Source organism: Pedobacter sp. MR2016-24 (genome assembly GCF_026239655.1).
Classification (GTDB): domain Bacteria; phylum Bacteroidota; class Bacteroidia; order Sphingobacteriales; family Sphingobacteriaceae; genus Pedobacter.
This window is the reverse complement of sequence record NZ_JAPIVO010000003.1, coordinates 634,385-749,727: the sequence shown is the minus strand read 5'-3', so window position 1 is coordinate 749,727 and position 115,343 is coordinate 634,385. Positions and strand designations below refer to the sequence as shown.

The 115,343-nt window shown below is 40.9% G+C and carries 102 protein-coding genes, 1 tRNA gene and 1 pseudogene (2 of these 104 running past the window's edge); 48 read left to right on the top strand and 56 right to left on the bottom strand.

Annotated features, from left to right (window positions below; all coding sequences use genetic code 11):
- From OQX62_RS11030 to OQX62_RS11005, 6 genes are all read right to left on the bottom strand, one after another.
- On the bottom strand, window positions 1-1,065 hold the 5' portion of the coding sequence (locus tag OQX62_RS11030; protein WP_265831584.1) for an alpha-L-fucosidase. Its footprint begins 339 nt before the window's first position; only the first 1,065 of its 1,404 coding nucleotides appear in the window; it begins with the start codon at window positions 1,063-1,065; its stop codon lies beyond the left edge, outside the window.
- 85 nt (window positions 1,066-1,150) lie between these two features.
- Complete coding sequence (locus tag OQX62_RS11025) at window positions 1,151-2,095, bottom strand: hypothetical protein (RefSeq protein ID WP_265831583.1); 945 nt, start codon at window positions 2,093-2,095, stop codon at window positions 1,151-1,153.
- 31 nt (window positions 2,096-2,126) lie between these two features.
- On the bottom strand, window positions 2,127-3,917 hold the full coding sequence (locus OQX62_RS11020; RefSeq protein WP_265831582.1) for a RagB/SusD family nutrient uptake outer membrane protein: 1,791 nt from the start codon (window positions 3,915-3,917) through the stop codon (window positions 2,127-2,129).
- A gap of 22 nt (window positions 3,918-3,939) precedes the next feature.
- Window positions 3,940-7,347 carry a SusC/RagA family TonB-linked outer membrane protein gene (locus OQX62_RS11015; protein ID WP_265831581.1) on the bottom strand — a complete coding sequence of 1,136 codons (3,408 nt, stop codon included), beginning with the start codon at window positions 7,345-7,347 and terminating at the stop codon, window positions 3,940-3,942.
- 155 nt (window positions 7,348-7,502) lie between these two features.
- The gene (locus OQX62_RS11010; protein ID WP_265831580.1) at window positions 7,503-8,486 is read right to left on the bottom strand and encodes a FecR family protein; all 984 of its coding nucleotides are present in this window, start codon (window positions 8,484-8,486) and stop codon (window positions 7,503-7,505) included.
- A gap of 132 nt (window positions 8,487-8,618) precedes the next feature.
- A complete protein-coding gene (locus tag OQX62_RS11005; protein ID WP_265831579.1) occupies window positions 8,619-9,200 on the bottom strand; it encodes an RNA polymerase sigma-70 factor in 582 nt (193 codons plus the stop codon).
- A 252-nt stretch (window positions 9,201-9,452) separates the two neighbouring features.
- On the opposite strand from OQX62_RS11005, the gene OQX62_RS11000 reads away from it, so the two are divergent.
- Together OQX62_RS11000 and OQX62_RS10995 are read left to right on the top strand one after the other, a co-directional pair.
- The gene (locus OQX62_RS11000) at window positions 9,453-10,196 is read left to right on the top strand and encodes a PIG-L deacetylase family protein (protein ID WP_265831578.1); all 744 of its coding nucleotides are present in this window, start codon (window positions 9,453-9,455) and stop codon (window positions 10,194-10,196) included.
- Window positions 10,193-10,813, top strand: coding sequence for a class I SAM-dependent DNA methyltransferase (locus OQX62_RS10995; protein ID WP_265831577.1), 621 nt, complete (start codon window positions 10,193-10,195; stop codon window positions 10,811-10,813). The genes OQX62_RS11000 and OQX62_RS10995 overlap by 4 nt, the downstream gene beginning before the upstream one ends.
- Here the strand turns inward: OQX62_RS10995 and OQX62_RS10990 are convergent.
- The 3 genes from OQX62_RS10990 to OQX62_RS10980 are packed head-to-tail and all read right to left on the bottom strand — an operon-like array spanning window position 10,764 to window position 14,145.
- Window positions 10,764-11,834 carry a glycosyltransferase family 4 protein gene (locus OQX62_RS10990; protein WP_265831576.1) on the bottom strand — a complete coding sequence of 357 codons (1,071 nt, stop codon included), beginning with the start codon at window positions 11,832-11,834 and terminating at the stop codon, window positions 10,764-10,766. The genes OQX62_RS10995 and OQX62_RS10990 overlap by 50 nt on opposite strands.
- 11 nt (window positions 11,835-11,845) lie before the next feature.
- Window positions 11,846-13,003: an acyl-CoA dehydrogenase family protein gene (locus OQX62_RS10985; protein WP_265831575.1), complete on the bottom strand. Its 1,158-nt coding sequence runs from the start codon at window positions 13,001-13,003 to the stop codon at window positions 11,846-11,848.
- 11 nt (window positions 13,004-13,014) lie between these two features.
- Window positions 13,015-14,145 carry a glycosyltransferase gene (locus OQX62_RS10980; protein WP_265831574.1) on the bottom strand — a complete coding sequence of 377 codons (1,131 nt, stop codon included), beginning with the start codon at window positions 14,143-14,145 and terminating at the stop codon, window positions 13,015-13,017.
- A 104-nt stretch (window positions 14,146-14,249) separates the two neighbouring features.
- On the opposite strand from OQX62_RS10980, the gene OQX62_RS10975 reads away from it, so the two are divergent.
- Complete coding sequence (locus OQX62_RS10975; protein ID WP_265831573.1) at window positions 14,250-15,338, top strand: glycosyltransferase; 1,089 nt, start codon at window positions 14,250-14,252, stop codon at window positions 15,336-15,338.
- A 15-nt stretch (window positions 15,339-15,353) separates the two neighbouring features.
- On the opposite strand, the gene OQX62_RS10970 is transcribed toward OQX62_RS10975, so the two are convergent.
- On the bottom strand, window positions 15,354-16,172 hold the full coding sequence (locus OQX62_RS10970; RefSeq protein WP_265831572.1) for a glycosyltransferase family 2 protein: 819 nt from the start codon (window positions 16,170-16,172) through the stop codon (window positions 15,354-15,356).
- A gap of 124 nt (window positions 16,173-16,296) precedes the next feature.
- Here OQX62_RS10970 and OQX62_RS10965 point away from each other — a divergent pair, with 124 nt between their 5' ends.
- Window positions 16,297-16,683 (top strand): hypothetical protein, encoded by a 387-nt coding sequence (locus tag OQX62_RS10965; protein ID WP_265831571.1) that lies wholly within the window; start codon window positions 16,297-16,299, stop codon window positions 16,681-16,683.
- Between the two features lie 5 nt (window positions 16,684-16,688).
- On the opposite strand, the gene OQX62_RS10960 is transcribed toward OQX62_RS10965, so the two are convergent.
- Window positions 16,689-16,859, bottom strand: coding sequence for a hypothetical protein (locus OQX62_RS10960; RefSeq protein ID WP_265831570.1), 171 nt, complete (start codon window positions 16,857-16,859; stop codon window positions 16,689-16,691).
- Window positions 16,860-16,868: 9 nt separating this feature from the next.
- Window positions 16,869-18,041 (bottom strand): fatty acid desaturase family protein, encoded by a 1,173-nt coding sequence (locus OQX62_RS10955; protein WP_265831569.1) that lies wholly within the window; start codon window positions 18,039-18,041, stop codon window positions 16,869-16,871.
- Window positions 18,042-18,368: 327 nt separating this feature from the next.
- Here OQX62_RS10955 and OQX62_RS10950 point away from each other — a divergent pair, with 327 nt between their 5' ends.
- Window positions 18,369-18,497, top strand: coding sequence for a hypothetical protein (locus tag OQX62_RS10950; RefSeq protein WP_265831568.1), 129 nt, complete (start codon window positions 18,369-18,371; stop codon window positions 18,495-18,497).
- On the opposite strand, the gene OQX62_RS10945 is transcribed toward OQX62_RS10950, so the two are convergent.
- Complete coding sequence (locus tag OQX62_RS10945; protein ID WP_265831567.1) at window positions 18,470-19,165, bottom strand: DUF2490 domain-containing protein; 696 nt, start codon at window positions 19,163-19,165, stop codon at window positions 18,470-18,472. The genes OQX62_RS10950 and OQX62_RS10945 overlap by 28 nt on opposite strands.
- A gap of 179 nt (window positions 19,166-19,344) precedes the next feature.
- Here OQX62_RS10945 and katG point away from each other — a divergent pair, with 179 nt between their 5' ends.
- The 7 genes from katG (at window position 19,345) to OQX62_RS10910 (ending at window position 28,237) form a co-directional block, all read left to right on the top strand.
- Entirely contained in the window at window positions 19,345-21,618 is a 2,274-nt protein-coding gene (katG, locus tag OQX62_RS10940) for a catalase/peroxidase HPI (RefSeq protein ID WP_265831566.1), read from the top strand.
- Window positions 21,619-21,865: 247 nt separating this feature from the next.
- Window positions 21,866-24,352, top strand: coding sequence for a glycosyl hydrolase family 95 catalytic domain-containing protein (locus OQX62_RS10935; RefSeq protein ID WP_265831565.1), 2,487 nt, complete (start codon window positions 21,866-21,868; stop codon window positions 24,350-24,352).
- Window positions 24,353-24,522: 170 nt separating this feature from the next.
- Window positions 24,523-24,693, top strand: a complete 171-nt coding sequence (locus tag OQX62_RS10930; protein WP_265831564.1) for a hypothetical protein — start codon at window positions 24,523-24,525, stop codon at window positions 24,691-24,693.
- Between the two features lie 18 nt (window positions 24,694-24,711).
- Window positions 24,712-24,906: a hypothetical protein gene (locus OQX62_RS10925; protein WP_265831563.1), complete on the top strand. Its 195-nt coding sequence runs from the start codon at window positions 24,712-24,714 to the stop codon at window positions 24,904-24,906.
- Between the two features lie 172 nt (window positions 24,907-25,078).
- Window positions 25,079-25,795, top strand: a complete 717-nt coding sequence (locus tag OQX62_RS10920; protein WP_265831562.1) for a LytR/AlgR family response regulator transcription factor — start codon at window positions 25,079-25,081, stop codon at window positions 25,793-25,795.
- A gap of 41 nt (window positions 25,796-25,836) precedes the next feature.
- Complete coding sequence (locus tag OQX62_RS10915) at window positions 25,837-28,035, top strand: response regulator (protein WP_265831561.1); 2,199 nt, start codon at window positions 25,837-25,839, stop codon at window positions 28,033-28,035.
- A gap of 46 nt (window positions 28,036-28,081) precedes the next feature.
- On the top strand, window positions 28,082-28,237 hold the full coding sequence (locus tag OQX62_RS10910; RefSeq protein WP_265831560.1) for a hypothetical protein: 156 nt from the start codon (window positions 28,082-28,084) through the stop codon (window positions 28,235-28,237).
- Window positions 28,238-28,639: 402 nt separating this feature from the next.
- On the opposite strand, the gene OQX62_RS10905 is transcribed toward OQX62_RS10910, so the two are convergent.
- Window positions 28,640-29,251, bottom strand: coding sequence for a hypothetical protein (locus OQX62_RS10905; protein ID WP_265831559.1), 612 nt, complete (start codon window positions 29,249-29,251; stop codon window positions 28,640-28,642).
- Between the two features lie 355 nt (window positions 29,252-29,606).
- On the opposite strand from OQX62_RS10905, the gene OQX62_RS10900 reads away from it, so the two are divergent.
- Window positions 29,607-30,155 (top strand): peroxiredoxin family protein, encoded by a 549-nt coding sequence (locus OQX62_RS10900; protein ID WP_265831558.1) that lies wholly within the window; start codon window positions 29,607-29,609, stop codon window positions 30,153-30,155.
- 344 nt (window positions 30,156-30,499) lie between these two features.
- Window positions 30,500-31,054: a cysteine hydrolase family protein gene (locus OQX62_RS10895; protein WP_265831557.1), complete on the top strand. Its 555-nt coding sequence runs from the start codon at window positions 30,500-30,502 to the stop codon at window positions 31,052-31,054.
- Window positions 31,055-31,096: 42 nt separating this feature from the next.
- Here the strand turns inward: OQX62_RS10895 and OQX62_RS10890 are convergent, their stop codons facing one another.
- Window positions 31,097-32,059 (bottom strand): aldo/keto reductase, encoded by a 963-nt coding sequence (locus OQX62_RS10890; RefSeq protein WP_265831556.1) that lies wholly within the window; start codon window positions 32,057-32,059, stop codon window positions 31,097-31,099.
- A 119-nt stretch (window positions 32,060-32,178) separates the two neighbouring features.
- Here OQX62_RS10890 and OQX62_RS10885 point away from each other — a divergent pair, with 119 nt between their 5' ends.
- Window positions 32,179-32,523 carry a winged helix-turn-helix transcriptional regulator gene (locus OQX62_RS10885; RefSeq protein WP_265831555.1) on the top strand — a complete coding sequence of 115 codons (345 nt, stop codon included), beginning with the start codon at window positions 32,179-32,181 and terminating at the stop codon, window positions 32,521-32,523.
- 7 nt (window positions 32,524-32,530) lie between these two features.
- Here the strand turns inward: OQX62_RS10885 and OQX62_RS10880 are convergent, their stop codons facing one another.
- Both OQX62_RS10880 and OQX62_RS10875 read right to left on the bottom strand, forming a co-directional pair.
- Window positions 32,531-33,811 (bottom strand): MFS transporter, encoded by a 1,281-nt coding sequence (locus tag OQX62_RS10880; protein ID WP_265831554.1) that lies wholly within the window; start codon window positions 33,809-33,811, stop codon window positions 32,531-32,533.
- A 57-nt stretch (window positions 33,812-33,868) separates the two neighbouring features.
- Window positions 33,869-34,459, bottom strand: coding sequence for a TetR/AcrR family transcriptional regulator (locus tag OQX62_RS10875; protein WP_265831553.1), 591 nt, complete (start codon window positions 34,457-34,459; stop codon window positions 33,869-33,871).
- Between the two features lie 381 nt (window positions 34,460-34,840).
- Here OQX62_RS10875 and OQX62_RS10870 point away from each other — a divergent pair, with 381 nt between their 5' ends.
- Window positions 34,841-36,502 carry a hypothetical protein gene (locus tag OQX62_RS10870; protein WP_265831552.1) on the top strand — a complete coding sequence of 554 codons (1,662 nt, stop codon included), beginning with the start codon at window positions 34,841-34,843 and terminating at the stop codon, window positions 36,500-36,502.
- 2 nt (window positions 36,503-36,504) lie between these two features.
- On the opposite strand, the gene OQX62_RS10865 is transcribed toward OQX62_RS10870, so the two are convergent.
- Both OQX62_RS10865 and OQX62_RS10860 read right to left on the bottom strand, forming a co-directional pair.
- Entirely contained in the window at window positions 36,505-37,317 is an 813-nt protein-coding gene (locus OQX62_RS10865; RefSeq protein WP_265831551.1) for a helix-turn-helix domain-containing protein, read from the bottom strand.
- 47 nt (window positions 37,318-37,364) lie between these two features.
- Complete coding sequence (locus tag OQX62_RS10860; RefSeq protein WP_265831550.1) at window positions 37,365-38,336, bottom strand: aldo/keto reductase; 972 nt, start codon at window positions 38,334-38,336, stop codon at window positions 37,365-37,367.
- Between the two features lie 189 nt (window positions 38,337-38,525).
- Between OQX62_RS10860 and OQX62_RS10855 the strand changes: the two genes are divergently transcribed.
- The 4 genes and pseudogenes from OQX62_RS10855 (at window position 38,526) to mobA (ending at window position 41,135) form a co-directional block, all read left to right on the top strand.
- Complete coding sequence (locus OQX62_RS10855; protein WP_265831549.1) at window positions 38,526-39,023, top strand: MarR family winged helix-turn-helix transcriptional regulator; 498 nt, start codon at window positions 38,526-38,528, stop codon at window positions 39,021-39,023.
- A 5-nt stretch (window positions 39,024-39,028) separates the two neighbouring features.
- Window positions 39,029-39,523 (top strand): annotated as a pseudogene (locus OQX62_RS10850) (3-methyl-2-oxobutanoate hydroxymethyltransferase); the annotation flags it as partial.
- Between the two features lie 330 nt (window positions 39,524-39,853).
- Window positions 39,854-40,537 carry a Crp/Fnr family transcriptional regulator gene (locus OQX62_RS10845; protein ID WP_265831548.1) on the top strand — a complete coding sequence of 228 codons (684 nt, stop codon included), beginning with the start codon at window positions 39,854-39,856 and terminating at the stop codon, window positions 40,535-40,537.
- 10 nt (window positions 40,538-40,547) lie between these two features.
- Entirely contained in the window at window positions 40,548-41,135 is a 588-nt protein-coding gene (gene mobA, locus OQX62_RS10840; protein WP_265831547.1) for a molybdenum cofactor guanylyltransferase, read from the top strand.
- Here mobA and OQX62_RS10835 read toward each other — a convergent pair.
- The 7 genes from OQX62_RS10835 to nirB are packed head-to-tail and all read right to left on the bottom strand — an operon-like array spanning window position 41,127 to window position 51,425.
- Complete coding sequence (locus OQX62_RS10835) at window positions 41,127-42,608, bottom strand: rubredoxin (RefSeq protein ID WP_265831546.1); 1,482 nt, start codon at window positions 42,606-42,608, stop codon at window positions 41,127-41,129. The genes mobA and OQX62_RS10835 overlap by 9 nt on opposite strands.
- A 1-nt stretch (window position 42,609) precedes the next feature.
- Complete coding sequence (locus OQX62_RS10830; protein WP_265831545.1) at window positions 42,610-43,116, bottom strand: nitrate reductase associated protein; 507 nt, start codon at window positions 43,114-43,116, stop codon at window positions 42,610-42,612.
- Window positions 43,117-43,126: 10 nt separating this feature from the next.
- A complete protein-coding gene (locus OQX62_RS10825; protein WP_265831544.1) occupies window positions 43,127-46,681 on the bottom strand; it encodes a nitrate reductase in 3,555 nt (1,184 codons plus the stop codon).
- Window positions 46,682-46,688: 7 nt separating this feature from the next.
- Window positions 46,689-48,056, bottom strand: coding sequence for an MFS transporter (locus OQX62_RS10820; RefSeq protein WP_265831543.1), 1,368 nt, complete (start codon window positions 48,054-48,056; stop codon window positions 46,689-46,691).
- Between the two features lie 35 nt (window positions 48,057-48,091).
- Window positions 48,092-48,487: a hypothetical protein gene (locus OQX62_RS10815; protein WP_265831542.1), complete on the bottom strand. Its 396-nt coding sequence runs from the start codon at window positions 48,485-48,487 to the stop codon at window positions 48,092-48,094.
- Window positions 48,488-48,513: 26 nt separating this feature from the next.
- Window positions 48,514-48,867, bottom strand: a complete 354-nt coding sequence (gene nirD, locus OQX62_RS10810) for a nitrite reductase small subunit NirD (protein WP_265831541.1) — start codon at window positions 48,865-48,867, stop codon at window positions 48,514-48,516.
- A gap of 50 nt (window positions 48,868-48,917) precedes the next feature.
- Window positions 48,918-51,425: a nitrite reductase large subunit NirB gene (nirB, locus tag OQX62_RS10805; protein ID WP_265831540.1), complete on the bottom strand. Its 2,508-nt coding sequence runs from the start codon at window positions 51,423-51,425 to the stop codon at window positions 48,918-48,920.
- Between the two features lie 242 nt (window positions 51,426-51,667).
- Between nirB and cobA the strand changes: the two genes are divergently transcribed.
- On the top strand, window positions 51,668-52,432 hold the full coding sequence (cobA, locus tag OQX62_RS10800; RefSeq protein ID WP_265831539.1) for a uroporphyrinogen-III C-methyltransferase: 765 nt from the start codon (window positions 51,668-51,670) through the stop codon (window positions 52,430-52,432).
- Window positions 52,433-52,538: 106 nt separating this feature from the next.
- Here cobA and OQX62_RS10795 read toward each other — a convergent pair whose 3' ends face one another.
- The 7 genes from OQX62_RS10795 to OQX62_RS10765 all read right to left on the bottom strand — a co-directional run bounded on the left by OQX62_RS10795 (window position 52,539) and on the right by OQX62_RS10765 (window position 58,894).
- A complete protein-coding gene (locus OQX62_RS10795; RefSeq protein ID WP_265831538.1) occupies window positions 52,539-53,084 on the bottom strand; it encodes a DinB family protein in 546 nt (181 codons plus the stop codon).
- Between the two features lie 92 nt (window positions 53,085-53,176).
- Window positions 53,177-54,040: a helix-turn-helix transcriptional regulator gene (locus tag OQX62_RS10790; protein ID WP_265831537.1), complete on the bottom strand. Its 864-nt coding sequence runs from the start codon at window positions 54,038-54,040 to the stop codon at window positions 53,177-53,179.
- Between the two features lie 112 nt (window positions 54,041-54,152).
- Window positions 54,153-54,809 (bottom strand): DUF6624 domain-containing protein, encoded by a 657-nt coding sequence (locus OQX62_RS10785; RefSeq protein WP_265831536.1) that lies wholly within the window; start codon window positions 54,807-54,809, stop codon window positions 54,153-54,155.
- A 266-nt stretch (window positions 54,810-55,075) separates the two neighbouring features.
- On the bottom strand, window positions 55,076-56,527 hold the full coding sequence (locus OQX62_RS10780) for a WG repeat-containing protein (RefSeq protein WP_265831535.1): 1,452 nt from the start codon (window positions 56,525-56,527) through the stop codon (window positions 55,076-55,078).
- A gap of 142 nt (window positions 56,528-56,669) precedes the next feature.
- Entirely contained in the window at window positions 56,670-57,329 is a 660-nt protein-coding gene (locus OQX62_RS10775; protein WP_265831534.1) for a DUF6266 family protein, read from the bottom strand.
- Between the two features lie 2 nt (window positions 57,330-57,331).
- Entirely contained in the window at window positions 57,332-57,976 is a 645-nt protein-coding gene (locus OQX62_RS10770; RefSeq protein ID WP_265831533.1) for a DUF6266 family protein, read from the bottom strand.
- Window positions 57,977-58,591: 615 nt separating this feature from the next.
- Window positions 58,592-58,894, bottom strand: coding sequence for a hypothetical protein (locus OQX62_RS10765; protein ID WP_265831532.1), 303 nt, complete (start codon window positions 58,892-58,894; stop codon window positions 58,592-58,594).
- A gap of 252 nt (window positions 58,895-59,146) precedes the next feature.
- Between OQX62_RS10765 and OQX62_RS10760 the strand changes: the two genes are divergently transcribed.
- The 7 genes from OQX62_RS10760 to OQX62_RS10730 all read left to right on the top strand — a co-directional run bounded on the left by OQX62_RS10760 (window position 59,147) and on the right by OQX62_RS10730 (window position 70,637).
- Window positions 59,147-59,728, top strand: coding sequence for an RNA polymerase sigma factor (locus OQX62_RS10760; protein WP_265831531.1), 582 nt, complete (start codon window positions 59,147-59,149; stop codon window positions 59,726-59,728).
- 92 nt (window positions 59,729-59,820) lie between these two features.
- Complete coding sequence (locus OQX62_RS10755; protein WP_265831530.1) at window positions 59,821-60,753, top strand: ABC transporter ATP-binding protein; 933 nt, start codon at window positions 59,821-59,823, stop codon at window positions 60,751-60,753.
- A gap of 1 nt (window position 60,754) precedes the next feature.
- Window positions 60,755-63,007 carry a Gldg family protein gene (locus OQX62_RS10750; RefSeq protein WP_265831529.1) on the top strand — a complete coding sequence of 751 codons (2,253 nt, stop codon included), beginning with the start codon at window positions 60,755-60,757 and terminating at the stop codon, window positions 63,005-63,007.
- A gap of 79 nt (window positions 63,008-63,086) precedes the next feature.
- Complete coding sequence (locus tag OQX62_RS10745; RefSeq protein WP_265831528.1) at window positions 63,087-64,187, top strand: FecR family protein; 1,101 nt, start codon at window positions 63,087-63,089, stop codon at window positions 64,185-64,187.
- A gap of 122 nt (window positions 64,188-64,309) precedes the next feature.
- Window positions 64,310-67,993 carry a SusC/RagA family TonB-linked outer membrane protein gene (locus tag OQX62_RS10740; protein ID WP_265831527.1) on the top strand — a complete coding sequence of 1,228 codons (3,684 nt, stop codon included), beginning with the start codon at window positions 64,310-64,312 and terminating at the stop codon, window positions 67,991-67,993.
- Window positions 67,994-68,004: 11 nt separating this feature from the next.
- A complete protein-coding gene (locus tag OQX62_RS10735; RefSeq protein ID WP_265831526.1) occupies window positions 68,005-69,387 on the top strand; it encodes a RagB/SusD family nutrient uptake outer membrane protein in 1,383 nt (460 codons plus the stop codon).
- A 188-nt stretch (window positions 69,388-69,575) separates the two neighbouring features.
- Complete coding sequence (locus OQX62_RS10730) at window positions 69,576-70,637, top strand: endonuclease/exonuclease/phosphatase family protein (RefSeq protein WP_265831525.1); 1,062 nt, start codon at window positions 69,576-69,578, stop codon at window positions 70,635-70,637.
- 52 nt (window positions 70,638-70,689) lie between these two features.
- Here OQX62_RS10730 and OQX62_RS10725 read toward each other — a convergent pair whose 3' ends face one another.
- Window positions 70,690-72,876, bottom strand: coding sequence for an ATP-binding protein (locus OQX62_RS10725; RefSeq protein ID WP_265831524.1), 2,187 nt, complete (start codon window positions 72,874-72,876; stop codon window positions 70,690-70,692).
- Between the two features lie 260 nt (window positions 72,877-73,136).
- Between OQX62_RS10725 and OQX62_RS10720 the strand changes: the two genes are divergently transcribed.
- Together OQX62_RS10720 and OQX62_RS10715 are read left to right on the top strand one after the other, a co-directional pair.
- Complete coding sequence (locus OQX62_RS10720; RefSeq protein ID WP_265831523.1) at window positions 73,137-74,879, top strand: FAD/NAD(P)-binding protein; 1,743 nt, start codon at window positions 73,137-73,139, stop codon at window positions 74,877-74,879.
- On the top strand, window positions 74,845-75,483 hold the full coding sequence (locus OQX62_RS10715; RefSeq protein ID WP_265831522.1) for a DUF1543 domain-containing protein: 639 nt from the start codon (window positions 74,845-74,847) through the stop codon (window positions 75,481-75,483). The genes OQX62_RS10720 and OQX62_RS10715 overlap by 35 nt, the downstream gene beginning before the upstream one ends.
- Before the next feature lie 38 nt (window positions 75,484-75,521).
- On the opposite strand, the gene OQX62_RS10710 is transcribed toward OQX62_RS10715, so the two are convergent.
- Window positions 75,522-76,346, bottom strand: coding sequence for an ion transporter (locus tag OQX62_RS10710; RefSeq protein WP_265831521.1), 825 nt, complete (start codon window positions 76,344-76,346; stop codon window positions 75,522-75,524).
- A gap of 160 nt (window positions 76,347-76,506) precedes the next feature.
- Between OQX62_RS10710 and OQX62_RS10705 the strand changes: the two genes are divergently transcribed.
- Window positions 76,507-77,106 carry an FMN-dependent NADH-azoreductase gene (locus tag OQX62_RS10705; protein WP_265831519.1) on the top strand — a complete coding sequence of 200 codons (600 nt, stop codon included), beginning with the start codon at window positions 76,507-76,509 and terminating at the stop codon, window positions 77,104-77,106.
- A 76-nt stretch (window positions 77,107-77,182) separates the two neighbouring features.
- Here the strand turns inward: OQX62_RS10705 and OQX62_RS10700 are convergent, their stop codons facing one another.
- From OQX62_RS10700 to OQX62_RS10690, 3 genes are all read right to left on the bottom strand, one after another.
- Window positions 77,183-78,454, bottom strand: a complete 1,272-nt coding sequence (locus OQX62_RS10700) for an Hsp70 family protein (RefSeq protein ID WP_265831517.1) — start codon at window positions 78,452-78,454, stop codon at window positions 77,183-77,185.
- Window positions 78,455-78,593: 139 nt separating this feature from the next.
- Window positions 78,594-78,986, bottom strand: a complete 393-nt coding sequence (locus OQX62_RS10695; protein WP_265831515.1) for a VOC family protein — start codon at window positions 78,984-78,986, stop codon at window positions 78,594-78,596.
- Between the two features lie 99 nt (window positions 78,987-79,085).
- A complete protein-coding gene (locus tag OQX62_RS10690; RefSeq protein ID WP_265831513.1) occupies window positions 79,086-79,820 on the bottom strand; it encodes a helix-turn-helix transcriptional regulator in 735 nt (244 codons plus the stop codon).
- Window positions 79,821-79,939: 119 nt separating this feature from the next.
- Between OQX62_RS10690 and OQX62_RS10685 the strand changes: the two genes are divergently transcribed.
- Window positions 79,940-80,254 carry a pyrimidine/purine nucleoside phosphorylase gene (locus tag OQX62_RS10685; protein WP_265831511.1) on the top strand — a complete coding sequence of 105 codons (315 nt, stop codon included), beginning with the start codon at window positions 79,940-79,942 and terminating at the stop codon, window positions 80,252-80,254.
- Window positions 80,255-80,270: 16 nt separating this feature from the next.
- On the top strand, window positions 80,271-80,966 hold the full coding sequence (locus OQX62_RS10680) for a DUF2461 domain-containing protein (protein WP_265831509.1): 696 nt from the start codon (window positions 80,271-80,273) through the stop codon (window positions 80,964-80,966).
- A gap of 49 nt (window positions 80,967-81,015) precedes the next feature.
- Here the strand turns inward: OQX62_RS10680 and OQX62_RS10675 are convergent.
- Window positions 81,016-81,089, bottom strand: a tRNA-Arg gene (locus tag OQX62_RS10675).
- A 76-nt stretch (window positions 81,090-81,165) separates the two neighbouring features.
- The gene (locus OQX62_RS10670; RefSeq protein WP_265831508.1) at window positions 81,166-82,548 is read right to left on the bottom strand and encodes an exonuclease domain-containing protein; all 1,383 of its coding nucleotides are present in this window, start codon (window positions 82,546-82,548) and stop codon (window positions 81,166-81,168) included.
- A gap of 117 nt (window positions 82,549-82,665) precedes the next feature.
- Between OQX62_RS10670 and OQX62_RS10665 the strand changes: the two genes are divergently transcribed.
- A complete protein-coding gene (locus OQX62_RS10665) occupies window positions 82,666-83,031 on the top strand; it encodes a response regulator transcription factor (protein WP_265831506.1) in 366 nt (121 codons plus the stop codon).
- Between the two features lie 45 nt (window positions 83,032-83,076).
- On the opposite strand, the gene OQX62_RS10660 is transcribed toward OQX62_RS10665, so the two are convergent.
- Entirely contained in the window at window positions 83,077-83,487 is a 411-nt protein-coding gene (locus OQX62_RS10660; protein WP_265831504.1) for an OsmC family protein, read from the bottom strand.
- Window positions 83,488-83,531: 44 nt separating this feature from the next.
- Between OQX62_RS10660 and OQX62_RS10655 the strand changes: the two genes are divergently transcribed.
- A complete protein-coding gene (locus OQX62_RS10655) occupies window positions 83,532-83,972 on the top strand; it encodes a PaaI family thioesterase (RefSeq protein ID WP_265831502.1) in 441 nt (146 codons plus the stop codon).
- A 101-nt stretch (window positions 83,973-84,073) separates the two neighbouring features.
- A complete protein-coding gene (locus OQX62_RS10650) occupies window positions 84,074-84,325 on the top strand; it encodes a hypothetical protein (protein WP_265831500.1) in 252 nt (83 codons plus the stop codon).
- A gap of 89 nt (window positions 84,326-84,414) precedes the next feature.
- On the opposite strand, the gene OQX62_RS10645 is transcribed toward OQX62_RS10650, so the two are convergent.
- The 8 genes from OQX62_RS10645 to trpS form a co-directional block, all read right to left on the bottom strand.
- Entirely contained in the window at window positions 84,415-85,653 is a 1,239-nt protein-coding gene (locus OQX62_RS10645) for a nucleoside recognition domain-containing protein (protein ID WP_265831499.1), read from the bottom strand.
- Between the two features lie 96 nt (window positions 85,654-85,749).
- Complete coding sequence (locus OQX62_RS10640) at window positions 85,750-88,590, bottom strand: S9 family peptidase (RefSeq protein ID WP_265831496.1); 2,841 nt, start codon at window positions 88,588-88,590, stop codon at window positions 85,750-85,752.
- Window positions 88,591-88,764: 174 nt separating this feature from the next.
- Window positions 88,765-90,576: a membrane protein insertase YidC gene (gene yidC / locus OQX62_RS10635; RefSeq protein ID WP_265831494.1), complete on the bottom strand. Its 1,812-nt coding sequence runs from the start codon at window positions 90,574-90,576 to the stop codon at window positions 88,765-88,767.
- A 20-nt stretch (window positions 90,577-90,596) separates the two neighbouring features.
- Window positions 90,597-92,213, bottom strand: coding sequence for a CTP synthase (locus OQX62_RS10630; protein ID WP_265831493.1), 1,617 nt, complete (start codon window positions 92,211-92,213; stop codon window positions 90,597-90,599).
- A 503-nt stretch (window positions 92,214-92,716) separates the two neighbouring features.
- Window positions 92,717-93,253 carry a hypothetical protein gene (locus OQX62_RS10625; RefSeq protein ID WP_265831492.1) on the bottom strand — a complete coding sequence of 179 codons (537 nt, stop codon included), beginning with the start codon at window positions 93,251-93,253 and terminating at the stop codon, window positions 92,717-92,719.
- Between the two features lie 31 nt (window positions 93,254-93,284).
- Entirely contained in the window at window positions 93,285-94,025 is a 741-nt protein-coding gene (gene kdsB / locus OQX62_RS10620) for a 3-deoxy-manno-octulosonate cytidylyltransferase (RefSeq protein WP_265831491.1), read from the bottom strand.
- A gap of 1 nt (window position 94,026) precedes the next feature.
- Entirely contained in the window at window positions 94,027-94,641 is a 615-nt protein-coding gene (locus OQX62_RS10615; RefSeq protein ID WP_265831490.1) for a deoxynucleoside kinase, read from the bottom strand.
- A gap of 57 nt (window positions 94,642-94,698) precedes the next feature.
- The gene (gene trpS, locus OQX62_RS10610; protein ID WP_265831489.1) at window positions 94,699-95,697 is read right to left on the bottom strand and encodes a tryptophan--tRNA ligase; all 999 of its coding nucleotides are present in this window, start codon (window positions 95,695-95,697) and stop codon (window positions 94,699-94,701) included.
- Window positions 95,698-95,919: 222 nt separating this feature from the next.
- Here trpS and OQX62_RS10605 point away from each other — a divergent pair, with 222 nt between their 5' ends.
- The 6 genes from OQX62_RS10605 to OQX62_RS10580 all read left to right on the top strand — a co-directional run bounded on the left by OQX62_RS10605 (window position 95,920) and on the right by OQX62_RS10580 (window position 98,893).
- A complete protein-coding gene (locus tag OQX62_RS10605) occupies window positions 95,920-96,651 on the top strand; it encodes a lysophospholipid acyltransferase family protein (RefSeq protein ID WP_265831487.1) in 732 nt (243 codons plus the stop codon).
- Complete coding sequence (gene gatC / locus OQX62_RS10600; protein ID WP_265831486.1) at window positions 96,648-96,938, top strand: Asp-tRNA(Asn)/Glu-tRNA(Gln) amidotransferase subunit GatC; 291 nt, start codon at window positions 96,648-96,650, stop codon at window positions 96,936-96,938. Before OQX62_RS10605 ends, gatC begins: the two co-directional genes overlap by 4 nt.
- A gap of 48 nt (window positions 96,939-96,986) precedes the next feature.
- Window positions 96,987-97,751 (top strand): ABC transporter ATP-binding protein, encoded by a 765-nt coding sequence (locus OQX62_RS10595; protein WP_265831484.1) that lies wholly within the window; start codon window positions 96,987-96,989, stop codon window positions 97,749-97,751.
- Window positions 97,752-98,300, top strand: a complete 549-nt coding sequence (locus tag OQX62_RS10590) for a cob(I)yrinic acid a,c-diamide adenosyltransferase (RefSeq protein WP_265831483.1) — start codon at window positions 97,752-97,754, stop codon at window positions 98,298-98,300.
- Window positions 98,301-98,383: 83 nt separating this feature from the next.
- Complete coding sequence (locus OQX62_RS10585; protein WP_008240955.1) at window positions 98,384-98,605, top strand: DUF2795 domain-containing protein; 222 nt, start codon at window positions 98,384-98,386, stop codon at window positions 98,603-98,605.
- 126 nt (window positions 98,606-98,731) lie between these two features.
- Window positions 98,732-98,893, top strand: coding sequence for a lmo0937 family membrane protein (locus OQX62_RS10580; protein WP_265831482.1), 162 nt, complete (start codon window positions 98,732-98,734; stop codon window positions 98,891-98,893).
- Window positions 98,894-98,936: 43 nt separating this feature from the next.
- Here the strand turns inward: OQX62_RS10580 and OQX62_RS10575 are convergent, their stop codons facing one another.
- A complete protein-coding gene (locus OQX62_RS10575) occupies window positions 98,937-99,614 on the bottom strand; it encodes a 2-C-methyl-D-erythritol 4-phosphate cytidylyltransferase (protein ID WP_265831480.1) in 678 nt (225 codons plus the stop codon).
- Window positions 99,615-99,688: 74 nt separating this feature from the next.
- On the bottom strand, window positions 99,689-100,738 hold the full coding sequence (gene queA, locus OQX62_RS10570; protein WP_265831479.1) for a tRNA preQ1(34) S-adenosylmethionine ribosyltransferase-isomerase QueA: 1,050 nt from the start codon (window positions 100,736-100,738) through the stop codon (window positions 99,689-99,691).
- A 143-nt stretch (window positions 100,739-100,881) separates the two neighbouring features.
- On the opposite strand from queA, the gene OQX62_RS10565 reads away from it, so the two are divergent.
- On the top strand, window positions 100,882-102,126 hold the full coding sequence (locus OQX62_RS10565; protein ID WP_265831477.1) for an ABC transporter permease: 1,245 nt from the start codon (window positions 100,882-100,884) through the stop codon (window positions 102,124-102,126).
- Between the two features lie 399 nt (window positions 102,127-102,525).
- Here OQX62_RS10565 and OQX62_RS10560 read toward each other — a convergent pair whose 3' ends face one another.
- Window positions 102,526-103,722, bottom strand: coding sequence for a pyridoxal phosphate-dependent aminotransferase (locus OQX62_RS10560; RefSeq protein ID WP_265831476.1), 1,197 nt, complete (start codon window positions 103,720-103,722; stop codon window positions 102,526-102,528).
- Window positions 103,723-103,889: 167 nt separating this feature from the next.
- Here OQX62_RS10560 and OQX62_RS10555 point away from each other — a divergent pair, with 167 nt between their 5' ends.
- Entirely contained in the window at window positions 103,890-104,810 is a 921-nt protein-coding gene (locus tag OQX62_RS10555; RefSeq protein WP_416276560.1) for a cation diffusion facilitator family transporter, read from the top strand.
- Window positions 104,807-105,253, top strand: a complete 447-nt coding sequence (locus tag OQX62_RS10550) for an NUDIX domain-containing protein (protein ID WP_265831474.1) — start codon at window positions 104,807-104,809, stop codon at window positions 105,251-105,253. The genes OQX62_RS10555 and OQX62_RS10550 overlap by 4 nt, the downstream gene beginning before the upstream one ends.
- On the opposite strand, the gene pdeM is transcribed toward OQX62_RS10550, so the two are convergent.
- The 4 genes from pdeM to OQX62_RS10530 are packed head-to-tail and all read right to left on the bottom strand — an operon-like array spanning window position 105,250 to window position 111,055.
- Window positions 105,250-105,915 (bottom strand): ligase-associated DNA damage response endonuclease PdeM, encoded by a 666-nt coding sequence (gene pdeM / locus OQX62_RS10545; protein WP_265831473.1) that lies wholly within the window; start codon window positions 105,913-105,915, stop codon window positions 105,250-105,252. The two genes, OQX62_RS10550 and pdeM, sit on opposite strands and share 4 nt — an antisense overlap.
- A complete protein-coding gene (locus tag OQX62_RS10540) occupies window positions 105,869-108,433 on the bottom strand; it encodes a ligase-associated DNA damage response DEXH box helicase (protein ID WP_265831471.1) in 2,565 nt (854 codons plus the stop codon). Before OQX62_RS10540 ends, pdeM begins: the two co-directional genes overlap by 47 nt.
- A gap of 11 nt (window positions 108,434-108,444) precedes the next feature.
- A complete protein-coding gene (locus tag OQX62_RS10535) occupies window positions 108,445-110,037 on the bottom strand; it encodes an ATP-dependent DNA ligase (protein ID WP_265831469.1) in 1,593 nt (530 codons plus the stop codon).
- A 1-nt stretch (window position 110,038) separates the two neighbouring features.
- Window positions 110,039-111,055 carry a ligase-associated DNA damage response exonuclease gene (locus OQX62_RS10530; RefSeq protein ID WP_265831468.1) on the bottom strand — a complete coding sequence of 339 codons (1,017 nt, stop codon included), beginning with the start codon at window positions 111,053-111,055 and terminating at the stop codon, window positions 110,039-110,041.
- 117 nt (window positions 111,056-111,172) lie between these two features.
- On the opposite strand from OQX62_RS10530, the gene OQX62_RS10525 reads away from it, so the two are divergent.
- The 3 genes from OQX62_RS10525 to OQX62_RS10515 all read left to right on the top strand — a co-directional run.
- Window positions 111,173-112,984, top strand: coding sequence for a glycoside hydrolase family 15 protein (locus tag OQX62_RS10525; RefSeq protein ID WP_265831467.1), 1,812 nt, complete (start codon window positions 111,173-111,175; stop codon window positions 112,982-112,984).
- 11 nt (window positions 112,985-112,995) lie between these two features.
- Window positions 112,996-113,772, top strand: coding sequence for an SDR family NAD(P)-dependent oxidoreductase (locus tag OQX62_RS10520; protein ID WP_265831466.1), 777 nt, complete (start codon window positions 112,996-112,998; stop codon window positions 113,770-113,772).
- A 342-nt stretch (window positions 113,773-114,114) separates the two neighbouring features.
- Window positions 114,115-115,343: the 5' portion of a tetratricopeptide repeat-containing sensor histidine kinase gene (locus OQX62_RS10515; protein ID WP_265831464.1), read on the top strand. 622 nt of this gene lie beyond the right edge of the window; the window shows 1,229 of its 1,851 coding nt (coding positions 1-1,229); it begins with the start codon at window positions 114,115-114,117; its stop codon lies off the right edge, out of view.

Sequence of the window (115,343 nt, the reverse complement as noted above, 5' to 3'; positions counted from 1 at the left end):
ACTCCAGCTGGAATTTGATATTTGTTTTTTTGCCAGGTTATGCGAAATGATGGGTGCTTCCAATGGAGGAAGTTTAGCCAATGGGCCTTCATTTTTCCAGATTTTACCGATCTGTTTTAATGCCGCTAAAGCATTGTCGTCAAACCGTCCCTCACGGTTAGGAGCTACGTTTAAAATGAAATTACAGTTTACATTATTAAAAGGGATAATGTCTTCTCTAACCAGTTTTTCCGGACTTTTAACAGCAACATCGGGATGTTTTAGTTTCCAGAACCAGTTTGCCTGCAATGGCAGACAGGATAATGCCGGCATAAAGTTGTTTTCTTTAGAAATATGCTGACCAGCTCCCTGCTCGTAGGTTTTAATATCTGTATAGTACAATCCTTCTGCGGGATATTTCGCACCATTCAGATCCATTACCAGGCAGTTTGGCTGTATAGATTTTACGAGTTTGTAAATCTCTTCAAACGGGACATCATCATAAGAAATTCTTGACCAGGGTGCATCCCAGCCGTCAATGATCAACGCGCCTATTTCACCATAGTTGGTCATCAGTTCTTTAATCTGCGCCTTCACCATGTCTATATGTTTGGGGGTAATACTGTTTGGTCTCAACTGGTGATGGGTATCGAGGATAGAATAGTAGAGGAATACTTTCAATCCATTTGCTCTGAAAGCATCTGCGTATTCTTTAACCACATCTTTTTTATACGGACTGCTCATCACACTGTAATCAGTAGTTTTAGTATCCCAGATACAGAAACCGCTGTGGTGTTTTGTCGTGATGCATCCGTAAGTCATATTTGCAGATTTAGCCGCCTTTGCCCATTGGTCGCAATCAAGCCTGGTGGGGTTGAAAATAGCAGGAGAGGCCATCGGATCTGCCCAGTCCTGATCCATATAAGTAGGGATATTGAAATGGATAAACATTCCGAAACGGAGGTCTACAAATTCCTGCTGAAGCTGATTCAGGCTTTTCGGTGCCTGGCTACTCTTTAGTTGTGCATTTAATATACCGGGCATCATTAATAATAGCGCAGTAATAAGGTAAAGTGTTTTTCTCATTGTTTTTTTATTTAACCTTTTTAAAAGACCCTGTGTATAGTAAATACGCACAGGGTCTTCCTTCATTTGTGTGTTTAGCTCTTTTTTACTTGTAAGTCACTTTCGGGAAATCCGATTGTGCCTGATTAAATTCTGCTTCTATGGTAGGTGTCCAGTATGCTCCGAAAGCGAATTTGGCCTGCTCTTTTTGATTCTCACCAGTAGCACCGCTCCAGAAATGTACAAATTCGCCCAGGTTCATATCTTTATTGCGGGTATACACATTTCCTACTTTAGGATAGTTGTTGGCAAGAACCGCAAAATATCTGTTCAGTACTTCACCTTTTCCATATTTGGTATAGATAGGATAGAACCAGTTGATAAACCAGCGAACGCCGGGATATCTTCTTCCCGGGTATTCTTCATAGGGATCTTTGTCTACCATTTGCTGATATACTTTCTGGGCTTCATCTTCGCGGCCAATATTCATCAGTACATCGTAATTGAATATCTCCATGAATTTGCTGTCTCCCCAGATCACGTCAGATGGCGCACCTTGTGAATTGTGACTGGCACCGCAGATAATATGACCGATTTCATGTATTGGGAGTCCGATTTGCTCACCTGTAGGCGTGGTCCAGTTGCCTAAACCGCAATCTAAAGTGTTCCTGTAATCATGAGAGGCATCAAAATAGGAAGCAGGGTGACCGCCTCCGTAAATGCCCTGGTGAAAAATTACGTACAGCCTGGTAGAATCTCCAAAGGAACCATAAGTTTTTTTACAGTAAGACCATACATCTGACATCGCTTTGAAAGGCCAAGTAACGGATTTATCTACGTTTGTATCATAGTAGAAGGCAACATTGTCGTCGTAATACACGCGGTCCACCACACGGTCATGTTCAAACCAGTGTTCTTTCCACGTTTTTGGCGGGGCACCAGCTTTTTCAACATTAGTTTTAAAAGGTGGAGCTACGCGCTGCTTGCTGCATGAAATGGTTAAGGCCATCACAAAAAATGCAGCCAGTAATATATATCTGTTCAGGTTCATTTTTTTATCTGTTTTTCTTATCAATTATTTATTACCAGCCCGTGTTCTGTACCATTTGTTTATCACTGTTTACATCATTTTGAGGGATAGGGAACAGGTAATGTCTTTTCTGGAATACACGTGTTTCTACACGGACGATATTGAAAAACGCAGGTGGATCTGCCGTTACATTTAAACCGTAGATCGGACCATTGTCTGTCTGCTCTGCAATTTTCCAGCGGCGTACATCAAAGAACCGCACGTTTTCAAAGGCAAGCTCTACTCTGCGCTCTTTGCGGATCGCCAGGCGCATTGCTGCCTGATCTGCTGGTGCAGCGAGTTGTGCCGAACCGTATTGCGGTATGCCAGCCCTTTCACGGATCATATTCAGGTAAGTCAACACATTTGCATTTCCTGGCTCTGCTTCATTTAATGCTTCTGCATAATCCAGGAATATTTGCGCTAAACGCAACATCACCAATGACCTGCCGCCATTATACCAGGTACCTGTAGTTACATTTTTACGTACCATATAGCCAGTAGTAGAGTAATCGTTACCGCCGGTTTCTTTACCGGAATTACCGTGATTGAAAGTGTAGGTAATGACATCACCCGAATTGGTATTCAGCCACCTGCTGCCATTGTAAGTAATACCAACATAAAACCTTGGTTCCCTGTTAGCCCATGAGTTCCAGATACCACGAACGGTATTGTCACCGGGCGCCTGGTAGCCGGTATAGTTTGTTGCTACATAACCTGAAGCCGGATCATCAATAGAACGACCATTTGCTGTAAAATAAGCATCTACCATATTTTGTGTAGCACCTAATCCACCACTGGCCGAAACTTCACTGCTGTAACCCTGGTGATAAGGTACACGCTCATACTGCAGACCCGGGATATTGTTATTATTACGCGAAAGAATAACTTCGTTATTCCAGTCATCCAGCATTACGTCCCGGCAGGACAGATAAGCACTGTAGTTGCCGTTTTCATCGTTTTTGCGGTATAAAGAAAAGGTTCCCGGAACAAACTGATCTATAAATGATTTGGCAGCATCGGCTGCTTTTTTCCATTTTGTCACATCTACAGTCTGATTCATCAATTGTTTACCATCGGGGTTTTTCATTGCTGCATAATCCGTATTTCCATTAAATAAAGGACTTGCAGCGTACAATAACAGCTCGGTTTTATAAGCAAGGATAATTGGTTTGGTAATGCGACCCTTATTGTCATTATTTGTCGTTACAGGTAAAGCACCTGCTGCGGCATCCATTTCTGCACTCACATAGTCTACACACTCATCAAATGAATTCCGCGGTAGTTGTATATCTTCATAACCAGCATCTGCGGGAATTGCCGCATCACCGGTAATTACTACAGGACCATATAAACGCATCATCAGGAAATAATACATTGCACGTAATGCTCTGGCTTCTGCTTTATACTGGGCTTTTAAATTAGCTGGCAGATCCGGCACTTTATCTATATTATAGATAAATATTCCAGCCGAGCGGATAGCTTTATAGTATTTTTGCCAATAGGTACCGGTTACACCGCTGGTGGCATCGTATGAACCGGTATTGATCGTATTACTTGGCGCAAAACCCCAGACAAAGTCTGCTTCGTCACTGCCAGCAGTCCATGGCACGGCAAAGCGCTGTTCGCCTTCGTCAGGGATATCACTATAAATGTTTGCTAAGAACTTTTCAGCGCCACTGCGACTGCCGAAGGTTTCATCAAGGGTTAGCCTGTCGTCAGGTACCTGATCCAGATAACCTTTCTTGCAGGAAAAGTTTAAACTCGTCAGGAGAACCATTACCAGTATAGCTATTTTTTTCATCGTTGTCTAATTTGATTGATCTTTAAAATTGTGCTGTCATTCCTACAGATATTGTTCTTACATTGGGATAGGTTGTACCGTTACCGGTATTGATTTCTGCATCCCAGAGTTTAAATTTGCTGAGGGTAAACAGGTTATTTCCCATCATATAAATGCGTGCATTCCTCATACCTAATTTCTGGAAGGTAGATTTGGGCAGCGTATAACCCAGATCAGCAGTTTTTAGCCTGAGGAAACTCACATCTTTTATCCACCATGAACTGGTTTGGGTATTGTTCGAGTTTGCAGCATCACCGTAGGCAAGGCGTGGATAGAAAGCATCCTGATCCGGACTATCTGCTGTCCATCTGTCTGTTGCGATGGCAAAGGCATTACTGATACCGCCGTTAGTAGAAAATGGCTGAATGGCATTGCCCGAAATATAACGTTGTGCCTTGGCCGTACCCTGCATGAAAACACCCAGGTTAAAGTTTTTATAAGCAATATTAAATCCGAAACCATAAACGATAGCCGGAACATCGCCACGACCAATACGGGTAACGTCATACGCATTGATCTGTCCGTCACCGTTTAAATCGCGGTATTTAATATCTCCAGGCCTAACATTTTCTCTCACTCCCGGAACAGCACTGCTGGCAATTTCCTGATCGCTGGTAAACAAACCGTCAGCAATATATCCGTATTGTGCCAGTACGTTTGAACCTCTTCTGTCCATCCATGGGTAGGTTGATGGCGACTGATCATTTTCTATCACATTATCTTTGTTGTAAGTGAATGTTCCCCTGATGGATAAAGCAACGCGGCCAATGTTCATGTTGTTTTCCAGTGTTCCCTCAATACCCTTATTGTCTACAATACCAAGATTTCCAAAAGGAGCATTCACCAAACCTACGAAAGCAGGAATAGCACCCCTGCGCAGGAATATCCCTGTACGGTGTTCTTTAAAAAGGTCTACCGTAAGTGATAATTTGTCTTTTAAGGTTTTGATCTCAAAGCCCAGGTCTTGTTTATGTGATTTAGCCCAGGTAACGTTAACCGCATAATCACTAATGTTAATACCAGAGATTCCGGTTTGTTGGGTAGTACCATAGTTATAACCTGCAGCACCTTCGCTCAATACGTCGATATAGGCAAATCTTCTGCCGTCTAATACATCATCACCGGCATAGCCGTTGGTATAGCGGACTTTAAAGAAAGTAATTGCGTTTTTAAGTGGTTCAAAGAATTTCTCTCCCGAAAGCAGCCAGCCTATACCAAATGCAGGGAAGAATCCGTATCTCTTTTTAGGTGCAAAGTTTTCCGAACCGTTATAACCTACGTTAACCTCTGCAAAGTAGCGGTCGTTGTAGGAGTAGGTAGCTCTACCTGCAACACCTCTCAAACGGTAGGGGATGGAGGAAGTGAAATCACTAGCTGCTGCATTGGTACGGTCTTCCTGATTGTATAAGATTAATCCGCCTATTCTGTGTTTATTAAAGCTGCGGTCGTAATTTAAAGAGGTTTCAGTATAGTATTTTCTACCCTGAAAACTGCTGCCTTCAAATTTCAGGTAATTGCCATCGCCGGCAAAGGTTTGCACCAGGTTCAGGGTACCATCGGCATTATAGGGTTGCTCAGCACTAGGGAAGAAAGTAGGTTCCCTTTTCTTTCTGGTAATATTACGACTGCTCGTTACATCGACAGAGAACATGGTGGTCAGGCTCAATCCGTTTACCAGACTTCCCAGATCCTGTGTAAGCCTGATATTAGAAAAAATCTGGTTGTCAAACTCATTTCTGTATCCTCTGCGGGTCAGGTCTGCATAAGGGTTACGCTGATCGCCATTGGAACTGCGGCCAGGAATAAAATTGCCCGGATAGCTAACCGGAAATTCTACAGGCGGAACGGTCATGGCTTGCTGAAATATATCACCACTGGTGGTGGCCGGATAATTTCCATTAGAAATAAAGCCCTGGATACCTAAATCAAGTTTGGTACTTTTGGTGATGTCCAGGTTCAGGTTACTGGTAAAGTTATAACGTGAATATTTTATGGCCGAATTGTATTTCGCCAGATCATCTGTTTTCAATAAACCGCTTTCTTCCTGGTAGCCCGCAGAAACATAGTATTTGGCTAATTGTGCACCACCGTTAATGTTCACATTGGCATGTCGTATAGATCCGTATTTATTGAAAACTTCATCAAACCAGTCTACATTAGGGTAGAGCAGGGGATCAACATGATTAGCTGTTTTATTGATATAATCCTGAGCATATTTTGCAGGCATATCTCTTGTAGTTGTTGCTTCATTGACCAGGTTCATATAAGTGACTCCATCAGCCATCTCTGGAATTTTGGTAAACGAACCAGCACCTTCATAGTAGTTCACAGTAATAGAAGGTTTTTGTACTTTTCCTTTTTTGGTCTGGATCAGGATGACTCCGTTTGCTCCTCTAACACCGTATACTGCCGTGGCGGAAGCATCTTTTAGTACCGTAAAAGACTCAATGTCTTCCGGATCGATATTGTTGATCAGCGATGCACCACTTACACCGTCACCTCTGGTTACCCCATCAACCAAGATGAGCGGTCCCCTTGGTGAAAATGAAGCCATACCCCGGATCCAGATGTCGGCCTGTGTATTTCCGGGTTCACCGGATCTCTGTACGGCTACAACACCGGCAAGGCGACCAGCAAGCGAATTGGTTATGTTGCTTACGGGCTGTTTTAATTCGGACACACTAACTGTAGAGAGTGCACCAACTACACTTACTTTTCGCTGGGTACCAAAAGCAACTACCGCAACTTCTTTCAGTTCGTTTTCAGGATTAGGTTCCAGTTGTACGGTAATATTGTTTTGATCGCCCACAGTAAGTTTTTTAGTCTTATAACCTATATAAGTATACACCAATACATCGGCAGCATCGTTGATCTGGATTTCGTATTTACCATTCGCATCGGTAATTGCACCCCGGTTTGTGCCTTCAACTTTAACAGATACGCCCGGAATTCCCAAACCCTTTTCGTCAATTACTTTTCCGGTGAGGATACGTTGTACTGCTTTATTCAGCTGTTTCTTCTCTCCGTCATAACTGATCAGAATTTCATCGTCGATTGCACTATATTTAAAGGGAGTTGATTTTAGTACATCATCCAGGACCGTACCCAGTGCTGTGAGGTTTGCGCTGGCATTTACTTTGGTGCGACTTTTAATCACGGAGCCGTTATAAGTGAATTTTACCCCGGAAACTTTAGCAATTTCTTCCAGTGCATCACTAATAAAGATTCTTTTGATGTTTATGGTAATACGTTTTTTTAATATCTCCTGGCCATCTGCAGAACCTGCAACTACTGTTGCTGCAGTACTACAAAGTATGGCCAATATGTAGGTACTCAATCTCATAAAAAGCACTAGTTTGCCTCCCTTTTTAAGGGATACATTAATTTTCATATCTTTATTGGATTAAATGTTTAGGATTGCTTTTGCGACATCGGTACCACCCTCAATTCGCATCGGCGCTATTTTTTTATGCATTTGACAGACCTTCAATCTTTTCTGTTCAAGCAGTTGAGTTGAAGGTTTTTTTATAGAAAGTAGTCCTTATATCATCTACAGCCTCCTCCCTTAATTAAGTAGCTTTCGCCATGTTTAGTAACTGAGGCATTAACTACTATACCCATTTTTTTCAGGAACTTTTCGACGCTTTCATCTTTTTTTATCCTTCCGTAAAACAGACATTTATTTACTCCACCTTTGATATTGATTTTTATATTGAAATTCCTCCTGAGGTCTTCAGCAATCTCCGCCACATTTACATTAAAGTACTGGTATTCCCCATCTCTGCGTGCGAGAATAACTTCGGCATTATCAAACTGTACTTTACTGATCGCGGCCGCATCTCTGTTATAGATCGCCTTTTGGTTGGGTTCAAGTAAAACTGTGGATTGACCGGCACTGAATGTAACCTTTCCGCTGAGTAAGGCTACTTCTATATTTTTTTGCTCCTTATAGGCCTTGATGCTGAAGGATGTTCCCAGAACACGGGTGTTTGTTTTACTTGTATGTACAATAAAGGGATGCCTGGCATCTTTTGCAATATCAAAAAAGGCTTCTCCTTCAAAAGTGATTTCCCTAGTCTGTTCCTCAAACCTGTCCGGATAAGACATGCTGCTGCCGGGGCCCAGCCAAACGTTGGATCCGTCGGCCAGCCTGATGGATTTGTGTACACCATAAGCCGTGCTTACGGTCAGCTGTTTTGCCGGATTGAAAATCCTGCGGATAATGTTCGATTGACTAAAGAGGAAGATACCGGCAATCAGTACCGCAGCCGCTGCTATGTTAAGGTAGCTGAAATATCCCGGGGCTGAAGCAGCTTTTATTGAACCAGATTGTTCTTCATGGATTTGTTGCTTCAATTTACCAAACAGTTGTCGCTTGGCCGCATATTCTTCTTCAAGACTGCTAAAAGGCCAGTCGACCGGCATTTTACTGGTATTCCTATACCATTGATTTAACTGCTCTATTTCTTCAGCGGTAGCAAGACCGTCTACATATTTTTGAATTAAAGCTTCTATTTGATGTCTCTCCATTATTAATCTATGACTCGATTTATAATGAAGTAAGATAACTCAGCTAAAACCCTTGCTTGATTTAATAAAAATTGTAAATATTTTTTATTTCAGCGGAATAGGATCGGAAATCGTTCAAAAAATAAGCTGGAATTACTTTGGTAGTAATTTTATCAGCACGATGAAGAGTAACCCTTGTTCTTTTACACTTAAGCGAAGCGTTTTTAGTGCTTTAGTGAGGTGACCTTCGACTGTTTTTTCGGTAATCCGCATTTCCCTGGCGATTTCAGCATTGCTTAATCCTTTTTTACGACTGTAATTATATACAAGTCTTGATTTTTCGGGCAATTGTTCAACAATGCCATCAATATAGTCCTGTAAAAATTTAGCATTAATTTTATCTTCCAGTAAATCATTGCCCGAAACCACATAGTTGAGGTCCATAATTTCGGAATGACGCTTTTCCAGTTTGATCTGGTTGAAAATAGTAAACTTTACTGCCGTTGCCAGATAGGCATTTAAGGAATTAATATTGAGCTGATTTTTCCTTTTCCACAGACTGAAGAAAACTTCCTGTACAATGTCTTCAGCTGCGCATCTGTCCTTAGTATGGTTAAGTGCCATCCCCATTAAAATTTTCCAATATCGCTCATAAATCATGGAAAAAGCATTTTCATCTCCTTCAATAAGCAGATTCAGGAGCTCAATATCACTATATGTGGTGTATAAGGTCAAATTGGTTCAGGATTTCGTCACAAGTTAATCATAATTAGCAATTTCAGTCTAAACTTCTTGCTAAAAGGTATTAACAATTACTATTTCTATTTTTAAAATGATGGTTTGACTGGCCGGGCAGGATGATACGTGGGAATGGATATTATTTTTTGCTGATCAGCTCCGGCTGTTGGATCAGGTTTCAAATAGAATTTCATTATCCGAACATTTGACCCTTTTCTCTGTTCATGTATTTATTGCAATCAAATTCCTATGAACAATCAACTCCAGCACCTTTTAGAAAGCGCAACAACTATTAATACCGGCATTCTCCTGCAGATAGAAAACTGTCTGGTAATAGCGCCACACCCGGATGATGAGTCCTTAGGTTGTGGAGGATTGATTTCAAGCCTCAGGCAATCCGGAATAACTGTGGATGTGGTATTTACTACAGACGGTACGATGTCGCATCCCAATTCTCAGCATACAGATACATCCGGACGTTGTGCTCTGCGCGAAAAAGAAGCCACCAATGCACTCGAAGTTTTGGGTGTAGCAGATCAAAATGTTACTTTTTTAAGAGGAAAGGATAGTGCGCTGCCCGCTGAAGGTGAAGAAGGTTTTCCTGGTTTTGTAAATCAACTTGCGACTTTAATAGCGCGTATCAGGCCGGGGCTGGTTTTGGTTCCTTATGAATTTGACCCGCACAGAGACCACCGTGCCAGCTGGCAGATTACCATGAAAGCCCTGGCAGCCTATCCGGAGGTGGAGGTCTGGCAGTATTTAATCTGGTTATATACACTTGGTAAAGATCAGGATGTAGCTCCCCTGACCAATATTCCGGGTGGGATCCAGTACTTACCTGTTAATCAACACAGGGAGCTGAAGAAAAAAGCGATTGCACAACATCAATCCCAGTTAGATCTGCAGGTATTCGGTGATCCTGATGGATTTATTTTAAAAGATGAAGTGCTGCAAAACTTTTACGGAGAAAAGGAATTTTATATCAAACAATGAACAAGCAGATGAAAAACGATACCATAGATAAAAAGTACTTTGATGATATGTATTCCGTATCAAATGATCCCTGGAATTTTACCGGCAGTCCTTACGAACAGGAAAAGTATAACCATACCATCAGCGCGCTGAATGGGAAACAATTCAACAATGGGCTGGAGATTGGCTGCTCTATCGGCGTATTGACGAATTTACTCGCTGCACATTGTAGCGCAGTATTGGGAGTGGACATCAGTGAAAAACCAATTGCTGTAGCGAGAGAACGTATGATTGACCGTCAAGGTGTGCAGTTTGAAGTGCTGGATATTCCAAGGCAATACCCGGATGGAAAATTCGACCTGATTGTTGTAAGTGAAGTAGCTTATTACCTCAGTAGGGAAGATCTGGTTTTAACGAAAGAACTGATCCTGGATTCATTAACAGCAGGGGGGACGCTGTGCCTGGTGCACTGGCGTCCGCAGATTGAGGGTTGTGTATTTAACGGGGATGAGGTGAATGAATACTTTCTGGAAGATCCGGCGCTTGTTCAAACTTACCAGCATATTAATGAGGAATACAGAATTGACGTTATTGAAAAACAGGGAGCATTGCCGCAAACTGATCTTCATAGGCGATAAGCATTTTTTCTATCCCAAAGGACTGCTCAGCATGTGCTCTGCAGTCCGAACGGTTTTTAGCCATTGCCTGCTGAATCGCTGCAGCTAAAGCGGGAACATCACCCGGTGTGGCCAGTGATCCCGCCAGGTCGGTTACCAATTGCGGCAAAGCGCCTGTAGCAAAACCTGCAACGGGCGTCCCGCATGCCAGCGACTCTGCTACAACTAAACCAAAAGGTTCTTCCCAGACAGGCGTGATCAGGCTGACCAGGGCATTCCCTATCAGGCTATTCAAATCAGCATGGTTTTTATGTCCCACATAGGTTGCTGCACTATCCAGAAGAGGTTCAACCTGGGTTTTGAAATATTTTTCATCTGCTATCGTTCCGGCAATTTTAAGCGGTACACCTGCCAGTTTCGCTGCCTGGATAGCTAAATGTGTACCTTTATCCGGATGGATCCTTCCAAACCAGATTGCATAGTCACCTTCGGATGCAGGATTGTAGGTCCATTCTTCCATATCAATCCCATTTTCAATCACAATACAATTATTAGTAAACGAACTCCAGTTTTCTGCATTCCTGGCAGAAACAGTTGTGTAACTGATATTGCCCTGTTTCGCTTCCAGTTTCACCGCATTTTTTAACTCAAAAAATGGCGGCGTATGTAAAACCGTAAGCATAGGCGTCTTTAATAATCCTGCCATGGTGATTGGTACATAGTGGAGACTGTTATTAAAAATAATATCCAGTTCCATCGTATCAATGTGCTGCATCAGTTCCATGTAAGCGTGATGTTCTGCCATATATTCTGAGGAAAGGTTCGGACTTTTCTCCCGGTAACCTGTCGCGTCATTGTAATGGTCATCATTCAGGATCGGATGTACATTTAATGCTATATCTGATTTTGATGATGCAAAGAGTATAACTTCATGTCCCCTTTTTTGCAAACGCTTACAAATATCGAAAGTAAAAGCCTCCAGACCGCCATAGAATGGCGCCCGGATAGGATGTTTTAAATGTGCAATGATGCCTATTTTCATGAGGTGGTAGTTTATAATGATGCAGCCATCATTGAGGGTTCATCTATAGCGGGCTTTAAGCCCAGACAGGATTCAATAGGCTGATCGGTATGGATCAGGTAATTTGCTGCATTCTGTAAAGTAGCATCAGGGGCAGGCTGTCTCAGGTAGAAGGTAAGATCGCGGTGCCAGCGTTCTAAATCTCCCGGCGCCATTAAACCTTTGGCACCGACACATAGGGTAGATAGCTGGAGGACTTCGATACAAATGCCTTCAACGGTTAACCTGGTCATGTTTGCATAGGCGACCAGGCGTTCATTCAGGTCTGCCGTATATTTCCAGTCGTCAAAATTCTGACCAGCATTTTTGATCCATAGCTGACCTGAATGCAGGGCCATAGCCATTTTTCCAATTCTCATTTTTTGGAATGGATCTTCGAGACGGTTAAGGCTGCGGAGGAAATCAAGTGTTTTATTGTAAACGGATTCTGCCATGCCGAGTTGTACAGCTGCGAACCTGATTGCGCCGCCGAGGAAGTAAGGTGACTTCAGATAGTCTCCCGGCTGACCAAGCAAAGTGCTGTGGCCGACTTCAATTCCGGAGAAATCAATAGTATAACTGACAGAAGCCTTCATGCCCAGCGGTTCCCATGATTTGCGGTCTATCCTGAATTCTTCCACCTGTTGCATCGGTACAATCACCATCTGCCAGTCGGACGTACCCGAAAACTGATCAGTCTTTCCCCCGATTAATGCGAAGTCTACCAGGTCTGCACCTGAACAAAAGCCTTTTGCACCATTGATGATTACCTGTTCGGGCTTAACTTTAAAGGTGATCCCAACAGTACTATCTGTATTCCAGACACCAAAGAACTTTCTCTCCCTTCTTACCTGATCGTACCAGTATTCTTTTTGTGCTGCAGTGCCGTATAGGTGAATCAGGAACAGGGTGTTAATATGGCCCTCGTATATCCTTCCGATGGCGCCGTTACTTCTGCCAACATCTTTTAAGTGAGCCAGTAAGGCTGCAGTGTTGTCCTGCTCAAAATCAAGTGCTTCACCGGGTAAAACGATATCCAGCAGGCTGCTGTTTTTAATCAGGCGTATTTCTTCAGCTGGCATCCCGCCAGTTTGCTCCGTAAGTATGGCCAACTGGCTGAGCTGTTGGTAAATTGTTGAATAATCTGTCATTAAATAAATAATTATGCAGGTTGTTTAGCGTATAATAAATTTCTCAAATGGCCAATTGCCGCGTCAATATGTACTCCGGGATGCCGCTCTTCCCATTTCTGAGCTTTAAGGGCATGTTCTGTTTCTTCCCATAAAGCGCCAAAATAAGTTGCTGTGGTTATTTTGAGCTGCAGCCATTCTTCCTCCAGGAAAAGGTTGCCGGCGAGCTGGCGAAGCTGAAGGAGGTTGAGCTGCCGGTGCTGTATATAATTGGTAAAGATCTCTCTTAATTCTTTTTTCGCATTAAACTTAATAATGAGGGATCCTGCAGATTCTACAAAAATCTTTTTCCCTTCTTTATTCATCTTTGTCCATTCGTTCAGTTGTATAGAAAAACCGAAGTCCACTTTTCCGGTTTCGCGACTGGATGTGTACACCTTTACCCATGGCGAGCGCCTGATGCGTGCATCAATTCTGATCAGCGCCTTGCGGAAATTCTCATCCTCCAGAAATGGGAGTACAGGTAATCTGCCCGCTTTTTCATAGATACTGCATTTTACGGCGGTACTTGGACCAAAACACTGGAAATGTCTTGGCCAGGGGTCAAAAGGAGAGGGGTCTATTGAAGATTCCAGGTGGCTGACGAGGTAACGGTAGCCAATATCTTGTAAATGGTATTTGCGTGAAGGACTTTTGCTGTATTCGGAAATAATCCTGCCGCCTACTACATCACATCCCTGGTCAAATTCTGCAAAGATATAATGCAGCCAGCAGGCGTCCACTCTGGAATCTCCATCGGTAGAGATAATGATTCCATCAGGATTTTCCAGCAGCTGAAATCTTTGATAAGCTTCATCCATTAATAGCCTTCTTACCGTACCAATATGCGCTTCTTTCTTCTCCAGCTCAATCTCCGCAAGATGCAGGTTGAAGTCCGGATGTTCCAGCTGATATTTTCGGGCAAGCGCAAAAGAACGGTCCCTGCAGTTATTTGCCAGTAATAATACTTCATAAACATTATTGGCCATGGGCTGGCCAAAGGGATCTGTCTGCAGTCTTAATGCATCAAGCAGGTCATAAATATTAGCTTCCTCGTCCTTAACAGGTACTATAATGATAGCCCTAAGCGCTGGTACTGGAATACTGGTAAAGAGTGTCTGCATCTTGCTGTTTTTTATTGTAAACATGGTCAGCACTAAAATGTTTTTTGTATTAATTGAAGACGGCTGAACCAAAACAATAGGCGCTGCTATCAGTTATGATAATAATGGATAAACATACCCTCAGCACTCCACCCTATTTAGGATTCTATATACATCACCATGGTTCCGGCCATGTGATGAGGGCGATTACTATTGCCAGTTCCCTCACAGCTGATCACATCTGCTTTATAGGGAGTAATCTTCGGCCTTATCTGGATCAGATACCTGAACATATAGTGTGTATACACCTTCCTTTAGATCTTCCGGATGAGAATGACCATCAACCGAGAGCACATGCATTAAGTTTCCTGCACTACGCACCGCTTGGCATTGCAGGAATCAGGGAGCGTACAGCAGTTTTAACAGCAACCTTCAGAGAGTATTACCCTATGCTGCTGGTGGTAGATGTTTCAGTTGAGGTGACACTGCTGGCCCGTTTAAGCGGAATTCCTACGGTGGTGGTCAGGCAACATGGAATGAGAACCGATATACCTCATTTGGATGCTTATGAGAGTGCAGAATTGCTGATCGCACCTTATGCTGAAACATTTGCGCTAACAGATGAGGAAGAATGGATTAAGGAAAAAACAGTTTATGCAGGAGGCTTTTCCAAGTATAGCGACAATAAGACCGTAAGCAATGAACAGGAGCAGCCCGGGCATATTGCCATTTTAGTAGGTCAGGGCGGTACATCTCTTGATACTGAATTTATTCATCATCTTGCCACTGCCTGTGAGAATTATATTTTCCATATCATGGGAAGCAGTGCAAACCATTCAATGCTGTTGAAACATAATTTGACAGTACATGGTCAGCTGAAGGATCCGAAAGCAGTGCTGGATCAATGCCAGGTAGTGATTGGTAATGCAGGTCACAATACTGTGATGGAAATGGCCGACTTAAATAAGCGATTTATCTGTATCCCGGAAGACAGGCCTTTTGATGAGCAATTGCAAAAGGCAGATTTGCTGGCGGTAAAAGGATGTGCAAGAGTGATCTATCCGGGCGACCTATTTGCTGTGAACTGGCCTGATGAACTGGAAAATGCATGTTCAAGATTACCCAACTGGGATGGGATGATTAATCCTGATGCGCTGCAGCACATTGCCCATGCGATCAAAAACACGATGAACCAGGTATTTATCACTAATTAATCCTCAGGAATAGTATTATTTGAGGTATTGCCCGATAACCGATTTTTCTGGATACGCTAAAATGTTTATTTCATCATTGCTCCGGGAGATATAACCCAGCTGTACAAATTTGTTCAGCCAGCCTTCCATGGGCCATAGCTTCCATTTTTTATAAAATGTCTGTGCATTATTGACGATGTCTTCCAGGTGATTTAGTGGCGGATCATAACTGGCATGTGGCTGATGATAAGCCATGGCGTTTACCAGTCCAAGTGGTATTCCCTGAGCTCTGGCCGTGAATGCAAAGTCCGTGTCTTCCGCGCCGTATCCCTTGTAGCTTTCGTCAAAACCGCCGATTTTCCTGAACACGGTTTTGGTGCAGGCGAAGTTGAGCGACCAGAACAATTCATAAGGCAGCGCGTCTAATTTCCCTCTTATAGGATCGCACATACTTTTAACTTCCAGATCGGCGACATTCAGTGCGGCTGAAAAGTCCGGTGTCAGGTAACGCACCTGTCCGGACCATAACTGGTCTGTGCGACTAAATGCCTCAGCATATACATTGATAAGATTGGGCGCCGGGATACAGTCTACGTCCAGGAAAATGCAATGTTCCACACGGCTCTCTGCCAAAGCGAGATTGCGTGCGCTGGCCAGCGGCAATTTTGCAGGATCATAATGACTGATAGTGCGGATTGGGAAAGGAGATGGGGGCAGGGCATAGGTGTCCTCATTCATGTGCACTATAATTAACTCTGCGGGAAGGGGTTCATTTAAAGCCAGCCCCTTAATCAGGTTCATCAACGCTGTTTTGCGGCCGCTGACAACAGTAAGGACAGCTATTTTTATATTCATATCTGATTAAACGCTGAGCAACTGAAATAGTTTAAGCTATGCATGTGAATAAAAATTAACTTTGAAATTCAATCTTCATTTAATGACAGCAGTTAGAATTTTATGCATCGGGATAGCTTTTTTAATGTCAGCTTGTGCAACCAAGGAAGCGAAACGCGATCAGATCAAAACGCTGTATCATTCCGTAAATAAAAGTGATACTGCACAGCTGAACATTGTACTGAATGATAAGGAGTTTTATGGTCAGTATGAAATTAACTATGGCGGACTTTACAAAGATTCCGGGGATGTGAACGGAGTGCTTAAAGGAGATACCTTAAAGGGTACCTATCGTTATCAGCATTATGGCACTGAAGCGTGGCATAGAATTCCAATCGCTCTGCTCAAAAAAGACGACAAATTAATTATGGGGATTGGCGTGATGGAAATTTATATGAATATGACCTTTTTTAAGAAAACAGTTCCGATAGATTATCAAAATGCGAAGTTTGTATTTGAACAGACGCATTAATGCCTTCACTGAGCTGTGGTCAATTCCAGCTCATCTAATGTACCTTTGGTCTTTTTGAGTTCCATAATTTGCTTTTTGAGCTGTTCAAATGCCTGCTGATCTTTATCCTTCCATTCAGATTTAGCCGAATCGTAGCGGATATCATCAACAGTAAGCTGATCGGCATAAACCTCCACTTTGCAATTTTATCTGCGCAGAGCGGTTAAGGCATGGGGACCGGGTGCCGGCAGGACAGTCACAGGACTTACAGCAGGGCGGGACAATTTTTCCTGTTTATTTTCTGCATATTTTCCAAACCTTTTCAGCATGGTCAGGTGCGAACGCAATGCAGCGGTAAAGGTTTTACTTTCGATATAAGGAAGATTGTGTGCTAAGGCTGTAGCTTTCACAATTTTGGAAATTGCTCCATAGTGAATGTGGCAGACCTTCGGGAAGAGGTGATGCTCAATTTGACGGTTAAGTCCCCCTAAAAAGAATGCTGCTATTCTATTATTTGTGGCAAAGTTGGCCGTGGTATGCATCTGATGTTCTGCCCACACTTCTTCTATGGTACCCTGCTCATTTGGTTTTGGGAATTTAGTGCCTTCCACGACATGGGCAAGTTGAAAAACAAGTCCCATGGTTAATCCCTGGGCAAAATGCAGCACCAGAAATCCGGCTATGAACTGTATCCATGAAATGTCAAGTAATACCAGCGGCAGTACAATAAACAGCACATAGTATATCAGTTTATAAAAGAACAGGTTGAAATACTCTATTCCAGGATGTTTTACTGTATGTTCTCCGATTTTAGACTGAAAGAATTTCTTGAAATCTTTTCTGAATACCCATGAAAGTGAGGCCAGGCTGTACAACGGAAGCGCATACCAGTGCTGATATCTTTGAATGGCATTGACTTCCTCTTCATCGGTTATGCGGATGAGTCCTGGCGCCACTTCTATATCTTCATCATGGTCGGGGATGTTAGTATAGGTATGGTGTACTATATTATGCGTAATATTCCATACATATGGATTTGCACCGACCAGGTTGAAGGTAAAACTGAATAACTTATTGATCTTTTTATTACCGGAAAGGGATCCGTGAATGGCATCATGACAAATGTTGAAACCTACAAATGCACAAAACATACCCAGCAGCGCAGTAAGTAGTAACATGACAAGGGGGCTGACTGTTCCTGAGATGATCAGCAGGTATAAACCGGCAAAACCAACCAGGAAAAATATAGTTTTTATCCACATCTGGCCATTTGCATGGCGGCTGAGCTTGTTGAGCCGGAAATACTCATCTACTCTGCTTCTCAGGGTTGCGTAAAAAAAAGACTGGGTGGGATTTGCAAATTTGATTTTTTTGGACATAGAATGTTATTGACCCTGGCAGCGGCGGGAATAATTATTGGAATTAAATTATAAGGAGTCTTGTTTTCGCTCTTCAACCTGGTTTTTGGATAACAGGTTTCTCATTAAAAGGACAATCACAAAAACAGCTAAAAAGACAATCATCATTTCGGACAGGCCGAATTTGAATCCAAACATAACAAAGGCAAAGTTCATAGTTGCTGGGGAATAAATGAGGTGAAATATTTTACAGCGATCTTGTTTTGCTGTTGTTGGTAGGTTGGGTTAAATACTATTCTTTCTATAACCAATAATGGTGCCCCGAATTAGTGGTTCAGGAATTAATATGTGAAGGACAAAAATTCCCGGTCCTATTTTCACACCCGGGCCGGGAAATTGCTGGCAGGACAGAACTTTCTGGAGCTGACGGAAAAGGCGGTAAATGGAAGTCAGAAACTGGTGGTGATCATGAATTGAAAAATATTAGTATTCACATCACCATCCTCTTCTCTCTGCAGCCATCGCATATATCCCGTTTCCATATCTATATGTTTATTGTATCTGTAGCCGAAGGCTGCATAAGGCCTGTTTTGATCCAGTAAGCTGCTGTTGACTCTTTCCTTATGCTGAACGTTAAGAAAAATCTCATCCTGAATTTTAGCATATAGCCCTTTAGAGAAATCAGCATTGGCTAACAGGGGAATCTGGACACTGATAAATGCACGTAAGCGTTGCGAAAACTCAGATTTTTCTTCCTTCACAAAACGTTGCTCTAAGCGGCCCCGTAAATTGAACTCCATTCTTTCTGTTTCAAAATTGTAGGTGTATTGTTCATACACACGGTGTTCTAAAGTATGTAACTTTTCGTTTTCTTCTTTTTCCCAGTCATTTTTATTGGCATAACCCAGTGCTATTGCCTGTTTTTTATTGAAATTATAATTAACCGCAGTTCTCCATAAGCGCGTGTTTAAAGCCGTGAACTGGTCGCCCGTTCTCCACTGTACATCGGCCAGTACATCGAATTTGCTGCTTACTTTTTGGGTATGTGATAAAAACAGCCAGCCGCTATGCTGCGTTTGCTGTGCCATCACAGGTGTGATAAAAACGAGGGAAATAAACAGGAGGTACAGGTTTAATTTTTGCATATGTTGTTACCTTAACCCCTTTAGCGTGTATTATGTTTAATTTATTGTTCGGTCTTCATTATAGATGCTAACTATTTAACATAGATATAATTGATTGTGATTAGTGAATTCAATACCATAAATTTATATTGATTTACAATCACCAGGCACGTCGTTAATCAATATATAAACATATAAAAATGGAAAAAGAATCAAATGACATCAGTAAATGCCCATTTCATAATGGCAGCATGAAACATAATGTTGGCGGTGGCGGTACCCGTAATAATGACTGGTGGCCAAACCAGTTAAAGTTGAATATCCTGCGTCAGCATTCCTCTTTATCAAATCCAATGGGCGAAGACTTTAATTATGCTGGTGCCTTTAACAGCCTGGATCTGGAAGCGGTAAAAAGAGATCTTCATGCACTGATGACTGACTCGCAGGAGTGGTGGCCGGCCGATTTTGGTCACTATGGTGGTTTATTCATCCGGATGGCATGGCATAGTGCAGGAACCTACCGCGTAGGGGATGGACGTGGTGGTGCTGGTGCCGGACTGCAGCGTTTTGCTCCGCTTAACAGCTGGCCTGACAATGTGAGCCTCGATAAAGCGCGTCGTTTGCTCTGGCCGATTAAACAAAAATATGGCAATAATATTTCATGGGCCGATCTGATGATCCTTACCGGTAATATCGCATTGGAGTCAATGGGTTTCAAAACTTTTGGTTTTGCCGGCGGGCGTGAAGATGTATGGGAAGCAGATGAATCTGTTTACTGGGGTGCTGAAACTACCTGGCTGGGTGGCGATTTGCGTTATGCACATGGTTCACCTGGTGTAAATGGAGGAGGCGTACTGGTGTCTGATGATGACGCTGATGGTGATATTCACTCCCGCAACCTCGAAAAACCACTCGCAGCCGTGCAAATGGGATTGATCTACGTGAATCCTGAAGGTCCTGATGGGAATCCGGATCCTTTGCTGGCAGCGAAAGATATCCGTGATACTTTCGGAAGGATGGCTATGAACGATGAAGAAACCGTTGCTTTAATAGCCGGAGGACACAGTTTTGGAAAGACCCATGGTGCTGCTTCTTCAGATCACGTAGGCAAGGAGCCGGAAGCAGTAGATGTAGAAATGCAGGGCTTAGGCTGGAACAACAGTTATGGTTCTGGTAAAGGTCCGGATACCATTACCAGCGGACTGGAAGTAACCTGGACTAAAACGCCGACGCAGTGGAGCAATAATTTCTTTGAAAACCTGTTCGGCTTTGAATGGGAACTCAGTAAAAGTCCGGCAGGAGCGCAACAGTGGGTGGCAAAAGATGCTGAAGCTATTATTCCTGATGCCTATGACAGTGCAAAAAAACATTTGCCTACTATGTTGACTACCGACCTTGCTTTGAGGTTTGATCCTGCATATGAAAAAGTATCAAGACGCTTTTTTGAAAATCCGGATGAGTTTGCCGATGCTTTTGCGCGTGCCTGGTTTAAACTAACGCATCGCGATATGGGACCTCTTGCACGTTATCTTGGTCCGGATATCCCACAGGAAGAACTGATCTGGCAGGATCCTATTCCTGCAGTTGATCATGTACTGATTAATGAAAATGATATTGCTTTACTGAAAGCTAAAGTATTGGAATCAGGACTGAGCATTGCTGAACTTGTTGCTACCGGCTGGGCTTCCGCTTCTACTTTCCGTGGTTCGGACAAACGTGGTGGTGCCAATGGTGCGCGAATTCGCCTTGCGCCGCAGAAACATTGGGAGGTGAATAACCCGATACAGTTGCAAAAAGTATTGAACACACTGGAAAAAATTCAGCAAGAATTTAATAATGCAGAAGAAACTGGTAAAAAGGTTTCGCTTGCAGATTTAATTGTGCTGGCTGGTAATGCGGCAGTAGAACAAGCTGCATCAGCTGCGGGACAGGTGATCACAGTGCCTTTTACACCCGGCCGTATGGATGCAGCACAGGAGCAGACGGATGAGGAATCATTCAGCTACCTGGAGCCTGCTGCAGATGGTTTCCGAAACTACCGCAAATCAAAAATCCCGGTGTCTACAGAAGAGTTGCTGATAGACAAGGCCAATTTGCTTACCCTCACTGCGCCTGAACTGACTGTGTTATTAGGCGGATTGCGTGTGTTGAATACCAATTTTGATGAGTCTAAACATGGCCTTTTCACCACAAGACCGGGGGTACTCAGTAATGATTTCTTTGTGAACCTTCTGGATATGAATATTGCCTGGAAAGCAGTATCTGAAGATAAAGAAGTTTATCTGGGCAGTGACCGCGCTACTGGTGAAATAAAATGGACTGGTACCCGTGCAGATCTGGTTTTCGGATCAAACTCGGAGTTAAGAGCTGTTGCCGAAATTTATGCAAGCGCAGGATCTCAGGACAAATTCACTAAAGACTTTGTGGCTGCCTGGAGTAAGGTAATGAACCTGGACAGGTTTGATTTAAAGTAATTTCAATGCACCTATCGGGTGCTGATTCTTATACAATTAAAAAGGCTTCTGAATTTCTCAGAAGCCTTTTGCATTTATAATGATTTTGTCAGTCATCTGAACCTAATGTGTCGTCTTAGTAGGCGTCTATCAAAGGAGAATTGATAAAAAAGGAATAGTTCATTGAATTCATACAATCGTCCATTGCCAGAACGGGCAATTTCAGTGTACTTAGCTCTTATACCAAATAAAAACGATACCAATCAATATGCTTCGAATTTTAATCTCCTTAATGCTGCTTTTCCAGAGTATTCTACTAAGAGCGCAGGAAGTTTTGCCTTTAAATGCTGTTAAATTAGCAAAAAAACATAGTATCAAATATCCTAAACCCGCTACTGATTTTTTTGAAGGTGCATTATTAGGTAACGGTGCGATGGGAGCAGTGGTTACGACAAGACCTGATGCAATAGTGATCAGGTTTGGGCATAACAATGTCTGGGATATCAGGATAGCGGAAAAAAACCGTGAAGCATTAGGTACTTTTAAATCAGTATTTGATAAGGTAGATCAGATTCCAGCTGAGCTGGCCAATTTAACGGATGACGAATGGTATAACAAATACAATAGGATGTCGGCAGAAAATTATGCTAAGCCTTATCCACGACCTTTTCCCTGCGGATCGGTACTGTTGGGATTTGATCGCCGGAAAATGCAGTTAATTGGTCATGAACTTGACATCTCTAATGGGCTTTGCAGGGTTGAACTATTAACCGCTGATAAAAAACGCCTGTTCCTGTCCATTTTCACAGCTATGTCAGACGACAGGCTATGGATGGAGCTGTTGGATGAGAAAGGTAGCCCCCACGCCAACCTCTTTAACCGGATTAAAATTATTCCGGATCCCTCAACGCCACAGGAATTTCCTGCTTATCAATCTGTAGAAAACCTGCGCGGGGGTTCAATGGAGTTCCGGCAGGTGTTACCTCAACAGGAATCCGGGCAGGTGACAAAAGATCGAAGCCATTCAAAAGATAAAGCATTCAGCTTAAGTGTATCTACAAATCAGGTGTTATCCAAAAAAAAGCGAATGAGCTGGAACGGGAACCCTGAAAATATGAGCCTGCTGGAAGCGGCACTGGATGAAAGCCATCCTTTTTTAGCTTGTGTTTCCCTGAAAGAGGGGGGCGACGTTAAGCTTGATGCAGCAACTGCGGTAAGTCAGGCAATCTCACACGCACAACTCAAGGCTGCATTTGACAGGAATGTTCTTTCATGGAATGCCTATTGGAATAGGTCGGCCGTCCAATTGGGGGACAAATTCCTTGAAAAGATATGGTATACAAATCTTTATTTTTTCAACTGTGCCACCAGACCGGAGGCTACCTGTCCCGGCCTGTTTGCGAACTGGAGTTATAATCAAATCGGTACCGCCTGGCATGGCGATTACCATATGAATTACAATACTCAGCAGCCTTTCTGGCTTTGTTTTTCCAGTAACCATCTGGAAAAGAATTTAGCTTATGTGAATCTGGTTGAATCCCTTATGCCTGTCAGCCGTAAATGGGCTAAAGAATATTATGAACTGCCTGGTGCTTATTTTCCGCATTCTGCTTATCCGGTGGAGATGAGTATGAATCCCTATCCTATACCTGACTGGGGCTGGGAGGTAAGTGAAACACCCTGGGCGGTGCAGGGATTATGGTGGCAGTATTTGTATTCCGGTGATCAGGACTTCCTTAGGAAAAGAGCTTATGAACCCATTAAAGCAGCAGTTGAATTTCTGGTGGCCTATATGCAGCGCCCCGAAAGTCATAGTGATAAACGATGGAAAGATGATAAATACCATATTTTTCCCAGTGTACCGCCAGAACTTTACGGACTCAGACCGGGCTTTAAATATAACTATGACGGTGCTGTGGATCTGAGCTTAACTAAATTTATTTTCAAAGCATTTAAACAGGCTGTTAAAGTATTGGGGAGCGCTGCTGCGGATAAAAAACTGGTAGATGCTATTGATGAAATCTTTTCTGCCTATCCGGCATATCCAACTGCAAATAGTGAAAAATATGGTACCGTGCTGGTTTCCGTGCCAGAAGAGCATGACCAGGTTGTTTACAATGTACCCGGTGCATTGTTTACGGTGTTCCCCGGAGAAGATTTTGGTCTGCATAGTGATAAAAAAACAATAGAAATGCTAACCGGCACCTACCAGAATCAGCAAAATGAAGGCGGTAATGATCTGGTCTTTATGAACCTGCAGGCAGCAAGAATAGGTCAGCTTGACCTTGAACAGTTTAAAAGGCAGATCAATTATTGTTTGTTGCCTAACGGAACCGCCACAGATATGGTGATGCAGACAGGAGGTCGTTATGGAGACCAGACCGACTTTGCCTATATGTCTAAAATGGGTATCTGGTTTGAGAATTTCGCCCTGCCGGCGGTCATCAATGAATGTCTGTTGCAAGGTTATAATGGCACTTTAAGCGTATTTCCCAACTGGCCGAAAGACAAAGATGCTGCTTTTAATAATCTTCGCTGCGCAGGAGCATTTTTGGTTAGTGCTGCACAACAGAAAGGAGAGGTGATGGAAATTAAAGTGCTCAGTGAAAAAGGTCAGGATCTGCACATCATCTTACCATGGGACCATAGTTATGTAATCACTGGCAAAGGAAAGAAGGAACTCAACGGGAGGGATTTCCGTATCAAAACCAAGCCGGGAGAAATACTGCGTTTTATTTCATCTGCTGTTCGGTAATATGGTTTCACTAAGTCGTCATGAATTTACGCTATATCGTTATCGTATTTTTTGATAATTCGTACAACTACCTGATTTTTAATTGGTTATTATTTGGACGGTTTTTTGGATATACTGCTATAAAGGCGATAAACCCAGCCTCAATTGCTTCACCTTAAACTCTTTGTGGAATGACAAATCATAACCTGAATGAAAATCTGAAAATGCTGCCTCAGGCAAGACATGTATTCAGAGCGGACGAAATTAGCAAAATAAGGTTCCTGGTGAGCCAGATCGCGAAGGACATAAAATTCCTCAATACAGAGCTGATCAGGCTCTCTGAAAAGTTAAAAAGAAACTAGAATAATAAATTATAATATATGAGAAATCCAGAAGACAACCAGGAAGTAGATGATGCACAAAATGCAGAGGCTGAAGATCAGCAAAGCCAGAAAGATATTCATTCCAATGGATATGATATTACACCAGAAATTCTTGAAAACAGGCAGGAAGATATAGATATGCTCAATCAGGCATATGAAGCTTCAGGATCTTCTTATACACTTGGGGAATAGGGTGGTATTTAGCCGAAGCTAACGGATAATTCATTCGTAAATTAACGAAATAAAGTAATTTTTGAAGGTGTTTTTGTCTGTTAATTTGTTGTTTTATAGGTGATTATGTAAAGGTATTATTGTTGCGTAAAAGTTGTCAATAGTGTAATTAGTCATACTTACCTGCGACTCAATGATATCGAACGGACAAAAAATAAGCTGCATCATTGTTGATGATAATCCAATAGCACGGGAGAGCATGGTGATGCTTGCCAGCCAGATTGATGATCTTGATGTGGTAAAGGTATGTGAAAATGCATTTCTCGCTTATAACTATTTGCAGCACAACGATGTTGATCTGATCTTGCTGGATATTGAGATGCCGGAAATGACTGGTATTGAACTGACTAAAAACCTCAGCGGGAAAAAAAATCTCATTATATATACCACTTCAAACAAGGATTATGCTATTGAAGCTTTTGATCTTAATGTATCGGATTACCTTGTTAAACCATTTTCTTCACAACGTTTTTTGAAAGCTATTGATAAGGCCAGAGAGACCTTATCCGGTAAAGCCGAAGAAAGAGAAATAACTAATGATGAATTTATCTTTGTAAGAGATAGCAGTATAGTACGCCGTCTCCGTATCAACGATATTCTGTTTGCGGAGGCTATGGGTGATTTCGTAAAATTCCACACCGGTGATAAACTTTTTGTTATTCATACCAGGTTAAAATCTGTTGAAGAGCGGCTTCCGAAAAGCAAATTTATCCGCATCCATCGCTCTTACATTGTTTCCCTGCAGCATATTGATACACTACAGGAAGGCGGGATGGTAATTCAGGGTAATTTTCTGCCAATTGCAGACAGCTACAGAAAAAATCTACATCGGGTAATCAACGTTATTTAAAATAAAATCTAATCAGCACCACTCTCCGCTCATAAAAATATATGGAAAAAAATAAATCCTTTATGCCTGACAGCAAATTCAACTACCTGATATTCTCTGCATTTGTGGTTGGAATGGCTTTGCTCATTATGATTCAGTACAGTTCATCCGGAAATATGGAAACCCTTATTGAGGGTAATAAGGAATTACTGGAAGAATTACGGACAAGTAATCATTTGCGTGAAATCGACCGGGATATCCTTGGTATAGAAAGCAGGATTCGTGGCGCTATTGCAACGGATGATACTTCCCATCTGGAAGGTGTGGAAGCCAAGATACAAGCGGTAAGGATGTATCTTGATTCCATTGATGATGGGAGTGAGGATCCTTATGTTAAAAAATACCTGGACAGGCTTAATTTTCTGGCTCAGGAAAAAGTAAATACTAAAAATCACCTGATTGATCTTTTTAACCGTACCGGTAAAATGGATGATACCACTTCAATTGGTAACCCTCAGGCCAGAATTACCTCTGATGAGATTACCAGCACCACCCGCAAAATCTATAACAGCAGACAAATGCGGATGCAGAAACTGATCAAACAGATCAATGATAGCGGATTGAAGGCAAAAGCCTATGGGAATATCCTGATCGCCTTATTGTTTTTAAGTGGTGGTGCATTGTGCTGGTTTATCTCACGTCAGTTCAGAAACAGGACTTTGCTGATTGATCAGCTGGATAATTCTGAGCGTAAATCCAGAGAGTCGCTTGGAATTAAAGAAAACTTCCTGGCCAATATGAGCCATGAAATCCGGACCCCACTTAATTCTATCCTCGGTTTTACTACCTTGTTACAGAGACAGGATGTCGACCGTCAGTCGCAGCACTACATAAACTCTATACAGCAGGCCGGGGAAAATCTCCTTTCGATCATTAACGATATTTTAGATATTTCCAAGATTGAAGCGGGTATGATGCGGATTGTAAATAAACCTTTCAGCATCCGTGGATTGCTGCATTCTGTTGAAGTCCTTTTTTCTGAAAGGGTGCGTGCTAAAGGTCTGGGTTATATTACTGAAATTGAAGATGACGTACCAGAAACGTTGATTGGTGATGCCACCCGTTTAACTCAGATCATGGTTAATCTGCTGGGGAATGCACTAAAATTCAGCGAGAAGGGATCATTAAAAATTACTGTTTCAATTGGTAAAGTGGATGGAAATATGATTACCCTGAAATTCAGGGTGGCCGATCAGGGTATTGGTATAAAAGATGAAAAACTGGAACGTATCTTCGAAAGATTTAATCAGGCTGATGATTCCATTACCCGTAATTACGGCGGCACAGGTCTCGGTTTATCTATCGTTAAAGATTTACTGGAAATTCAAAAAGGCACAATAGATGTTAGCAGCAAAGCCGGAGTGGGTACAGAATTTATATTCGAAATTCCTTACCTCACTTCTGACGAGGAGCAAACAGAAGAGAACGTTCACCATCAGGTGATGGAACCCAATACGATCAGTCGTTCCGCACATATCCTTATTGTAGATGATAATATGATGAACCAGGATCTGATGGCCAATATACTGGCTTACTGGGGATTCTCTTTCGCTATAGCCTCTAATGGAAAAGAAGCTATAGAAAAAGTGAAAATCGGTTATTTTGATTTGGTACTGATGGATATTCAAATGCCGGAAATGGATGGATATTCTGCTACAATTGAAATCAGGTCGAAGCTTAAATCTGATATTCCTATTATTGCTATGACCGCACATGCGATGTCTGGCGAGCGCGAGAAATGTATTAGCATAGGTATGAACGACTATATCTCAAAACCGGTAAACGAGCAGGAATTGCTGGGGCTGATAGAAAAATTGACTGTTCCCAACCTGATTGTTGAAGATGTTATTCAGCCTTTTATTTATCTGGATCTGGATTACCTTAAAGATATGGGCAAGGGAAACGTGGATTACGAGCGGAAGATTACCAATCATTTTATCCATAGAATACCTGAAGATATGCAGACACTCCGGACGGCGTTAAAAGCAGGGAATTATGAGCAGATTAAAAAAACAGCACACAGTTTGAGAACAACGCTGGCGATCATGGGCGTGTTGCAAAAAACAGTTCATATGCTGGATGACCTTGAATTCTCAGGTGATCAAAGAAATTTCGGACAGTTGATCTGCGGTTTGGAAGTCATCTGTAATGAGGCCATCAAGGAGGCACAGGTTTATCTCAAAAGCCTGCAAAACAAATAATGATATCATCGAATAAGCTTGGGTAACCTCTAATCGAAAACACAATATGAATAAACTTAAACTTTATGGTAAACCAGATTCTCCGGAGGTATTGCCAATCAAAGATTTTTTAGAACGCAGCCAGATGAGTTACGAATGGATAGATATCAGCAATGATAATCTGGGCAGATATTTAGTCACTTATAGCTGCTTTTATTTGTAAATAATTAAGATAATTTGACTGGCTATACTGTAAATCCTGAAGAGGATATATTGCACGGGAGCATGCTGGAAAAAAATAACTGGTTTCTCCAGGATTCTGAAAATATGCTTTGTAACACCTGCGATTGTGATTTCTTTAAATGCTTCCATCCTGATTTTTTTAAGGTTTTATACTGTTTGTTGATCAAAAGTATAGCGGGGGACAAGGAAAACCTTCTCTGTATCGTTGAACTCAGGATATTGATCGTTGAAAAGCTTAAATCAGCCTGCTATCCATTTAATACAGTACAATGACTGTGACTTACGGACCAGGAAATCAGCGCATCAACGTTTTTAAGACGAAGATAAAGATCGCATATATCAGCCTGACTATTTTGGAATATGGCTGTAGGAGATGAAGGCCTTAGTTTGTTTTTAATTTCGGATTATCAATCATTTCAATAGTATTGATGCTCGCTACAGGCACTATTTTAATATTTGAACTTCCTTTTGTGACATAAAAATAAAAGGAACTATTGGAGTCGAATACATAAATGTCTTCAGATTTACCGGAGTTGAAATTGAGTTTATAATTATAGGTGTAGTCACTGTTGATGATCTTTTTTGATAACATCTTACCACCCGCTAATCCATATCCAACAAATAGTGACAATAGTTCAATTGCAATAAGGAGGACGAAGACCGGGAAAAGAACTTTTTGCATTTCCTTTTTGCTGGTTTCTGGTGCCAATTCAAATCTATGCAGTATTTTTTGACTCCATCTGCTGTTTCTGTAGCTGATCAGCAAAGTTTGTATGCCATATAAAATTAAACAGATTATAATCAAAGCAATAATCAACTCAACCTTTGAAATAAGGTCTGCTATCGGGCTGATCAGGATATCCGTAATTGAGGAGTAATTCAATATATTTATTCCTAAAGGATAATAGAGCAGAGATTCTTTCAAGAGGCCTAAAACAATAAGATATAAATAACCTAATGGCAGCAGGGTTTGAATTTTCTCCAGATATTTCATTCAGGTAATATTGTTTTCGTCTGATTGGTATTTTTAATTCCTTTATTATAAGGTGTATGGCTATCAAATATACTCAAATAGGTGTAATTCTAAAATGAGAGTAGAACATTGTTTCATTTACGCGATAAAAATCTGCAGATCATACATACTTGCCTTTGTATTGGGAAAATAAGCTTGTCTGCAGTCAAAACTCACTATAAGTACTTCGCACATAGCCATTGATCAGGAATTGAAAATAAATTGTTAAATCAATTTTAAATCTACTAAATTAGTATATGTTTATGTCAGCAGAATAAATCCTGCACGAACTAATCCGAATGATTGAGCGAATACACGCTACTTGTTTTGACAACTGATGAGAAAGAAACTATTATTGATAACAATGTTACTGTACCTGGGAATTGCAGCTCAAGCACAGGAAAATAAAGAAATTCGTACCCAAAAAGATGGCAGAGGATATCTGGTGAAGATTGGGGATCAGGCACCTGATAACTTTGAACTGGTTTTACAAAACGGGACTAAAACGGATCTAAAAGCACTTAGGGGAAAGATTGTTGTTCTTCAATTTACTGCATCCTGGTGTAGTGTATGCAGAGAGGAGATGCCTTATCTTGAGAAAGATCTTTGGCAAGCCTATAAAGATAAGAATGTTGTTCTTATAGGAGTAGACAGGGATGAGCCAATAGAGGTTGTAAAAAAGTTTCATCAGGATATGAGAATCACCTATCCGCTCGCATTAGATCCCGGAGCGGAAATTTTTAGCCGGTTTGCAGAACGTAAAGCCGGGGTTACGCGCAACGTAATTATAGATGAAACAGGTAAGATCCAGTACCTAACCCGGCTATATAATAAAAAAGAATTCATGGAGATGATCCGTAAAATAGATCAGCTTGCCAGAAAATAACTGGCTCCAGTCAACCGCCTTGTGTCAGCGGTTCAAGACATTGTTTATTCCTTTCCATTCAATTTTAATAGTCAGTCTAACACAATCTCCATCTATCACACAAATTTAGGGTACTGCAGCAGACGGAAAGCCTTGTACTTACGGCCATTTTACGCTTGAACTTCCATTCATTGGCACCCCTGTCACCTTCTGTAAGTCACCTAAAGATGCTATCTTTCATCACCCAAAGTATAATATTCCATAAATGTTATCGATTTAGCGGCAGCAAAATTTAAATACAAGACGCACAGCAGGATAGTATTATTCAATAAAGATGTTAGCTATCAAATTATTAAACTTGTAAAATGGAACAAAACACGGCGCTTTTAATAATGGATATGCAGGTGGCAGTACTTGCCGGATTAAAAGATACCAAATCAATATTGAACAATGTAGCGGCAGCTATACGCAGTGCGCGCGAGAAAAAGATTCCCGTTATTTATGCAGTTGTCGGCTTCAGGCCAGGTGCACCTGAAGTTAGTTTACATAACAAGATATTTGGCGGAAGTAAACACCGTTATTCCGCTCCTAATATGGACGAACTGATGAAAGTCCATCCAGATATAGCGCCCTTGTCTCATGATATCATCGTGAATAAACGGAGGGTTAGTGCGTTTACTGGTAGCGATCTGGAAATTGTTTTGAGGGCACAGGGGATTCAACATATCGTATTGGCTGGCGTTTCTACCAGCGGAGTAGTACTGTCAACATTAAGAGAGGCGGCCGACAAAGATTACGTGATTTCTGTATTAGCAGATTGCTGTGAAGATGCGGATGAAGAAGTACATCAGGTGCTGATGAACAAAGTTTTCATTCGCCAGGCAGAAGTAATTACATTAAAAGATTGGGTGCAAAAATAAATAGGTTCAATTCGGGCTGTATCATTTACAACCCGAACTGAACTAGGCTTGCACGGTGGCCAGCAAATCATAGGGATAGCCTAAAGAAACTACTGTCAGTTCATTGAGCTGGTGAATGTGGTCAGCAGTTAACTGAACAGATGCGGCTTGCAAACCATCATCAAGATGATGAATTGTACGTGCGCCAACTATAGGGAAAGCACCCTTTGATAAAACCCATGCAAAAGCTACCTGACCTGGTGTGACATTTAATTCTGCTGCGATTGTAAAAAGCTGATCAATAACCTTTCCTGTATGCTCATTTTCGTTATAATCAGCTGTTGAACCCATGTTTAGTCTGCCGCGCTCCCCTTTACGGTATTTTCCTGTCAGCAAGCCGCCCGCTAACGGTGAATACATCATGGTCGCTAAACCAAATTGTGCAGCCATGGGGATAAATTCACGATCCGCAGTGCGCTGTAATAAGTTGTATTCGATCTGAATTGCTGTTAAATGCGTTGAACTTGCAATAGCGGAGGCCTTCCATGCAGGGAAGTTTGCCAGACCTGTATACAATACTTTTCCGGCACTAACTAAATCTTCCAGACCACGAATAATTTCATCAAGAGGAGTTATCCCATCATCATAATGAGGCATATAAATGTCGATATAATCTGTTTTTAGTCGCTTTAAACTGGCTTCTACTGCTTGTTTCATTGCCTTACGGTGATTTCCGGAATTACTTATGGCAGGATTAGCTTCGCTGCTTTGCGTATACTTGGAGCAAATGATAAAGTTACTTCGCTGATGTTCAATGAATTTCCCCACCAGTTCTTCTGATTCACCCAGCTGATAGCGATCAGAAGTATCTATGAAGTTTCCTCCTGCATCTGCATAAGCAGCTAAGATCAGTCTCGAATCTTCCGCATTTGCTCCATATCCTTTTCTTGTTCCCAGCATAGCGGCACCTAAGATGATTTCGCTGCCATATAAACCCGTTTTAGTTCCAATTAACTTATACTTCATGATCTTAATTTTATTGTACAAAATTGTGTAAACAGATCATCAGGTACAAGTATGGCTAAATTTATCTATACCAGATATTATATTGGTATGACTTATATTTGGCGACTAATTAACTGCTGATGTACAAAAAAAAGATACCAGTTTCCTTAGATTGCGGACTACATCTGTTTCTGGAAGTAATCAATGGAAAATGGAAGATCAGTCTGATCTGGTGTATTTACTCGGGAATAAAACGTCCGGGTGAATTGCAGCGGAAATTGCCCAAAGCATCCAGAAGGGTTCTCGATACGCAGCTTAAACAGCTTACAGATCATGGTATCCTGTCCAAAATCATTTACGATGAACTTCCTTTAAAAGTAGAATACGAATTAACCTCTCTGGGAAAAACCCTGATACCCGTAATTAGTTCTACTGCCCAATGGGGAGAAGATCATCGCAATGAATTAGAGGAACTGATCCGCTGATAGCTGTTTAAAAACCTTCGCTCAATACAACATCCCCTTCAGGAATTACTGCATTCTGATCTGCAGTTTTTCTTTTTACCAGCTTATCTACCCGCATCATTAACAGGATGCTGATGATGGAGATTCCGACGATGGTATATCCTACGATATTGTAATGTTCCAGTGGTGCACCTTTACCTTTTTGTGTAACGATCATGCCCGCCACCGCTGCAGCTACACCACCGGCAATTTGCTGCAGGGATGAGTTGATGCTCATATAGGCACCGCGGTCTGACATTTCCGGGACGGCACTGGTTAATGCGGACGACGGAATCATACGACTCATAATCCCTATCATCATCAGGACGTTCAGTACCATCACAAGAATAAGCGGAGTAACGCTTAGATTCGTATAAACCACACACATGATGAACATCCAGACAGAGGCCACAGTAAAAATCTTAAACTTGTCTATCTTATCACTTAGCTTTCCTATAAACGGCATAATAATCAAAGAGCTAATGCCAGACACCATGAACAGCATAGGTAATTGTGCATTTGTAAGTCCGAGGTTATTAATCGCAAAGGAACTTCCAAAAGGCATCATCATAAAACCACCAATTGATAGTAGTGCTGTTGCTGTAAAGCCTATACGGTAATTGCCTTTCGCAAGCGTGTGCCATAAATGTTTAAATGCTGATTTATCATTTTGTATAGCCAGATGTTGTGTAACCGGTTGCAGACGTGCCGCAATCAGCAGTGCAATCAGCACGCTTAAACCTGCTACCATCCAGAATGGTGCTTCCCAGCCCCAGAAGTTAGCCAGGTACAAACCTATAGGTACGCCCAAAACCTGACTGGCACCAAAGCCCATTTGTACATAACCCATTACGCGACCACGTTGCTGTAACGTAAAAAGATCTGTAATGATAGCCATTGATATCGAACTGATCACCCCGCCAAATAAACCGGTTACAATTCTGGCAGCTACCAAAACAGGGTAGGTATGGGCCAGTCCACAGAAGACGGTGCCAACAATAAAACCAATGTAGAAGAACAGCAGCAATTTTTTACGGTCAAACCTGTCGGCAAATCCTGCGGTCAGCAAGCCGGATATTCCTGCACTGAATGCATAAGCAGATACAGCAAAACCGAAGGCCTGGGGTTTAAGTGAAAGCGATTTCATCAGCATATCACCAAGAGGGGACATGACCATGAAATCCAGTATCACCGTGAACTGGGTAATAGCGAGTATGAATATTACAAATTTTTGGTAGCCGGAAAACGGCATGTTTTTTTGTGCCTGCATTTTGTTTATGTTAATCACGTGAATGGTCTCGTGATGGTCAATTCAATTATTTTTTTCTTATTTTTTTAATGCCTTGATAACCAGGTTAAAGGTTTTCCAAAGCACTTTGTCGGTCATCTGATAAGGTTTACCGCTTAAAGATTTTCCTTCATTATCAAAACGTGCCAATGCATAAAGAGGAGCAAAGGCTATAGCCCAATAAGTCTCGAAGGTCATCTCTTCTATTTCACCGCGTTCCATTACATTTTGCATAAATTTGCCCATTACCAGTTTAAATTCCTTTAAAAAGCCAGAAAGAAACTCTTCCTGGTAACTTGAGCTGCGCAACTGATCAAAAAACAGGTTTAGTCCGGGATGATCAGTCATAAACTTATACCTGTTTTTCCACTGCTGCCTCAATCCCTCTTCAAGACTTAGCTCTGGGTCAAAATCCTTAATGATGGTATCACTCATTAGTTTACCACTTTCCATCGCAATGTTTAGGATAAGATCATCCCGATCCTTGTAATAGATGTATAGTGTCGCTACAGAAATATTGCAGGCCTTTGCCAGTTTATTCATGCTAAAGCCTTCAAGTCCATTTTTTACAATCAATTTGATAGCTGTTTGTTTTACCAGATCTTCCTTATCCGTGTCTCTTTTACGCATGTGTTTATTTTCTTCTACAAATATAAGTGAATATTCATTCACTTATATGATAAATGTTAATTTCCATTTTTAGAGCCAAAAAATATAGCCGGGAGAGGCTGAAGTGTTTGTTGCTTCATTCAAATGTAAGTCTATCAGTGTTTTGTGTGTTTTAGTAATGTATTCGATGTTTTTTAAGTTGATGTACTTGTTATGAATAAGGATTATTCAGTGTAAATAGTTAACATGTAATTTTGTTGAGGTAAAAATATACTATAATATGTTAATATGTTGCAGGTTAAGTATATGGCTGATTTTTATATTTGAATAAGCGTCGAATACACATTTAATTATCAGCATATTTTCAAATCGTAATCTCATCTTTCATTAAAACCTACAACTATGAAAAGAACGTTATCAATTACAATTGTAAGTGCACTGCTCTGTTTGTCATTTAACAGCTGCAAAAAATTCGAAGTTAAGGAAGTAGAAACTACGCTCTCCAGTCAGGCCCTGGTCGGAGATCCTTTTTCATGGCCGGTTTATTCCCCTGGCATCAGTTATGACTTCACCAGTGAGTACCCTGCATTGAATCCGCCAACCCAGGTACTTAACGATTGTGCTAATGTTGCCGGAACACTTAAGGGCGACTGGTGGTGTTTCAGATGGGGGCCAAATGCCAATTCCCTGGTCACTCCGGCAGCGATACAGCCGATGCTTGATTATTTTGATGCAGAATTCAGCTATTTCCGTGACACGATGGGCTGGCCGATGGATAAACGTGCAAGGAATGGTTACTACTCATCCATATACCTTTACGGTTCCGGATTGTGTACCGACAATGCGCCAAATACGGCACTTGGCGGCTGGCAGAGCGCCGTAAATTATAACGGACAGAACTGGCCTATTGTACTGGCATCATATTATCCGGTTTATTCATTTGACCCTTCCTGTCCTTACCCCGATGCTGCCAATCAGCGTTCAGCGATGATCCATGAAGGTATACATGCATTACTAGCAGATTATGAAGGATTGAAAAATGCGGCATGGTTTCATGAAGGTGGCAACGTTTGGTTTCAGCAAACAGCAGATGCGGCAAGGAATGGAAATTACAGTACACTTGGGTGGTTAGGTGCCGGTGATGCTATTGCGCCTTTTATGCCAATCGAATGTTATTCCGGCTGGTTGCTTGATGGAAGTTTTGGCGGGCCGTCTGCAGAAGGTGTAAATTTATTTAATGGAAATCAGCAGGTATGCACCTGGCGCAGGTTACTCGGCGGTAAACAGTACAGTAGTGTTTTTCCTACATTTCTTGGTCTGAGGCTAGGTAATAAAGCAGTGCCATGGCTATGGAGGTACTCTCAGAAACGTGTGCTGGAAGGGCTTTCTGAAGGAATAGGAGCGGCGCAGACCCGGAGACTGATTACTGAGTACAGGGCAAAACAGGCTACAGTAGATATGGGGGAATGGAGTGCTGCGTACACCGCCCTGATTGATAATAACTTTGGCAGTTCGATAGCCGAAGAATGGCAGCCCGCTTTGCAACAGGTAACACCCTGGATCGTTACGCCTTACGCGAAAACTACAAACACTAACAATGTGCTCAAACCAGATACCGTTACGCTACCGGGCTGGTCGGGCGCCAATCAGATTCCTTTGACGGTCCAAAACGGAGCTACCCAGGTTAAAGTGAACTTTCAGCCTATCGGGCAGCACATGACCTGCCAGTTGGTTTACCGTTCAACGACCGGGAATGCAGTTTACAGTGCATATGTATCTCAAGGTGAATGTGTACTGAATTTAACTGCTCCGCCTGCAAACGGAGTTGTTGTTGCAGTGATCACCAATAATGACTTTCTTTATAATGGAGAGGCTACCCGGAAAGCGAAATTCAGCTACCGTTTGCGCTTAGTTAATGGTGTGTCCGGTACTGCAAGCGTTAATACTAAATGGTACAAGTGGAATTCGATAAATACCAATGCTAATATGATCGGTACTATGGCTGCACAAAAAACCGGTATAGACTGGTCTGAATACTGCCGCAGGCCAATACCAAAAACTTAATCTCAAACTAACCACTGGGTAGGTGTTTTGCCGAACTTCTTTTTAAAAGAATGAGAGAAATGTGAAAGGCTTTCAAAACCCAGATCCAGATAAATAGCAGATGGTTTTTTATGCTTTTTTTCGATCAGGTGCCGGGCTTCAGTCAGCCTTATTTCCTGCAGCCAGGCCCGTGGTGCCATATTGAAAATTTTTTGGAAGTCTCGCTTAAATCCGGCGAGACTTCTTCCTGTAAGGCGTGCAAATTTCTCGATGGGGATATTGAAATGGTAATTACTCAGCATGAATTTTTCCAGATCGATTTTGTAAGGCTCGGAAAAATCAAATAGAAAATCCTTAAGATGGGGCAGGGTATGGAGAAGCAACAGTACAGCCTCCTTCACTTTCAGCATACCCACAGCATTGGTTACGTTTTGCTCTGAATGCCGTACGTAGGGGATGACCGATTTGAAAAAAGCATCCAGGAAATCATTTCCAGGAATAATGATATTATTAGGGCCGGTGTATTTTTTTCCGGTTTCTATTTGTTCCTCCAGTACAATCTGCCTAAGTAAATCTTCTTTCAGACAAATGACGATGGTTTGATAGCCCTCGTCATTTAATGGTGTTTTAGTAAGTTCTCCCAATTGATTTCTGCGAATCAATAACATCTCTCCCCGCTCCATAGAGAACTTCTCGCTGGCAGTTTCCATTGTAAAACGGCCTGAAACCTGTAACACCAGCATGTTATGCTCCAGAAATGCTACTTTTTCCTTCCTCAGCGATGAGTAATAGGAATAAAAGAGTACGCCCGGAATTATTTCAGTCGGATTGATCATTACGTAAAGATATAAAAAGTCGGGGCTTCAAGTAGAGCCCCGATTTGTTAACGTTGCAGGTATGTGCTGCCCAGTATTGATCCTGAAGCAAAATTTGTATTCAGGATATTCAATTCATCAGCAGTAAATACGATTTCCATCGCCTTTATGTTTTCCGGCAAGCGCGATCTGCGGCTCATGCTTACCAGCGGCATGATATGATCGCCCTGTGCATTTACCCAGGCAATCGCTAATTGTGTTGGTGTGCATCCTTTTACCTTCGCCAGCGTTTTCAGTACCTCTACTTTCTCCAGATTCTTCAGCAGATTATCTCCCTGAAAACGTGAGAAATGGTTGTGGTAGTCATTTTCCGCAAGGGGAGCTTTCATCTCACCCGTCAGTAATCCTTCTGCAGTGTTGGCGAAAGCGACTACATTGATACCCAATTCTTTAGCAGCAGGAAGCAAATCAGCTTCAATCTGGCGATCAGCTAATGAATAACCTATCTCCAGAGCCGTCACTGGGTGAATGCTATTTGCTTTTCGCAGTTGCTCTGCAGTAATTTCCGAAACACCCAGGTAACGTACCTTTCCTTCTTTGATCAGGTCGGCAACAGTTCCGATTATATCTTCTACAGGAACACTGTTATCCATTCTGCAGGGCTGATAAAGATCAATGGTATCAATTCCAAGACGTACCAAAGAATAGTTAATGAAGTTTTTTATCGCAATGGGACGAAGATCCAGCCCAATCCATTGACCATTATGGAAGATTGCACCAAACTTGACGCTGATAAAAGCATCCTCTCTGCGACCTTTGAGGGCTTTGCTGATCAGTAATTCATTGTGTCCGTTCCCATAGAAGTCTCCGGTGTTCAGGAAGTTAATGCCGCTGTCTAATGCCGCCTGAATGGTAGCAATACTTTCATTTTCATCATTTACCGGACCACCCCAGGTTGAAGACATACGCATGCAGCCTAATCCGAGTTTGGAAACAAGCGGACCATCTTTACCAAGTTTTATTTTTTCTATTGTTGTCATTGCTTTGTTTTAAATGATTAACAAGTCAAATCTCAGCTTTATATAGCGTAACAGCTTTCCTTTATGGCTCAATTTAGTTGTCTGAGTAGCTCAGGTAAGTCGGTCAGAACAGCGAGGATGGAATAATAATTTGCTAAACTTAATAACTTATTTACATTTGCATAACTGGTTATGTAAATGTTGTTCTATATGAAATTGTTTGAAAAAACGGGAAAGATGGCTTTGGGAAGCAGGCTGCGTTTGATGACTGCAAGGATTACTGATGATGCAGTCCGGATTTACGAACTATATGAAGTGGAATTCTCCCCAAAATGGTTCCCTGTATTTTTTGTTCTGGCAGAAGATGGAGAACATACCATTACAGAGATTGCCCATAAAATAGGGCATTCGCAGCCATCGGTAAGCAAACTCATCAGGGAAATGACAGTGACCGGATTGGTTCAGGAAATAAAAGGGGCTGCAGATAAAAGAAGAACGTTAGTGGCACTAACCAAAAAAGGAGAAGAAATGTCAGGACCGATGAAAATACAATGTGCAGATATTAATGCTGCTATTGATACCATTATCGCTGAAGCACAACACAACCTTTGGGAGGCTATCGAAGAATGGGAGACACTTCTGGACAAAAAATCTTTGCTAACCAGAGTAGATGAACAAAAGAAACTACGCGAGCGTAATAATTCATAAAGACTATGTCACAACATAAAGAAATTAAAAAGATTACTACGCATACGTTGCAGGCGATGAAAGCGAGAGGAGAAAAAATCGCTGTACTTACTGCCTATGATTTTTCAATGGCTACTGTGCTCGATCAGGCCGGATTAGATATGATTCTTGTTGGCGATTCGGCGGCAAATGTGATGGCCGGTTTCGGAACCACTCTTCCTATTACACTGGATCATATGATTTATCATGCGCAAAGTGTAGTAAGAGCAATTAAAAGCGCATTCGTACTGGTAGATCTGCCATTTGGTACCTATCAGGGAGATCCAAAAAACGCCTTGAATTCGGCTATACGCATTATGAAAGAATCCGGTGCTCATGGCGTAAAACTAGAGGGTGGTGAAGAGATTATAGACTCCGTCAAAATTATCCTTAGTGCGGGAATACCTGTTATGGGACACCTTGGCCTGACTCCACAATCCATTAATAAGTTTGGCACTTACGGACTCCGCGCTAAAGATGAAAGGTTTTATTGCTATTGAACTGAGCAGGCAGGATCTTGCTTCTTTTACATGGCTTCTTATGAGTCGTTGTTCCGAACGATCAATGAACTGTTAACAGAAAATGTGACCGTTATTTCAGGAAAAACCATTGCTATCAAAATGAAGATACATTTCGTGAATTTTTACAGGATATTGATCTGCATGATCGTTATTTAAACTATTTGTCCTTTTTAGTTATATTTTTGTTGGATACTATATAATTGTAATGAAACCACCACGAGCATACGGCTCACAAACAGCAATGAAAATGATCGTGGTAGCTTCATAACAATTGAATACAATTATTTACTAATGAAAAAAAACACCACTTGTAATCTGGAATCCTGTTTCATGTGCCGGCTCTCCTTGAAAGAGTGGCATCCTGCAATCGCCGCACACAAGAAAAACTTTATTGCCAAAAAAGGTGAAGTGATTATCAAAGAAGGCGATCCGGTAAGTGGTGTTTATTTTGTGACGTCCGGAAATGTAAAAGTTCATAAACAGTGGGGGGAGAGAGAACTTATTTTACGCTTTGCTAATGATGGTGCCATTTTTGGTCACAGGGGAATCAGCAGCTCAATCTCGACTTATCCCATCTCTGCCACCGCACTGGAAAATACACAGTTGTGTTTTGTGGATATAGCGTTTTTTAAAACCACCTTAAAAGTTAACCATGAATTTGCTTACGGGATGTTAATGTTTTATGCCGATGAACTGCACAATTCAGAGAAAAGGATGAGAGAACTGGCACTGATGTCTGTTAAAAGCAGGTTAGCTGAAGCGATCTTAGATCTGAGAGATCAGTTTGGATTAAACACAGAAGGTTTTCTAAGTTTAGAGCTGAGCAGACAAGATCTGGCGGCTTTTACCGGAACAACTTACGAAACAGTTTTTAGAATCATGAATGAGTTACTTGGTGAGAAATTGATCAGGGTTAAAGGAAAAATGATTGGGATTGTTGATGAAGCAGGGTTGAAAGAATTAAGCAACGGATAAAAAGAGTATTATGTTGGGAATCATTTTATGTGGCGGACAGAGCTTGCGGATGGGTTCCGATAAGGGATTGTTAACTTATCAGGATAAAACCTGGGCACAGTTGGCGGGCGACAAATTGCATAAACTTGTAATTCCGGTGAAAATATCCGTTAACGCAGTGCAGCAGGTCACTTACACAAAGCATTTTAGCACGGAACAACTCCTTGCAGATGATGCTGCAATTGACATGAAAGGACCATTGTTGGGTACATTATCTGCACATATGTCGGCTCCGGAAGAAGATCTGTTCTTGCTGGCCTGCGATCTGCCATTGATCACAAATCGGTTGCTGAACATCATATTTGATGCCTATAAGACTCTCCACGATTACGATGCCTATATTTTCAATAATGCCGGCAAGCAGGAGCCGCTGTGTGGGATTTACAAATCCCGGGGGCTAAAAAAGATTCTGCTGATGTTTCAAAACAATGAAATTGAGAAGCCGAGTATGAAATTTGTACTACAGCAGTTAAATGTTCTTGAAAGTCGGTTGAGTGCAGCTGATGAACAATTTTTTAATAATTTCAATTTTCCTTCGGAAATGAGTCCATTAGTGTAGACGTAATGCCGCCAGACTAATTTCACTGAAATCTGCCTTTTCACCTTCGCAAAGTGGACATTGATAAGCATCAGGCAAATCTTTAAATGCGGTACCTGGTTCAATATTATTTTCGGTTTCCCCAATCAGTTCATTGTACACTGTCAAACAGTTACTGCATTGGTATAAGCACTGATCTTCATTTTTCTGTATTTCTTCCGGTTTGGATTGGTAATTAATCACCATATTGTTCATGACAGACAGCCGATGTTTGTAGAACCTGAATATTGCGCGCCTGAGCTGCTCAGGTAAGATAAAGAGGGGGTTACCGCTACTGAATATTTCACCTGTTCGCTGGTTGGGATTAAAATCTTTTGCGCATAAAATATCATATACAGGAAACAAACCCAGGCCCATCATATTAATGAGGTGGCGTTTCCTGATGAGTATGTTGCTGAAAATTTCGCTTTTTTTACGGGTTTTTATCCCAAAGCAGATTCCAAAAGTTCTGGTGTCATCTATACTCAGGTGTTTTACGAGAAAATTTTTAAGTATTAAACCTTCAGTGCAATGGTCTTCTACCTGGAAATTAAGTTCATTAGCGGCATGCCGCATATTTACCTGGAATTCTTCCAGCAAAGTATTCCATCGATTTTTGTCTTTCTCCTCAATCCCTTTGATGATAATGGTTTTCCAGGCGGTGCAGCAGAGCTGTCCCAGTTTGGTGTCGAGACAAAGCTGGCATAACTTCATCAGGAAAGAGACGTTAAACAATTCATCTCTGCAATAAATTCCTAACCAATACTTGTTGTTGTACCGGTTCAATCCTTCATAGTAAGGCAGGTTGAACGCGGATAAAGATAGGGCATGATCCGCAGGGCGAAGTATATAAGTTTCCAGATCCAGCAAGTTAAACAGCATTTCACCCCTGGCGTTTGCATTGTCAATAAACTTTTCTGGATTGTCTTTAACAATGTGCTCTATTTCCTTAGTGAGATTAGCAATGTGATTCGTGTAACATAACTGGTTCCACTCGTAGGTTACATTGGTTTTGGGAAAGCGTATAATTAAATGCCAGTAGTGTTCGCAGTTCGAAGAGGCGATCCAGTTGATATTTCCCGTTAACAGGGGTGTAAAACTCTGGTGGCTATCACAAATGTTAACCTTCAGCGTGGGTTTAAAATCAAAGTCATCAAAAATATCTTTGTACACGCCTGCAGTGAGCCAGGTTTTTTGAATGAATATTTCTTCTGCGGGGTAGGAGCTGATGATGTTCGGAAATATATTGCTCCCATAATGATAAGTTATGCTGAGGTAATCAAGTTCAGCTGTAAACAGATCAAAATTGTAGGTTGCCGTATCTACTAATAACTGCTGGCGGAGACCAAAACGGATGAAGTGAATTTTCGCTTTTGCTGCTGCATTCAAGATGTTGTACAGGTTGCCTGGTGAGATTATCCCTCCAGGAAAGTTGATGATAACAGTCTGATACATATTAATGCTTTAAGAGTCCGAATTCTATTGCGGCCTTCGGGAAATTTTCATTCTCGTGTCCGGGTCTGCATAGTTTTAATAAGGCGAAACGTTGAATAGCGCTGAGGTTCTGCCATTGGTCAAGCAGAATACATAAATTAATTTCCTTTGATTTTTCTTCGAGTACAGGCGGAATTTGCCTTAAATTCTCCCAGTCCGGATGCAGATCGATAGCCAATAAAGTAGGCTGATTGCCCGTATGCTTTTCAATCAGGGCACACAGGTACGTACGGTATATATTGGTTTCCAGGCGACTTGAAACTGGTAGCAGCGCTAATTTAACTCTTTCAGCTGGTTGAAATTTACTCCATTCGGCTAACTTTAATTTTATACCTGCTATATCCATTTTAAAACGGACAATCATCGGGATACACCTGATATTGTCTTCCATAAAATCTTCTTCGAAATCAAAATATTCAATGCCTTGCAGGTTTTTGAATTCAGAGGGAACAGTTTTCTCTATAGTCATGAGATTCGGTTTAGTAATTTTCTTTCACTGGTGTTTTTATAGGTGTTTTTAAAACATTGACAAATGAATCCAGTATGGCTTTAACTTCCGGTTTGCAGCTGCCGCAACCCATTCCGGCACCCGTTAACTGGCAGAGCTGTAGCTGGTCCCTGCATCCTTCTTTAATTTTACTGATCAGGTTGCCTTCTCCAACACTATTGCAGCTGCAAACAATTTTGCCAATAACAGGTTCTGTTGTTTTGCCACTTCTCAAAAGCTGGAGCCTTTTTTCACTTAGCTCCATTTTATTCTCTATCAGGTTACGGAATTCCAGAAACTCACTTTTATCCCCGATAAGTATGGCACCCACTAGTCTGTCATTGTGTACAATGCATTTTTTGTAGTAACGCTTGGCCTTATCGATAAATATAATCTCCTCATAGGCAGGGTCGTCAGCTGGTATTTCAGCCAAACCCAATGAGCATAATTCCAGGCTATGCATTTTCAGGATATTCATCAGTAAACTGCCCTGATAAAATTTCGCTATGTCCCCGCAGAGAAACCGCGCTATAATTTCTGCCTGCTGTTCTGCCGCCGCGGTGATGCCATATAACTGCCCCTTAAATTCCGCGATTTCACCTAAAGCGTAAATATCTTTTTCGTTTGTTCTCAGGTATTCATCCACGATCACGCCTCTTTTACAGTCGATTCCTGCATCTTTTATTAATTCGATGTTGGGAACAGTTCCTATTGCAATTACCAAAGTATGGCAGTCTATCAGTAAACCACTTTTTAAACGGATACCAGTTATATTTTTCTCGCCGATAATACGGTCGACTTCGTCATTATAAAGGATGTCTATGCCTTTGCTCAGTAATTCTTCATGTAGTAGCTGGCTGCCTAACGGATCCAGTTGCCGGCCCATTAATCTTGATATTCGCTGGATGATAGTTACTTGAGATCCGGTTTCCGCTAATGAAGCGGCGAGCTCTATTCCCAATAATCCACCACCTATAATGGTGACTTTTCCACCGGTTTTTTGCGAATGCACTTTAAATCGATCTGCATCGTTGCGGCTGCGCATGGTGAAAATACCCTTCATGTCCGGCAAATCTTTCAGCATAAAAGGCCTGCTTCCTGTGGCGAGCAATAACACGTCATACTGATGGGTTTTCCCATTGCTGTCGATCACTGTTTTGCTGTCTTTATCTATTCTTTCAATGCTTATGCCTCTGTGCAATTTGATGTTGTAATTTACTTCTTCATCATTACTCATTTTAATCAGGCTTTGCCATGGTAGCACCCCGATAATATAATCAGGTAAGAGTACCCTGTTGTAAAAAGGATAATTTTCTTTACTGAATACCTCGATTTCATCTTCGACATTAAGTGCCCTGTAGCTTTTAACAAAACCGCAGGCTCCTGCACCAGCACCAATAACAATGATTTTCTGCTTGTTTTTCTTGTACAACTTCACTTGTACAGCGGTGAACTTAAAATCAGGTTCTTTGCTGAGCGGGTCAATTAAGTTATTGGTCAGATTATTAACCCTGTTTAAATCGCTGTTTACAATCAAACCCCAGTGCATGGGCATAAAAACTACCCCAAGCTTGATAGATGCAGAGAATTTTGCCTTCACACGCACATCTCCCCGCAAACTGGTTATTGTTACAATATCATTGTCTTTAATGTCTCTCGAAATCGCATCAACAGGATTTATCTCTAAAAATGATTCACTGATGTGCTGGTTAAGTTTATTGACTTTACCCGTTTTACTTCTGGTATGCCATTGGTCCCTGATTCTCCCGGTTGTTAAAATAAGAGGATGTTCGTTTGTTAAAGGCTCAGATTGATTCCTGTCCTGAAAGGAAAGGATATTCGCTTTTTTATCAGGCGTATAAAATTGATGGTCAGTGAATAACCTTGGTGTGCCCATTGATTTTTCATGCTGCGGGTAGGGCCACTGTACCGCTCTTTTTACTTTCAGTAGTTCATAATTCAATCCGCTGATATCAATATTTGTCCCTTTTGTAAGTGCAGCATGTTCATCATATATTGCGGATGCGTCCTTAAAATCAAAGCCCTGATAACCCATTTTTTTAGCAAAGCGGCAAATAATTTCCGCATCTGCCAATGCTTCTCCCGGCGCTTCCATTGTCTTGCTCAGATAAGAAATATAGCGGCCAGCATTGGTCATGGTGCCTTCTTTTTCTGCCCATGCAGCTGCGGGTAATACGACATCGGCGTATTTTAAAGTTTCTGTTTTATTGCTGATATCCTGGACTACTACAAATCTGGCTTTCTTTAGGGCCGCGCTGGCTACCCGGACGTCCGGCAAGCTTATTAAGGGGTTGGTACATAAGATCCATATGGCTTTCAGTTTTCCTGTATTCAGCTCATCAAACATTTCTGTTGCGGTTAGTCCTGGTTTTGGTTGTATGGTTCCTAAGGGAATATTCCAGAACTTTTCTACTGCATTGCGATGACTTTCATCAGCCAGAATGCGATGTGCCGGGAGTAAGTTGCTTAAACCACCTACTTCTCTTCCGCCCATTGCGTTAGGCTGACCTGTGAGGGAGAATGGACCACTGCCAGGTTTACCAATATGTCCGGTAATCAGGTTCAGGTTAATCAGCGACAAATTTTTATGTGTGCCTATCACACTTTGGTTAAGACCCATTGTCCACATGCTGATAAAGCCTTTCGCATTTCCGATGCAGGCTGCCGCTAAACGAATGTCGACTTCCTCTATTCCGCAAATAGTTGCTGCCTCGGCTACTGTGGTTTGATTAACAACGAAGCAGTATTCTTCAAACCCATTGGTGTTATTTTTGATGAAATCCGCATCTGTTTTCCCTTCTTCAATTAAACATCTTCCAATAGCATGGTGCAGCGTGATGTCTGTCCCCGGATTAAGTTGCAGGTGAATCGTAGCAATTGAGCAGGTTTGTGTTTCCCGCGGGTCACTAACAATAATCTTCAGATCCGGATTTTTTTGTTTTGCAGTTTCAATTCTGCGCCATAGAATGGGATGGCACCAGGCAGGATTTGCACCTGCGACAAAGATACAATCTGCTATTTCCAGATCGTCATAGCTAATGGGCACAATATCCTCACCCAGACTCATTTTATAAGCGACCACCGCACTGCTCATGCATAAACGACTATTAGTGTCAATATTATTACTGCCTATAAAACCTTTGATCAGTTTGTTTACAACATAATATTCTTCTGTCAGGCATTGTCCGCTCGCATAAAAGGCAACACTATCAGGACCATGTTTATGAATCAGGGCCTTAAATACGGCAGCCGTCCTGTTCAGTGCCTCTTCCCAGCTTACCCGCTGCAATGGCATGCTTTTATTGTAACGCATTTGAGGATAGAGGAGACGGTCGCTCGTATCATTGACCGTATAATGCAGGTTCATGCCCTTGCTGCAAAGCATTCCCTTGTTTACAGGATGGCTTTTATCTCCGTCAATTACGATTTTACCATGACTATCTCTGGATAACACGATGCCACAGCCCACACCGCAATAACAGCAGGTACTTGTTTTGTCTGGCGCTATATCTTTTTCGTTTCTCAATGCCTGTTTACTTATCTGTGCTCAGTATCAGTTTTTCCATACCTGTCCTTTTTTGTGCCATGACGGTTCTGAAAATAAATACGGCAACACCAATGCCCAGGATGATAAACCCCAGTAAGGTGAAGGCACCGGTATAATCGATCAGGTCTTTTTGGACAGTCACTCCATTTTCTATTACGTCTTTAGTGGAATGGACAGCTTTGGCTTTGAACATAAAAGCAATCAGCATAGCCCCGATATTTCCGCCAGCACCCACTATACCAGCTACACTACCCACTGCCAGCGGATTGATGAAGGGAACCAGGCTGTAAGTAGCACCATTAGCCATTTTCAGGCTCAAGCCAAACAAAAACATCATACAAATAGACAGGCCGATGCTACCGGATTTTGCGAAATAGATTAATCCTATTCCTTCAACCAGCAGCAGTGCTGCAAGCAAAAAGGTTTTACCATTAAAGCCCCAGGTCTTACCAATTTTATCGGCCACAATGCCACCCAAAGGCCGGGCGAAGATGTTAATCCATCCAAAAATCCCCGCTACAAATCCTGCTACGGCAATGGTGGCACCAAATGAATCGGTAAAAAAGATAGGTGCAAAGTTATCTACGGTAATTTCTACACCGAAGCATGCCGCGTAGGCAATGGTCAGAATCCATGTACGGTAATCTCTGGCTGCCAGTAGGAAAGTGTTTTTACTGCTTTTTACATTTCCGTCTTCCAGATTTTTAAAATCTCCCTGTGGACTGTCCAGTGTATATCTATTGTACAAAAAAGCACAAACTAATAGCATTGCCCCCGGAACGATCATGGCATAACGCCAGCTGTCTGCTGTGCTGCACAGGCCCAGACCGGTAAAACCAGCGGCAATCATTGGCATAAATACATTGGCAGCGCCACCACCTGCATTACCAAAACCTCCGGCTGTGGCATTGGCCGTGCCTTTAATGTTGGGCGCAAACATGATGGAGGTGTGAAACTGAGTGATCACGAAGGATGCACCAATTATACCGATGGCCAGGCGGAAAAGTAAAAATGAAAGATAAGAGTGGCTGCTGCCAATGAGCAGGACGGGGATAGCACAAAGTACAAGTAACCAGGTATATATCAATTTTGGACCGTATTTGTCAATCAATCTTCCGATTAAGAGGCGGGCTACTATCGTTGCTGATACCGATGCGATCTGGATATTGCCTACCTGATCTTTGGTCAGGTGTAACTGCTCCCTGGCAATCTTCATTAAAGGCGCCATGCCAAACCAGGCAAAAAAGCAAAAGAAGAAGGTGAGCCAGGTGATATGGAAGGTTTTCATCTGAACACCTTTGAGGGAGAATATGTTCAGTTTGTCAAGCGGAGTTGTAGTAGAATAGTTTGCCATAAGGATTGATTATTGTGATACATCATTAGTGGTTATTAAAATTTATAGCCTAGACCAATCCCGGGGTTCCATTTGCCATTCCTGGTTGCTGTTTTTGTATTGTAGTAGAATGGTAACTGTAAAGCGAAATGATTGAATGCTGCGGTGATGCCAAATCCAAGGTTGGGTGTAACAGCAGCATTTTTTGTCAGCCCGGCAACAACTTTATCTTCTTTAATTCTCAGACTAGGTAACAGGCCTAATAAGATGGAGTATGGTTTTTTGTTAAATTTGATACCAGGACCGGCGCAGTTGATAAAAGCACCGTGATCTGCATAACCCGTAACGACGTAGCCGTCGAATAAGATAGCTTTGGTTTGTGATCTGGCCTCTGATGTGCAGATAGTGATAGCCAGGCAGCCTAAGAAGGCAGCATAAATTACTTTGCTCATGCGTTGTTTTTTAAAGAGGTTTTAGCTTAAAAATTTGCCTTGGTGCCAATGTAGACCGTGCCGTTCTCTACCTTAACCGGGTAGGTTTTAATAGCACATTCATCTCCGTTCAGACATTCTCCTGTACGAAGGGAAAAAGTCTTCTTGTGGAACGGACAAGCTATCTTTGGTTCATCGGTCAGTGAACCTAACATACCCCGGCTCAGGGCCATCTGTTTCCGGTGCGGGCACTCGTTCTGAGTGGCAAACCACTCATTTCTCCTTGTAAAGTAAAATAGCGCGATCTGATCTTCACCGTTTTTTACGCAGACGCCGCCATTTTCCACGGCGTCTTCAATTCGGCAGGCTGCTAGCCAGTCGTTTGGGCTTTCTGTCATCATTTCTGTAGTTTAGATATGGTAAGGTGTTTATTGATAATTATTTGGTTAGACTATTTCCATTCTGTGGTTCTTTTCTGCCCGCGCATTTCTACAAATTCAATTGTTGGATCTTTTTCTTCCGGGGCATTTACAAAATGCGAGAATCTTCTTCTTATGGATGGATTCTCTACAGCTTCTTTCCATTCACACTGGTAGGAGCTGATTAGTTTCTCCATTTCCTGCTCCCAGATTACTCCCATTGCCAGACTGTCGTTGACCACTACATTCCGTAAATAATCTATTCCACCTTCCATTTTATTTAACCAGGTTGCAGTTCTGGTTAGAGGATCAGCTGTACGGATATAAAACATCAGAAAGCGGTCGATATATTTGATACAGGTGTCGCTATCCAGGTCAGTTGCCAACAAGATAGCATGCTGAGGTTTGCTTCCGCCGTTTCCGCATACATATAAATTCCATCCTTTTTCAGTTGCAATGATGCCAAAATCCTTACTTTGAGCTTCTGCGCATTCTCTTATGCAGCCGCTAACAGCCGATTTAAATTTATGCGGGGCGCGTATGCCTCTGTAACGCTCTTCAATTCTGATCGCAAAACTTACACTATCATGTAAGCCAAATCTGCACCAGGTACTGCCTACGCAACTTTTAACAGTTCTTAAACCTTTACCATAGGCATGTCCGCTTTCAAAACCTGCTGCTATAAGTTCTTCCCAGATAAAGGGCAGGTCGTTCAGGTGAGCACCAAAAAGGTCAATGCGCTGACCACCAGTAATTTTTGTGTATAAATTGTATTTTTTACCTACTTCACCAATAACGATCAGTTTTTCGGGAGTTATTTCTCCTCCCGGGATCCTTGGCACCACGGAATAGGATCCTCCTTTTTGTATGTTAGCGAGAAACCGGTCATTACTGTCCTGCGCCACATCATTTCCTTTTTTGAGTATCATTTCGTTCCATAGACTTGCAAGGAGGGAGGATACTAATGGTTTACATACTTCACAACCATCGTTTTTGCCAAGCGTATCCAATACTGCATCATAACTCTTAAGTTCATGAATATGAATAAGATCGAATAGTTCCTGTCTGCTATAATTAAAGTGTTCACATATTACATTCCTGATATATTTGCCCTGGGATTTTAAGGTGTCGTTCATCAGGTCCTTCACCATTGGTAAACAACCACCACAGCCAGTTCCTGCTTTAGTGCACGTTTTCAGGTCGTCTATATTTTCACAACTCCCATCCGCAACTACCGAACAGATATCGCCTTTGGTCACGCCCTCACAGCTACAGATCAAAGCTGTATCTGGTAAATTTGTAATTGCCGCTCCTGACGATCCTTCATTGCCATCGCGATTGCCCAGAATGAGGTCTTCGGGATTTTCTGACAATATCATTTTGTTATTGGAGGTTTGCAACAGCAGGTTATATGCTGTTGCATCTCCAATTAAAATACCTCCTAAAAGGTACTGCCCGTCATTACTGATATTAATGCGTTTATAAATTCCTTTATGTTTGTTTTCAAAGGTGATAGTGCGGCAGTCTGGCTCCGTAATGAAATTATCTCCAAAACTGGCCACATCTATGCCAATCAGTTTCAGTTTAGTGCTCATGTCAAACCCGGTAAATGCTTTCTTGCCATCCAATAAATTCGAAGCAAGTACTTCGGCCATTTCGTAACCCGGAGCAATAAGTCCGTAGATCATCCCTTCATAAAGCGCACATTCTCCAATCGCAAATATGGAGGGGTCATTTGTTTGCATATTCTTATCTACAATGATCCCACCCCTTGCACCGATATCAATCCCACAGGCTTTTGCCAGTTCATCCTTTGGTTTTATACCAGCGGAAATCACCAGCATATCAATTTGGATACTGGTATTGTCACTAAAAGTTAATCCGGTAATATGTTCAGCACCGTCAATGCTTGTCGTATTTTTATTTAAATGAATTTTAAGTCTCAGCTCACCTAATTTGGATTTTAACATCTCACTGCCAGCGGCATCAATTTGCCTTGGCATTAACCGCGGCGCAAACTCAACAATACTTGTCTCCTTAATACCTAAATCTATCAACGCTTTTGCAGCCTCTAAGCCGAGCAAGCCACCTCCGATGACGGCTGCTGTGTTCGCTGTTTTTGCATAATCGCGAATCAGGTCTAAATCTTCCAGCGTTCGGTACACAAAAACACCTTCTTTCTCGATTCCGGGAATTGAGGGTACAAATGCACCGGAACCTGTAGCAAAAACAAGGATATCATATGGGTAATCCAACCCATTGGAAGCAGAAACCGTTTTATCGAAACGGTCTATTTTAGTCACCCTCGTATTCAAAAACAATTCGATATTGTTTTCCTGATACCAATTTTCTGTAGAAAGAGAAAGATCCTCTGCCGTTTTACCATTAAAGTATTCACTCAGGTGAACACGGTCATATGCTCTTCGCGGCTCTTCTCCAAAAACAATAAGATGAGACGCAGGTGATTTCGATTTTATCTTCTCACAGAATTTATATCCTACCATTCCGTTACCAATCACTATTATTTTTGGATTTTTCATAAATATTTAGGTGTTTTTGGGTTATTTAAATGTATTACGGCATTTATACTTGGTTTTTTTTAATCTTTTGATGCTTTTTGTTTTATTAATCTGATTTTATATCAATTTAATATGATATTTGATATTCAAATGTAGTAAAACAAATGAATAAATGTTTAATAGTATGATAAATATCATAAAATATGGTAATTATTCAAAATAATTAACCAACTTTATGATATTATATATTAATTAATGGAATTATGGATCAAAAAAATGACGACTTTACGCTTTTTCTCATAGGTTGTGGTCCCGGAGATCCGGAATTATTGACAATTAAGGCTTATAATGCTCTTAAAAATGCAGAAGTCATTTTATATGATAACTTATGTAGTGAAGAGATATTAGAAATTGCTCCAAAATCATGCAAAATGATATATGTTGGTAAGCGTCCGTATGATCATTGTACTTCACAGGACAATATCAACGATTTAATTGTTACTTATGCCAGGACGTATAAAACAGTTATACGTTTAAAAGGTGGAGATCCCTTTATTTTTGGAAGGGGCTTCGAAGAATTGATGTTTGCCGAAGCTAATGGGATTAAAGCAAAATATATTCCTGGTATCAGTAGTATGCAGGGAGCTGGACTTGCAGGTATTCCATTAACCCATAGGGGTATCAGCGAAAGCTTATGGCTAATTACAGGCACTAAAAAAGATGGAAGTTTATCGAAAGACCTGAAATGTGCCATGCAGAGTACTGCAACTGTGGTGATCTATATGGGAATGAAGAAAATGGTTGAAATAGCTAATATATATCTGGAGGCTGATTTAGGTTCAACTCCTGCGGCAATTATTCAGCATGTGTCTCTTCCACACCAAAAACATGTTGTTTGCGAGGTGAAAGACCTGCAAAAGTCGGCGCTGAAGGAAGGTTTAAGTAATCCGGCAATTATTATTATCGGAGACGTGGTTAAAGCGAGGGAAATTTGTTATTTATACAACGATAAGAAATTGGCAGGATAATGTAGAGAAGAAGAATCGTCAAAATCTTTCGGGAGCTAATAAGTAGGGCCATAAATAAATCTTCAAAAGATAAGTATAGAAGGATTTATTTATAGCCTTAACCTGCCTAATGTTTCTCAATTCTTTCTGTCAACTCGTTATCAGGCATAGTGTTTTTGTTAGTAATGTAGTAAGTAGCCAAATCAATTGAAGAGAGCCTGGTGAACTGGGCCTGACGCAAAAGAGTAACTAATTGCCCGCGGTGATAAGTAGAATGATTGACGATATGGGAGATTGTCTGCCAGAATTCCATGTGACCTTCCCCACCTCCTGGGTATCTAAAACTAACTTGTTCCATATATTTATCGTCAGGATATGTTTCAATGAAATCTTTCAGACCGGCTGATGATTTTTTCCAGATTTCTATTAAATCATCTTTACTGCCTTTGAATCCGACAGATAAATATACCGGATCAGATACTTTTGTCCAGAAGTCGATCCAAACTTTTTCAGCACTGGCTATATGAATTGCAGTGTGTTTAATGCTGCTAAAACTGCTGACATTAATTAGGTTCCATTGCTCTTCACTGATTTGATTTAGCCATTCAATAGCGATTTGGTCTGCCCAATAATTGTATTGAGCAAGTGCTGTAAAGTATTTTTTATTCATCATGATAATTTTTCCTGATTGATAGGTGATATCAAAGGTAGGCCGGATTATTCCGGTGAAATATAGGATAACGTTCAAAAAGTGTTGCTAAACGGTCAGTTTGATAACTGATACTGCTTCGGCGTTATACCATGAATTTGTTTGAAGGACTGAATGAAACTCGACAAGTTTTCATAGCCAAGCTCAAGATAGATCTCGCTTGCTTTACATTTGCCTTTTTTGAGTAACTGGGCCGCTTTCTGCATTCGTTTTTCCAGCAGCCATTTATTTGGCGTGGTCATATAGATTTTAGAAAAACGTCTTTTAAAGGTTGACAGGCTCATATGACATAAAAATGCCAGCTCCTCTACAGTCATTGCATTATAGATATTCGCGGTGATTGCCTGGCGGATCACTAAATCTCCATCAACTTCATAATTGAAGTTGCGAAGCTGCTGAATTTTTTCAGGATAGTGCTCACTAATGTAAAGTAACAATTCTTCCAGTTTCACTTTCCTCATTTCAGCTGATAGTGGCCTGGCAGTAATCAGCATAAAACCAAGTGAGTCAATGAAATTAGCTAGAAAAGCATCTTTTTCAAATACTAAAAAGGGGTTATCATTTTTCTTTCTTTTGGTCTGGAGCGGCAAAGGGTGACGGATGAAGAAATCTGCGAGTATTTCATTGTCAAACGAAATCAGGATACTCCTGTAACGACCGCCAACAGCGGCAATTTTCTCACTCATCAGGCAATTACCAGAGGAAAGTAGTAAAAACTGATTCGGGTCAATCGTCGCTTGGGCCTCTGCATAACTGACACTTTTGTTACCTTCCAGTAGAAAACTAAATAAATGTTGACGGAGTTCCACCTTCGAGTTTATAGTCGCCACATCAGAGTGATACGAAAAGATTAATATAGGATCGATTTCCTTTTGTAAATCAGCAGCCTGATGATTGGTCGCTAATACAGACTTTTTCATAGAGGGGTTTTCACACTAATAGATAACGACACGAAGTTACGGTATTTTTGAATTAATTCATTTGGAGCCAAAAAATGTAAAATTGATTTTATGTAGGCTCAGTGATCAGAAGTTAATTTTTCTTACGCATCTGTTCCTGTGCGGTTTCTGCAGTTAAGTTTCTGTCCCAAATCACCTCAGACTGGTAAGTCTTTTTGAGTAAGCTTATATAGTCATCCATTGGAAGCAGTCCCATGCCTCTTCTTCTTGTGTCCAGACCCTCTGAGTCTTCTATCGGCCAGATGGTTACAATGTTGCCTATTTTAAATGTCTGGGTGCCAAACAACTGCTTTTGCCCTCTTTTCAGCATCATACGGTCCTGCAGAGTGGCCAGATCATTTTTAGCTACTATACCGAGATCTGCCTGTGTTTTTAGCAAAGGAAAGTAACGGGTCATAAATGCAGTGTCTGCATGGTCAATCACTAAAAAAATAGTATTATTTTCTAAAATACTTAATCCTTTTGGCCAACCACATTTATCTAACAATGAGCTGATAAAAAGCTGGTTCCGCTGATCGCTAACTTTCATCTCTAAGGCGATTTTTTTCATGGCTACCGGATCTTTGTAAGTCATTTCCCTGATCACTTTAGCTCTGATCTCCTGATCAGTTTGCCTTATAGCTTTTAGCTGCTGACTAATAAAAGTACTATCATTACAGCGAATTTCCTGAGAATAGGAGGTGCCGGCGGTGAGGAATAGAATAAAAAAAGTTAGAAAGTGTTTTCGCATCGTTTGAAAAGTTAATGATTTAGTCGCTTGCAATAGATATTCTCGCTGATTCAAATTAACAAAATTCCTTTTTGAATACGAAATATTTCGTATATTTATTTTATTCGAATCTCTTTGCCTATCTGCACGAGGGGATATGTTATTTTGAGGGAAGGCCACAGAAGTATGGTACCAAGTTTGACGATCAGGGTATTTATCCATTGGAAAAATAAGGCAGAGATGATTCGTCTTCGTAAGGAGTCACGATTTATCCATCTTCTGCCAAATTACAATTCTCTATACTCTTTTCCAGTTACCGGATTGATATAAAACTCGTTCAACTTATCTGTACCATAAATTCCTGCTTTTCCATCTGTATTCAAAGTATTATAAATAGGGGGAACGATGATCTTACCAGTATGGAGATTAATTAATCCATACTTTTTCTTTTTATAATCTTTTTCGTTTTCTTGCTCAAACTTCCAGATGTATGGATGGGCTTTCATTTCCGCCAAACTGCTATAGGCTAGAGGTAATACCCATCTTTTATTTGCGCTATCAAAAATTCCGGAAAGTGGGAGAACTTCTGGCTTACTCATTCCAGAGACATAGAACCAGTTTTTGTTGGACATTGTGCGTTCGATCCGCTTTACCGCAAAGTTTTTGGGAAGGACAGCATCTATACCCAAATCATGAATAGACGGGTACAACACATTGCCACTATTGGATCTGATGATAAAATCTTTTGTTTTGCGGCTGTCACTTTCCCAGGAGCCATTTTGATGCAGGATATAAAACCCTTTCAGATTATTAATGATGCTATAAATGAGGAAATAATCAGTGTTTGGTACGGAACAGATCATTTGTGCATTCCTGATGATCTCAGTTGCATCGGTCTTATCATTTAAGTACTTTTCAATCTGCCCCGGGAATATTTTTTTTAAATCGGGATATACAAAAATTTGGGCATGCTGATCTTCCATAAAATCAAACTTTACCTTAACTCCTGAAATCACATTTGTTGTTTTCAATTCCTGTATATTATCACTCACTTTTATCGTGATCTGCTCAGGAACTTTGAAAATAGCATTGCCCTGAGGTTTTAGATCTGAACCTATTATTTGATATGAATTTCCCTTCTTGCGTAACAGTGTGGAGTCCGTTAGTATGCCTTTAAACACTCCGGATAGCTGTTTAACATGTCCTTTGTCAATCAGGTATAACTGTTCATTAATTAATATTTTACGATTAAAGTACTGGATGTTGGAAGTATCATAGGGATATTCATTAGGCCGGTACGTTGAACTGATGAATATCTTTTTATTGCTGAGCAGGGTAACTTCCCATCTCATTCTGGTAACTTCAGTCTCAAAAAACCTTTTATCGTTGGTACCGCCCATGATTGAAAAACCAGGGAATAATTTCCAGTGATTTACTTTCCACCATGCATTATATCTTCTCCGGCTAATAGCAAGAGTTTCATCTCCCACAGCAACCAATTGTACTTCTTCATACAGGCAATCTAAAGTGATTAATCCTTCTCTGCTAATTACTCCTTTATGACCATCTTTTTCTATCACTGCAAATTGATTGGTGAACAGACTGGCATTTTCAAATTGGGGTTGAATTTTCAGTTGACCGTCCTGATTACAGTAACCTATCAGTCCAGATTTGCTTTTCCATGGGTAAAGCGTTTCTGCCTGTAATTGTTGCGCTGTTGCCATAAAAGCTTGAGACATAAGAAATAGGAATAAGCTAATTTTCGAAATGGGGAAGTGCGTGTATATAGTATCAAACATTCTTGAATTATATTACCAATATATATGCCATTTATCCTTTATAATAACATTCAATGCTGGTGCGAGAAAGCAATAATCCTTTCTAAGCCAATACGGTCACCGTTCCTAAATATGCTGTAGGGGAAACCAGCTTACCATTAGCGGAAACCACAAACATATAGCAATGCAATAGCCTGCCAACATCTATATTATTCAAAGTACGATTAAAGACTAAAGCATCTCTTAATGGAATTGGACAACGATAAAAATAATGGTTATCCTCATGGTACAATTGGATAACTACCTGATCATCTAACCTTGTACTTTTTTGAGGATAAGGATTAAGTTCCCACGTTACAGTAATCTGCTTATTTGCAGTTGCCATCAGACTGGGTTTCCATACATTTTGAGTAGCCCAAATGGAATGACTTATTTTGATCTTAGCAGGATCAATACGCAGATTTTGCGGATCACCTACAACAGCATTTAACATATGATAGGACACAGCAGCATTCATAGGCGTCATAACCGTATTTTTTTGCTGCTGATAACCCATTTTAATGGCAGACTTTATTTTGTGAAGAGTTACAGTGACCAATTTGAAAATATTATTCTGGTTGTGCTGCTTCCGAGAAATTTTATTTTTATCCCTGAATCTTAAGCGTTGTCTGAGCACTGTTAAACTCCGCCATTTATAGATAGTGTCATTCCCAACACTTCCTTTAATTTCTCCTAGTGCAGACTTACTTGTTTGGATCGCCATAACTACCAGTTTAATTTACCCAGATGAATACTATTAGAAATACACTTACGGTCTGCTGAAATGAAAGCGATGTATACCTCTGCTTCATATCCTTTTGCAATACCATTCAGATTCAGTACATCATTTCCTACATGTCGTTCTGCTCCGCCGGCAATAAATCTTACTTCGTTTAATGCGCTGAAATAAGCGATCATCATTACCTGGTCACTGTGATGGGCAGGAGGAGAGGTATTCACCGCATTCCAGCCGAAAGCAAAGCCATTAGTGGTTAAGCTGACAGTCAAATCATCTGCTGCAGGTAAGGTGCCTTTGGTCATTAAAACTTTTGCATAGTCAACAAACCGTTGAGGATAAGTTCCTTGAATCGCATGAAGTCTGTTATAACCAGCCATTGCATTGTAGCCATTTGTAAGTTTAAGGTCGGCCTCTAATTCAAAACCTATCATGGCAAAATTCTTCAAGGGAGACATAAATACATTGATGATCCGTGTGTCGTCTTTCACTACCTCTTGACCAATTGTAGGTGGCTTGCTGCTCTTACTGTTTTTCCTCTTCATTATTGTTCTGCCCCACTTATCCTGATAATAAGTGTTGCCGCCAAAAGTTCCTGTTACGCCCAGGAAAGGGCCTGATGTAATAATTGCCATGATTTACTGATTTAGGCGAATAATTAAATATTTAAAAGAAATCATTGGTAGCTGATCCGGCACTTAGTGCGATTTTTTAATCGCTAAATGATCAAAAACAATAAAATCTTTGTACTAAATAGACAAACTACATCGTACAAGATAATGAATAATTTTAAATATCTATATATGAGTATGTTAAAATTTAAAAATATTTTTAATTTTTATTTGAGGAGCTTCTGAAAAATGGAAGATAAATACAAAGCGTTAGCTGGATACAACCTAAAGGTAATTTCAGTATGCTTAAAAGCTGTTTTATGCCGATATTTATTCTACCAGCTGCTGTAAGATGTGTAGCTCTTCCGTACTCCAACCGTACCTCAGGTTTACCTAAGTGGTACAGATAAGGTATGGTTGACTTACAGATAGGGTATGGATAGGGTACACATTATAGGGAGAAATATAGGTTAATAATAGGCTAAGTGCGAAAATACAATGGTTTGAAGATAGTTTTAACTATGATTCTGATAGGTATTAATGGATCGTCCAGATGCAAAAAATGGGAATTATATTGCAATTCTCTCCCCATAGCAATAAAATTGACCGGAATATTTGAATAAAAGAAGGTACTGTATGTTAATGTACCTCCTGTAGAGACGGCATATTCACCATCTTTTTCAGATAGTCTTCCACCACTTGCAGATAATTCTCAGGAATCCCGGTACATTCTCTGTTTTCCAGCGGATGCTGACCAGTATTGGACCGCTCAATAAAAATACCATCATGCTGGTTGTATTTCAGATATCCCAGGTTGAAATACCTTTCCTGTACATAAAAAGAGTCATCTCTTGATTTTAGCGACAGTGAACTGATACTCATATCTGATTTCTGCAACAGCAGCCATTCATAACTTTTCCCATAGGCAGGAGCTGATTGCACAGGTCTTGCAATTTCAAAAATGCATAGATTATTATTATCTAAAAAGCAGAGGCAGTCAAAACTTTTTTGCATAGTTGTAAGCGAATGGCGTTTATAGTATACCTGACTATATACAGCAATTGTGCCAATTTTTGCCTGTGATCAAAAATCTTTAATATGGAAGCAGTCATTTGCTATTGAGCTGGTTAAAATGCCCTTAAAATTACGCCCGTAATTTAAAAATCCATATCATTGTTAGGTTATTCCCCCTACATGGCAGATTATAGTGCATATTCCGATATAGATTTAGCTGGTTTATTGAAATCCGGCGATCAGAAGGCTTTTGCTGAAATCTATAACCGATATAAGTTTGTGCTGCACCATCATGCCTGGAATAAAATTCGGGACAAAGAGGAAGCACAGGATACTATTCAGGAAGTTTTCTCCATGATCTGGACCAAACGTGAAACGATTAACATTGGCAGCAATTTATCGGGCTATCTATACAGTTGTGTGCGTAACCATATCTTAAATGTGATTGTCCGCAAGGATGTGCAGCATAAGTATATGGAATCGATCAAAGATTTTGCGGGGAACGGCGTGGTAACGACTGATCACAGGGTGAGGGAAAGTCTGTTCAGGGAGATGATCGATAAGGAAATTGCCGGATTGCCGCCAAGAATGCGCGAAGTGTTTGAGCTAAGCCGTAAAAAACATTTGAGTCACCGGGAAATTGCCGAACTGATGGGAACTACAGAACAGACTGTTAAAAAGCAGATGACCAACGCCTTAAAAGTGCTGCGTAGTAAAATCGGACTGCCCCTATTTATCATTTATTACATCTTTTACCGCTGATCCTGAGCTAATTCTGATCTTTTTATTTTTTCCAGTACCTCCTGGGACTGCTTCGTCTTGTCTTACTGTTATCAATCAAAAACCAGACGAAATTGAAGAACAGCATTGTAAGCATAGCACATTTATCTCACCGGTACAGCAGGGACTGGGCCATCCGTGATATTAACTTTGAAATAGAGCAGAAAGGTATATTAGGTTTACTGGGCTCCAATGGTGCGGGGAAATCAACCACCATGAATATCCTTTGCGGCGTATTAAACCAGACCGAGGGGCAGGTGTATATCGACGGTATTAACCTGCGTCAGCATCCTGAAAAGGCAAAAAGATTATTAGGTTTCCTGCCACAGAATGCTCCTTTGCACCTTGACCTAACCGTAGATGAATACCTGACCTATTGTGCGAACATCCGGGATATCAAACCTGCACAGATCAGACATGCTGTAACAGCGGTGAAGGAAAAATGCGGCATTACACATTTTAGCAAAAGGCTGATCAGTAATCTTTCCGGCGGATATAAACAACGCGTAGGTATTGCACAGGCGATTATACACAAACCAAAACTAGTGGTGCTGGATGAACCAACGAATGGGCTTGATCCGAACCAGATCCTTGCCGTGCGGGAGCTGATTAAGGAGGTGGCAGAAGAAAGAGCAGTTATTTTCTCTACGCATATTTTATCCGAAGTACAGGCTACGTGCAAGGATATCCGGATGATAGAAGGCGGAAGGATGGTATTTGCAGATACGATGGAAGCATTCAATAACTATATCCTGCCCAATTCCATGCTGTTGTTTATGGACAATCCGCCACAGCTGGATGTGCTGATGGCCATCCCGGAAATTACGGGAGCGGAGGTATTACATGACGGCAGCATCAGACTTCGCTTTGCTGCTTCTGCCACGATCTCCAAAAAGATCATTGAGCGCAGTGTGCTGAATAATTGGCAGCTGAGTGAGATTTTATTAGAGAAAAGTTCACTGGATGAGATTTTTGCTCAGCTTTCTGGTAAACAAAAGAAATTATAACATGAGAAAAATATTTAAAATAGCTGTACTGGAACTAAGCATTCTTTTTTATTCACCCGTAGCCTGGCTGGTGCTGGTTATCTTTATCATCCAGAATGGCATGGCTTTTTTAGGGATGATTTCGGCCTATCAGGAGGTGATTGCGATGGGGAACAAGGTAGACAACTTAACGTTAACCCTTTTTCCTGCAATGAATGGACTGTTTGACAGGGTGCAGCAAACGATTTACCTGTATATTCCTTTGCTGACGATGGGATTGATGAGTCGCGAGATCAGCAGCGGATCAATTAAATTATTACTGTCGTCGCCGGTAAAGATTACAGAGATTATCCTGGGAAAATACCTGGCGATTGTAGGTTATGGATTACTGATGATGGCAGTGCTGGCTTTGTACGCACTGGTAGGAATTACTGTGATTAAGGATGCGGATGTGATGCTGATCATATCCGGACTCAGCGGTATCTTTCTGCTTACCTGTACTTATGCGGCAATAGGCCTGTTTATGTCTAGTTTAACCTCTTACCAGGTCGTCGCAGCCATTAGTACGCTGGCCGTATTCGGTATTTTGCAGTTTATAGGGACGGTGGGGCAGGATATCAATTTTGTGCGCGACCTCACCTATTTCCTTTCAATTTCTGGAAGGGCGAATGATATGTTAAATGGATTGATCACAACTAAGGATGTGCTTTATTTCGTACTGATTATTATGCTGTTTTTATGCTTGTGTATTTTCCGGCTGCAGGCAGGACGAGAGTCGAGAAGCCGGACTTTCCAGGCGGGTAAATATGCTGTACTGATTTTGGCGGTGATGCTGATTGGTTATGTGAGCGCGCGACCAGGTTTGGTAGCTTACAAGGACATGACGGCTATGCAGTCACGAACGCTAACAAAGGTAAGCAGGGAGGCGATTAAAAAAATAGAGGGAGAACTTAAAATTACTACCTATGTAAACTTGCTGGACCAGAATGTATATCTGGGACTACCGGCATCAAGAAACAGTGATCTGAAGCAATTTGAGCAGTATCAGCGTTATATCCCCGGGTTAAAAATGGATTATGTTTATTATTACGATGCAACTGATCTTAAAAACAATCCGAATATGGTTTACCAGGGAGATCTCACTGGTTTAAGTACAAAGCAGATCGCAGAGAAAGTGGCGGATAATATGGGGCTGGATCTTGATCAGTTTATACCGCCTGCAGAAATACGGAAACGGATCAATCTGGCGCCTGAAAGTAATAACCTGGTGCGTGTGCTGGAATATAAGGGTAAAAAGAGCTGGCTACGGTTTTATAATGAGGTGAACCAGTTTGCGGATGAAGCGGAAATCACAGCGGCAATTAAGCGTTTAACCGTAAAAGTGCCTAAGCTGGTTTTTATTACAGGGAACAATGAACGCAGTGCAGATAAAAAAGGGGACAGGAATTATGAACTGATTACTAATGCCCGGAAAAACCGGACCGCGTTAATTAACCAGGGATTTGATGTGGCGAATGTTAATCTGGATAAGGAAGATATTCCTGAGGATGCTACGGTGCTGATACTGGCTGATCCTACTACGCCCTTAACAATGCTGGCACAGCAGAAAATAAAGGGATATCTGAATGATGGGGGCGATATGATGGTTACAGGGGAGCCGGGGCGACAAGCGCTGGTTAATCCTGTGCTGGAGTATGTGGGTGTACAGATGGAGAAAGGGATGCTTGTGAAATCATCAAAAGATTATACGCCGGATCAGATCTTTGCAGAGTCGCAGGAGGGAGGAATGCATGTCTTTACACCCACGTCTTCAGCATTGAAACATAATGAAACCGCAGGTTTTAAAGCTTATAGTTTACTGGTGAGCCCGGCTCAGGGATGGAACAAACAGGGGACTGTGGACCTGACTTCTACTGAGGTGAAATATAACGAGCTGGCCGGTGATAAAAAAGGAGTGTTTCCTGTAGTGCTGACTTTAATGAAAGGGATTAATGGCAAAGAACAACGCATTCTGGTTTCCGGTGATGCAGATTTTATGAGCAATGCTACTTTGATAGCTGGTAAGGGTTCGAATAAGAATTTTGTCAAGAGTATCTTTAAGTGGTTCAGCGGTGATGAATTCCCGATAGATGTGAGTCGCCCGCGCAATACCGACGATGCTGTTCTACTGAAAAGGAAGGAAATCTCGACCCTGAAAATGGTGCTTTTGGGGATTATACCGGGACTTATCATTGCGCTTGGTGCCTTCATCCTGATCAGCAGAAAAAGAAACTAATTTTTTTTATTTTATCTATACCTCCTGTACAGGTCATATCTTGTCTTACTAATTATAAAGCCAGCCTATCAGCGTTCCTATGGAAATAAGAGAAGTAAAAGTATTACTGGATAAACACGAAGCCGGAACTGCTACGCCGGAAGAAAAGGCTTTGCTGGAAAGCTGGTACCTTAGTTATCAGGCACCGGGAGCAGCAGAAAATCTGTCTATGGAAGAGCGGCTGAAAGCGGTAGACACGGTATGGGCAAACCTGGAGGAAGCGTATGGGCTGAGGAAAAAGATCAGCTTATGGCCGCGTATTGCTGTGGCTGCTTCGGTATTGGTGGCAGTGACGATAGGGCTATATTTAATTACATATAAAGGAAAACAAGGTCTGGAGGGCGAGCGACTGGCAAATACACCGGCAGATATTGCTCCTGGAGGAAATAAGGCGGTGCTGACCTATGGAAATGGGAAAAGGGTAGACCTGAGCGCCACTAAAGCAGGGGTGGTCATCAATACGAGCAAGCTTACTTATAGTGACGGAACAGTGGTAGATCAATCTGCTATTGAGGCTTCGGAAGAGCTGAGTTTGAATACGCCCAAAGGCGGAACTTATCAGGTGATACTGCCTGATGGAACTAAAGTGTGGCTCAATGCTTCTTCATCACTGGTATTTCCTTCATCTTTCGCAGGTGCCGCTACACGAGATGTATTGCTGAGAGGGGAGGCCTACTTTGAAGTCGCCCGCAACAAAAAACAACCTTTCCATGTAAATACACAAGGACAACTGGTAGAAGTCCTGGGTACGCATTTTAACATCAGCAGTTATAAAGATGAACCTGAGCAAAAAACAACTCTATTAGAAGGCAGTATCCGTATCGGAAACTTACTGCTTAAACCAGGGGAGCAGGCGGTACTGACCGCTGGCCGGACTACAATTGCTAAGGCCGATATAGAAGAAACAATGGGCTGGAAAAACGGCTATTTTATCTTTGAAGATGAAGGTATACAATCCATCATGCGCAAGATTGCCAGGTGGTATAACGTGGATGTAGTATATGAGGGACAGGTTCCTGACGCTACTTTTGGTGGCAGGGTAAGCAGGGCAGGTTATGTGTCTGAGATACTGAAAACCCTTGAGTTAACAGATAAAGTTCATTTTAAAGTTGAAGGAAGGAGGATTACCGTGATTAAATAGTTCTACTTCAATCAGCTGTAATCCTTTAAAAAAAATGCCAGAAGTGCTTGCAACACAACTGGCAAAAATATCCGGGTTACATCAATAAATTTCTCATCATATCAACTTAACCAGACAAACAAATGTATAAAAATTATACTAAGAACATTGGTATGCCTCATCGGCATCTCCAAAAATTCATGTTAATTATGCGCTTAACCACCGTTATATTAATAGCAACTATGATGCAGGTGAGCGCCGCAGGCTTCGCCCAGAAAATCACTTTGTCCGAAAAAAAGGCTACACTGAAACAACTGTTCATTAAAATACAGGCGCAAAGTAACTATGATTTTGTGTATACAATGGAGCTGTTGAAAAAAGCAAAACCAGTAGATATCAATATTAAAACGGCGGAACTGAAAGATGTGCTGGATCAGATCTTGAAAGGACAATCCTTAACCTATACTATTTACGGCAAAAATATCATCATTAAAGAAGAAGATCAGTCGCTTTTTGGTCGGCTGAAAGCATACATGTCTTCCGTAAATATTTCCGGGCAGGTTTACAATGAGAAGCGGGAACCTCTGGCAGGAGCTTTTGTAAGAATAGAGGCGACAAAACAGCGGACACTGACTAATGCAGAGGGAAAGTTTTTCTTACAGAATGCACCGAATGAAGGTAATCTGATTGTCTCTTACGTAGGTTACAGAACAGACACGATAGCGATAAGGGGTGATAAAGATATTTCGATCATCATGATGCCTGAACTGAATATGATTCAGGAAGTAAGTATTGTTTCTACCGGATACCAGGACGTGCCTAAAGAGCGTGCAACAGGATCATTTGAGGTGATTACCAAAGAGCAATTGCAGCACAGCACGGATCCCAATCTGTTGAAACGATTGGAAGGGATAACCACCAGTATGGATTTCAGGAATGACCTGAGAACAGTCAATTCCAGTCAGCGTAATTCTAAAAATTCGCCACTGGCAGATCTTACCATCCGTGGAAAAAACACGTTGAATTATAACAGTCAGAATGCCAGCGGGCAAGTGTTGGTTGTGATCGACGGTATAGCAAGTCCTTATTCTATTGATAAAGTAAACCCGAATGATGTGGAAAGCATCACGGTATTGAAAGATGCGGCGGCAGCGTCAATCTGGGGTTCCAGAGCCGCAAATGGTGTTATTGTCGTGAAAACTAAAAAAGGAGCTTATAACAGACCGGCGCAGATTTCGTTCAACAGCAGTTTGAATGTTGCTGATAAGATCGATTATTCCTATATTAAAACAATGAGCATCTCTGATTTTGTAGATGCCCAGGTGCAGCAGTTTACGGCGAATAACAGAATTTTACCTGAAATTACCCTGGGGTCTGTATTTGACCAGGAGCCTTTTTCTCCTGTTGCAGAAATTATGGATGCCTGGAAAAACAAAAATACCCTTACAGAGAGTCAGGCGCAGACACAGCTGAATGTTTTGCGTGGTAACGATATCAGGAATGATTACGAAAAATACTTTATGCGGAAATCTGTTCGCCAGAGTTACTCACTCGCTGTAGATGGCGGTTCACAATTGTATAATTACCGCTTATCAGCCGGATACGATAAATCTGTCAATAACACTAAAAACTCGAGTCTGGATCGTATTGCATTGAACTACAGTGCATCAGTAAGGCCTGTTAAAAATCTGGAACTGCAGGGAAATATCAGTTATAATGTACAGAATAATGATGATCAGGCACCCGAAAACCTGATTTCAGGGGTAACTAATGCTACATTTTATCCCTATACACGCCTGGCGGATGAACAGGGAAATCCGCTGGAGCTGACCAAAACCTACCGTTCTGGTCTGGTAGATCTGCTGGAAAGCAATTATGGGAACAAATTGCTGAGCATGCGTTATAAACCACTTGAGGATATCAATGAGGGGTATAACAAGATCAAATCACAAAATATTAACCTCAACTTTAGTGGAAACTACAAATTTTTTGAAGGTCTTTCTGCTCAATTGTCTTATAACTACAACTCGGGCAGGGATGAGGACAATACTTTATACAGACAGAATTCCTTCTACATGCGGAACCTGATCAATTATTTTACCACTTCGCCCTATTCAACGGATCCGCGTACCGGCAATGACGTGGCAGATTTTGTTCGCGGCGTACCACTTGGAGGATCATATAGTACAAATCTTACTACCTCCAGCAACCAGGCTTTACGCGGACAGCTGAACTTTGACCATACCTGGAAAGAAAAACATCAGGTATCGGCAATTGCGGGTATTGACGTAGCGCAGTCGTACAGCCTGGCAAAAGGGGACGGTTACTATGGATATAATGAAAATACGCTGCAGACCAATACGCTGATTAACTATTCCACTTTAATTCCCATCCTTTTTGAGCAGGATTTTAATGGGTATAATTCTCAATATGTACCCCGATTGAATACAGGATTTGTGGATACCAAAATCAGAACTTACAGCTGGTACTCCAATGCTGCTTATACCTATGATAGAAAATATACTTTATCAGCAAGTGTTCGCCGCGATTTGTCCAGCGAATTTGGTCAGGGTACCAATAACAGAAGTACACCTTTTTACTCTTTTGGGGGTAGCTGGAACATCAATAATGAGCAATTTTACAATTTGCCTTTAGTACCTGTCCTTAAATTGAGAGCTACTTTTGGTTATAATGGTAATGTGAATCCCCTCGTATTTGCGAGTCCGCTCATTACTTATATTGATTATGAAAACAATGGCGTGCCCTACTCAAGAACCGAAACGAGCGGTTCAGTTTCCAATCCACTCCTGAGACCGGAAAAAACAGGTATCTGGAACTTCGGGCTTGATTTCGGGCTGAGAGGTAACCGTATTTCAGGAAGTATAGAGTATTACAATAAGAAAACATCAGATCTGCTGGCCAACGGCTCGCTTGATCCGAGCAGCGGTTATACGAATGCTATATATAATACCGGTAACCTGAGGGGACATGGTGTTGATATTACTTTGAACTCATTGAACCTGCAATCTGGCAAATTCAGATGGAACAGTAATTTCCTGTTCAGTTATAACAGGGTAAAGGTGACCAGACTTTTTGCTTCAACAACAAATACAGCGGACGGCGTAGTAACAGGCAGTACCGGATCATATAACGAAGGCTATGACCTTTCCAGGTTTTTTGGTTATAAATGGGCAGGTTTAGATCCGGCTACGGGCGACCCAAGAGGTTATCTGGACGGACAAATCGTAAGTATCAGCAATGATGCTGCGGGTAGTGCAAATTACAGGGCAATCCAGAATGCCCCAACGTCATCCGCTGTTTATTTTGGCTCTGCAGTACCGGTATTCTATGGCTCATTGAGGAACACTTTTACCTATGGTGCTTTCTCTGCTTCTGTAAACATGATGTATAAGCTTGGCTATTTTGTCAGAAGGCCGCTCTCTAATGTGGTCAGTTATTCTGGTCTGTTTTCGGGTAACGGAACTTTACAGGGGGCTGAATATAATCAGAGATGGCAGAAAGCGGGTGATGAGCTGATCACAAATGTGCCTTCTGCAGTTTATACATCAAACGACCAGGCAAGGGACAGATTTTACTACTTCTCAGAGACCAATGTACTGAAAGGGGATCATATCCGCTTACAAGAAGTAAATCTTGCCTATTCTTTCTCTGCTAAAAAGAACTGGTTCATCAGGAACCCGAGAGTATTTGCTAACGTGACCAATCTGGGGATCATCTGGAAAGCGAATGATCAGGGTATAGACCCTGAGGTGTTCGACTACCCGAATCCGCGTACTTACAGTCTTGGTTTTTCCGCTAACTTTTAATTCTGATCATCATGAACAAACCTAAATATATACTCGCCCTACTGTTTTGCATGGTGCTGCTTTCCTGCAAGAAATTTGTGGATATCAAAAAAAGCAGCTTGCTTTCGCAAATTGAAACTGCGAATGATTGCCAGCTGATCATGGACAACTATACACTTTTTAATGCGAATTATCCCTCGGATGGGGAGACCTCTGCTGCAGATTATTATATTGATAATTTCACTTATAATGATGGTAACACCAGTATCGAAGATAAAAGTATTTACAATTGGGAACCTCAGGCAATCCGTGCAGGCGGGCAGCAGTGGGTAAAGTCTTACAACAAGATTTACAATACCAACCTGGTGCTGGAAGCACTGGCGAAACTGGAAGGAAAAGAAAATCCGGCAGTTTTAACTCACCTGAAAGGGACTGCTTTGTTTTTAAGAGCTTATGCATTATGGAATCTTGCACAGCTATATGCAAAACCATATGGGGCTACTGCTGCTCAGGATGCGGGTTTGCCGATACGGTTGATTTCTGATGTGAATGAAACACCCGGCAGGGGAACAGTAAAAGATACATATGACCGTATTGTTCAGGATTTGAAAGATGCGTCGTCGATGATGAATGTGACTGCGGATTTGCCTTCAAGGCCGACAAAAATTGCCGCACTGGCAATGCTGGCGCGGGTTTACCTGTCTATGGAAGATTATCCGAATGCATTGACGAATGCTTCAGCAGCTTTGGAATTGAAAAGCGATTTGCTTGATTTCAACACTTTCGATGAAGAGAATCCTTTTCCTTTTACGCGTTACAATAAGGAAGTGATCTTCCACTCCATTTTAGAATCAAGCGCCCTTTTGGCGGCAGGTTCTGCGGAATCCAGCTTTGCTAAAATAGACAATAACCTGGTAGGGTCTTATGCCAATAACGACCTGAGGAAAACATTTTTTTACAAAGCGAATTCCGGCCAGAATGAAGGTTCTTTCCGCTTTACGGGTAATTACGAACCATCTTCGAGTTCAACGCTATTTAATGGTCTGGCTGTAGATGAATTGTACCTGATCAGGGCAGAATGTTTTGCACGCGCAAATAATGCAGCAGGGGCAATTGCCGATCTGAATACCTTGCTGCGTACGCGATATACAACAGGCACTTATGTGGATTTGCCGGTAAGTACAGCAGATGCTGCTTTAACTACTATTTTAACGGAAAGACGTAAGGAATTAGTGATGCGTGGACAGCGGTGGACAGACCTTCGCAGATTAAATAAGGATTCCCGTTTTGCGGTAAACATTTCACGGCCGGGAGGCGGAATTGTGCATACATTACCTGCGAATGATATCAGATATACTTTACTGATTCCACAAGAGGTAATTACCTATTCTGCGATAGGCCAAAATCCAAGATAATATTTAATACAGATTTATTTACTCTAAAACTTATAGGCTGATCTTCATTTGAAGGTGAGCCTTTGAGTTTTACAGTGAATCTGTTTCGGGATCAATCGATTTTTCGACATCAGCAGCAATGTGGTTTGATTATTGTTAAAGGCATCATCTGAATTGATGTTATCACTTATATATTTATCGCCTTAAAAATGGAGCTGCTGCAGGACTGTCTTTTTTACTTTGGAATCTTTATCATTATTGCTTCGCTTATCCCTTTTATCAGACATGATTTTTGGATTTTCCGCGTTTTTGAATATCCCAGACTACAGAAACTCACACTCAATTTTGTGGTGCTTATTTTATATCTATCAACCTATACCCTGTTTGAGGCAAAGGACTATATCGTATCTGGTCTGCTCCTGATTAACCTGATCTATCTGTGCTGGCTGATATTTCCTTTTACTGCACTGGCTAAAAATCAGATTGTTCAGAGTGTCAAAACTGCGGGCGACCGCAATATTAAACTATTGATTGCCAATGTTTTTCAGGACAACAGACAGCAGGAAGAATATCATGAACTGATTTCCCGCTGCAGTCCTGATTTAATTCTGATGGTGGAAACAAACCAGTGGTGGCAGGATAAAATGGACAGCATAGGGGATATATACCCGTATCAGATCAAGGTTCCTTTGGAGAACACCTATGGTATGTTGTTGTATGCTAAACTGGAATTGGTTGACGGTAGCGTCAGGTATTTAGTAGAAGATGATATCCCTTCGATAGAAGTGAAGGTGAAACTGGATTCCGGGGAACTGATTAAGCTTTTTTGTCTGCATCCGCGTCCTCCTGTTCCGCAGGAAAACCCAAGATCTACAGAGAGGGATAAAGAAATTTTGCTGGTTGCGAAAAAAGCAAAGGAAAGTGAGTTTCCCGTTATTGTTATCGGCGACCTGAATGATGTGGCCTGGAGTTACACCACGGAACTATTTTCTAAAATCAGCGAGCTGCTTGATCCCAGAAAAGGCAGGGGTTTCTTTAACAGTTTTAATGCCAAGTACTTCTTCCTGAGGTTTCCGCTGGATCACGTTTTTTGCTCTGCTGATTTCAGTTTAACCCATATTGAGAGAATGAAGAGCTGTGGTTCTGATCATTTCCCAATGTTTATTAATTTGCAGTACGATCCTAAAGCGCTCATTGAAAATGAGATTCCCGAGGCTGATGCTGAAGATATTGAAACATTTAAAGAGAAAGTAACCGCATCAGTCGACTAACAGCTTATTCATTGTACAGCTGTTCATTGCTGATAAAACAAAAGCGAAAAATTTAAGCCAATGGAAGGTTGAAGTAAAAAGTAGACCCTTTACCCAATTCACTTTCTACCCATATTTTTCCATTATGGCGCTCAATAATTTCTGCACTCAGATAAAGTCCTATACCAAATCCGGAGATGGTATGGTTATTTTCTACACGGTAATAGCGTTCAAATAGCTTCTCTGTATCCTCAGGATTGATACCCATACCTTCATCTCTCACACTAATCCGTGCATCATGGTCTACTATCTGGCAAGTTACTTCGATGTCTTTATGATTAGGTGCGTATTTTATTGCATTGCTGAGCAGGTTGGATATCACATTGCTGATCTTATCATAATCTGCAAAAATTTCAATTGCGTCCACCCTGGTAAAGTTGATGCTATGTTCAGAATCCATCACCACAACTTCATCTAAAGTGCTTCTGAGCAACTCATCCAGTCTGAAGGTACTTTTGTTTAAAATTATTTTTCCGGATTCCAATCGTGATATATTCAGAAATCCATTGATCATACTGGTCATTTTTTTGACCTGTTTGCCTGCAATTTCCAGTGCCCCGGAAGTAAAAGTGTCGTTCGACTTTCTGGCTTTGCTTTGCAATAGCTGCAGGTAGCCATTGAGAGATGTGAGAGGGGTTTTTAACTCGTGGCTTACCATTCCGATAAAATCATTTTTCCGCTCTTCATCTTTTTTGCTCTCTGTTACGTCCATTACAAAACCAGAGAAAGTACTAAAACCTCCACTTTCATCTTTTGTGACTTTTCCAAGTGATCTCAGCCAGATCAGTTCCCCATCATTAAATCTCCGTTGTGAATAGGTAATATCATAATCTCCTCTTCCGGAAATTGCTTTTTGTATTTCATCATTGATAACATCACGGTAATCTTCCGTAACCTGCGCAATTGCCTGCTCATAAGTCATACTTTCTTCCCCTTCGTAACCAAATATGTTGGCCAGTGTAGGATTGTAAATTAATGCATTGGTTTCAGTATTGATATGCCATGCACCCAGTTTGGCTGCATCTACAGCAAAACGTATCATTTCCTCTGCTTTTTGCACTTCAAGTCTGGCTTGTACCTGTGTTGTTACTTCGGTAACGACTTGTAAAACACTTACTATCTCACCCTCATCGTCCTTCACAGGCTGACAGATGAAATTGAAATAGCCATCGGTTGGTTCACCATTGCGTAAAATGGTACCCTTACTTTCGTAGGCAAAAAAAGTCTCACCTGTTGTAAATATATCTTTTAGAATAGGGATGAAGGGCTGCCCTATTAACTCAGGCATAGCAACGGCCAGGGGTTTACCTTCAATATCGGCCGTTTTACTCCATATCTGGAGCATTTGATCGTTAACAATATCTATGATTAAATCAGACGAATGAAAAAGCGCAATCGCTACCGGCGATTGTTCCACTAATGAACGGAACCTGCTTTCGCTCTCTGCCAGCAAATATATTTTTCTATTGAGTCTGTCCTGAACTGCAGCCAGTTCCTCGTTTGTAGACAGCAACTCTTCATTGGAAGCCGTCATCTCTTCATTAATAGCAGACAGTTCATCATTCAGTCTTAGTTGCGACTCATTTAAAGCCAGCTCCCTTTTAAGTCCGTCTGCAAGATCCTGTGTCCGTATTTCTATTCTTTTCTCCAGTTCTTCGTTGAGTTGACTGAGACTTTCCTGGATTTGCAGGTATTCCTCATTGATGGCAGCAAGTTCTTCATTTGAAGCAGCAAGCTCTTCGTTTAATGCCTGCTCTCTTTCCAGGGCTTCTTCCTTTTCCCTCATCCTGATCAACGCTTCCTTGCCCATGAAACGGTCAGTTACATCCGTTGCAGTATGTAAAATGCAGATGGTTTTTCCGTCTTCATCCTTTATTGCACGGTATTCGAAGTCGAAATAAACAGTAGTAATCTGACCATCTATGTTGAGATCTGCAGGCGTATCTTGTCCGGCAATGGTGAGCCCCTCATTCCATACCCTTTTAAACATTTCTATGAAGGGTTGTCCTTTTAGTTCGGGAAGTGCGTCTGCCAGAGATTTACCGATAACGCTCCTGTCTTTATCCCAGACCCGGAGCATCGCATCATTAGCAGTTTGTATAATAGCATCTTCAGTTACGTGTATGGCTGTAGCAGTTTTTGTTAAGTTGAAAACTGCTAACAGCTGCTCATTGCTTAAAAAGGACATCGGGTGACTCATTCTTGAATAATAGATTGCTTTATCTGTGCTTCCAAATTTGCAACAAATATTCGAAGCGACAGAATTTTCAATGTTAAAATGCTGATAAATTAAAATTGTTTGCTGGTTGGTAAAAAATAATGTTTTATTCTGCTTATAGGATTCGTTTTTGGAAGGGTAGAATGATCCGGAATATTTCCCTGGGCTAAGCTAAAACCAAAGGCAAAAGAAGTTGTTACATCTTTATTAAAAGACAATTTTACATTTTACCTTATAAGCTATTGAAAGATAAAAAACGCATAGCGATTCTTGGCGGTGGACCAAGCGGGCTGTTTATGTATAAAAGACTAGTTGAATCTGGCCGGACTGATCTGACAATAGATATATTTGAACGGAAGAAACAGTTGGGTGTGGGTATGCCCTATAGTACCGAAGGTGCAAGTGACGAGCATATTACGAATGTATCTGGTAATGAAATACCTGATCTGGTTACGCCTATAGCCGACTGGATCCATACGGTACCTGAAAAAACACTGACGAGGTATAAGATTGATCCCTCAAAGTTTAACGATTATAAGGTCTTGCCGCGACTCCTGTTCGGTCAGTACCTGGCAGCACAGTTTGATCTGTTACTGGCAAAGGCTAAGGAGACTGGCTTGAAAACTACGGTGCATTTTGATAGTCCGGTTACGGATATCATAGATTACCCCACTCAGGAACTAATTGTTGTTGAGGTGGCAGAAAAGGCACATTTTGAATTTGATCATATCATCATATGTACAGGACACAATTGGCCCCGCAGGCATGAGGGAACTGTGCCTGGATATTTTGATTCACCTTATCCACCTGCTAAATTAGCGATCAAAATCAATCACCCGGTGGCAATTAAAGGCTCATCTCTGACTGCTATAGATGCAATCAGAACGCTGGCCAGACACAATGGGACTTTCAGCATAGGCAGCCAGGGTAAGCCTTTATATCAACTGGCAGCAGACAGTGAAAATTTCAAACTGATGATGCATTCCAGAAGCGGATTATTACCGGCCATCAGGTTCCACCTGGAAGATCCGCATTTGCTGAAAGATGCCGTATTAAGTCACGAAGTGGTTAACAGGAACAGGGCAGAAAATAATGGTTTTCTCTCACTTGATTTTGTATTTGAGAAAAACTTTAAGGACCTGTTCCCGGATAAGGATCCTGAATTTTATGCAAAGGTGAAAGATATGGATCTGGAAGCATTTGTAGCGATGATGATGGACTTACGTGAGCATCTGGAACCCTTTACCTTGTTCAAGGCGGAATATACAGAGGCAGAGCAGTCTATCAAACGCAGGGAATCCGTTTACTGGAAAGAGATGCTGGCGGTACTGAGCTTTGCAATGAATTATCCGGCAAAATATTTTTCGGCTGAAGACATGCAACGGTTACAGAAGGTTTTAATGCCGTTAATTTCTATCGTTATCGCTTTTGTACCGCAAAGTTCTGTAGAAGAAATGCTTGCACTGCATGATGCCGGGGTACTGGAAATTATTCCTGTAGGGGAGGATAGTTATACAGAACCGGATGCTGAGGGTGGAGTAGTTTATCACTATACTGATGAGACTGATGAAAAAAAGGCAGTTCATTTTACCACCTATGTAGATTGTGTTGGGCAGCCTCACCTGAGTTATGAAGATTTTCCCTATAAAGGTTTACTTTCCGGGAAGACCATCAGTCCGGCGCGATTACAGTTTAAAGATGTAGCTGCGGGATTGAAAGCACTGGCAAATGGCGACAAAAATGTTGAAATGGACAACAGCGGCAATTACTTTCTGAGGGTGCCGGGAATAACCATTAACGACAGCTTTCAGGCTATTGATGAGTATGATGCTTTGAACGAGCGTATTTACATTATGGCAGTACCTTATATCGGAGGATACAACCCCGATTATTCTGGACTGGATTTTTGCGAGGCAGCGTCTGCTGCTATTATTAAAAGTATCGAATTATATGAACCAATTACCACAGACAGTACAGATGCCTAAACTTTTTATGTTATTACTGGGCTCAAAAGCCCCCAAAAGAAATGTAGAACAACATGACTATTTCTTTGGCATTGCCAATTCATTGAAAGAGCTGGTTCCACAGATTAAAGCATTCTGGCCTGAAGCAGGAAATAGTATCCATATTGACGGGTGGCGGGAAGTGAACAGGGTTGATGATTATGAGATCAGGGTAGTATTGAAATCTAATGGGGCAGCTGGCGTAACAGATGATGCCGACCTCACAATTGATGCCGACTCAACTAGGGAATTTATCCCTGTGGCCAAAAAATTGTTTTTCATTAACCTGGGAGGTTATCAGGCCAACAAATTAGAGGAACAGCACTATGTAATTTTAACTGTTCAGGATGACAGGGCACAGGCAGTGCAGAGTTCGAAAAAAACAGTCTTTTTTAAAACGAATTCTATTAAAGGAGCCAATTCTCATATTGATGAAAAGTACGGAATTGATGTAGATGATATTTACAGGATTGAAGAGATCCTGGATGAGTCGCAAAAAGAACTTTATAGCATCGAGATTACGCCATCTTCCGCATTGCCGGAAGACGAAATACATCTGGGTTATTTTAAACTGGATAAATTATAGTCCGCCAACGAGATATTCACTTGTCTTTGGTTTTGTTGTCAGGAGAATAAGGAAGAACCGCAGTACTTACAAAAAGCAGCGTCGGCATCGTGGCCTTCCCGGCTGCAGGCGGGGCAGGACTCCAGTACTTCTTTCTTCTTCCGGGCAGCGATGGCCAGATCATGTGTGATGATACCCGTTGGAACGGCTATGATGGCATAACCAATCAGCATTACCAGTGCAGCAAGCATCTTTCCGATTGGTGTAACGGGTGAAATATCTCCATAACCTACCGTAGTGATTGTTACGATGGCCCAGTAAATACTTTCCGGAATATTGGAAAAACCATTTTCGCGTTGCTCTACAAGGTACATAATGGAACCTAAAATTACCGCAAGCATAAATACCGTCATCAGGAAAATACTGATCTTTCTGATACTTCCTTTGATTGCAACAGTAAGAAAGTTGATCTCTGTTAAAAAATGACCCAATTTGAAGATGCGGAATACGCGGAGGAGTCGCAGGGCCCGGAACACTAATAGAGACTGTGCACCTATAAAAAAGATGCTGAGATAGGTTGGGATGAGGGCGATCAGGTCTATGATTCCCAGGAAGCTAAATACATATTTGGCTGGTCGCCTTATACTGATCAGTCTCAATATATATTCTAAAGTAAACAGTGCCGAAAATATCCATTCAATCGTGTAAAACAGTCCTCCGTACTGTTTGTGAAGACTTTGTACACTATCCAGCATGACGATGATGATGCTGGTAAAAATAGCAAAGAGGAGGGCTACGTCAAATGCTTTTCCTGCAGGGGTATTCGATTCATATATCACTTCATGTAAAGCGAAGCGCCAGTCTTTTTTTGTCGGTGATGCCATTTAATCCGTTGGTGATTGTTAAATCTAAATATATTCTTTAATAACAGGGCGAATTACTTTTTGTGTGGCTGATCATTTCTTATCACAGATCAAGAGCCGTTCATTTTGTTATCTCTACTTTTACAACATCAAAGAAGAAATTATCATATAAAATATAATCATGTCAAAGATATTAAACATCATTTCAAGCCCGAGGGGCGAAGCGTCTAACAGCATCAAATTAGCGAATGCGATTATAGAAAGATTAAAGGAACAGGATCCGGGAGCTGCCGTTAAGACCCATAATTTGGCTACGCAGCCTTTTCCCCATTTGGAAGAAGCGCATTTGAATGCATTTTTTACACCGGTAGAGCAACATACTGATGCTAACAAAGCAGCCATCCGTCATTCTAACGAAGCTATTCAGGAAATTATGGATGCAGACGTTTTGGTAATTGGTGCTCCGATGTATAATTTCGGTATCTCATCTGTTTTGAAATCATGGTTTGACCATATTGCACGTGCAGGCATTACTTTTAAATACACTGCTAATGGTCCTGAAGGTTTGGTCACTGGTAAAAAAGCATATGTAGCAGTAGCTACAGGTGGTGTATATAGTTCTGGTGATGCCGTGGCTTATGATTTTGTAGTTCCTTATATCAAAACGATGTTAGGTTTTATAGGTATTACTGATGTAACTATAGTAAGAGCTGAAGGATTTGCAGTAGCGGATCTGCAGGGAGCTGCTTTAGACAAAGCTATTGATAGTATTGTATTGTAATCATTGTAGTAATAATTGTTAGCAAAAAAGGTTACCGGCATCGCCGGTAACCTTTTTTTATTGGTGCTGCTACAGGTTAATCTTCAAACAGGTAACCGCTATAGGCAAGTCCTTTTGCTACACTGGTAAAGTTGTCCCCTGAGGTAACGGATATATGAGGGAATTTTGTTTTAAACAGGTTCTGTACGCCACTTACCAATGAAGATCCGCCGGTGAGGAACAAACTGTCGATTTCCTCGGGCTTGATCTCATTTTTGGCCATGAACTCATCCAGATAAACGCTTATTTTATTGATGTCTTTTTGAATGATCGTATTGTATTGAGAAAGGGAAATCTGTTCGTCAATTTCTATTTCCATATTGGAATAGGCAAATTGTGAAATTTCCTGTTCGGATAATTCTATTTTTGTTTTTTCAATTGCCTGAAATACAGAGTATCCAAGGTTATTGTCAATCAACGTGATCAGGTTTTTGAATTTCCGGTCTCTTTTTGAATAATGATAATAGTTTTCCATATCTTTTTTGATACGAAGACCATTGAAAAAGTTCATCTGGTCCCAGGAGCAGATATTAGCAAAAAGAGATATGGGCACAGTCAGCACTTTGCCCGGAGTAGCTTCATATTTAGTGTTTTTACCAAAATGAGGAGTACCCTGATCCCACATAAAAGCAGAATCAAAACTGTCACCACCGATATAGATACCACCCGAGGCGATCATGTCTTCTTTCCTGTTTTTATTTCCCGACTTCGCCGGGTCCAGAATTAAATAAGTGAAATCTGTGGTTCCACCTCCAAGATCGGCCACCAGTACTTTTTCTTTTTTGGTAATCGTTTTTTCATAAGCAAATGCGGCACCGATGGGCTCAAACTGAAACCGTACATCTGTAAATCCGGCAAGCGCAGCAGCTTTGCTTAATCTTGTTTGGGCCAGTGTATCCTTTGCAGTGCTATCGTCATCAAAAAATACAGGTCGCCCGATAATAGCTTTTTTGCAATCATAGCCGACTATCTCGTCAGCTTTGGCTTTCAGATCTTTTAAGATCAGCGCAACAAGATCTGAAGCATTATATCTTTTGTGGTGGATCTTTGTCTCAATAAAACTGGATCTGGATAGAATCTGCTTGATTGATTTAATAAAGCGGCCTTTCATACCATCTTCCAGATAAGAAGTGATCGCATGTTCACCTACAACATAATTCAATTCTTCCGAGGCAGCACTTTGTTCTTTCAGGAAATATAAAAGAGAAGGAACCTTGATCGTGTTTATGATCTCTTTTTTGTCTTCGTCATAAATGGATAGTGCTGAATTGGTTGTTCCAAAGTCAATACCATATAGAAACTTACTCATTGTAAAAGGGGAATATTATGTATCAATTATTTATTGCCTCGTCCTGCGGGGGTGCAAAGTTAAGGCAATAATTGATTTATACAGGAGATTTCTTTGAAAATGGTGTATGCAGATATGGTTTGTTGTATTTGTCTGACAACTAATTCATTGGTGTACAGATTTCGATTAAAAATCCGTCCAGATCTTTTACGTAGGCTACGGATTGTCCCCATGGTTTTATTTTTAGTTCTTCCACTGGAATTGCACCAGCTGTGATTGCATTGTCAAAAGTGAGTTGTACATCGTCAGTAGTAAAGCCTAATTCTATGCCAAATGGTTTGGCTTCAGGCTTACTTTCAACAAATCCAGCGGATAAATTGCTCTTCGCTAATGTTATGGAGGCGAAGGATATGGTCGTATCGCCGCTAGTCAATTCTCCATAATTGTTTTCCGGAGTAATGAATTTACGGATGAAACCAAATGCCTGTTCATAAAAAGTAATTGATCTGGTCACATCCCGCACGTAAAGGATAGTGTAATTGAATTTTACCATTTTCATTGTTTATTAGATGAATTTATTTTTAACAAATGTATCCTGTTAGGTGTGATGTCTATTTGTAAAAATGCGACAAAATAATAATTCCATCTGTTTCTATAAAGAGGAGGGCGTTACACCGGTATACTTCTTTATTTCATTGGTAAGATGAGCATGATCATAATAGCCATGTTCCAACGCAATCTGCAGCAAAGTTGAATTCGTAGTGTTGTTCCTGATTTTTTCGAAAGCAAACTGATAACGGGTCAGGTTAACAAACTCTTTAGGACTGGTACCTATATGAAATTTGAAATGCCTTTCCAATTGTTTAACTGTCGTGAAATGCCGTTTTGCAATATCAGCGATCCTGGTTTGCCCTTTGTTCAGTTGTATATCAGCTATCACAGGCATAAGCATATGACAGGAGGGAGATAGTTTGCTTAGAAAAAAGTGATTGAGATACTTGTCGCCATACTTCATCACCTGGTGTATATCAGGTGCCAGACCTTTCTCAAATGCTATGCTTCGATCTGTGAATTCATGTAGCGAGGAAAATTGATAAAAAATGGAAAATGAAGCTGGTTTAAAGCGTATGCCTAATAACTTATTGTCAGGTCCGATACTGCTACTGCCGGAACGGGTCATTGTACCAATAAGGTATGCTGTTTCACTTTCCATAAAAACGGAACCGTCCTCTAACCGGCAATCTGCTTTTAAATTCAGAATAATATCTACACATCCATCAGGTAAGATACTTTCCTGATGAACAAAATTTCCCCCGCCTTCCGCTATCCAATAAGCATCGATGTATGGTGATAGTTCAGGATGTGGTTTTGTTTCTGAATACGACATATGAATGTAAATATAATATTCTGAACTGCAGTTTAAACGAGCTTAACTAAAAACGATTTATTCTTTTTTATAATTTAGGACAGGAAACGACTGAATCCCAATTCAACTAAAATAAAAATATGAGTAATCAGCAGAGTTCTTCGATAACAAATGAGTCAATAACGCATAATACCTACTTCGATGGTCAGGTTCAGAGCCTGGGCTTGCATACAGACAAAGGTAAGGCTACAGTAGGTGTGATGAAAGCGGGGAGTTATACATTTTCGACGTCTTCAGCTGAAAAGATGATCATCATTGCCGGTAGGCTGGAGGTGAAATTAAATGACAGTGGTTACAAAATATATGAGCAATCTGAAGAATTTGATATCGCCTCCGGAGTTACCTTTGACGTGAAATGCGATTCGGATGTTGCTTATATCTGTTATTATGAATAGGTTTAATTCTTCAGCGATGTCGAAATTACAATCAGCTCTTCCCGCGTCAAGCCTTGAATTTCTGAAATCATTGCAGGAGAATAACGAACGCGAGTGGTTTAACGCACATAAAGAGGAGTATCTGTTACAAAAAGAACTCATGGAGCATCTTGCTGAAAGATTACTGACGGAATTAAATAAACATGATGTTATTGAGACTCCTTCCGGAAAAAAGAGTTTGCACCGTATCTATAAAGACACGCGCTTTTCTAAGGTAAAGATTCCTTACAAAAATAATTGGGGCGGAAATTTTACACGAGCGACAAAACAACGCAGGGGTGGATATTACTATCATATTGAACCTGGCAACAGCTTCATTGGTGGTGGCTTTCAGGGGCCTTCTGCGGAAGACCTAAAACGGCTGCGTAACGAATTCAGTGCTGACCCTGCACCATTGAGAAAAATTTTAGCAGATAAGTCATTCGTGGAAACTTTTGGAAAAATAAAAGGCGAACAATTAAAAACCACGCCTAAAGGTTTTTCTCCAGATGATGAAGCAATAGATCTGCTGAGATATAAACAGTTTTTGCTATTCAAAAGTTTTACTGATGAAGAAGTCTTAGCTGCTTCCTTTGTGGAGGACGCGAATCAGGTATTCAAGAATATGCGCCCTTTTTTTGATTATATGACTGAGGTGCTGACCACGGATGTGAACGGAACTATAATCAAATGATTATCAATAAAAACGGCCTCTAAATATTTTAGAGGCCGTTTTTACTTTGTACACCCAATAGGATTCGAACCTATGACCTACGGTTTAGAAAACCGTTGCTCTATCCAGCTGAGCTATGGATGCGTATTCCCTTTCAGGAGCGCCAAAGATAGAATTTCTATACAATATCAGCAAATCTATTTTGAATTATTTTTAAGAATTATGCTGTTTTTGGGAACTCCAGCCTCTTATCGGGATGTGTTTCTGCATATCCAAGGATCATATTCAGGATATAATCATTTGATGGATAAGGCACTATGCAAGACTTTAAAGTTTCGAGATCGGATACATCTGTATGAAAAGAAATATATCCCATTCCATGAAATTTTCCTTCTTCGACCCATAAACAGCTCTGTTCTTCTTCATTTCTGCCGGAATCTATCAGTGCAAAAGAGGGTAATGCCGACTTTAAATGAGCAATTGCTGCTTTAACCCGGAGGTTATAACTGTATGGATGCTCCAAACCGAGACAAGCACCGTGGCAGTTTTCTGTTTCATAAGCGGTACAGGCAGACCTGTCCTTCTGAATAAAACATAATTTTTCACATAAGGTGTGTTCTGAGATCAGACCGCGCAACATACTATGTGCCGATAATAAACTATTGAAAGCATAGAGTGCGTTGCTGTTTTTCTTGTACTTATCAATACCTATCCGGATATATCCTTTCTGATCTTCGAAAGCGTACATCGCATATTTCTGTTCAAACTTCTTCAATGCACGGTTATTCTCCGGCCAGTATTTTTGGATCTCTGTAGCTTCAAGAATCAGTGCCATCAGTTCTGTCCCGCAAATAGTAAAATCTATCTGGTAAACATTTCTCATGAAATCCTGACGTTGTTTATTTATTTTGGTGCCGGCAAAGTGGGAGCAAACCCTTTTTTTGATATCTATTGCCTTGCCGATATAGATGATCGTCCCTTTCTGATCTTTAAAATAATATACTCCGGGAGCAGATGGCAATGCATCTATTTGTGATTTTGAAAGATTAGGTGGTAAAACCTGTTCTTTGGAAGCTTTGTGAAGCGACTGATGAATAACTCCTTCAGTATCCTTTTCGAGCAACATGGTTAAAAGAATTGCTGTGGCTGCAGCATCTCCTCCGGCCCGGTGCCTGTTATTTAAATTAATTTTCAATGCGCTGCATAGTTTACCCAGACTATATGAAGCATGCCCCGGTAACAGTTTCCTGCTCATTCTCACGGTACATAGCTTTTTACTTTGCAGCTGGTAGCCGGATTGCGCAAGCTGATGTTTAAGGAAAGAAAAGTCGAAATTCACATTGTGCGCTACAAATATTTTATTATGCAGCATATCGTATATTCTGGAAGCCACTTCAGAAAAGAGCGGTGCATTTTCCACCATCTCATTGCTTATACCTGTTAACACCTGTATATAATCAGGAATGTGCTGATCAGGATTGATTAATGTTTCATATTCGTCTATAACTTTTAGCCCATCATGAACCAGGATGGAAATCTCGGTGATGCCATTACCTGAGGGCTGACCTCCGGTTGTTTCAATATCTACTACAGCATATAACATGATCGATTCAGATAAGACTACAAAAGTGCTAATTATTTTAGTAATAAATACTGATTATAATAATTTTTATGTATGGCATGCTAATCGCATAAAGCTTTTTGAAATGAAGGGGAAATAATGTTTAAGAAAATACTGGCAGTGGATGATGATAGCGATATCTTGGATGTTATCAAAATCATATTAGAGGACGAGGGTTACGAAGTTACCACGTTAATAGACGGAAGAAAGGTGTTTGAGGTAATCGATGAGAACAAACCTGATCTGATCTTACTGGACGTAATGCTGGGTGGACTGGACGGAAGGGATATCTGTAAAGCATTGAAGTCACATTCAACTTTTAAAAATATCCCCGTGGTCATGATTTCCGCCAGTCATAATTTAGATAAATCTTTATTATCTCCAGGCTCTCCTAATGATTTTCTGGCCAAACCGTTTGATATTGATCATTTGATTAGTATGGTTAAAGCGCAGCTTGCCGCTTAAATCACTGTACTAATTACAGTATATACCGTACTAAATTTATATCGGTTATGACATAACGGAGGTGATGCTAATGGGATTAGATAAAATTTTATGAATAGGGCACTTGTCTGCTATTTGTAATAACCTTTCACGTTCTGCGGCTGTTAAATCACCAATAAAGTCTATCTGGCGTGATATATTCGTATCCTTACTAAGTTCTTCTTCTTTATTATCAATTGATAGATGAATTTTAATAGCTTCTAAAGCCATTTCTTTCCTGTCTGCATACATTCTGATGGTAATTGCGGTACAGCTGCCCAGGCTCGCTAAAAGTAATGCCGCCGGGGTCATTCCCTCATCAGTGCCGCCAAGATCTGCCGGCTCATCCGAATAAATAAAATGTCCGCCTGCATAAACTTTAGTACGGTAGTGTGATCTGTCTAATTCTGTGATTGCAGTAACTTTGTTTTCTGCCATTTGGTATTTTGTTTTTATAAATTTACAATTATATATTGCTGTATATGGAACAATCTGAATCAGATAAACGTTTGAATTTTTTGAAGTCACTGACAGGAAAAGAGATGTACGGGTCACCTTCTCCCTATATGAACTGGTTAAAACCTGTTGTCATCAGTGCAGAAGCAGGAGCATTGAAGTTCAGTTATGTCATCAGAAAAGAAATGACTAATCCGATGGGTACATTACACGGAGGAGTTACTGCCGGATTAATTGACGATATTATCGGTGCTACGGTCTATTCGCTGGGTCTGGCTGACCGTTTCACTACAGTGAATAATGTAATCGATTATTTCGCGACTGCAAAGGAGGGCGATCTGATCGTGGCAGAGACATCAATCGTTAAAAGAGGAAAGACGGTTATTAACTTGCAATGTGAGGTGTTTTTGCCTGCTAAGGGAAGGTTAATTGCGAAGGGTTACTCCAATATGCTTAACATTGGCTGAGCTCCGCGCTGAAAACTTAACAAACTGGTGTTGTCAATTTAAAATTCAATAAACTTTTTAATCCTAGATTTGTTATCTTAGGTAACTAACCAGGTATGAATATGTTAAGTAATTATCTCAACTTTCAGTTTGATGTACAGGGCAAACCTGTCAAAGGGTTTTGTATGAGGATCCATGATGATTTTCACGAAACTTATGCAGTGGTAATGGATGGTTATCATTCATTTTGTGTCTGGCTTGATCAGCCGACATCCACTTGGAAGTCTTCAAAATACACTAATATAGAACCGGGTGTTCTGGAGAAAATAATCAGCTATCTGAATGTGAATACGAATGAAGTAGCTACAACTTAGCGGTTCGGATTGGAATTTACAGCCCCTTTTGTGAACCAGAAGGGGCTGTTTTATTTTACAGCATCAAGTTTAATGCAGCCATTATGAATTTAATGGAAAAACAGGTAGGCTACGAATACGGCTGCTATAATCCCCGCCAGGTCTGCTATCAGACCAAAAGGAATCGCGTAGCGGGTGCGTTTGATACCAACGGAACCGAAATACAGCGCTACAATGTAAAAAGTAGTATCTGCTGAACCGTTGAAAATACAGGCAAGGCGACCAACAAACGAGTCGGGACCGTATGTTTTCATTGTATCCACCATCATTGCTTTTGCACCACTACCACTCAGTGGTTTTATCAGTGCAGTTGGCAGGGCAGGGGTGAAGTCAGTATTCACGCCTATTTGTACAAAACACCAGCTAAAACCATCAACAATATATCCCAATACACCAGAGTTACGGAGCACGCCAATAGCAACGATCATTCCTACCAAATAGGGAATAATAGTAATACAGGTTGTAAATCCCCCTTTTGCACCTTCGATGAAGGCATCGTACACGTTGACTTTTTTACGGATCGCACCCAGAATAAAAGCGATAATGATAAAAAACAGGATAAAATTTGATGATACTTTAGATACGATTTCGATTTGCTCTTTATTGAGATAATTGGTGAAATAGTAAATCATGCCGGCAATAAAAAGGGTGATGCCACCTAACCAGGCAATTACAACAGTATTAAAGAGATTGATACGTTGTTTAATGGCTACCGCGATAAGCCCGACCAATGTAGCTACATAGGTGGCTATCATACAGGGAATGAAAATATCCGAAGGATCGCCCGCTCCAAGGATGGAACGCTGTGCCATGATACTCAACGGGATCAATGTCAGACCTGAGGTATGCAATACTAAAAACATGATTTGCGCATTGCTGGCCGTTTCCTTATCGGGATTTATTTCCTGGAGACTTTGCATGGCTTTTAGTCCGAATGGTGTTGCCGCGTTATCAAGTCCTAAAAGATTCGCAGAAAAATTCATCACCATATGTCCCGTTGCAGGATGGTTTTTTGGAACCTCAGGAAAAATACGGTGAAAGAACGGTCCGATAATGCGCGATAGAAAGTTGATGGCTCCTGCTTTTTCACCGATATTCATGATGCCTAACCAAAGCGTCATAATACCTATCAGCGGCAGTGCAATATCCATTACTGCTAATTTTGCAGAGTCGAAGGTACCATCTACGATGAGTTTAAAAATTTCGGTATCACCAAAAAATATAAGTCTGATAAGGGCCACTATAAAAGCGATAATGAAAAAAGCAATCCAGAGATAATTTAATGCCATTTAGATGTTTTAATTTGAAGCCATGAAAGTAGATAAAAAACGGCATAAACAGAAAAGCCGCCTGAGCAGGCGGCTTTTCTGTCAAATTAAATTAAATTATGGCTTCTGATTTGTCAGTTCAAAACCCCAGGTTCTTCCCTTGTCTGTTGCAGGAATTCCTCCTACCATCCATACCGGTGCTTTTGCACCTTTCAGGTAGTAATCAAAAAATTGTTGTTCACGAATCTGTATGTCTTTTCTGTTCTGGCGCTGAACGAGGTTATGTGCCTCGTTGTTATAATTTAATAACCATACAGGTTTGCCTAATCTTTTCAGACCAGTAAACATTTCTATCCCCTGATACCATGGCACTGCTCCGTCTGCGTCGTTAGACATAATCACGACAGGCGTAGTTACTTTTGGTAAGGAAAATAACGGGGAATTTTCTATATACAGCTCTGGCTTTTCCCATAGCGTTGCACCGATTCTGCTTTGTGTTTTTTCATACTGAAATTGTCTGTTCATTCCAGACTCCCAACGGATACCTCCATAGGCAGAAGTCATATTTACTACTGGTGCACCCGCCCATGCGGCAGCGTACATATTGGTTGCTGTAATCAGGTGTGCTACCTGGTAACCGCCCCAGCTCTGTCCCTGTATGCCGATTTTGGTGCCATCTACCCAGCTGTTTTTCTTTAATGATTCAACACCTGAATTAATAAATTCTTCTGCTGATTTGCCGGGATGACCAGTTTCATAACTAATATCGGGAGCAAAGACAAGATAGCCATTACTTACAAAATAAGATATGTTTAATCTTGACGGGGTTGGCGCAGGTGCATTGTAATTGTACAAGCCGTCTGAAAGTTTCTCGTAAAAGTAAGCAATCATCGGATATTTTTTAGCAGGATCAAAGTTTTCTGGTTTGTAGAGAATACCCTCTGCTTTGTAACCTTTAGGGGTTGTCCATTTTACCAGTTCTGCAGTTCCCCAGTTATAGTTTTGTTGTTGCGGGTTGGTATTGCTGAGTTTTGTTTCTGATTTTAAATCTGCAGATACATAGACATTTGGTGAAGTAGTATAATTTCCTTTGTCATATATATAACGTTCTGCAGCTTTCGCTTTTATTAATGCCGAATACTTGAATTTAGCAATTACGATCAGGTCAGGATTTTTACTGCTTCCTGCATTTGTGCGGTAGAATCCATTTTCTTTAGTCAGGTTATTAAATGTTTCCAACCAGATGTCATCTTTTTTGGTGATGAAACGTGCCTCAGGATCTACTTGTGCATACCGGAATGTAAGGTTATTTTGTCGGCCGAATCCGTTCGTTACATTTTTTGCTGCACCTTTTCCATCTGGTGAAAAGCTCCAGATATCATATTTGTCATAAATCAGCACCTGTTTGTCCTCATCTGTCCATCCGGCTACACCATAAGGTGATGGTTCGTCCGGCACGTCATTGTCTTCATCAGCAAATTTAATAGGGCTGTTGGTATTTAGTGCTGCGATTTTTCCTGTAGCCATACCATAAGATGACCAGATACCTGTCTTTTTATCAAAATAAAGCAGGTAACCTCCATTAGGAGAGGGGAATGCATAACCTGATAAACCAGAAAGTATTTTTTTCTTTGCACCTGTTTTAATATCTACTGTATAATAATCGCGGATAGTTCCACCGCTCCATTGTGCTTGCAGCCTGTTGCCGTAGTCGGTAGAAGAAATCACAAAGCCGGCATCACCTTCTTTTACAATAGTTGTTTCGGGTAATTTAAGATCGGCCAAAGGAACGATTTTAGGATCGCTGCTAAAAATTTCAATCACTGCCAGGTAGCTTCTCTTTAATTCTTTTTCGGCATTTTTCAATTGCATAGGCTGTAAATAATCATCCTTATATCCCCAGATATCAAGTTTTGCATTTTCAAAGTCTACCAGGGTAGTGTCTTTAGCTATCTTAACAGGAGCAATACCGAAGAAAAGTTTATTGCCATCTTTACTGAAACTGAGCTTACCATCGCCGCTCACTGCCCATTTTGCAGGCATACCATCAATTTCTCCATCCACTAAAGCCTGTGCAGTATCTAATGTGAGTGAATTATAATATATGCTATAATCTTTGATCTCTTGTTTTTCAGGTGTGGTCTCTCCTAAAAATGCTACCTGTTCCCCATCTTCATCAAATACAAACCCCTTGTAATTACCCTTGACGTTAACCAGTGTTTTTAAAGTTCCTTTTTCGGTATTTAAAATGAAGACTCCCGGTTTGGCAGTTTTATCTCTTTTCGATGCGGTAGTACTGAATACCAGTTGTTTTCCATTTTTGCTGAAACTGTAATCGTTCACGTATTTAAATGTTCTTTCTACGCCGGTGATCAGATTTCTCAGTACCAGATCTGAACCTTCTTTTTTATCCTTACCCGGCTCTTCATCTGCAAACAGGAAGTCTTCGCTATCTTTTTTCTGCTCAGCCGCGTCAGATTTGGCTTTTTTAGCTGTGTCTATCGGTGCTTCTTTATGGTAAGCTAGGTAGTCTCCTTCATTTTCGGGAATTCTGAAAGATTTTACACGTGCTATTTTTGTAATTGCCGAAGTGGATAAATTGATAAATCCCAGCGAGTCTTTTGATAGTTCTTCAGGCTTTTTCTTTTTGATCTTTTCCTGGCGTATAACGCTGTATTGAGGTTTAATCTGGAAAGCGGCGTATTTTGAATCTCCGCTAAACTGCAGCATTCCTGCTCTGTGTATATTTAGTTTAGCATTGCTGCTGAGATTTTGAAGATAAAGATTCGCATCTCCTTCCTGTTGCAGGATAGAATATGCTGCCCATTGTCCGTTTCCTGATAACTGTTTTACACCTACACTTTCCCAGGTATCATAAACTTTATGGTCAAGCGGTTTTTTTTGGGCAAATGTAACCGAAGCAAAAAATAAAAATAGTAGCGTAAGTTTTTTGTGCATTTTAAGGTTGAATTTTAAATGTTGTATTCGTCAACTCTAAAAATTGCAATTTTTTATGAATAATCCATGTATGTATATCAAATTTTACACAACTACAGGGGGAATTAATAGATTTAGCGAAACAGAAAAGCCCGCCCCTTATTGGGAGGCGGGCTTTTCTGCTATAAACAATACTTATTTGTTATTTTTCTTTTCCTGCGTTTTAACTTGTTGCTGCTGGCGCATATAGTCGTCTAAACGTGTCTGGAATTTATTCTTTTTCTTTAACTCCTCTGGTTTTTTCTTGTTTTCTTTAAGGATGTTATGAATTTTCTCATCGTTAACCATTGATTTGATCAGGAATTGCTGACCGAATGTCATCATATTAGCTAAGAAATAGTAATAGTTTAATCCTGCAGGGTAGCTGTTCAGTACACCTAAGAAAATGATCGGCATGATATAGCCGATATATTTCATCTGGCCGGTAGCTCCTGAAACCTGGTTATTGAAATAAGTATAAATCAACGTGGAGATGGTCATCAGGATACACATTAAACTTAAATGGTCGCCAATAAAAGGAATTGTAAATCCAAATTTCACAAAATCATCATAAGTAGAAAGGTCATGCATCCATAAAAAGCTCTGACCTCTCAGCTCGAATAAATTCGGGAAGAAGAAGAAGAAAGCCATTACGATCGGCAACTGCAGTAACATAGGTAAACATCCGCCTAAAGGGTTTACACCTACCTGTTTATATAATTTCAGATATTCCTGTTGTAATAACGTTGCATTATCTTCACCTACTTTAGCTTTGATCTCGTCCATTTCTGGTTTCAGGATTCTCATTTTAGCCATTGAGATGTATGATTTATACGTTAATGGCGATAAAACAAGCTTTAAGGCGATAGTTAATACCAGGATAATCAGACCATAATTCCATCCGAAACCTTCCAGGAAGTTAAACACCGGTAGTACAACAAATCTGTTGATGTATTTTAATGGCCAGTAACCCATTTCTACCAGTTTCTCCAGCTCTTGTCCCTGTGCTTTCAAAACTTTGAACTGGTTGGTACCAAAATAGAATTTCATTGCATAATTCTGTGTAGCCAATTGGTTGAAAGGTAAAGCCAGATTAGCTGCATAACCTTTAACCTCACCAGGAGTGGTCAGAATTTTTACTTCCAGATTTGCTTTGTCGAAAGGTACAGTAGGAATCAGTACTGCAGAGAAAAAGTGTTGCTTGAAGGCAACCCATTCGATCTTATCTTTAGTTAATTCTTCTTTCTCGTCTTTGGCAACGCTTAAATGATCTGGATTTTTCTCTACATATTTATAATATGGAGCAGAATATTGTTGTTCATTTTTAAGTGATTTCTCTTGTTGTAACAAAACAGTCTCCCAGTTCAGCGAAATGCTGTTGTTCTGGATAATCTGGTTCATGCCGTTTAGATTGATGTTAAATGCTACATCATGCGAAGCAGGCTGCAGGCTGTAAACAAATTCAATGTATTTATCTGCGCTGTAATTTGCACGCATCGCCATTGAATTATTCGATTTAACCGCCGTAAAATACAGGTCGTTCGTATTGATGAGCTTTCCGCCAATATTTAAGTTCAGGCCAAATTTATTTTGCTCACCATTGAAAAGCACCACTGGTTTATCCAGGTAAGTTTTTTCTCCTTTAACTTCAACAGACAAGATTTTACCACCTTTATTTGTAAAGCTTAACTTTAAAACTTCGTTTTCAAGTACAGTTGTAGTCGCTGTGCCCGAGATATTTGTTCCAAACGGGCCTTTTAACGCCGCAGAGTCTACTGCCGGAGCAGTGATAGCTGAATCCTGGGCTAAAGCAACAGGCGCTTTATTTGCAGCAGCTTTATTTGTAGAGTCAAGTGCAATCCTTTCGCGTTCTTTCTTCATTTCAGCCTCACTAGGCTTGAAAAAGTAGAATGAACCTGCCAAAACGATCATGATCAGGAACAGTCCTGTGAATGTATTTCTATCCATTATTGTTATTTAAACGCGTATTAATTTGTTTTCTTTTTCGCAAACTCCATCGCAGCGGCGACAAATTTAACAAAAAGTGGGTGAGGATTAGCAACTGTTGATTTTAATTCCGGATGAAATTGTCCACCAACAAAAAACGGGTGATTTTTAAGCTCTATAATCTCAACCAAATGGCTGTCAGGATTAGTACCTGAAGCGATCATACCTGCTTCTTCATATTGTTTTAAGTACGCGTTGTTAAACTCATAACGGTGTCTGTGACGCTCATTGATATGTGGCTTTCCGTAAGCTGCAAAAGCTTTAGTGCCTTTTTTCACGTCGCATGGATAAGATCCCAGACGCATTGTGCCGCCTTTATTGGTAACTGTTTTCTGGTCTTCCATCATATTAATAACGGGATCAGCAGTTTCCTGGTCAATTTCTGTCGTATTTGCAGCTGCAAGACCCAGCACATTACGGCCAAATTCGATTACTGCACATTGCATGCCCAGACAGATACCGAAAAACGGCACTTCATTTTCACGTACATAACGGATAGAGTCAATTTTTCCTTCAATACCACGACTTCCAAATCCGGGTGCTACAAGTACGCCATCTAAATGCTGTAATTTCTCTTTCGCGTTGTCAGGATAAATTTCTTCAGAATGTATGTATTCTATTCTGACCTTACATTCGTTTTTAGCACCTGCGTGGATAAATGATTCTATAATAGATTTGTATGCATCAGGCAATTCAACATATTTACCAATCAAACCGATTCTTACTTCTGCTGTAGGATTTTTTAAACGGCCAAGGAAGTCTTTCCAGCTTTCCATATCCGGCTCATTTTTCTGTGGAAGTTTAAGTTTGCTTAAAACTGTTTTATCCAGTTGTTCTTTCATCATCAATAAAGGAACAGAATAGATAGAAGAAGCATCCATAGACTCGATAACCGCATTTACGTTCACATTACAGAATAGTGCGATTTTTTTACGAATATCCATATTGATATGGTGCTCGGTACGGCATACCAGGATATCCGGCTGAATACCATATTCAAGCAGCATTTTTACAGAGTGCTGTGTTGGTTTTGTTTTTAATTCTCCTGCTGCTGCAAGATAAGGAACCAGTGTTAAATGGATAACGATAGCATTATTAGCTCCTGCTTCCCATTTAAATTGTCTTACCGCTTCAATGAAGGGCAGAGATTCAATATCTCCTACAGTACCGCCAAGTTCAGTAATAACGATATCAAATTCTCCAGTTTCACCAAGGATACGCATGTTGCGTTTGATCTCATCTGTGATATGCGGAACAACCTGCACCGTTTTTCCAAGATATTCGCCCTGACGCTCTTTGTTGATTACATTCTGATAAATACGACCAGTAGTGATATTGTTAGCCTGTGAAGTAGGTACGTTTAAGAAACGTTCGTAGTGACCAAGGTCCAGATCTGTTTCTGCACCATCTTCGGTTACAAAACATTCACCATGTTCGTATGGATTTAAAGTTCCCGGGTCAATGTTAATGTAAGGGTCAAATTTCTGAATGGTTACACGGTAACCTCTTGCTTGTAAAAGTTTGGCTAATGAAGCGGAGATGATGCCCTTCCCTAAAGAGGAAGTAACACCGCCCGTAACAAAAATATACTTAGTCATGTTTGTGAGTTTGTGAAATAAAAGCAGTTTTAGATACTGTTTTATTGTTTTTGTACGGGATACAAAGCTACAGAAATATTGTCGTACTCAATAAAAAATGAAGATATTTTTAATGCAGATGTTTGTTAGTTGTTTTTTAGCGGGGCTTGAACAAAAAAAAAGACCTGGTGAATTACCTGGCCTTTTTCTCTATAATATATTTGGTTAGAATATGTTTGGTTGATTAGTGCTAAAACATTCTGCTGTAACACTAAGGTAAATCTAGTATTAATTTTAAAATATATTATGCCTGCTGTATAATATATTAGAAATAAAAGCTAAGTATCTGATTATCAGTCGAAATAATTACAAGTGTAACTGAATAGTTACAATAATTTTAGATTATTTTATTTGAAAAGTCGTTCTTTTTTATAAGCGTTTAGATGACATTTATTTATAATCATTAGTGTAATACATACACTAAGGTCGACTAATTTTAGCTATTATCTTTAGCCATTGAACGATTATTTCTGACAACACTGGTAATAAACTTTCGTCTTTTTTTCTGTATTTGACCAGGCAATATATACTTTGCTCTCTTTTCCAAGTCGGTATTTGAATCCGTTGAGGCCTGATAATTTTAGCTCAGCAAAGAAGTTTTTGTCCGGGGTATTCTGATCAGGTTGTTCTGTGTCAGTCACGGCTGGTTCGAGGAAGTTCTCGTCTTCAAAAAACAGATCCATTTCCTGTTGCACAAACTCAAATTGCTTTTTTTCTTTCGCTAAATCGAGTGTCTCCTTGTAATTGTCAAGCAGGTCTTTAGCTTTCAGTATTTTAGTATAAACAGGAGATGCCCCGGCCGGAGTAATGGTGAATACCAATTCCATGTTTTTAGGCTTATCACCATTGAGCACAATTTTAAAAGTGTCCAGTTTAGAAGTATCTGTGAAAGAACGGAGTTCTGTTTTTACTTTTGAGGTGATAATTTTTGATGCCTGATCATTATTGCAGGCTGAAAAGAATAAAGAAATTGAGGCAAGTCCAATAAATATTTTTGTCATCACAGGGCGTTTTAACCCCTAAGATAGGCAATTAAATACCCTTCAGCCTAATGATTTTTTCAAGATCCTCTGGTGTATCGATAGCAATTGTCTCCATATCAGTTACTTTAGTCTGAATGATATAACCATTTTCTACCCATCTTAATTGCTCCAGACTCTCTGCAAGTTCAAGTGCAGATGGTTTTAGCCTGGTGATTTCGAGTAAAACTGCAGTCGTGTAGCCGTAAATGCCAATATGTTTATAAAACTGGTGTTCTGACAGCCAGTTTTCTTCGGTAGTTCTCCTGATATAAGGGATGGTATGGCGACTAAAATAGATTGCTTCCTGTCTTGAATTGATAACTACTTTTGGAATATTCTGGTTAAATAATTCCTCATGGGTATCAATTTTTTTAATCAATGTAGCCAGTTTTACTGATGGATCGTTGAAGCAGGAGCTGAGGAGATCTATCTGTACAGGGTCAATATAAGGTTCGTCACCCTGAATATTGATCACAACGTCAAACCCCGGACGCTGGCGGGCGACTTCAGCACAACGGTCTGTACCACTCTGGTGGTCCGTACGTGTCAGCGCAAATTCTCCACCAAACCTTTTTACCTCCTCAATAATCCTTTCATCGTCTGTAGCAATCACTACACTGTCCAGGCTCGGAGAGCTGCACGCTTGTTCATAAACCCTTTGGATCATACTTTTACCATAGATATCTATCAGTGGTTTTCCGGGGAATCTTGTCGAAGCATACCGGGCGGGAATAATTCCAAGCGTTTTCATATTAAAAAAGTCCGTGTATTTCAGCTTCAATAGACTGGATCACTGCCCCAAGATCTTCCGGGTTATTAGTGAAGTCCAACTTGTCTTTATCCAGTATCAGTAATTTTCCCAGGGAATAGTCTTTAATCCAGGCTTCGTATTTTTCGTTCAGTTTTGATAAATAGTCAAGACGGATGCTGGCTTCGTAATCTCTGCCGCGGCGCTGGATATTGTTGACCAGTGTTGGTACAGATGCACGAAGATAAACCAATAGATCAGGAGGTTTGATAAAAGACGTAATGTTGTCAAAAATATCTCTGTAGTTCTGGTGATCTCTGCTGGTCATTAAGCCCATTTCATGTAGATTCTCTGCGAATATATGTGCGTCTTCATAGATTGTACGGTCTTGTATGACGTTTCTCTTGTGCGTTTCTATATCTACAATTTGCTGAAAACGGCTGTTCAGGAAATAGATTTGAAGGTTAAAACTCCAGCGTTTCATGTCGCTGTAAAAGTCTTCAAGGTAAGGGTTATTGTCTACAGCCTCATACAAGGCCTCCCATCCGTAATTTTTTGCAAGTAAACTAGTTAAAGTAGTTTTTCCTGCACCTATATTTCCAACTATTGCTATATGCATATATTCTGTCTGATGAGCTTAAGATAGTAATTTTAATGGTTATTGGTCTATGCCTGACTAAAAGGGTTTGAAACCGATCAGTTCTCTCACTTCTTTTATTGTCTTTCTGGCACTTTCTCTTGCTTTTTCAGCACCGTGATTGGCTACTTTACGCAGGTAGTCGTTATCTTTTGATATTTCTTCAATCTTCTCGCGGATAGGAGAGTTGAAAATGATCATGTCTTCCGCAAGTTGCTTTTTGAAATCACCATAACGGATGGCACATTTATTATACAGTTCATCAAAATGTGTCAGTGTATCTGTCGAAGAAACGATTTTCATCAGGTCAAATAAATTCTGTATTGCTTCCGGCTTAGGCTGATTTTCTTCTGTTGGTCCGCCGTCAGAAACTGCTTTCGCTACTTTTTTACGGATAATTTCAGGGCTGTCTGCCAGGTAAATACAATTTGCATCACCTTCAGATTTCCCCATTTTTCCTTTACCATCCAGCCCGGGTACCTTTACCAGGTTGGCCGCGTAGTTGAATGCGAATGCTTCGGGAAAGTATTCAGCGTCATATAGTCGGTTGAAACGGTTACCAAAGGTACGTGTCATTTCCAGGTGCTGTTCCTGATCTTTCCCCACAGGCACTTTTGTGGCCTTATGAATAAGAATATCAGCTGCCATTAATGAAGGATACGTCAATAGTCCGGCATTCACATTATCAGGCTGTGATCTTACTTTATCCTTAAATGAAGTGCTTCTTTCCAGCTCTCCCATATAAGCATTCATATTCAGGTAAAGGTATAATTCAGTGACTTCCGGTACGTCCGATTGTATATAGATGGTAGTTGCTTCGGGATCAATTCCACACGCAAGATATTCTACTAAAACATGTTTTACGTATCCATGGAGGTCGCCCGGCGTAGGGTGTGTAGTTAATGAATGTAAATCAGCTATAAAAAAATAACAATTGTATTCATGCTGCATCTTTACAAAATTGCTCACTGCACCAAAATAATTGCCCAGATGTAACTTCCCTGTCGGCCGTATGCCACTAACTACTACTTCTTTCATTTCCTGTATTTTCTTTTCTGCTATTCATGTGCGCACTGCTGCACATTTTACTTATTAACGTCTATAAACCAAATGAAGTTTAAGAGGCCGAAATTAACAAAAAACCCTTATTCAATGTGCGTAAAATTGCTTTTAATATTTAAAATAGCTGTTTGCTAGCTAAATACGATTTGATCAGCTGATATTTAATTTCTATTTCATTTTTTTGTAGTTTTGGATTCCATGGTCAATATTTTAAGGCAAATTCACCGCTATTACGCGCTCTTCATTATTTTTCTTTTTTTCATTCTCTTTTATCCATTGTATTTTGTTGCGGCAAAAAAAGAGAAGTGGTATGGTTTGCTGAATAACTTAAGAACTGCAAACAGCCTGCTTTGCAGTGTTTTTATTGGCATATTCTTTCGGTTTACCTATGAAGAGGAACTGGACAGCAATCAGACCTATGTGATCTGTGGTAACCATACCTCCAATCTGGACATTATGATTTTTTGCTTTATTGCAAAAGGTCGTTTTCATTATATGGGAAAGGAAGAATTGCTGAAGAATCCTGTGCTGAAGATATTTTTTAGCACGATAGACATCCCGGTGAACAGAGACAGTAAGATGTCTGCCTTCAGAGCCTTTAAGCGTGCAGGAGAGAATTTGCAGAAAGGAATGAGTCTGGTTATATTTCCAGAGGGAAAAATAGATGAAGATCAGTACCCGCCTTTGCTTGCCCCATTTAAAAACGGACCATTCAGACTTGCAATTGATAATAAAGTACCGTTAGTGGCAGTTACTGTAACTGATGCCTGGAAAAAAATGTGGGATGATGGTGCTAAGTATGGTACAAGACCAGGAATTTGCGATATTTACATTCATACGCCCATCCCTACGTCGGATCTGACGGCTGCAGATGCAGATTTGCTGAAAGATCAGGTATTTGATTTAATAAAAACTAAGTTAGTGTCATGAATATTGATAAAGAAACGATATATAAAGTAGCCGATCTGGCGAGGATCGAGATCAGAGAGGCTGAAGTGGAAGAGTTGCAGTCTGATATGAGTAAGATCCTTACATTCATGGAAAAGCTTAATGAACTGGATACAACAAATGTGGAGCCTTTGGTTTATATGAATCCGGAAGTAAACGTTTGGCGTGAGGATATGGTGAAACAGGAACTTACGGTAGAAGAAGGGCTTAAGAATGCGGCTTTGCATAATGAAGACTTCTTTTTTGTTCCTAAAATCCTCGAAAAATAAGATTGTAACAATATCCGGTACCAGAAATCTAAGATAAAAAACAACACAATGGAAAATGCGCTAATTAATATCAAAGAAATAGGCCGTAAATACGTTATAGGTACTGAAGTTATTCATGCATTAAAGTCTGTTTCGCTGGATATTTTTAAGGGTGAATTTGTTGCTTTAATGGGACCCTCGGGATCCGGAAAATCTACATTGATGAATATTCTGGGTTGTCTCGATACCCCAAGTAAAGGTGAGTATGTGCTGAATGGCATCAATGTAAGTCAGATGACCGATGATGCACTTGCTGAAGTGAGGAATAAAGAAATTGGTTTCGTTTTCCAGACATTCAATCTGTTGCCCCGTTCTACCTCGCTGGACAACGTAGCTTTACCATTGATCTATGCGGGAGCGAGTAAAAAAGAACGTGAAGAACGTGCTCAGGCTGCCCTGGAAAACGTCGGATTAGGAAATCGGGTGACGCACAAGCCAAATGAACTTTCAGGCGGACAGCGCCAGCGTGTGGCTGTAGCGCGGGCATTGATCAATAATCCGTCTATTATCCTCGCAGATGAGCCAACGGGTAATCTGGATACAAAGACTTCCATAGAAATAATGGGCCTCTTAGAGGAGATTCATAGTAAAGGAAACACTATTATCCTGGTAACGCATGAGGAAGATATTGCTCAACATGCACACAGGATTGTCAGGATGCGTGACGGTTTAATTGAGAAAGATTACCTGAATACTGATATTAAGACTGTTTCTCCGCGTCTAAGCAAGCTGGAGGCCAGTGGAGATGATTTTGAGGCTATAGGAAAGAACTAAATGAAGATATATACCAAAACAGGTGATAAGGGAGAGACTTCACTAATTGGTGGGACAAGAGTCCCAAAATTCCATTTAAGGATTGAATGTTATGGTACGGTAGATGAGTTGAACTCATATATCGGACTCATCCAGTGTCAGGATATTGCAACACATCATCAGATAATACTAAAAGAAATTCAGGACCGTTTATTCACCATTGGTTCGTCTTTGGCGGCAGATCCTGAAAAATCACGTATGAAAATTCCGGATCTTTTGGCTACAGACATTACCTTGCTTGAAAAGGAAATGGATGATATGAATGCTATTTTACCAGATCTTAAGCATTTTGTGCTACCTGGTGGCAATACAATTGTTTCCTGGTGCCATGTGGCAAGATGTATCTGCCGGAGAGCGGAGCGGTTGACTGTGCATTTGGCAACAGAGAGTTTTGTGGATGAAAACGTGACCGTTTACCTGAACCGACTGAGCGATTATTTGTTTGTCCTTGGACGTAAGCTTGGTTTTGATACACAAACTCCTGAAAGCATCTGGATACCAAGGATATAAAACGTGGAAAAAAAAGTTTGTTTTCGTCAACTTTTTTAATATACTTTTGCAAAATAATAAGAAACAAAAAATAGTATAGGAATATGTATTGGACATTAGAACTAGCATCGCATTTGGAGGACGCTCCATGGCCTGCAACAAAAGACGAACTGATTGATTACGGTATCAGATCAGGAGCACCAGTAGAGGTGATCGAAAATCTACAAGCTTTAGAAGATGATGGTGAGCCATACGAAACGATTGAAGAGATTTGGCCGGACTATCCAACTAAAGACGATTTCTTCTTTAATGAAGACGAATATTAAAAGAATCATATTAAGCTCCGTTTAACGGAGCTTTTTTTTTGGAACGATGATTGTTTATGAAATGTCAGGAGTCGTCTACGCTCCTTAATTATTTAATTAACAAATCAAATTTTAAAAATTAAAACTATGGGAAATCTACTTTATTTAGTCGCAGTAATACTTATCTTATTATGGGTATTTGGCTTTTTCTTTCAAGGGTTTGGTCCAAATGCAGGCGGACTGATTCACATCTTACTTGTAATCGCAATCATTGCTATTATCCTTAAAGTTATCAATAGAGCAGCTTAATATATTTACATGCTATAATATATTTAACAGGCTTCTGACCAGATCAGAAGCCTGTTTTGCGTAACAGAAAGGAAGCCAGCTCCAGATCCTGAGGATACGTAATTTTGATATTAGTTCTCTCTCCCTCTACCAGGTTTATACTAAAACCTGCTTTTTCCGCTACTGAGGCATCATCAGTGAAATCATTCCTAAATACCTGTAAATAAGCCTTTCTAAGCTGACTGATCTGAAAGGTCTGCGGTGTTTGGATAAGGAAAAGTTCATCTCTGTTTATCGCTTCCGTTGCATTGGCGGTTGTCTTTCTTCTTACTGAATCTACCGGTTGTATAGCTGCAACGGCATTACCATTTTGTGCTGCCATTTGAAAAGTGCGGAGAATAAGTGAGGCCGAAACCAGCGGTCTTACTGCATCATGAATAGCCACGATACCTTCACCTTCAATCCTGTCCAGTCCATTTTTTACGGAATCGAAACGTTCCTTCCCGCCATCAATCAGTAAATGCGGAATATTAAAATTATAGGTGTCACATAACTCTTTCCAGTACGTTTGCTGGTGTATATTCATGACTAAAATGATGTCAGGATTTAGTACACATTTATGGAACGCTTCCAGTGTATGCATCAAAACAGGACGGTTTTCGATTAATAAAAACTGTTTTGCAACAGTATTCTGCATTCTGTTTCCTGTTCCGCCGGCAACTACAATCGCATAATATCTCATTTTATTTTTTTTACAGATAAAAAAAATAGGAGCGATCAACAAAGATGCTCCTATTTCTATTCAGTGATTTTAAATTAGATGATCAGCATTGCATCACCATAACTGTAGAACCTGTATTTTTCTTTCAGTGCTACTTCATAAGCATTTCTTACGTAGTCATAACCACCAAAAGCACTTACCATCATCAATAAAGTAGATTCAGGCGTGTGGAAGTTGGTAATCATTGAATTTGCTATACTGAAATCATATGGAGGGAAAATGAATTTACTTGTCCAGTCGTTTGCTGGTTTCAGCATTCTTCCCGAAGAAACAGCAGATTCAATTGCACGCATAGAAGTTGTTCCAACAGCACAGATACGTCTTTTTTCGTTTAATGCCTTGTTTACAACATTGGCCTGACTTTCTTCAATAATGAATTGCTCAGAGTCCATTTTATGTTTTGTTAAATCTTCAACTTCAACAGATCTGAATGTACCCAAACCAACATGCAGCGTAACCTCAGCAAAGTTGATACCCTTTAATTCAAGTCGTTTCATCAACTCACGGCTAAAGTGCATGCCTGCTGTAGGAGCAGCGACAGCACCTTCATGTTTAGCGAAGATCGTCTGGTAACGCTCTTTATCCTGTGCAGTAGCTTTACGTTTAATATATTTGGGTAGCGGTGTTTCGCCTAAAATCTCAATGTTTTTTCTGAATTCTTCGTCAGTACCGTCAAATAGGAAACGGATGGTACGTCCACGTGAAGTCGTATTATCTACAACTTCAGCTACCAGCAAATCGTCATCACCAAAATAAAGTTTATTTCCTACGCGGATTTTACGTGCCGGATCTACCAGAACATCCCATAAACGTAATTCTTTATTCAGTTCACGCAATAAAAATACTTCAATTGTTGCGCCTGTTTTTTCTTTATTTCCGTATAAACGAGCCGGGAAAACTTTAGTGTTATTCAAGATCATTACATCCTGATCATCAAAATATTCTAATACATCTTTAAAGATTTTATGTTCAATTTTGCCACTATCTTTATGCAGAACCATTAAACGGGCTTCGTCCCTTTGTTCTGAAGGATTATTGGCAACTAATGATTCAGGCAGATTAAACTTAAATTGAGATAACTTCATGTTTTTGGATAAAAATTATTAAGGGTGCAAATTTACGAATTAAAATGTGTATTAGTGTATATTTATTTATATAGCTAATAACGGATAAAATATACACGATATTACTGTAACCTTTTTACCTACTTTTGGTCTAAACTGCAATTATGATTATAATCAGACTCATAGGGGAAAGCTTCAGGTTCGCCGCTGATGCACTCCGCCAGAATAAATTGCGTACCATGCTCTCTTTATTGGGCATTACTATTGGTATCTTCACCATTATAGCCGTCTTTTCTGGCGTGGATACGCTGAGAAATAAACTGCAGGAAAGTGTAGATAAACTCGGATCAAGTACTTTATTTGTGCAGAAATGGCCATGGGGGGGATTCGGCGATTATCCCTGGTGGAAATACCAGAACAGACCTGATCCGTCTTTGCGTGATTATCAGGCATTAAAAGAGCGTTTAGACCATGTTGACGGAATTTCATATGAAGTGGCTGCGAGCGGAAGAACGGTAAAATACCGGAGTAATTCTGTAGAAGGTGCCACTTTGCATGCCGCTACACAGGATTATGATAAAACATGGACCCTTGATTATGAAGAAGGCAGATATTTCACAGATAATGAAGGCAGGTCCGGCGCTCCGGTAGTCATCCTTGGGGCAGAAATTGCCAACGGATTATTTAACGGAGAGCCTGCTGTAGGTAAAAAGATCAAAGTAATGGGCAGGCGACTGACCGTAGTTGGTGTCTTTAAGAAAGAAGGGGAGGATACCTTTGGCATGTCTCAGGACAATAATTTATTGATCCCACTGAACTATGCTAAAGGATTATTTGATGTTCAGAATGGCAACTATGGTCCGCAAATTACTGTAAGAGGTAAAGAGAATATTGCCTTGGAAGAGGTTGAAAGTGAACTGCAGGGCGCGATGCGTTCCATACACCGTATCAGGCCGGGTGTTGAGGATGATTTTGCCATGAATAAAACTACAATCATTACCAACCAGCTGGATGTGATGTTCAAAATGGTTAAGATCGCAGGCTGGGTAATTGGAGGATTCTCTATCCTGGTAGGCGGTTTCGGGATTGCAAACATCATGTTTGTGTCCGTAAAGGAAAGAACAAATATTATTGGTATTCAAAAATCCTTAGGAGCAAAAAACTACTTTATATTGTTGCAGTTTATGTTTGAAGCAGTCGCACTCTGTGTAATGGGAGGCATATTAGGTTTGTTACTGGTTTATGGACTAACATTGATATTTACCTATGTAATGGAGGTCAAAATAGTTTTATACCTGAGTAATATTATACTGGGTGTGGGGATTTCAGTGATTATCGGTACAATTTCCGGATTCTGGCCTGCATATTCTGCATCAAGACTGGATCCTGTAGAGGCTATTCGGTCTTAGGAAAATCTAAAAAATATGGTGTGTTTATTTTAGCCTGCCAGACGCGGAATTACCTCTGAAGGGCTAAAATAAACACACCATATTTTTTTAAAAATTTCCCATCAACATCAACCGAGGGGTTTTCCTATGCGTTCTGCAAATGGATAATCTTTCAAAAAGAAGCTATACACAATCAAATCTCCCGGGACAATTATAAGCTCCTTCAGATTTCTGTGGTATTCATTAATGCGTCCTGCTACCGGATAATCTTTCAAAAAAAGGGTGATTACATGCAAAGCCTTCAGACGTATTTCCGCGTCTGGCAGCTTTGCATGTAATCACCCTTTTTTAAGCGAAGCCAGGAAAATCTAAAAAAAAATCCCCGGTCAAAAGACCAGGGACCAAAAAGTGTATAATCTCTTAACTCAATTTAGCTAATGATGCTGTAATTCTCTCCGCTGCTTTAACCAATTGGTCTTCAGCTGCTGCATAAGAAAGACGGATACAATCTTCATTCCCAAATGCTTCACCAGTTACTGTAGAAACATTCGCATCATTCAATAAGTAAAGACAAAGCTCCTCAGCGTTGCTGATCGTTTCACCTTCAGCTGTCTTTTTACCAAAAAACGATTTAACTTCCGGAAAGAAGTAAAAGGCGCCATCAGGCAAATTAATCTTAATACCAGGGATTTCTTTCAGCAAACCGTAGAACAAATCTCTGCGTTTTCTGAACTCGTCTTTCATCGCAACAACTGTTTCCAGTCCGTTTTGATAAGCTGCTAATGCTGCACGTTGTGAGATAGAAGAAGTACCAGATGTAATCTGTCCCTGTAATTTATCACATGCATTGGCAATTTCTTTATTTGAAGCCATGTAACCAACTCGCCAGCCCGTCATTGCATAAGCTTTAGAGAAACCGTTGATAATGATTACACGATCTTTAATCGAATCAAATGAAGCTATTGAAGCATGTTTATCTACGAAGTTGATATGCTCATAAATTTCATCTGAAATAATATATACCTGCGGATATTTTTCGAATACTGCAGCAAGGCTGGCCAGTTCTTCATAGCTGTAAACTGACCCCGTAGGATTACATGGAGAAGAGAACATGAACAGTTTCGTATTCGGCGTAATTGCTGCTTCCAGTTGTTCTGCAGTGATCTTAAAGTTGTTCTCTACAGTTGCATTGATGAAAACAGTTTCACCCTCTGCCAGTTTGATCATTTCTGAATAAGATACCCAGTAAGGTGTAGGAACGATGACTTCCTGTCCCGGATCTACCAAACACATTACTGCATTAGCTAATGATTGTTTTGCCCCCGTAGAGACTACAATCTGATCAAAAGTATAAGTTAATCCATTTTCATTCTTCAACTTCTCTACCACAGCTTTCCTTAATTCAGGATATCCGGATACAGGCGTATAGTAAGAATAGTTCTCGTCTATCGCCTTCTTCGCTGCTTCCTTAACATGTTCTGGCGTAAAAAAGTCTGGTTCTCCAAAACTTAAATTAATTACGTCAATCCCTTTAGCGGTGAGCTCTCTGCCCAGCTTGGCCATTTTAATGGTCTGTGATTCTGATAGGTTATTGATTCTTTTAGATAAAAATGTCATGATTGTCTTATAAGAAAGCAAATATAAAAACCTAAGGATATTTTCAACTAAAAAAAATACTTTTTAATGTAATATGATGCCGAAAGCGTATTTTTGTCCCCTAATTACATACTTTGCAACCCAAGAAAAAAGCCATATTAGTCGCACTGTGCATAAGCATCATTCTTATGCTGGCCAAATTTGGTGCATATTTCATTACGCATTCCAATGCCGTTTTAACTGATGCTGCAGAGAGTATCGTTAACGTACTCGCCAGCAGCTTTGCCTTTTACAGTATCTATCTCGCCACTTTACCAAAAGATGAAAACCATCCTTACGGACATGGGAAGGTGGAGTTTTTCTCTGCTTTTGTAGAAGGAGTCCTGATTGGAATTGCCGGACTAATCATTATTTTTAAATCTTCGTACGATCTGATCTTTCCGCGGGAAATTGCCCAGCTTTTTGAAGGAGCGGTGATTATTGGTGCAACAGGTATCGTTAACTTACTTGTAGGTTACTACCTGATTAATGTAGGTAAAAAACACCGGTCACTCACACTGGAAGCCGATGGTAAACATTTGCTGACAGACGCGGTGACAAGTGCCGGGCTGGTGATCGGGCTATTGCTGATTAAGATGACTTCACTCAACTGGCTTGATAGTGTAATTTCTATTCTGCTGGGTATCTACATTGTCTACAATGGCTATAAGCTGACCAGGAAGTCTGTGGGCGGATTGATGGATGAAAGTAATGTGGAACTGGTAAAAACAATTGTCGGCATTTTACAGGATAACCGTCAGGATGCCTGGATTGATGTGCATAATCTCAGGGCGCAGCAATATGGGGCTGATTTGCATATCGACTGCCACATCACACTTCCCTGGTATTATGATTTAAACAAAGTACATACTGAGATCTCAGATATAGATAAAATGATCAACGGTAATGCCGAGCGTACTACCGAACTTTTCATTCACGCAGATCCGTGCTTGCCGGAATGCTGTAATTACTGCAAGCTGCAAAATTGTCCGGTAAGGCAGGAAGCTTTCCATCGGGAAATCCCATGGACGGTGGAGAACGCCACTAAAAATAAAAAACATTTTCAATGAGTTATTTCAATGTAAGAGTCTACGGTTTATTAATCAATGGCAACAATCAGATTTTAATTAGTGATGAACAATCTGGCGGCAGAAGTTTTAGTAAATTTCCCGGGGGCGGACTGGAATATGGTGAAGGCCTTATCGACGCACTGAAGAGGGAATTTGTAGAGGAATGCAATGCGGAAATTGAAGTGCTGAACCATTTTTATACCACTGATTTTTTTGAGAAATCTTCATTTAATGACAGCCAGATCTTAAGTATATATTACCTGGTAAAAGAAGTGAAACCTTTAGAAATGGCCTTTAAAACTGTAGCACTTGATTTTGACGAGGCTTCATTACAATCTTTTCGCTGGGTATCACTCGATGAACTCACTGAAGATGACGTTACTTTCAGAACAGATAAAACTGTAGTAAATCAATTGCTGGCTTTACTGGCACAGGTAGACTAAACGGCTACGACTTTGTTTGGTGTAATCGCATAGAACTGATCACCCTCTTCCGTTTTGATCTTACTCAATCCGGTGAACAAACTGAAAGCAGGTAAAATAGCACAATGGGCCCCAAAATAAAAACATGGCAGTCTCAGCTTTTGTCTGGATTTTCCATAAACGGTAATGCCCGGATGGATATGACCGGTAATATTATAATATTCATCCGCTTTTTCGGGCTGGTCATGCACAAAGCGAAAAGGAAAACACAATAGTTCTTCAGGATGGATTTCTATATCCAGTCCTGCATAGTCTGCCGCTTTTAAAATATCGTGATTCCCTTTGACCAGGATGATCTTTAACAGCGGATATTGTGTTCTCCAGCTTTTAAAGCTGTCTATATCGCTATTGATTTTGTGGTGAAACATATCACCCGTAACCAATAATATTTCCGGGGAAAATTCTGCAAGTACGCCCGATAATTTCTGCAGATCGTTATCACTGATAGTGGACGGCACCTGTATTCCCGCCTGCCTGAAAGTGGCAGATTTACCGAGGTGCAAATCGCTGATGATCAGCATTTTTTTTGAGGCCCAGTAAATTGCCCTGTCTTTACTTAATATTAGTATTTCTCCCTTACAATTGATGGTCATTCTTTCTTCTTCTGCTCCCTGGCTTAGCATCTGCTTTTTCTGCTTCTGCCGTCATCCTTGCTATTCTTTCTCCTAATTCCTCCGTACTCATATTTTCCCTTAAACTATCTACCTTGATTGGGAAACACAAAGGGGTATAACTCTCCGCTTTTACGATAATGACCTTGCTGGCCTGAATCCTGTGCAAGGCAGCTGCCAGTCTCGGTTCTTCTATCTGTTGATAAAAAGCCTCATCATAAGCTTGCCGCAATAATAAGTTATGTTTATCATAATCACTAAAAACATTGAAAAATAATCCTGACGAAGACTGCAGGTGCCGGTTCGCCACATACTTGCCGGGATATCCCTGAAACACCAATCCTGAAATGCAGGCAATATCCCGGAACTTACGTCGCGCCATTTCTGTAGAATTGATACTCGCTACAATGTCCTCCCCAAGGTTAAGCGGGCTAAATAGATCTTTGATATTTTCTTCATCCAGCGGAATTGGCTGCTCACTCAGCAGCTCAAATCCGTAGTCATTCATTGCAATAGAAAAGGTGATGGGCTTAAGTCTTCCCAAACGATAGGCGATCAGTGCCGCCAGCACTTCATGCACCTGCCTGCCTTCAAAAGGATAGGCGAAAAAATGATGACCATCCCTGGTCTTGATCAGTTCTATCAGGAATTCATCATCTTTGGGCACGTGAGAAACCTTGGCTTGTCGTTCAAATAAAGGTAAAACAATATCCAGCTCTTCGTCCTGATGGTTTTTATCCAGGGTTTCATTGTATTTTTTCCTCAGGATCACCCCCAGATTGGCCGATAATGACATCCTGCCGCCCATCCAGCTGGGAGTGATTGCACTTTTGAGTTTACTTTTCCGTACCAGCACTGTCATCTCCTTGACCATTACAAATTCAAGTACCCTGCCTGCCAGTGTAAAGCTATTGCCGGGTTTTATCTTCGAGATAAAAGATTCTTCCAGCATACCTACATATCCGCCGGTCAGGTATTTCACTTTGACCATGGCATCACTTACTATAGTACCAATGTGCAAGCGGTGCCGCATAGCGATTTGTCTGCTCTTCACTTTCCATAATCCTTCTTCGAGCTCTACTTTATTAAATTCATTATAGGCTGTCAGGCTATCCCCGCCAGTGGTGATGAATTGCATCATCCAGCTCCATTCTGCCGCTTCGAGTTCACGGAAGGCGTGGGTTTCTTTTACTTCTGCGTAGATCTTTTTATCATCAAACCCATCTCCAACCGCCAGGGTAACCAGGTATTGAATCAGTGTGTCGAAGGCCATAATTACGGGCTCGCGACTCTCTATATTATTTGTTTTTGCAGCCTCTTTAATGGCTGCTGCTTCCACCAGTTCCAGCGCATGCGTAGGCAGGAAGTATATTTTGGAGGTTTCGTGAGGAGAGTGACCACTACGACCAGCGCGCTGCAGAAAGCGGGCGACACCCTTGGGTGAACCGATCTGCACTACTGTATCTACCGGCTTGAAGTCGACCCCAAGATCTAATGAAGAAGTGCTGATTACTGCTTTCAGTACACCAGTATGGATCGCATCTTCAATCCAGTTGCGCAATTCATAATCTATAGATCCATGATGAATGGCGATCTGGCCCGCCAGGTTTTCATCCAGCTTTAAGAGGTTCTGATACCAGAGTTCCGCCTGTCCGCGCGTATTGCAAAAAATCAATGTGGTTTTGCTCCTGGCAATAATCGGCAATAGTTTGTGCGCCAGTTTGTGACCCAGGTGACCTGCCCATGGGAGCATATCAATATGATCAGGCAGTATAGACCTGATCTCTATTTTCTTTTCAATATCTGCTACAACAATGGTTTTAAGCACATCAGGATAAGGGACCAATACATCCAAAGCCTGTTCCATATTGCCTATTGTTGCCGAAATTCCCCAGATTCTCAGTAATCTCTCCGGGTGTTTTTCATAGACCAGACCCTTGATCCTGGAAATAGCCAGCTCCGCCATCACACCTCTTTTACTGCCTAAAAGCTCATGCCATTCGTCCGCAACGATACATTGCAGTTCATCAAAATAGTCGGACGTATTTTTCTGTGCCAGCAATAAATGCATACTTTCTGGTGTAATAATCAGCACTTCAGGCATCTGTTTCTTCTGTTTCAGTTTTTCACTCTGCGCAGTATCTCCATTTCTGACGCCTACATGCCAATCGATTTCCAGTTCTGTGCAGACTTCAGTCATTGCTCTGGCTAAATCTTTAGCAAGAGAACGTAAGGGAGTAATCCAGATTAACTTTAATCCATATGCTTTTTTACTTTTTGCAGCGGACTTTTTACTGTTTTTTGCTGGTTTTGTATCCTTTTTTTGATCTGCGCGGCTATTCAGTTCATCTATCAGCACCGCTAAAAACATGGAAAATGTCTTTCCAAATCCTGTTGGCGCATTTACCAGTCCGCTATATCCTTCTGCATAATATGCCCATGCGTCAGTTTGAAATTTAAAAGGCTTCTTTTTGCTGCTTTTCAGCCATTTGATCACCTGCTTATAACCCTTACTTTGCTCTAATTCCATATGTGATGCTGTTAAAGGGTAGAAGCCAGCAGCTGTCTTAAATCATCCAGTGTATTTATTTCTGCTGCTTTTTTATCTTTTCGCCAGCGGGCGATACGTGGGAAACGCAGTGCTAAACCTGCTTTATGTCTTTTACTTTCAGCGATTCCTTCAAATGCAATTTCAAAAACCAACTCCGGCTTTACGGTACGCACGGGACCAAATTTTTCAATGGCATTCTTTTTAACAAAGGAGTCCACCTCTTTAATTTCCTTATCTGTTAATCCGGAATAGGCTTTGGCTACAGTAATCAGCTGCTCACCATCACGAACTGCGAAAGTGTAATCCGTAAAAAAGTTGGCCCTTCTGCCGCTTCCTTTCTGCGCATAAATCATTACTGTATCCACCGTGTAGGGATTGATCTTCCATTTCCACCAGTCGCCCCTCTTTCTGCCGCTATGATATAAGGAATCCAGCTTTTTGAGCATAATGCCCTCACTGTTATTTTCCCTGGAGCCTTTCCTGATTTCTGCCAGCTCATCCCAGTCCGAAAAGGTAATGACGGGCGAGAGGATGGCGACATCTTTATTCCGTAAGCCGGACATAATCTCTTCCAGTAAACGCCTCCGCTCTGCCATAGTTTCGCCTCTTAAATCTCTTCCCTGATATTCCAGTAAGTCGTAAGTAAAGAAGCCGATTGGTGCATCGTTCAATTGCGATTTATTAATGGTCTTCCGGTTTAAGCGCTGTTGCAGAATACTAAAGGCCTGTACATTTCCATCTTTTACAGAAAGTATTTCTCCATCAAGGACTGTTCCGTCCGGTAGGTCTTCCTGCAGAAAATGCAATTCCGGAAACTGATCGGTAACCAGCTCTTCACCGCGCGACCAGATAAAGAGTTCTCCATTGCGTTTTACAATTTGTCCGCGGATACCGTCCCATTTCCATTCTGCCTGCCATGCAGCAGGTTCACTTAAACTTGCGGGTTCATTTTCCAGTGCATAAGCTAAGCAAAAGGGGTATGGCCAGGAATTATCGGTATTTACATGTGCACCGGCAATCAGTTCCTGATAGGTAATTTCCTCAGGTTTCCATTTCCCCATGATGCTGTGCATGATTTTGTTGCTCTCGGTATTGCTTTGTTTGGAAATAGCATTGACCAGCATTTTATTCGATACACCAATCCTGAAATTACCGGATATTAATTTATTAAAGATGAAACGTTCCTGTGTATCCAGGCTATCCCATGCTTTTAAAATATATTCTTTTTTTGCTGCATCGTCTTTCCCGTTCAGCGCTGCCAGCTCATTGATCCATTCGTGAAGTTTTCTATCTGAAGTGTACGTTGCCGGTGGCAGAACCAAAGCTATAGTCTCGCTTAAATCACCCACACTATGGTAACTTTCAGCAAATAGCCATGCCGGAACTGCACTCAGCTCAATTGCCCATTCTTTAATCAGCGCTGTTGTTACTGGTCGCCGCGGCTTTTTACCAGTAAACATGGCAATCACAAAGGGTTTGTCCTGTTCATCGGCCGTACTGAAATAATCAACAAGCGCAGCAATCTTATCATTGGTCTTGTTACTCATTTCGAGTTGCTGTATCAATTCTGTGAACCTTTTCAAATTACGCTTCTTTAGTTAGTATTTCTTTTTCTTCCTCTTCTTCATTGCCATAACGTGTAACCACTTCCTCGGAAGCAATGCCAATCTCATTCAGGTATTTGGAAAACGTCGACACAAAACCGTGAGTGACAAATACTTTTTCTGCTTCGGTTGCTTTGATGGCAGAGAGCAGACCGGGCCAGTCAGCATGATCACTCAGTGCAAAACCTGCATCAGCAGATCTCCATCTTCTGCTTGCCCTCACCTGCATCCAGCCAGAGCACACACCCGTTGCCGCACTTTGCAGACTTTTCATCCACTTCCCATCTGCCAGCGCGGGTGGAACAATCACAATCCCTTTTTGCAATTCCTCCTTTTTAAGTTCGGGAGTAATGCGGATAGTCTCCGGTAAATCCACCCCGGCCCTGATAAATCCTTCATTCAGGTTAGCGATAGAATTGTGGACATAGATGGGGACGTCACCCGCCAGATTTTTGATCAGCCGCTGTGCTTTGCCGAGACTATAGGCCACCAACACGCTGGTTTTTAGCTTGTCGTGGTTGTCAGACACCCAATCACGGATCTGCTGAAATACAATATCCTGCGGCAGCCATTTATATATAGGTAGTCCGAATGTGCTCTCAGAAACGAAAGTATGGCATTTTACAGGTTCAAATTCAGTACTTATACCATCATATTCTACCTTGTAATCACCCGATATTACACAGATCTCGCCTTTATATTCCAACCTGATTTGTGAGGAACCAATCACATGTCCCGCCGGGAAAAGGCTTACTTTAACGCCGTTAATACTGAGCTCTTCATTATAGGGAAGGGTTTGAATATTCAGATCAGCACCAAGCCGCTGGTTAAGTATAGGTTTGGTGAGTTCATGACACAAGTATGCTTTGTTGCCCCATTTTACATGGTCAGCATGTCCGTGTGTCGTTACAGCCAAATCAACTGGCCGCCATGGGTCGATGTAAAAATCGCCCTGCTTGCAGTAAATACCCTTATTCGTAAATGTTATCAATGCCATCTCAGGTTACAACAACTGTATTGTAAATAAAGTTTGAGCCGAAAGCTTCGGTAACAGAATAGTAGATGAAGGGCATAAAATCAAACATAAAATGCGTTTTCAGGTTTCTTATAACATATGATCAAAAAACCAAAGTATTTACCAATTGAAGATTATGGGGTGATCGGTAATATGAAAACAGTAGCCCTGGTTTCTATGCTGGGGTCGGTCGACTTCATGTGTTTTCCTGATTTCGATTCTCCATCTGTTTTTGCCAGTCTCCTGGATCAGCAAAATGGGGGAAGTTTTTCTATCACTCCACAGTTTGACACTTTTAAAACTAAACAACTCTATCTGCCTGGCACAGCTGTGCTGTTAACGAGATTTTTTTCAGACGATGGTATTGCTGAGCTGACTGATTATATGCCAGTAAAGGGGATGGCCGAAAATAGTATTTGTGCAATTGTGCGCCGGGTAAAAACGATCCGTGGTAACATTACTTATAAAATCAATTGTGCACCAAGGTTTGATTATGGGAAGGCGACACATGAAATAGAAAAAAGTGCTAAGAATGACCTGCGCTTTACGGCGATTAATGATGGCGACTCGATGGTACGCCTGATAGCTGATTTCCCGTTAAAGTTTGCTGAGCAGGATGGCTATGCAGAAATCACTGTAAAAGAAGGGGAAGAACACTGGATTGTACTGGAGTCTGTCAAAAAAGGGGAGACCGACAATCTGAAAGACATTGAGTTTTATCAAAACTGTACTTATCAGGAAACAGTAGAATATTGGAAGGGATGGAGTAGTAAGTCGACCTACAAAGGGAGATGGCCGGATCTGGTATCACGTTCTGCAATTACACTGAAGTTACTCACTTCTGCATCTCATGGTTCTATGGTAGCTGCGGCTACCTTTAGTATCCCTGAAACGTTAGATGGAGACAGGAACTGGGATTATCGCTTTACCTGGATCCGTGATGCCGCTTTCACGATGTACGCTTTTCTAAGACTCGGTTTCAGGGAAGAAGCTGCCCGTTTTTTACACTGGATTCATGAAAGGTCGGGCGAGGACATGTTACGCCTGATGTATGCCATAGATGGTAAATCGGTCATCGAGGAAGAGGAACTGAAACACATGGAAGGGTATATGGGCGCTGGTCCGGTTCGTATCGGTAATGCGGCTAAAGATCAGTTGCAGCTGGATATTTACGGTGAACTGATTGATACTATCTATATCTATAATAAAAACTATGCTAAGATTAACTATGAGCTTTGGCAGACGGTGCAAAAGCATATTACTTGTGTAGTAGATAACTGGGAAAAACCGGATCATGGCATATGGGAGTTCAGAAATGGCAAAAAGCATTTTCTGCATACGCGTTTAATGTGCTGGGTGGCGATGGACAGGGCGATCAAGATTGCAACCGACCGCTCTTTTCCTTATCCGGAGCAGGAATGGAAAGAGGTACGTGACCAGATCTATAAGGATATCTATGAGAATTTCTGGAATGAGAAATTAGGTGCCTGGGAACAGTATAAAGGATCTGATAGTGTGGATGCATCGGCTTTACTTATGCCTCTGGTTCATTTTATCACGCCAGATGAACCCCGATGGATAGCGACGTTGAAAGTGATCGAAGAGAAGCTGAGCACTGATGTCCTGATCTACAGATATGACAATGCGGAAGAGCAGGATGGATTAAGTGGAGAAGAGGGAACGTTCAATATGTGTTCGTTCTGGTTTATTGAGGCATTGGCGAAAAATAAAGAAACAGATAAGGCACTGGAATATTTTGAAAAAATGACGGGTTATGCCAACCATCTTGGTCTGTTCAGCGAACAGATAGGAAAAAAAGGCGAGCACCTGGGGAATTTTCCTCAGGCATTTACTCACCTGGCATTGATCAGTGCCGCACTGGAACTGGATAAACAATTGGATAGAGTATAATTAGGTAAAATATGAAAAAGCTGGAAAATAAAACTGCTTTGGTGACGGGATCTGATTCAGGAATCGGCCTGGCAATAGCACTGGAATTTGCAAAAAATGGTGCAAATGTAATTGTTTGTTATCATAGCAAGAAAGAACGCGCAAAAGACGCTTTTGAACAGGTAAAAGCAGTGGGTGGTAAAGTGAAGCTGATTAATCTTGATGTCAGTTCAGAAAAAGATGTAGAGAAAAAGCTGGATCAGGTAATTAAGGAATTCTCCGGTATCGATATACTGGTGAATAACTCGGGGGTAAATGGCTCTGGTATTCCGATTGATGAAATGGATACGAAAACATTTGACACCACCATCCGTACTAATTTATATGGTACTTTCTTCTGCAGCCGAAAATTCATACAGCACAGGAAGTCTGAAGGAAAACCCGGAAAGATTATTAATATCTCGTCTGTGCATGAAGAAATTACGGCGCCCGGAAATGGTGACTATAATGCGTCGAAAGCGGGGATCCGAAACCTGATGCGTACGCTGGCACTGGAAGTGGCTCCTTTCGGGATCAATGTAAATAATATTGCTCCCGGGATGATTTTGACACCAATGAACCAGAAAGCAGTGGATGATGACAAAGTCAGAAAAAAAGCGGAGAAGAATATTCCTTTGGGAAGAGCGGGGCGTCCTGAAGAGATCGGATATCTGGCTTTATTTCTGGCTTCTGCTGAGGCGGATTATGTAACGGGGAGTACTTATGTAATGGATGGGGGGTTGATGATTAACATCGGACAGGGGGCTTAAAAAAAATGGAAGGTTATTTTTCGACTGCCTGTCTTTTGCTGCGCAAAACATAGGAGGCCAAAAAATAACCTTCCATTTTTTTTATTAAACCAAGTGTGTACAATTTAAATCTGAGGGAGATAGACGGGGACAGGAGGTTTAAAATAAACCAAGCCTGTACAACGTGAATTTGTGAGGGCAGACGGTGGTATTTGACTGATAGTATAGGGCGTAAGGTTAAAAATTAGTACCTAAGGGTAATGCTGTTTTCTTAATATTTATGATACGTTCATAAATGTTTTTTATAAACTAACATTATTTTGATTATTTTACTATATTGTAAATAATCAAAAGCGCTCGTTTATGAGGAGATTATTATCCTTTGTCATTCTTGTATTAAGTTTATCGGTTTGCTATGCACAAAAAGATGTAGTGCGTAGTCTGAAGCAGCAGATACCTCACATTAAAGATAGTTTACGTTATGTTGATGCGCTGAACAGGCTGGGAATGTTATTGTATGAAACGAATGTAGATAGTCTTTTTCATTATACGATGAAAGCCCGGGAAATCGCAGTCCGTGTAGGTTATGAGAAAGGGGTGGCAGACGCTGTCAATAATCTGGGAATCGTTTATGATATGCAGGGCGATCTTCAGTTATCACTTCGCTATTACAATGAGGCCTATAACCATTATAAACATCTTCGGGATTCATCCAATATCGTACAGACCAAAATGAATATTGCTACGGTATATGCTGAGCTGGGAAAAGAGGATAAATCCCTGAGTAATTTTAAAGAAGCGTTTCTGGTGGGTAAAACATTGAAGCATGATTCTATTATGGCGCTGGTGATTTACAATTACCTGTTGGTTTTTCCCAAGCTGGTCTCAAATGATACTACATTGATATATATCAATAAGGCAAGCGACATTTCCGTTAAATACAGGGATCTCCGGCTGCAACTGGCAATTGACCAGCTGCGTGCCGATTATATGATTAAAAACGGCGAGCGGGAGAAGGGCATATCAAAGATGGAGGAGACCGTTCGGGGCACACTGGCCAATGAGCTTTATTATTTGAGTATGGATATGCTGATTAATCTGGGCAATAATTTTACAGGAGCTGATTCTGCAAAGGCTGTGAATTACTACCGGCAGGGATTGGCTATAGCTCAGGAAAAAAGATATCATGTCTATTCTATTCAATTTGTTAAAAAGCTTTATGATTTTTATGGTGCAAGGCAGGATGCAGCAAATACACTAAAGTATAGCCGGCAATTGGTAGACTTATATGAACAAAAGGATAGAATAAACAGAGATTCGGGGATTGATTACATCGAGTATGCTTTGAAAGATCAGCAGCTCCAGTCGGTGCGCTCAAAATCAAAATACCAATGGGGTTTTTTAGCACTGGCGATAACGGTATGCCTGATGACAATTATCATTATTATCATTTTGTGGAGGGACTGGAAAAATTCACAAAGGACCACCGAAGCACTGCGTCTGCAGTTTAAGCATACAGAATCAACGATGCAGCAACTGGACCATATGAACAAGGATTATGCAAGGCTCATTAAGATTGTGGCGCATGACTT

What these genes read in the sequence shown, in the direction of transcription:
- OQX62_RS10670 (WP_265831508.1), bottom strand. Translation starts at nt 82,548, where the DNA reads ATGTTATATGCTGTAGTAGATATTGAAACAACCGGAGGTCAGCCCTCA.
- OQX62_RS10660 (WP_265831504.1), bottom strand. Translation starts at nt 83,487, where the DNA reads ATGGCAGAAAACAAAGTTACTGCAATCACAGAATTAGACAGATCACAC.
- OQX62_RS10775 (WP_265831534.1), bottom strand. Translation starts at nt 57,329, where the DNA reads ATGGCGATCCAAACAAGTAAGTCTGCACTAGGAGAAATTAAAGGAAGT.
- OQX62_RS10780 (WP_265831535.1), bottom strand. Translation starts at nt 56,527, where the DNA reads ATGTCTCAAGCTTTTATGGCAACAGCGCAACAATTACAGGCAGAAACG.
- OQX62_RS11025 (WP_265831583.1), bottom strand. Translation starts at nt 2,095, where the DNA reads ATGAACCTGAACAGATATATATTACTGGCTGCATTTTTTGTGATGGCC.
- OQX62_RS10520 (WP_265831466.1), top strand. Translation starts at nt 112,996, where the DNA reads ATGAAAAAGCTGGAAAATAAAACTGCTTTGGTGACGGGATCTGATTCA.
- OQX62_RS10770 (WP_265831533.1), bottom strand. Translation starts at nt 57,976, where the DNA reads ATGGCAATTATTACATCAGGCCCTTTCCTGGGCGTAACAGGAACTTTT.
- OQX62_RS11020 (WP_265831582.1), bottom strand. Translation starts at nt 3,917, where the DNA reads ATGAAAAAAATAGCTATACTGGTAATGGTTCTCCTGACGAGTTTAAAC.
- OQX62_RS10785 (WP_265831536.1), bottom strand. Translation starts at nt 54,809, where the DNA reads ATGCGAAAACACTTTCTAACTTTTTTTATTCTATTCCTCACCGCCGGC.
- OQX62_RS10835 (WP_265831546.1), bottom strand. Translation starts at nt 42,608, where the DNA reads ATGTATCAGACTGTTATCATCAACTTTCCTGGAGGGATAATCTCACCA.
- OQX62_RS10715 (WP_265831522.1), top strand. Translation starts at nt 74,845, where the DNA reads ATGAACCAATTACCACAGACAGTACAGATGCCTAAACTTTTTATGTTA.
- OQX62_RS10970 (WP_265831572.1), bottom strand. Translation starts at nt 16,172, where the DNA reads ATGAATATAAAAATAGCTGTCCTTACTGTTGTCAGCGGCCGCAAAACA.
- OQX62_RS10885 (WP_265831555.1), top strand. Translation starts at nt 32,179, where the DNA reads ATGTACAAAAAAAAGATACCAGTTTCCTTAGATTGCGGACTACATCTG.
- OQX62_RS10975 (WP_265831573.1), top strand. Translation starts at nt 14,250, where the DNA reads ATGGATAAACATACCCTCAGCACTCCACCCTATTTAGGATTCTATATA.
- OQX62_RS10685 (WP_265831511.1), top strand. Translation starts at nt 79,940, where the DNA reads ATGAGTAATCAGCAGAGTTCTTCGATAACAAATGAGTCAATAACGCAT.
- OQX62_RS10985 (WP_265831575.1), bottom strand. Translation starts at nt 13,003, where the DNA reads ATGACAGATTATTCAACAATTTACCAACAGCTCAGCCAGTTGGCCATA.
- OQX62_RS10735 (WP_265831526.1), top strand. Translation starts at nt 68,005, where the DNA reads ATGAACAAACCTAAATATATACTCGCCCTACTGTTTTGCATGGTGCTG.
- trpS (WP_265831489.1), bottom strand. Translation starts at nt 95,697, where the DNA reads ATGAAAGAAGTAGTAGTTAGTGGCATACGGCCGACAGGGAAGTTACAT.
- OQX62_RS10665 (WP_265831506.1), top strand. Translation starts at nt 82,666, where the DNA reads ATGTTTAAGAAAATACTGGCAGTGGATGATGATAGCGATATCTTGGAT.
- OQX62_RS10945 (WP_265831567.1), bottom strand. Translation starts at nt 19,165, where the DNA reads ATGCAAAAATTAAACCTGTACCTCCTGTTTATTTCCCTCGTTTTTATC.
- OQX62_RS10995 (WP_265831577.1), top strand. Translation starts at nt 10,193, where the DNA reads ATGAACAAGCAGATGAAAAACGATACCATAGATAAAAAGTACTTTGAT.
- OQX62_RS10625 (WP_265831492.1), bottom strand. Translation starts at nt 93,253, where the DNA reads ATGACAAAAATATTTATTGGACTTGCCTCAATTTCTTTATTCTTTTCA.
- cobA (WP_265831539.1), top strand. Translation starts at nt 51,668, where the DNA reads ATGGATCAAAAAAATGACGACTTTACGCTTTTTCTCATAGGTTGTGGT.
- pdeM (WP_265831473.1), bottom strand. Translation starts at nt 105,915, where the DNA reads ATGCTAAGCCAGGGAGCAGAAGAAGAAAGAATGACCATCAATTGTAAG.
- OQX62_RS10730 (WP_265831525.1), top strand. Translation starts at nt 69,576, where the DNA reads ATGGAGCTGCTGCAGGACTGTCTTTTTTACTTTGGAATCTTTATCATT.
- nirB (WP_265831540.1), bottom strand. Translation starts at nt 51,425, where the DNA reads ATGAAAAATCCAAAAATAATAGTGATTGGTAACGGAATGGTAGGATAT.
- OQX62_RS10750 (WP_265831529.1), top strand. Translation starts at nt 60,755, where the DNA reads ATGAGAAAAATATTTAAAATAGCTGTACTGGAACTAAGCATTCTTTTT.
- OQX62_RS10550 (WP_265831474.1), top strand. Translation starts at nt 104,807, where the DNA reads ATGAGTTATTTCAATGTAAGAGTCTACGGTTTATTAATCAATGGCAAC.
- OQX62_RS10740 (WP_265831527.1), top strand. Translation starts at nt 64,310, where the DNA reads ATGTATAAAAATTATACTAAGAACATTGGTATGCCTCATCGGCATCTC.
- gatC (WP_265831486.1), top strand. Translation starts at nt 96,648, where the DNA reads ATGAATATTGATAAAGAAACGATATATAAAGTAGCCGATCTGGCGAGG.
- OQX62_RS10680 (WP_265831509.1), top strand. Translation starts at nt 80,271, where the DNA reads ATGTCGAAATTACAATCAGCTCTTCCCGCGTCAAGCCTTGAATTTCTG.
- OQX62_RS10605 (WP_265831487.1), top strand. Translation starts at nt 95,920, where the DNA reads ATGGTCAATATTTTAAGGCAAATTCACCGCTATTACGCGCTCTTCATT.
- OQX62_RS11015 (WP_265831581.1), bottom strand. Translation starts at nt 7,347, where the DNA reads ATGAAAATTAATGTATCCCTTAAAAAGGGAGGCAAACTAGTGCTTTTT.
- OQX62_RS10935 (WP_265831565.1), top strand. Translation starts at nt 21,866, where the DNA reads ATGCTTCGAATTTTAATCTCCTTAATGCTGCTTTTCCAGAGTATTCTA.
- OQX62_RS10955 (WP_265831569.1), bottom strand. Translation starts at nt 18,041, where the DNA reads ATGTCCAAAAAAATCAAATTTGCAAATCCCACCCAGTCTTTTTTTTAC.
- nirD (WP_265831541.1), bottom strand. Translation starts at nt 48,867, where the DNA reads ATGATGACAGAAAGCCCAAACGACTGGCTAGCAGCCTGCCGAATTGAA.
- OQX62_RS10910 (WP_265831560.1), top strand. Translation starts at nt 28,082, where the DNA reads ATGAATAAACTTAAACTTTATGGTAAACCAGATTCTCCGGAGGTATTG.
- OQX62_RS10900 (WP_265831558.1), top strand. Translation starts at nt 29,607, where the DNA reads ATGAGAAAGAAACTATTATTGATAACAATGTTACTGTACCTGGGAATT.
- OQX62_RS10710 (WP_265831521.1), bottom strand. Translation starts at nt 76,346, where the DNA reads ATGGCATCACCGACAAAAAAAGACTGGCGCTTCGCTTTACATGAAGTG.
- OQX62_RS10725 (WP_265831524.1), bottom strand. Translation starts at nt 72,876, where the DNA reads ATGAGTCACCCGATGTCCTTTTTAAGCAATGAGCAGCTGTTAGCAGTT.
- OQX62_RS10795 (WP_265831538.1), bottom strand. Translation starts at nt 53,084, where the DNA reads ATGATGAATAAAAAATACTTTACAGCACTTGCTCAATACAATTATTGG.
- OQX62_RS10790 (WP_265831537.1), bottom strand. Translation starts at nt 54,040, where the DNA reads ATGAAAAAGTCTGTATTAGCGACCAATCATCAGGCTGCTGATTTACAA.
- OQX62_RS10555 (WP_416276560.1), top strand. Translation starts at nt 103,890, where the DNA reads ATGCTGGCCAAATTTGGTGCATATTTCATTACGCATTCCAATGCCGTT.
- OQX62_RS10990 (WP_265831576.1), bottom strand. Translation starts at nt 11,834, where the DNA reads ATGAAAATAGGCATCATTGCACATTTAAAACATCCTATCCGGGCGCCA.
- OQX62_RS10575 (WP_265831480.1), bottom strand. Translation starts at nt 99,614, where the DNA reads ATGAGATATTATGCGATTGTAGTTGCCGGCGGAACAGGAAACAGAATG.
- OQX62_RS10860 (WP_265831550.1), bottom strand. Translation starts at nt 38,336, where the DNA reads ATGACAACAATAGAAAAAATAAAACTTGGTAAAGATGGTCCGCTTGTT.
- OQX62_RS10615 (WP_265831490.1), bottom strand. Translation starts at nt 94,641, where the DNA reads ATGCATATAGCAATAGTTGGAAATATAGGTGCAGGAAAAACTACTTTA.
- OQX62_RS10695 (WP_265831515.1), bottom strand. Translation starts at nt 78,986, where the DNA reads ATGGTAAAATTCAATTACACTATCCTTTACGTGCGGGATGTGACCAGA.
- OQX62_RS10560 (WP_265831476.1), bottom strand. Translation starts at nt 103,722, where the DNA reads ATGACATTTTTATCTAAAAGAATCAATAACCTATCAGAATCACAGACC.
- OQX62_RS10980 (WP_265831574.1), bottom strand. Translation starts at nt 14,145, where the DNA reads ATGCAGACACTCTTTACCAGTATTCCAGTACCAGCGCTTAGGGCTATC.
- OQX62_RS10920 (WP_265831562.1), top strand. Translation starts at nt 25,079, where the DNA reads ATGATATCGAACGGACAAAAAATAAGCTGCATCATTGTTGATGATAAT.
- OQX62_RS10930 (WP_265831564.1), top strand. Translation starts at nt 24,523, where the DNA reads ATGACAAATCATAACCTGAATGAAAATCTGAAAATGCTGCCTCAGGCA.
- OQX62_RS10855 (WP_265831549.1), top strand. Translation starts at nt 38,526, where the DNA reads ATGAAATTGTTTGAAAAAACGGGAAAGATGGCTTTGGGAAGCAGGCTG.
- OQX62_RS10705 (WP_265831519.1), top strand. Translation starts at nt 76,507, where the DNA reads ATGTCAAAGATATTAAACATCATTTCAAGCCCGAGGGGCGAAGCGTCT.
- OQX62_RS10690 (WP_265831513.1), bottom strand. Translation starts at nt 79,820, where the DNA reads ATGTCGTATTCAGAAACAAAACCACATCCTGAACTATCACCATACATC.
- yidC (WP_265831494.1), bottom strand. Translation starts at nt 90,576, where the DNA reads ATGGATAGAAATACATTCACAGGACTGTTCCTGATCATGATCGTTTTG.
- OQX62_RS10745 (WP_265831528.1), top strand. Translation starts at nt 63,087, where the DNA reads ATGGAAATAAGAGAAGTAAAAGTATTACTGGATAAACACGAAGCCGGA.
- OQX62_RS10895 (WP_265831557.1), top strand. Translation starts at nt 30,500, where the DNA reads ATGGAACAAAACACGGCGCTTTTAATAATGGATATGCAGGTGGCAGTA.
- OQX62_RS10540 (WP_265831471.1), bottom strand. Translation starts at nt 108,433, where the DNA reads ATGGAATTAGAGCAAAGTAAGGGTTATAAGCAGGTGATCAAATGGCTG.
- OQX62_RS10815 (WP_265831542.1), bottom strand. Translation starts at nt 48,487, where the DNA reads ATGAGCAAAGTAATTTATGCTGCCTTCTTAGGCTGCCTGGCTATCACT.
- OQX62_RS10915 (WP_265831561.1), top strand. Translation starts at nt 25,837, where the DNA reads ATGGAAAAAAATAAATCCTTTATGCCTGACAGCAAATTCAACTACCTG.
- OQX62_RS10650 (WP_265831500.1), top strand. Translation starts at nt 84,074, where the DNA reads ATGTTAAGTAATTATCTCAACTTTCAGTTTGATGTACAGGGCAAACCT.
- OQX62_RS10880 (WP_265831554.1), bottom strand. Translation starts at nt 33,811, where the DNA reads ATGCAGGCACAAAAAAACATGCCGTTTTCCGGCTACCAAAAATTTGTA.
- OQX62_RS10525 (WP_265831467.1), top strand. Translation starts at nt 111,173, where the DNA reads ATGATCAAAAAACCAAAGTATTTACCAATTGAAGATTATGGGGTGATC.
- OQX62_RS10700 (WP_265831517.1), bottom strand. Translation starts at nt 78,454, where the DNA reads ATGAGTAAGTTTCTATATGGTATTGACTTTGGAACAACCAATTCAGCA.
- OQX62_RS10845 (WP_265831548.1), top strand. Translation starts at nt 39,854, where the DNA reads ATGAAAAAAAACACCACTTGTAATCTGGAATCCTGTTTCATGTGCCGG.
- OQX62_RS10565 (WP_265831477.1), top strand. Translation starts at nt 100,882, where the DNA reads ATGATTATAATCAGACTCATAGGGGAAAGCTTCAGGTTCGCCGCTGAT.
- OQX62_RS10925 (WP_265831563.1), top strand. Translation starts at nt 24,712, where the DNA reads ATGAGAAATCCAGAAGACAACCAGGAAGTAGATGATGCACAAAATGCA.
- kdsB (WP_265831491.1), bottom strand. Translation starts at nt 94,025, where the DNA reads ATGAAAACGCTTGGAATTATTCCCGCCCGGTATGCTTCGACAAGATTC.
- OQX62_RS10905 (WP_265831559.1), bottom strand. Translation starts at nt 29,251, where the DNA reads ATGAAATATCTGGAGAAAATTCAAACCCTGCTGCCATTAGGTTATTTA.
- katG (WP_265831566.1), top strand. Translation starts at nt 19,345, where the DNA reads ATGGAAAAAGAATCAAATGACATCAGTAAATGCCCATTTCATAATGGC.
- OQX62_RS10585 (WP_008240955.1), top strand. Translation starts at nt 98,384, where the DNA reads ATGTATTGGACATTAGAACTAGCATCGCATTTGGAGGACGCTCCATGG.
- OQX62_RS10645 (WP_265831499.1), bottom strand. Translation starts at nt 85,653, where the DNA reads ATGGCATTAAATTATCTCTGGATTGCTTTTTTCATTATCGCTTTTATA.
- OQX62_RS10580 (WP_265831482.1), top strand. Translation starts at nt 98,732, where the DNA reads ATGGGAAATCTACTTTATTTAGTCGCAGTAATACTTATCTTATTATGG.
- OQX62_RS10865 (WP_265831551.1), bottom strand. Translation starts at nt 37,317, where the DNA reads ATGATCAATCCGACTGAAATAATTCCGGGCGTACTCTTTTATTCCTAT.
- OQX62_RS10595 (WP_265831484.1), top strand. Translation starts at nt 96,987, where the DNA reads ATGGAAAATGCGCTAATTAATATCAAAGAAATAGGCCGTAAATACGTT.
- OQX62_RS10890 (WP_265831556.1), bottom strand. Translation starts at nt 32,059, where the DNA reads ATGAAGTATAAGTTAATTGGAACTAAAACGGGTTTATATGGCAGCGAA.
- OQX62_RS10630 (WP_265831493.1), bottom strand. Translation starts at nt 92,213, where the DNA reads ATGACTAAGTATATTTTTGTTACGGGCGGTGTTACTTCCTCTTTAGGG.
- OQX62_RS10870 (WP_265831552.1), top strand. Translation starts at nt 34,841, where the DNA reads ATGAAAAGAACGTTATCAATTACAATTGTAAGTGCACTGCTCTGTTTG.
- OQX62_RS10760 (WP_265831531.1), top strand. Translation starts at nt 59,147, where the DNA reads ATGGCAGATTATAGTGCATATTCCGATATAGATTTAGCTGGTTTATTG.
- OQX62_RS10830 (WP_265831545.1), bottom strand. Translation starts at nt 43,116, where the DNA reads ATGACTATAGAGAAAACTGTTCCCTCTGAATTCAAAAACCTGCAAGGC.
- OQX62_RS10820 (WP_265831543.1), bottom strand. Translation starts at nt 48,056, where the DNA reads ATGGCAAACTATTCTACTACAACTCCGCTTGACAAACTGAACATATTC.
- queA (WP_265831479.1), bottom strand. Translation starts at nt 100,738, where the DNA reads ATGAAGTTATCTCAATTTAAGTTTAATCTGCCTGAATCATTAGTTGCC.
- OQX62_RS10640 (WP_265831496.1), bottom strand. Translation starts at nt 88,590, where the DNA reads ATGCACAAAAAACTTACGCTACTATTTTTATTTTTTGCTTCGGTTACA.
- OQX62_RS10875 (WP_265831553.1), bottom strand. Translation starts at nt 34,459, where the DNA reads ATGCGTAAAAGAGACACGGATAAGGAAGATCTGGTAAAACAAACAGCT.
- OQX62_RS10590 (WP_265831483.1), top strand. Translation starts at nt 97,752, where the DNA reads ATGAAGATATATACCAAAACAGGTGATAAGGGAGAGACTTCACTAATT.
- OQX62_RS11000 (WP_265831578.1), top strand. Translation starts at nt 9,453, where the DNA reads ATGAACAATCAACTCCAGCACCTTTTAGAAAGCGCAACAACTATTAAT.
- OQX62_RS10655 (WP_265831502.1), top strand. Translation starts at nt 83,532, where the DNA reads ATGGAACAATCTGAATCAGATAAACGTTTGAATTTTTTGAAGTCACTG.
- OQX62_RS10530 (WP_265831468.1), bottom strand. Translation starts at nt 111,055, where the DNA reads ATGGCATTGATAACATTTACGAATAAGGGTATTTACTGCAAGCAGGGC.
- OQX62_RS11010 (WP_265831580.1), bottom strand. Translation starts at nt 8,486, where the DNA reads ATGGAGAGACATCAAATAGAAGCTTTAATTCAAAAATATGTAGACGGT.
- OQX62_RS10965 (WP_265831571.1), top strand. Translation starts at nt 16,297, where the DNA reads ATGTCAGCTTGTGCAACCAAGGAAGCGAAACGCGATCAGATCAAAACG.
- mobA (WP_265831547.1), top strand. Translation starts at nt 40,548, where the DNA reads ATGTTGGGAATCATTTTATGTGGCGGACAGAGCTTGCGGATGGGTTCC.